The 115,343-nt window shown below is 61.4% G+C and carries 104 protein-coding genes, 1 tRNA gene and 1 pseudogene (1 of these 106 running past the window's edge); 44 read left to right on the top strand and 62 right to left on the bottom strand.

Translation table 11 applies throughout. The features are described from left to right. The first annotated feature begins 453 nt into the window (after positions 1-453). From RCH09_RS03255 to gloA, 8 genes are all read left to right on the top strand, one after another. Positions 454-1,338 carry an HlyC/CorC family transporter gene (locus RCH09_RS03255; protein ID WP_326939610.1) on the top strand — a complete coding sequence of 295 codons (885 nt, stop codon included), beginning with the start codon at positions 454-456 and terminating at the stop codon, positions 1,336-1,338. Beyond that, complete coding sequence (gene lnt / locus RCH09_RS03260; protein ID WP_326939611.1) at positions 1,331-2,848, top strand: apolipoprotein N-acyltransferase; 1,518 nt, start codon at positions 1,331-1,333, stop codon at positions 2,846-2,848. The genes RCH09_RS03255 and lnt overlap by 8 nt, the downstream gene beginning before the upstream one ends. A gap of 70 nt (positions 2,849-2,918) precedes the next feature. Next, positions 2,919-3,827 carry a glycine--tRNA ligase subunit alpha gene (gene glyQ, locus RCH09_RS03265; RefSeq protein WP_326939612.1) on the top strand — a complete coding sequence of 303 codons (909 nt, stop codon included), beginning with the start codon at positions 2,919-2,921 and terminating at the stop codon, positions 3,825-3,827. Positions 3,828-3,891: 64 nt separating this feature from the next. Further along, the gene (gene glyS, locus RCH09_RS03270; RefSeq protein ID WP_326939613.1) at positions 3,892-5,988 is read left to right on the top strand and encodes a glycine--tRNA ligase subunit beta; all 2,097 of its coding nucleotides are present in this window, start codon (positions 3,892-3,894) and stop codon (positions 5,986-5,988) included. Between the two features lie 23 nt (positions 5,989-6,011). Continuing rightward, positions 6,012-6,551 (top strand): D-glycero-beta-D-manno-heptose 1,7-bisphosphate 7-phosphatase, encoded by a 540-nt coding sequence (gmhB, locus tag RCH09_RS03275; protein ID WP_326939614.1) that lies wholly within the window; start codon positions 6,012-6,014, stop codon positions 6,549-6,551. 30 nt (positions 6,552-6,581) lie between these two features. Next, positions 6,582-7,322: a lysophospholipid acyltransferase family protein gene (locus RCH09_RS03280; RefSeq protein ID WP_326939615.1), complete on the top strand. Its 741-nt coding sequence runs from the start codon at positions 6,582-6,584 to the stop codon at positions 7,320-7,322. Positions 7,323-7,340: 18 nt separating this feature from the next. After that, positions 7,341-8,171 (top strand): M48 family metallopeptidase, encoded by an 831-nt coding sequence (locus tag RCH09_RS03285; protein ID WP_326939616.1) that lies wholly within the window; start codon positions 7,341-7,343, stop codon positions 8,169-8,171. A 21-nt stretch (positions 8,172-8,192) separates the two neighbouring features. Next, complete coding sequence (gene gloA / locus RCH09_RS03290) at positions 8,193-8,582, top strand: lactoylglutathione lyase (protein ID WP_326939617.1); 390 nt, start codon at positions 8,193-8,195, stop codon at positions 8,580-8,582. A 633-nt stretch (positions 8,583-9,215) separates the two neighbouring features. Here gloA and rsmA read toward each other — a convergent pair. The 4 genes from rsmA to RCH09_RS03310 are packed head-to-tail and all read right to left on the bottom strand — an operon-like array spanning position 9,216 to position 14,663. Further along, on the bottom strand, positions 9,216-9,995 hold the full coding sequence (gene rsmA / locus RCH09_RS03295; RefSeq protein WP_326939618.1) for a 16S rRNA (adenine(1518)-N(6)/adenine(1519)-N(6))-dimethyltransferase RsmA: 780 nt from the start codon (positions 9,993-9,995) through the stop codon (positions 9,216-9,218). Next, on the bottom strand, positions 9,992-11,035 hold the full coding sequence (gene pdxA, locus RCH09_RS03300; RefSeq protein WP_326939619.1) for a 4-hydroxythreonine-4-phosphate dehydrogenase PdxA: 1,044 nt from the start codon (positions 11,033-11,035) through the stop codon (positions 9,992-9,994). Before pdxA ends, rsmA begins: the two co-directional genes overlap by 4 nt. Beyond that, on the bottom strand, positions 11,035-12,399 hold the full coding sequence (locus tag RCH09_RS03305) for a peptidylprolyl isomerase (protein WP_326939620.1): 1,365 nt from the start codon (positions 12,397-12,399) through the stop codon (positions 11,035-11,037). Before RCH09_RS03305 ends, pdxA begins: the two co-directional genes overlap by 1 nt. A 32-nt stretch (positions 12,400-12,431) precedes the next feature. Beyond that, the gene (locus RCH09_RS03310) at positions 12,432-14,663 is read right to left on the bottom strand and encodes an LPS-assembly protein LptD (RefSeq protein WP_326939621.1); all 2,232 of its coding nucleotides are present in this window, start codon (positions 14,661-14,663) and stop codon (positions 12,432-12,434) included. 100 nt (positions 14,664-14,763) lie between these two features. Here RCH09_RS03310 and RCH09_RS03315 point away from each other — a divergent pair, with 100 nt between their 5' ends. From RCH09_RS03315 to RCH09_RS03330, 4 genes are read left to right on the top strand one after another with little or no spacing between them, the layout of a single operon-like run. Continuing rightward, entirely contained in the window at positions 14,764-15,789 is a 1,026-nt protein-coding gene (locus tag RCH09_RS03315; RefSeq protein WP_326939622.1) for an aminoglycoside phosphotransferase family protein, read from the top strand. Continuing rightward, on the top strand, positions 15,789-16,508 hold the full coding sequence (gene murU / locus RCH09_RS03320; RefSeq protein ID WP_326939624.1) for an N-acetylmuramate alpha-1-phosphate uridylyltransferase MurU: 720 nt from the start codon (positions 15,789-15,791) through the stop codon (positions 16,506-16,508). Before RCH09_RS03315 ends, murU begins: the two co-directional genes overlap by 1 nt. Beyond that, on the top strand, positions 16,505-17,845 hold the full coding sequence (locus RCH09_RS03325; RefSeq protein ID WP_326939625.1) for an aminopeptidase P N-terminal domain-containing protein: 1,341 nt from the start codon (positions 16,505-16,507) through the stop codon (positions 17,843-17,845). The genes murU and RCH09_RS03325 overlap by 4 nt, the downstream gene beginning before the upstream one ends. Next, positions 17,842-18,981 (top strand): FAD-dependent monooxygenase, encoded by a 1,140-nt coding sequence (locus RCH09_RS03330; protein WP_326939626.1) that lies wholly within the window; start codon positions 17,842-17,844, stop codon positions 18,979-18,981. The genes RCH09_RS03325 and RCH09_RS03330 overlap by 4 nt, the downstream gene beginning before the upstream one ends. Positions 18,982-19,019: 38 nt before the next feature. On the opposite strand, the gene RCH09_RS03335 is transcribed toward RCH09_RS03330, so the two are convergent. The 3 genes from RCH09_RS03335 to RCH09_RS03345 form a co-directional block, all read right to left on the bottom strand. Next, positions 19,020-19,502 carry a cache domain-containing protein gene (locus RCH09_RS03335; RefSeq protein ID WP_326939627.1) on the bottom strand — a complete coding sequence of 161 codons (483 nt, stop codon included), beginning with the start codon at positions 19,500-19,502 and terminating at the stop codon, positions 19,020-19,022. Between the two features lie 180 nt (positions 19,503-19,682). Next, positions 19,683-22,883 (bottom strand): efflux RND transporter permease subunit, encoded by a 3,201-nt coding sequence (locus tag RCH09_RS03340; RefSeq protein ID WP_326939628.1) that lies wholly within the window; start codon positions 22,881-22,883, stop codon positions 19,683-19,685. 1 nt (position 22,884) lies between these two features. Next, positions 22,885-24,009 (bottom strand): efflux RND transporter periplasmic adaptor subunit, encoded by a 1,125-nt coding sequence (locus tag RCH09_RS03345; RefSeq protein WP_326939629.1) that lies wholly within the window; start codon positions 24,007-24,009, stop codon positions 22,885-22,887. 308 nt (positions 24,010-24,317) lie between these two features. Here RCH09_RS03345 and RCH09_RS03350 point away from each other — a divergent pair, with 308 nt between their 5' ends. Continuing rightward, positions 24,318-25,268, top strand: coding sequence for a sulfurtransferase (locus RCH09_RS03350; protein WP_326939630.1), 951 nt, complete (start codon positions 24,318-24,320; stop codon positions 25,266-25,268). On the opposite strand, the gene RCH09_RS03355 is transcribed toward RCH09_RS03350, so the two are convergent. The 3 genes from RCH09_RS03355 to RCH09_RS03365 are packed head-to-tail and all read right to left on the bottom strand — an operon-like array spanning position 25,245 to position 28,160. Further along, positions 25,245-25,655, bottom strand: a complete 411-nt coding sequence (locus RCH09_RS03355) for a PPC domain-containing DNA-binding protein (protein ID WP_326939631.1) — start codon at positions 25,653-25,655, stop codon at positions 25,245-25,247. The two genes, RCH09_RS03350 and RCH09_RS03355, sit on opposite strands and share 24 nt — an antisense overlap. Before the next feature lie 25 nt (positions 25,656-25,680). Next, positions 25,681-27,333: a sensor domain-containing protein gene (locus tag RCH09_RS03360; protein WP_326939632.1), complete on the bottom strand. Its 1,653-nt coding sequence runs from the start codon at positions 27,331-27,333 to the stop codon at positions 25,681-25,683. Further along, positions 27,333-28,160 (bottom strand): alpha/beta fold hydrolase, encoded by an 828-nt coding sequence (locus RCH09_RS03365; RefSeq protein WP_326939633.1) that lies wholly within the window; start codon positions 28,158-28,160, stop codon positions 27,333-27,335. Before RCH09_RS03365 ends, RCH09_RS03360 begins: the two co-directional genes overlap by 1 nt. A 395-nt stretch (positions 28,161-28,555) precedes the next feature. On the opposite strand from RCH09_RS03365, the gene msrB reads away from it, so the two are divergent. Together msrB and msrA are read left to right on the top strand one after the other, a co-directional pair. Then, positions 28,556-29,002 (top strand): peptide-methionine (R)-S-oxide reductase MsrB, encoded by a 447-nt coding sequence (gene msrB, locus RCH09_RS03370; protein ID WP_326939634.1) that lies wholly within the window; start codon positions 28,556-28,558, stop codon positions 29,000-29,002. Position 29,003: 1 nt separating this feature from the next. Then, positions 29,004-29,510, top strand: a complete 507-nt coding sequence (gene msrA, locus RCH09_RS03375) for a peptide-methionine (S)-S-oxide reductase MsrA (RefSeq protein WP_326939635.1) — start codon at positions 29,004-29,006, stop codon at positions 29,508-29,510. A 54-nt stretch (positions 29,511-29,564) separates the two neighbouring features. Here msrA and recQ read toward each other — a convergent pair whose 3' ends face one another. The 5 genes and pseudogenes from recQ to RCH09_RS03400 form a co-directional block, all read right to left on the bottom strand. Continuing rightward, positions 29,565-31,391 (bottom strand): DNA helicase RecQ, encoded by a 1,827-nt coding sequence (recQ, locus tag RCH09_RS03380; protein WP_326939636.1) that lies wholly within the window; start codon positions 31,389-31,391, stop codon positions 29,565-29,567. 36 nt (positions 31,392-31,427) lie between these two features. Beyond that, positions 31,428-32,261, bottom strand: a complete 834-nt coding sequence (locus tag RCH09_RS03385) for an undecaprenyl-diphosphate phosphatase (RefSeq protein ID WP_326939637.1) — start codon at positions 32,259-32,261, stop codon at positions 31,428-31,430. Positions 32,262-32,566: 305 nt separating this feature from the next. Further along, a pseudogene (locus tag RCH09_RS03390) lies at positions 32,567-32,821 on the bottom strand (YkgJ family cysteine cluster protein); the annotation flags it as partial. Between the two features lie 18 nt (positions 32,822-32,839). Continuing rightward, positions 32,840-33,157 (bottom strand): DUF2288 domain-containing protein, encoded by a 318-nt coding sequence (locus tag RCH09_RS03395; protein WP_326939638.1) that lies wholly within the window; start codon positions 33,155-33,157, stop codon positions 32,840-32,842. A gap of 6 nt (positions 33,158-33,163) precedes the next feature. Beyond that, positions 33,164-33,370 carry a SlyX family protein gene (locus RCH09_RS03400; protein ID WP_326939639.1) on the bottom strand — a complete coding sequence of 69 codons (207 nt, stop codon included), beginning with the start codon at positions 33,368-33,370 and terminating at the stop codon, positions 33,164-33,166. A 124-nt stretch (positions 33,371-33,494) separates the two neighbouring features. Here RCH09_RS03400 and RCH09_RS03405 point away from each other — a divergent pair, with 124 nt between their 5' ends. The 7 genes from RCH09_RS03405 (at position 33,495) to RCH09_RS03435 (ending at position 42,464) form a co-directional block, all read left to right on the top strand. After that, on the top strand, positions 33,495-34,154 hold the full coding sequence (locus tag RCH09_RS03405; RefSeq protein WP_326939640.1) for a TetR/AcrR family transcriptional regulator: 660 nt from the start codon (positions 33,495-33,497) through the stop codon (positions 34,152-34,154). Positions 34,155-34,210: 56 nt separating this feature from the next. Next, the gene (locus tag RCH09_RS03410) at positions 34,211-34,864 is read left to right on the top strand and encodes a protein-L-isoaspartate O-methyltransferase family protein (protein WP_326939641.1); all 654 of its coding nucleotides are present in this window, start codon (positions 34,211-34,213) and stop codon (positions 34,862-34,864) included. 8 nt (positions 34,865-34,872) lie between these two features. After that, positions 34,873-35,196 carry a rhodanese-like domain-containing protein gene (locus RCH09_RS03415; protein ID WP_326939642.1) on the top strand — a complete coding sequence of 108 codons (324 nt, stop codon included), beginning with the start codon at positions 34,873-34,875 and terminating at the stop codon, positions 35,194-35,196. 37 nt (positions 35,197-35,233) lie between these two features. Then, positions 35,234-36,541, top strand: a complete 1,308-nt coding sequence (locus RCH09_RS03420) for a TolC family outer membrane protein (RefSeq protein WP_326939643.1) — start codon at positions 35,234-35,236, stop codon at positions 36,539-36,541. 176 nt (positions 36,542-36,717) lie between these two features. Then, positions 36,718-37,899: an efflux RND transporter periplasmic adaptor subunit gene (locus tag RCH09_RS03425; RefSeq protein ID WP_326939644.1), complete on the top strand. Its 1,182-nt coding sequence runs from the start codon at positions 36,718-36,720 to the stop codon at positions 37,897-37,899. Between the two features lie 9 nt (positions 37,900-37,908). Beyond that, complete coding sequence (locus tag RCH09_RS03430; protein WP_326939645.1) at positions 37,909-41,046, top strand: efflux RND transporter permease subunit; 3,138 nt, start codon at positions 37,909-37,911, stop codon at positions 41,044-41,046. Then, the gene (locus tag RCH09_RS03435) at positions 41,043-42,464 is read left to right on the top strand and encodes an efflux transporter outer membrane subunit (RefSeq protein ID WP_326939646.1); all 1,422 of its coding nucleotides are present in this window, start codon (positions 41,043-41,045) and stop codon (positions 42,462-42,464) included. Before RCH09_RS03430 ends, RCH09_RS03435 begins: the two co-directional genes overlap by 4 nt. Here RCH09_RS03435 and RCH09_RS03440 read toward each other — a convergent pair whose 3' ends face one another. From RCH09_RS03440 to RCH09_RS03465, 6 genes are all read right to left on the bottom strand, one after another. Next, entirely contained in the window at positions 42,465-43,625 is a 1,161-nt protein-coding gene (locus RCH09_RS03440) for a hypothetical protein (RefSeq protein WP_326939647.1), read from the bottom strand. An 86-nt stretch (positions 43,626-43,711) separates the two neighbouring features. Continuing rightward, the gene (gene waaA, locus RCH09_RS03445) at positions 43,712-44,980 is read right to left on the bottom strand and encodes a lipid IV(A) 3-deoxy-D-manno-octulosonic acid transferase (protein ID WP_326939648.1); all 1,269 of its coding nucleotides are present in this window, start codon (positions 44,978-44,980) and stop codon (positions 43,712-43,714) included. A gap of 13 nt (positions 44,981-44,993) precedes the next feature. Then, on the bottom strand, positions 44,994-45,986 hold the full coding sequence (gene waaC / locus RCH09_RS03450; protein WP_326939649.1) for a lipopolysaccharide heptosyltransferase I: 993 nt from the start codon (positions 45,984-45,986) through the stop codon (positions 44,994-44,996). Between the two features lie 4 nt (positions 45,987-45,990). After that, positions 45,991-47,367 carry a phosphomannomutase/phosphoglucomutase gene (locus RCH09_RS03455; protein ID WP_326939650.1) on the bottom strand — a complete coding sequence of 459 codons (1,377 nt, stop codon included), beginning with the start codon at positions 47,365-47,367 and terminating at the stop codon, positions 45,991-45,993. Positions 47,368-47,437: 70 nt separating this feature from the next. Beyond that, positions 47,438-49,366, bottom strand: a complete 1,929-nt coding sequence (locus RCH09_RS03460) for a polysaccharide biosynthesis protein (RefSeq protein WP_326939651.1) — start codon at positions 49,364-49,366, stop codon at positions 47,438-47,440. Between the two features lie 174 nt (positions 49,367-49,540). Continuing rightward, positions 49,541-50,101, bottom strand: a complete 561-nt coding sequence (locus RCH09_RS03465; RefSeq protein WP_326939652.1) for a sugar transferase — start codon at positions 50,099-50,101, stop codon at positions 49,541-49,543. Between the two features lie 245 nt (positions 50,102-50,346). Here RCH09_RS03465 and RCH09_RS03470 point away from each other — a divergent pair, with 245 nt between their 5' ends. Then, positions 50,347-51,165: a symmetrical bis(5'-nucleosyl)-tetraphosphatase gene (locus RCH09_RS03470; RefSeq protein ID WP_326939653.1), complete on the top strand. Its 819-nt coding sequence runs from the start codon at positions 50,347-50,349 to the stop codon at positions 51,163-51,165. Here the strand turns inward: RCH09_RS03470 and RCH09_RS03475 are convergent. The 6 genes from RCH09_RS03475 to RCH09_RS03500 are packed head-to-tail and all read right to left on the bottom strand — an operon-like array spanning position 51,150 to position 55,778. Then, entirely contained in the window at positions 51,150-51,887 is a 738-nt protein-coding gene (locus RCH09_RS03475) for a lysophospholipid acyltransferase family protein (RefSeq protein WP_326939654.1), read from the bottom strand. The two genes, RCH09_RS03470 and RCH09_RS03475, sit on opposite strands and share 16 nt — an antisense overlap. A gap of 26 nt (positions 51,888-51,913) precedes the next feature. Further along, a complete protein-coding gene (locus RCH09_RS03480) occupies positions 51,914-53,209 on the bottom strand; it encodes a dihydroorotase (protein WP_326939655.1) in 1,296 nt (431 codons plus the stop codon). Between the two features lie 2 nt (positions 53,210-53,211). Then, the gene (locus RCH09_RS03485; protein WP_326939656.1) at positions 53,212-54,171 is read right to left on the bottom strand and encodes an aspartate carbamoyltransferase catalytic subunit; all 960 of its coding nucleotides are present in this window, start codon (positions 54,169-54,171) and stop codon (positions 53,212-53,214) included. Next, the gene (gene pyrR, locus RCH09_RS03490; protein ID WP_442784998.1) at positions 54,164-54,670 is read right to left on the bottom strand and encodes a bifunctional pyr operon transcriptional regulator/uracil phosphoribosyltransferase PyrR; all 507 of its coding nucleotides are present in this window, start codon (positions 54,668-54,670) and stop codon (positions 54,164-54,166) included. Before pyrR ends, RCH09_RS03485 begins: the two co-directional genes overlap by 8 nt. Further along, positions 54,657-55,076: a Holliday junction resolvase RuvX gene (gene ruvX, locus RCH09_RS03495; RefSeq protein ID WP_326939841.1), complete on the bottom strand. Its 420-nt coding sequence runs from the start codon at positions 55,074-55,076 to the stop codon at positions 54,657-54,659. The genes pyrR and ruvX overlap by 14 nt, the downstream gene beginning before the upstream one ends. A 36-nt stretch (positions 55,077-55,112) precedes the next feature. Next, positions 55,113-55,778, bottom strand: a complete 666-nt coding sequence (locus tag RCH09_RS03500; protein WP_326939657.1) for a YqgE/AlgH family protein — start codon at positions 55,776-55,778, stop codon at positions 55,113-55,115. 156 nt (positions 55,779-55,934) lie between these two features. On the opposite strand from RCH09_RS03500, the gene RCH09_RS03505 reads away from it, so the two are divergent. Beyond that, positions 55,935-57,434, top strand: coding sequence for a cryptochrome/photolyase family protein (locus RCH09_RS03505; protein ID WP_326939658.1), 1,500 nt, complete (start codon positions 55,935-55,937; stop codon positions 57,432-57,434). A 1-nt stretch (position 57,435) separates the two neighbouring features. On the opposite strand, the gene RCH09_RS03510 is transcribed toward RCH09_RS03505, so the two are convergent. The 7 genes from RCH09_RS03510 to RCH09_RS03540 all read right to left on the bottom strand — a co-directional run bounded on the left by RCH09_RS03510 (position 57,436) and on the right by RCH09_RS03540 (position 68,257). Continuing rightward, entirely contained in the window at positions 57,436-57,897 is a 462-nt protein-coding gene (locus RCH09_RS03510; RefSeq protein WP_326939659.1) for a cache domain-containing protein, read from the bottom strand. A 234-nt stretch (positions 57,898-58,131) separates the two neighbouring features. After that, positions 58,132-64,128: an Hpt domain-containing protein gene (locus RCH09_RS03515; RefSeq protein ID WP_326939660.1), complete on the bottom strand. Its 5,997-nt coding sequence runs from the start codon at positions 64,126-64,128 to the stop codon at positions 58,132-58,134. A 103-nt stretch (positions 64,129-64,231) separates the two neighbouring features. Beyond that, entirely contained in the window at positions 64,232-66,514 is a 2,283-nt protein-coding gene (locus tag RCH09_RS03520) for a methyl-accepting chemotaxis protein (RefSeq protein ID WP_326939661.1), read from the bottom strand. Between the two features lie 54 nt (positions 66,515-66,568). After that, a complete protein-coding gene (locus tag RCH09_RS03525) occupies positions 66,569-67,147 on the bottom strand; it encodes a chemotaxis protein CheW (RefSeq protein WP_326939662.1) in 579 nt (192 codons plus the stop codon). Between the two features lie 10 nt (positions 67,148-67,157). Continuing rightward, a complete protein-coding gene (locus tag RCH09_RS03530; RefSeq protein WP_326939663.1) occupies positions 67,158-67,523 on the bottom strand; it encodes a response regulator transcription factor in 366 nt (121 codons plus the stop codon). Between the two features lie 19 nt (positions 67,524-67,542). Further along, positions 67,543-67,953 carry a response regulator gene (locus RCH09_RS03535; protein ID WP_326939664.1) on the bottom strand — a complete coding sequence of 137 codons (411 nt, stop codon included), beginning with the start codon at positions 67,951-67,953 and terminating at the stop codon, positions 67,543-67,545. A gap of 151 nt (positions 67,954-68,104) precedes the next feature. Then, a complete protein-coding gene (locus RCH09_RS03540) occupies positions 68,105-68,257 on the bottom strand; it encodes a rubredoxin (protein WP_326939842.1) in 153 nt (50 codons plus the stop codon). Positions 68,258-68,380: 123 nt separating this feature from the next. Between RCH09_RS03540 and thiD the strand changes: the two genes are divergently transcribed. Continuing rightward, positions 68,381-69,205: a bifunctional hydroxymethylpyrimidine kinase/phosphomethylpyrimidine kinase gene (thiD, locus tag RCH09_RS03545; protein ID WP_326939665.1), complete on the top strand. Its 825-nt coding sequence runs from the start codon at positions 68,381-68,383 to the stop codon at positions 69,203-69,205. Positions 69,206-69,232: 27 nt separating this feature from the next. Beyond that, positions 69,233-70,522: a glutamate-1-semialdehyde 2,1-aminomutase gene (gene hemL / locus RCH09_RS03550; RefSeq protein ID WP_326939666.1), complete on the top strand. Its 1,290-nt coding sequence runs from the start codon at positions 69,233-69,235 to the stop codon at positions 70,520-70,522. On the opposite strand, the gene RCH09_RS03555 is transcribed toward hemL, so the two are convergent. Genes RCH09_RS03555 through mpl form a run of 9 tightly spaced genes read right to left on the bottom strand, consistent with a single transcriptional unit; the run spans position 70,519 to position 79,938 of the window. Continuing rightward, on the bottom strand, positions 70,519-70,929 hold the full coding sequence (locus RCH09_RS03555) for a hypothetical protein (RefSeq protein ID WP_326939667.1): 411 nt from the start codon (positions 70,927-70,929) through the stop codon (positions 70,519-70,521). The two genes, hemL and RCH09_RS03555, sit on opposite strands and share 4 nt — an antisense overlap. Then, positions 70,926-71,621: a monofunctional biosynthetic peptidoglycan transglycosylase gene (gene mtgA / locus RCH09_RS03560; protein WP_326939668.1), complete on the bottom strand. Its 696-nt coding sequence runs from the start codon at positions 71,619-71,621 to the stop codon at positions 70,926-70,928. The genes RCH09_RS03555 and mtgA overlap by 4 nt, the downstream gene beginning before the upstream one ends. 7 nt (positions 71,622-71,628) lie before the next feature. After that, the gene (gene aroE / locus RCH09_RS03565) at positions 71,629-72,468 is read right to left on the bottom strand and encodes a shikimate dehydrogenase (RefSeq protein WP_326939669.1); all 840 of its coding nucleotides are present in this window, start codon (positions 72,466-72,468) and stop codon (positions 71,629-71,631) included. Beyond that, positions 72,468-73,349: a TonB C-terminal domain-containing protein gene (locus RCH09_RS03570; RefSeq protein WP_326939670.1), complete on the bottom strand. Its 882-nt coding sequence runs from the start codon at positions 73,347-73,349 to the stop codon at positions 72,468-72,470. The genes aroE and RCH09_RS03570 overlap by 1 nt, the downstream gene beginning before the upstream one ends. Positions 73,350-73,388: 39 nt before the next feature. Next, positions 73,389-75,437, bottom strand: coding sequence for a ribonuclease catalytic domain-containing protein (locus RCH09_RS03575; protein WP_326939671.1), 2,049 nt, complete (start codon positions 75,435-75,437; stop codon positions 73,389-73,391). Between the two features lie 15 nt (positions 75,438-75,452). Beyond that, positions 75,453-77,378 (bottom strand): DUF3857 domain-containing transglutaminase family protein, encoded by a 1,926-nt coding sequence (locus RCH09_RS03580; protein WP_326939672.1) that lies wholly within the window; start codon positions 77,376-77,378, stop codon positions 75,453-75,455. A gap of 33 nt (positions 77,379-77,411) precedes the next feature. Continuing rightward, entirely contained in the window at positions 77,412-77,969 is a 558-nt protein-coding gene (locus RCH09_RS03585) for a chorismate--pyruvate lyase family protein (protein ID WP_326939673.1), read from the bottom strand. Continuing rightward, the gene (locus RCH09_RS03590; protein WP_326939675.1) at positions 77,966-78,547 is read right to left on the bottom strand and encodes a YqiA/YcfP family alpha/beta fold hydrolase; all 582 of its coding nucleotides are present in this window, start codon (positions 78,545-78,547) and stop codon (positions 77,966-77,968) included. Before RCH09_RS03590 ends, RCH09_RS03585 begins: the two co-directional genes overlap by 4 nt. After that, complete coding sequence (gene mpl, locus RCH09_RS03595; protein WP_326939676.1) at positions 78,544-79,938, bottom strand: UDP-N-acetylmuramate:L-alanyl-gamma-D-glutamyl-meso-diaminopimelate ligase; 1,395 nt, start codon at positions 79,936-79,938, stop codon at positions 78,544-78,546. The genes RCH09_RS03590 and mpl overlap by 4 nt, the downstream gene beginning before the upstream one ends. An 88-nt stretch (positions 79,939-80,026) precedes the next feature. On the opposite strand from mpl, the gene RCH09_RS03600 reads away from it, so the two are divergent. The 8 genes from RCH09_RS03600 to RCH09_RS03635 all read left to right on the top strand — a co-directional run bounded on the left by RCH09_RS03600 (position 80,027) and on the right by RCH09_RS03635 (position 86,670). Beyond that, the gene (locus RCH09_RS03600; protein ID WP_326939677.1) at positions 80,027-80,626 is read left to right on the top strand and encodes a hypothetical protein; all 600 of its coding nucleotides are present in this window, start codon (positions 80,027-80,029) and stop codon (positions 80,624-80,626) included. Further along, positions 80,623-81,141: a TlpA family protein disulfide reductase gene (locus RCH09_RS03605; RefSeq protein WP_326939679.1), complete on the top strand. Its 519-nt coding sequence runs from the start codon at positions 80,623-80,625 to the stop codon at positions 81,139-81,141. Before RCH09_RS03600 ends, RCH09_RS03605 begins: the two co-directional genes overlap by 4 nt. A gap of 84 nt (positions 81,142-81,225) precedes the next feature. Then, complete coding sequence (gene aroQ, locus RCH09_RS03610; RefSeq protein ID WP_326939680.1) at positions 81,226-81,663, top strand: type II 3-dehydroquinate dehydratase; 438 nt, start codon at positions 81,226-81,228, stop codon at positions 81,661-81,663. A gap of 87 nt (positions 81,664-81,750) precedes the next feature. Then, positions 81,751-82,194, top strand: a complete 444-nt coding sequence (gene accB / locus RCH09_RS03615) for an acetyl-CoA carboxylase biotin carboxyl carrier protein (protein ID WP_326939681.1) — start codon at positions 81,751-81,753, stop codon at positions 82,192-82,194. A gap of 80 nt (positions 82,195-82,274) precedes the next feature. Next, positions 82,275-83,657 (top strand): acetyl-CoA carboxylase biotin carboxylase subunit, encoded by a 1,383-nt coding sequence (gene accC, locus RCH09_RS03620; protein ID WP_326939682.1) that lies wholly within the window; start codon positions 82,275-82,277, stop codon positions 83,655-83,657. Positions 83,658-83,667: 10 nt separating this feature from the next. Beyond that, positions 83,668-84,591 carry a 50S ribosomal protein L11 methyltransferase gene (gene prmA, locus RCH09_RS03625; protein WP_326939683.1) on the top strand — a complete coding sequence of 308 codons (924 nt, stop codon included), beginning with the start codon at positions 83,668-83,670 and terminating at the stop codon, positions 84,589-84,591. Between the two features lie 5 nt (positions 84,592-84,596). Continuing rightward, the gene (locus RCH09_RS03630) at positions 84,597-85,712 is read left to right on the top strand and encodes a DUF3426 domain-containing protein (protein WP_326939684.1); all 1,116 of its coding nucleotides are present in this window, start codon (positions 84,597-84,599) and stop codon (positions 85,710-85,712) included. A 25-nt stretch (positions 85,713-85,737) separates the two neighbouring features. Next, positions 85,738-86,670, top strand: coding sequence for a carbohydrate kinase family protein (locus RCH09_RS03635; RefSeq protein WP_326939685.1), 933 nt, complete (start codon positions 85,738-85,740; stop codon positions 86,668-86,670). Here the strand turns inward: RCH09_RS03635 and RCH09_RS03640 are convergent. The 3 genes from RCH09_RS03640 to RCH09_RS03650 form a co-directional block, all read right to left on the bottom strand. Continuing rightward, positions 86,667-86,984: a DUF167 domain-containing protein gene (locus RCH09_RS03640; RefSeq protein WP_326939686.1), complete on the bottom strand. Its 318-nt coding sequence runs from the start codon at positions 86,982-86,984 to the stop codon at positions 86,667-86,669. The two genes, RCH09_RS03635 and RCH09_RS03640, sit on opposite strands and share 4 nt — an antisense overlap. Further along, positions 86,984-87,526 carry a YggT family protein gene (locus tag RCH09_RS03645; protein ID WP_326939687.1) on the bottom strand — a complete coding sequence of 181 codons (543 nt, stop codon included), beginning with the start codon at positions 87,524-87,526 and terminating at the stop codon, positions 86,984-86,986. Before RCH09_RS03645 ends, RCH09_RS03640 begins: the two co-directional genes overlap by 1 nt. Before the next feature lie 80 nt (positions 87,527-87,606). Beyond that, positions 87,607-88,479, bottom strand: coding sequence for a histone (locus tag RCH09_RS03650; RefSeq protein WP_326939688.1), 873 nt, complete (start codon positions 88,477-88,479; stop codon positions 87,607-87,609). A 114-nt stretch (positions 88,480-88,593) separates the two neighbouring features. Here RCH09_RS03650 and RCH09_RS03655 point away from each other — a divergent pair, with 114 nt between their 5' ends. Beyond that, positions 88,594-88,965 (top strand): hypothetical protein, encoded by a 372-nt coding sequence (locus RCH09_RS03655; RefSeq protein ID WP_326939689.1) that lies wholly within the window; start codon positions 88,594-88,596, stop codon positions 88,963-88,965. 41 nt (positions 88,966-89,006) lie between these two features. Here RCH09_RS03655 and RCH09_RS03660 read toward each other — a convergent pair whose 3' ends face one another. The 10 genes from RCH09_RS03660 to RCH09_RS03705 form a co-directional block, all read right to left on the bottom strand. Further along, positions 89,007-90,209 carry a ribonucleotide-diphosphate reductase subunit beta gene (locus tag RCH09_RS03660; RefSeq protein WP_326939690.1) on the bottom strand — a complete coding sequence of 401 codons (1,203 nt, stop codon included), beginning with the start codon at positions 90,207-90,209 and terminating at the stop codon, positions 89,007-89,009. A gap of 69 nt (positions 90,210-90,278) precedes the next feature. Continuing rightward, entirely contained in the window at positions 90,279-93,200 is a 2,922-nt protein-coding gene (locus tag RCH09_RS03665; RefSeq protein WP_326939691.1) for a ribonucleoside-diphosphate reductase subunit alpha, read from the bottom strand. Positions 93,201-93,510: 310 nt separating this feature from the next. Next, a complete protein-coding gene (ampD, locus tag RCH09_RS03670) occupies positions 93,511-94,176 on the bottom strand; it encodes a 1,6-anhydro-N-acetylmuramyl-L-alanine amidase AmpD (protein ID WP_326939692.1) in 666 nt (221 codons plus the stop codon). Beyond that, positions 94,163-95,554 (bottom strand): sigma-54-dependent transcriptional regulator, encoded by a 1,392-nt coding sequence (locus tag RCH09_RS03675; protein WP_326939693.1) that lies wholly within the window; start codon positions 95,552-95,554, stop codon positions 94,163-94,165. The genes ampD and RCH09_RS03675 overlap by 14 nt, the downstream gene beginning before the upstream one ends. Positions 95,555-95,591: 37 nt before the next feature. Further along, positions 95,592-97,304, bottom strand: a complete 1,713-nt coding sequence (locus tag RCH09_RS03680; protein ID WP_326939694.1) for a two-component system sensor histidine kinase NtrB — start codon at positions 97,302-97,304, stop codon at positions 95,592-95,594. Further along, complete coding sequence (locus RCH09_RS03685; protein ID WP_326939695.1) at positions 97,304-97,543, bottom strand: PP0621 family protein; 240 nt, start codon at positions 97,541-97,543, stop codon at positions 97,304-97,306. The genes RCH09_RS03680 and RCH09_RS03685 overlap by 1 nt, the downstream gene beginning before the upstream one ends. Beyond that, positions 97,540-98,358 (bottom strand): cytochrome C assembly family protein, encoded by an 819-nt coding sequence (locus RCH09_RS03690; protein WP_326939696.1) that lies wholly within the window; start codon positions 98,356-98,358, stop codon positions 97,540-97,542. Before RCH09_RS03690 ends, RCH09_RS03685 begins: the two co-directional genes overlap by 4 nt. Before the next feature lie 29 nt (positions 98,359-98,387). After that, entirely contained in the window at positions 98,388-99,185 is a 798-nt protein-coding gene (locus tag RCH09_RS03695) for an ABC transporter ATP-binding protein (RefSeq protein ID WP_326939697.1), read from the bottom strand. Between the two features lies 1 nt (position 99,186). Beyond that, positions 99,187-100,008, bottom strand: coding sequence for an ABC transporter permease (locus RCH09_RS03700; RefSeq protein ID WP_326939698.1), 822 nt, complete (start codon positions 100,006-100,008; stop codon positions 99,187-99,189). A gap of 6 nt (positions 100,009-100,014) precedes the next feature. Further along, entirely contained in the window at positions 100,015-100,935 is a 921-nt protein-coding gene (locus RCH09_RS03705) for an ABC transporter substrate-binding protein (protein WP_442785001.1), read from the bottom strand. A 284-nt stretch (positions 100,936-101,219) separates the two neighbouring features. Here RCH09_RS03705 and ffh point away from each other — a divergent pair, with 284 nt between their 5' ends. Further along, positions 101,220-102,593, top strand: a complete 1,374-nt coding sequence (gene ffh / locus RCH09_RS03710) for a signal recognition particle protein (protein ID WP_326939700.1) — start codon at positions 101,220-101,222, stop codon at positions 102,591-102,593. 241 nt (positions 102,594-102,834) lie between these two features. Then, a complete protein-coding gene (locus RCH09_RS03715) occupies positions 102,835-103,281 on the top strand; it encodes an SWIB/MDM2 domain-containing protein (RefSeq protein WP_326939701.1) in 447 nt (148 codons plus the stop codon). 65 nt (positions 103,282-103,346) lie between these two features. Here the strand turns inward: RCH09_RS03715 and RCH09_RS03720 are convergent, their stop codons facing one another. Both RCH09_RS03720 and RCH09_RS03725 read right to left on the bottom strand, forming a co-directional pair. Next, positions 103,347-103,964, bottom strand: a complete 618-nt coding sequence (locus tag RCH09_RS03720; RefSeq protein WP_326939702.1) for a lytic transglycosylase domain-containing protein — start codon at positions 103,962-103,964, stop codon at positions 103,347-103,349. Between the two features lie 116 nt (positions 103,965-104,080). Continuing rightward, positions 104,081-105,814, bottom strand: a complete 1,734-nt coding sequence (locus RCH09_RS03725) for a proline--tRNA ligase (RefSeq protein ID WP_326939703.1) — start codon at positions 105,812-105,814, stop codon at positions 104,081-104,083. 203 nt (positions 105,815-106,017) lie between these two features. On the opposite strand from RCH09_RS03725, the gene RCH09_RS03730 reads away from it, so the two are divergent. Together RCH09_RS03730 and RCH09_RS03735 are read left to right on the top strand one after the other, a co-directional pair. Beyond that, complete coding sequence (locus RCH09_RS03730) at positions 106,018-106,593, top strand: RNA pyrophosphohydrolase (protein ID WP_326939704.1); 576 nt, start codon at positions 106,018-106,020, stop codon at positions 106,591-106,593. An 8-nt stretch (positions 106,594-106,601) separates the two neighbouring features. Next, a complete protein-coding gene (locus RCH09_RS03735; RefSeq protein WP_326939705.1) occupies positions 106,602-107,156 on the top strand; it encodes a CNP1-like family protein in 555 nt (184 codons plus the stop codon). Positions 107,157-107,173: 17 nt separating this feature from the next. Here the strand turns inward: RCH09_RS03735 and proB are convergent, their stop codons facing one another. The 4 genes from proB to rplU all read right to left on the bottom strand — a co-directional run bounded on the left by proB (position 107,174) and on the right by rplU (position 110,248). Beyond that, on the bottom strand, positions 107,174-108,310 hold the full coding sequence (gene proB, locus RCH09_RS03740; RefSeq protein ID WP_326939706.1) for a glutamate 5-kinase: 1,137 nt from the start codon (positions 108,308-108,310) through the stop codon (positions 107,174-107,176). Between the two features lie 116 nt (positions 108,311-108,426). Next, complete coding sequence (cgtA, locus tag RCH09_RS03745; protein WP_326939707.1) at positions 108,427-109,533, bottom strand: Obg family GTPase CgtA; 1,107 nt, start codon at positions 109,531-109,533, stop codon at positions 108,427-108,429. 89 nt (positions 109,534-109,622) lie between these two features. Continuing rightward, complete coding sequence (rpmA, locus tag RCH09_RS03750) at positions 109,623-109,892, bottom strand: 50S ribosomal protein L27 (protein WP_326939708.1); 270 nt, start codon at positions 109,890-109,892, stop codon at positions 109,623-109,625. A gap of 44 nt (positions 109,893-109,936) precedes the next feature. Next, positions 109,937-110,248, bottom strand: coding sequence for a 50S ribosomal protein L21 (rplU, locus tag RCH09_RS03755; protein WP_326939709.1), 312 nt, complete (start codon positions 110,246-110,248; stop codon positions 109,937-109,939). 322 nt (positions 110,249-110,570) lie between these two features. Between rplU and ispB the strand changes: the two genes are divergently transcribed. The 5 genes from ispB to RCH09_RS03780 all read left to right on the top strand — a co-directional run. Continuing rightward, positions 110,571-111,500 carry an octaprenyl diphosphate synthase gene (ispB, locus tag RCH09_RS03760; protein WP_326939710.1) on the top strand — a complete coding sequence of 310 codons (930 nt, stop codon included), beginning with the start codon at positions 110,571-110,573 and terminating at the stop codon, positions 111,498-111,500. Between the two features lie 33 nt (positions 111,501-111,533). Further along, positions 111,534-111,610 (top strand) — tRNA-Pro (locus RCH09_RS03765). Between the two features lie 33 nt (positions 111,611-111,643). After that, complete coding sequence (locus RCH09_RS03770; RefSeq protein ID WP_326939711.1) at positions 111,644-112,942, top strand: HlyC/CorC family transporter; 1,299 nt, start codon at positions 111,644-111,646, stop codon at positions 112,940-112,942. A gap of 268 nt (positions 112,943-113,210) precedes the next feature. Continuing rightward, a complete protein-coding gene (gene pilB / locus RCH09_RS03775; protein WP_326939712.1) occupies positions 113,211-114,896 on the top strand; it encodes a type IV-A pilus assembly ATPase PilB in 1,686 nt (561 codons plus the stop codon). 12 nt (positions 114,897-114,908) lie between these two features. Continuing rightward, positions 114,909-115,343, top strand: the start of a protein-coding gene (locus tag RCH09_RS03780) for a type II secretion system F family protein (protein WP_326939713.1). 798 nt of this gene lie beyond the right edge of the window; the window shows 435 of its 1,233 coding nt (coding positions 1-435); it begins with the start codon at positions 114,909-114,911; its stop codon lies beyond the right edge, outside the window.

Raw genomic sequence — 115,343 nt, forward strand, 5'->3', positions numbered from 1 at the left:
TCGATCACTTCCATCAACCTCGCCCACGGAACGACCTGGTCCATCTTCCCCAGGAATATCTCGCGCCGCGTACGCTTTTTCTTCTTGTCGTACTCCGCTTGGGCGAAACTGACTTGGCTCGGCGACGTTGGCTTCATCTTGGGGGAAGTGTTGATGGCTATCTTGCTATAACGGTTATGCTTCGAAATAAGTTGGCCGGTATTGACGAATAAATCCGCGTTTCCCTAACTTTCTTAAATGTCACCTTGATGACCGTCCTGTAGTCCGATCGGATACGCTGCGCGCCAGCCGTCGGTCAGCCATTCGTCCGCAAATCGTGCTAGAACCCGCTGAAGGGCGCGCCGCAAAACCCGCCGCAGCGCAAGGGAGATGCTGGTTTTCAGCTGCGCCAAAACACTTTTGGTGTATCCTCACCGGCATCGAAACAACGTCGCGCCTTCCGCCGACCGCACAATGCAAGATCACCCTACTGGCGCTAAACTCCCCGACGCCAAGCCCCATCGTTCGTTATTTGAACGACTTACCGCACTGATTTCGCCGGAACCGGAAAACCGTGCCGAGCTGCTTGAAATTCTGCAGGATGCCCACGAACGCAATCTGATCGATGCGGATGCGCTGTCGATGATCGAAGGCGTGTTTCAGGTTTCCGACCTGTCGGCGCGCGACATCATGATCCCGCGCTCGCAGATGGACATGGTCGATATCGCCAAGCCGATCGAGGAATGGCTGCCGATGGTGCTGGATACGGCGCACTCGCGCTTTCCCGCCGTCGAAGGCGAACGCGACAAGGTGGTCGGCATCCTGCTGGCCAAGGACCTGCTGCGCTACTACGCGGAAGAGTCCTTCGATGTGCGCCACATGCTGCGCCCCGCCATCTTCATTCCCGAATCCAAACGCCTCAATGTGCTGCTGCGCGATTTCCGCGCCAACCGCAATCACATGGCGATCGTGGTCGATGAATACGGTGGCGTGGCCGGGCTGATCACCATCGAAGACGTGCTGGAGCAAATCGTTGGCGATATCGAGGACGAATACGATTTCGACGAAGAAGAAGACAATATCCTGGCCATCAAGGACGGCGTCCACGGCGCCAAATGGCGCGTCAAGGCGTTGACCGAGATCGCGCAGTTCAACGAGGAACTGGGCGTGTCGCTCTCGGATGAAGGCGTCGACACCATCGGCGGCCTGGTCGCCAACCATCTGTCGCGCGTGCCACGCAAGGGCGATGTGTTCGACATTGGCCCGTTGCGCTTTGAGGTGCTGCGCGCCGACGCCCGCCAGGTGCATGTCCTGCTGGTTGAAAAATTCACCGAGCTCGCGGTAGACGACCTTGTTTGACCGCCGTGCCGGCATCGCCCTGGCATTCTGCGCCGGCGCGATCAACGTGCTGGCCTTCGCGCCGTTCGGCTGGTGGCCGCTGCAAATCCTCAGTCTGACATTCCTGTTCTGGCAGTTGCAGCGCACCGCCAGCGTGCGCCGCAGCGCCCTGCTGGGCTGGATGTATGGCTTCGGCTGGATGCTGTTCGGCACCAGCTGGATTTACATCAGCCTGCACGACTACGGCGACCTGCCGGCATGGATGACCATCATTGCGGTATCAGGACTGGCGCTGTTTCTGGGCTGCCTGTTTGCCGCGATGGGCGCCATCGCAGCCCGCCTGCGTCAGCGCTGGCACAGCAGCGAGATCGTGTTTTTGCTGGTGTTGCTACCGGCGCTGTTCCTGCTGGCCGAATGGACCCGCTCCTGGATCTTTACCGGTTTCCCGTGGCTGTCGGCCGGCTATGCACACAACGTCGGGCCGCTGGCAGGGTTCGCGCCGCTGATCGGCGTGTATGGCATCGGCCTGCTCAGCGCAATCATTGCCGGGGTGCTGGTCCTGTTGCCGCAGCGTCGTGTGCTGGCGCTGCTGCCGGCACTGCTGTTCATTGGCGGCGCGGTACTGCAACAGGTCAGCTGGACCACCCCGCACGGCAATCCCATCACAGTCCGTCTGCTGCAAGCCAATGTGCCGCAGGAAATGAAATTCGATCCGGCCCGCGTGCCCGACACGCTGCAGCTCTATCACGCCATGATCACCGCCGCGCCGGCCGACCTGATTGTGACGCCGGAAACCGCGGTGCCGGTATTTCTGGGCCAGCTGCCGCCCGATTATCTGCCGCTGCTGGCCGACTTCGGCCACGCCACGCACAGCGAGTTGCTGCTGGGTGCGCCGCTGGCGGATTCACCCACCCATTACACCAACAGCGTGGTCGGGCTGGGCGGCCAGACGTATCGCTACGACAAGCATCATCTGGTGCCCTTCGGTGAATTCATCCCGTTCGGCTTTCGCTGGTTCATCGACATGATGCAGATGCCGCTGGGTGACTTCAGCCGCGGCGCGGCGCTGCAACTGCCGCTGGCAGTGAAGGATCAACAGGTGCTGCCGAACATCTGCTACGAGGATCTGTTCGGCGAAGAGATCGCCGACCAGCTGGCCGGCGCGGCGGCGGGCACCACCATGCTGCTCAACGTCTCGAACATCGCCTGGTTCGGCAACTCGATCGCGCTGCCCCAGCATCTGCAGATTTCACAGATGCGCGCACTGGAGACCGGCCGCCCAATGCTGCGCGCCACCAATACGGGCATGACTGCCGTGATTGATCAGAAGGGCCATGTGCAGAGCCAGCTCAAGCCGCTGACCAACGGCGTGCTGAGCGCGTCCGTACAGGGCTATGCCGGCAACACACCATACATCGTGCTCGGCAATCGTCCAGTGCTGGCGAGCAGCCTGCTGATGCTGCTGGCCAGCTACGTGCTGCGACGCAAAAAGCTCGCCACGCGTGAGCCTTTGCCACCGAAAACCCGCTAAAATCCTTGTCTTTGCTCCAACCTTGCTGACTTCACTGGCAAGAGAACCTTCATCTGCACCCCGGATCGCCATGCTCACATTCCAGCAAGTCATTCTCAAACTGCAGCAATACTGGGACGCCCAGGGCTGCGCACTGCTGCAGCCGTACGACATGGAAGTCGGCGCCGGCACCTCGCACACCGCGACCTTCCTGCGCGCGATCGGGCCGGAGCCATGGCGTGCTGCCTATGTGCAGCCATCACGCCGCCCCAAGGACGGCCGCTATGGCAACAACCCGAACCGGATGCAGCACTATTACCAGTTCCAGGTCGTGCTCAAGCCGGCGCCGGAAAACATCCTGGACCTGTATCTCGGCTCGCTCGAAGCGCTCGGACTGGATCTGAAAAAGAACGACGTGCGCTTTGTCGAAGACGACTGGGAAAACCCGACCCTGGGCGCCTGGGGCCTGGGCTGGGAAGTCTGGCTCAACGGCATGGAAGTGACCCAGTTCACGTACTTTCAGCAAGTTGGCGGAATCGACTGCAAGCCGGTGCTGGGCGAGATCACCTATGGCATCGAGCGGCTGGCGATGTATCTGCAGGGCGTCGACAATGTCTACAACCTGATCTGGACCGAGCGCCGCGACGGCGCCACGCGCGACCTGACCTATGGCGACGTGTTCCATCAGAATGAAGTCGAGCAGTCGACCTACAACTTCGAGCACGCCAATACCGAATTCCTGTTTTCGCTGTTCACCAATTACGAGTCCGAAGCCAAGCGGCTGATGGCGCTGGCGCTGACCTTGCCGGCCTACGAAATGATCCTGAAGGCGGCGCACAGCTTCAACATGCTCGATGCGCGCGGGGCCATTTCCGTGACCGAACGGGCCGCCTACATCGGCCGCATCCGCAACCTCTCGCGCGCCGTCGCACAAGCCTATCTGGAGTCGCGCGAGAAGCTCGGCTTTCCGATGTGCGAGCCCGTCGCCCAGATCGCCTGACCGACCACCCCATTCATTTTCGCCGCCGCATCCGGGCGGCCTCGCATCGGAAACCCGCCCCACCATGAATCAAACGCTACTGGTCGAACTGCTTACCGAAGAACTGCCGCCAAAGGCCCTGGCCAAACTGGGCGAGGCCTTCGCCAACGGGGTCGTCAATGGCTTGAAGGCGCGCGATTTCCTCGGCGCCGAGGCACAGGCAACCACCTTTGCCACACCGCGCCGGCTGGCCGTGACGATTACCGATGTGCGCGCGATGTCGCCGGTCAAGACCATGCGCGACAAGGTGCTGCCGGTGTCGGTCGCGCTCGATGCTGCCGGCAATCCGACCCCGCCCCTGCTGAAGAAACTCGCCGCCATGGCGGCCAACCTGAGCGGTCCGGCGCCGACACTGGCCGATCTGGAACGCGCCGCCGACGGCAAGGCCGACAGCTTCTTCTACAGCTACAGCGCCCCTGGCGCAGCCCTGCGCGACGGCCTGCAAACCGTGCTCGACGAAGCCGTCGCCAAACTGCCGATTCCGAAACTGATGAGCTACCAGCGGCCCGATGGCAGCACGGTGCAATTCGTGCGTCCGGTGCACAAGCTGATCGCGCTGTTTGGCGAGGAAGTGCTGCCGCTGACATTGCTGGGCTTGACAGCCGATCGCGTCACGCTGGGCCACCGCTTCCTGTCCGACGGCGCGTTGCGCATTGCCAGCGCCGACAGCTATGCCACCACGCTCGCCGATGCCGGCCGTGTCATCGCCAATCCGCAGCAACGCAAGGAAACCATTCGCACGGCATTGCTGGCAGCCGCCGGCGACGACCAGGTGCTGATGCCGGAAGCGCTGCTCGATGAAGTCAGCGCGCTGGTCGAATGGCCGCAAGTGTATGTCTGCCATTTCGAACCTGAATTCCTGGCGGTGCCGCAGGAATGCCTGATCCTGACGATGCAGACCAACCAGAAATACTTTGCCCTGACCGATGCCGGCGGCAAGCTGCGTTCGCGCTTCCTGATTGTCTCCAACATCGCCACCGACGATCCGCAGCACATCATCGGCGGCAACGAACGCGTGGTGCGGCCACGGCTGTCGGACGCCAAGTTCTTTTTCGAGCAGGACCAGAAAAAGACCCTCGCCGAGCGGCTGCCTGCGCTGGCCGGCATCGTGTATCACAACAAGCTCGGCACCCAGGCGCAACGCACCGAACGCGTGGCGGCGCTGGCCGGCATGATTGCCGCGGCGCTCGGCGGCGATGTCGACCTCGCCACCCGCGGCGCGCTGCTGGCCAAGACCGATCTGGTCACCGACATGGTGGGCGAATTCCCCGAGCTGCAAGGCATCATGGGCACGTATTACGCCCGCCACGATGGCGAACCGGAGGAAGTCGCGCTGGCGATCTCGGAGCATTACCAGCCGCGCTTCGCCGGCGACGCGTTGCCGACCAGCGCCACCGGCACCGCCGTCGCGCTGGCCGACAAGCTCGAGACGCTGATCGGCATCTGGGGCATCGGCCTGCAGCCGACCGGCGACAAGGACCCGTTCGCGTTGCGCCGCCACGCCCTCGGCGTGTTGCGCATGCTGATCGAGAAGCGTCTGCCGCTGTCGCTGGCAATGCTGGTCGATACCACCGCCGGGCTGTTCGCCAGCAATGCCGCCTTCCAGCATCCCGGCAGCGCCCTGCCCGCCTTCCTGTATGACCGTTTGCGTGGCCTGCTGCGCGAACGCGGTTTCACCCCGAACGAGATCGAGGCGGTGGTGGCGCAGCAACCCGACGTGCTCGACAACCTGGTCGACCGGCTCGATGCCGTGAAAGCCTTCGCCGCCCTGCCCGAAGCGGAGTCGCTTGCCGGCGCCAACAAACGCATTACCAACATCCTGAAAAAGACCGACGGCACGCCGGGCGCGGTGCGCGCCGATCTGCTGCAGGAGCCCGCCGAGCGGGTGCTGCATGCAGCCATGCAGCTGGCGCAACCGCAGCTCGACGCTGCCTTTGCCGCGGCCGATTTCAGCAGCGCGCTCAAGTCGCTGGCGCAGTTGCGCAACAACGTCGATGCGTTCTTCAATGACGTGATGGTGATGGCCGAAGACCCGGCGCTGCGCGCCAACCGCATCGCCCTGTTGTCGCAGTTGCACGCCATGATGAACCGGGTCGCCGATATTTCCACGCTGGCGACCTGAACGTCACGTCACCTCCCGCCGCCATGAAACTGATCATCCTTGACCGCGACGGTGTCATCAACCAGGACTCCGACGCGTTCATCAAATCACCGGCCGAATGGATTGCCATTCCCGGTTCACTGGAAGCCATCGCCCGGCTCAACCAGGCCAACTACCGCGTGGTAGTGGCAACCAACCAGTCGGGGATCGCGCGCGGCCTGTTCACCATGCCGACGCTCAACGCAATCCATCAAAAAATGCATGCAGCCGCGCATCAGGTCGGCGCGGATATCGATGCGGTGTTTTTCTGTCCGCATTGCGTCGACGACCACTGCGACTGCCGCAAGCCCAAGCCGGGGATGATGCGCGACATCAGCCAGCGCTTCGAACTCAACCTCAAGGGCGTGCCGACCGTGGGCGATTCCCTGCGCGACCTGCAGGCCGGGTTTGTCGCCGGTTGCGTACCGTTTCTGGTCCGCACCGGCAAGGGCGCCAAGACCGAGGCCAAGGGTGGCCTGCCGCCCGGCACGCGCGTGTTCGCCGACCTGGCCGCTGCGGTCGACCATATTCTCACTACTGCCTGACCGTTTTTTCACCTTTTATCCGGAGTACCGATGTCACGTTTCATCCTGCTGTTGCGTTCGCTGCTGTTCCTGCTGGTGATGATTGCCGTGACCATCCCGTGGGCCTGCATCTGCTTCATCGCGTTGCCGTTGCCGTACCGCGCGCGCTACTTCATCACCTCGCGCTGGAACGTGTTCATGATCTGGCTGGCCAAGGTGCTGTGCGGGATCCGCTACCAGGTGCGCGGCATGGAAAATCTGCCGGATGCGCCGGTGATCCTGCTGTGCAAGCATCAGTCCGCCTGGGAGACCATTTTCCTGTTGTGCGAAATGCCGCGCCCGCTAATCTTCGTGCTGAAGAAGGAACTGTTGTATGTGCCGTTCTTTGGCTGGGCGCTGGGCTTGCTGCGCATGATTCCGATTGATCGCAGCAAGGGCCGCGACGCCTTTGCCCAGGTCGTGGTGCACGGCCGCAAGCGACTGGCCGACGGCCAGTGGGTCATCATGTTCCCGGAAGGCACGCGCACCAGTGTTGGCAGCCAGGGCAAGTACAAGGTCGGCGGCGCACGCCTCGCCGTCGAGACCAACACGCTGGTGGTGCCGATTGCAGTCAATTCCGGCGAGTGCTGGCCAAAGAATTCCTTCATCAAGAAACCCGGCCTGATTACGGTCTCGATCGGCCAGCCGATCTCGCCGCAAGGCAAGGATGCCGCCGGTCTGATGCAGGAAGTCGAAAAGTGGATAGAATCCGAAATGCGGGTGATTTCACCGGCGATGTATCCTTCCAGATAAACCACACGCGACTCCCCCTTGAAGCTGCTGCGCAAAACTCCATCTGACCCAACAGCACCGGCTGCGCAGCTGGATCTGTTTGCGGCCGAGCTGACCGCACCGGCGGAGCCGGGCGCGAGTTCCGGGCCAAAGCGTCGCCTGCACATCGGCAATCACATTCTCGAATTCACGCTGCTGCGTTCCAAGCGCCGCACCATTGGTTTCATGATCGACGAAGATGGCTTGCGGGTGACGGCACCGCGCTGGGTGCCGGTGGCCGACATCGATGGCGCGATTCGCGAAAAGCAGCAATGGATTTTCAGCAAGCTCAACGAACGGCGCGAGCGCAGCGCACGCAACATCCGTCCGGTCATGCAGTGGCGCGATGGCGCAAGCCTGCCGTATCTCGGCGAGTCCCTGACGCTGCGCATCGTGACCGGCCAGCGCCTTGGCATCGCCTTCGATGCCGTACTGCGCGAGCTGACGGTGAGCTTGCCGGCGGCTGCCGCCGAGCAGCAGCTCAAGGACCGGGTGCAGAGCTGGCTGCAATTCGAAGCCCGCCGCATCTTCGGCGAACGGCTGCCGGTGTATGCAGAAAAACTCGGGGTGACGTTTCGCTCGTATGCGTTGTCGTCCGCCACCCGCCAATGGGGGTCCTGCACCACCGACGGACGGATTCGCCTGAACTGGCGCCTGATTCACTTTTCGCTGCCATTGATTGATTACGTCATCGCCCATGAACTGTCGCATCTGCGCGAAATGAACCACGGCCCGCAATTCTGGGCCACCGTGCAATCGATTTTCCCCGACTTCGAACTGGCCAAGAAAACCTTGCGCGATCATGTGCCGGCCACCCTGCCGGTCTTTTAACCTTCCCATTCAAACACCACCATGCGATTTCTTCACACCATGCTGCGCGTCGGCGACCTGCAACGCTCGATCGATTTCTACACCAAGGTGCTCGGCATGACCCTGCTGCGCACCAGCGACAATCCATCCCAGAAATACACGCTGGCATTCGTCGGCTATGGCACCAACCCCGAACATGCCGAGCTAGAGCTGACCTACAACTATGGCGTCGACAGCTACGACCCCGGCACGGCTTATGGCCACATTGCGATTGGCATGGAAGATATCTACAAGGCCTGCGACGACATCCGCAACAGCGGCGGCAACGTCACCCGCGAAGCCGGTCCGGTCAAGGGCGGCACCACGGTGATCGCCTTTGTGCAGGACCCGGATGGGTACAAGATCGAGCTGATTGAGCGCAAGGGCATGTAGCCCCTAACGGACGCATGGAATGCGGGCGGTTGATTACCGGGCATTGCACTCCGTAGTCCGCAACCACGTCGACGACCGCTCCGAGCTTTTGCATCGGTTCAAATTCAGGCAAGCCGAGTTATCGGGGTCAGAGTTTTTTTTCGCAGCGGGTCATCGCGAAAATTACTCTGACCCCGATGACGGACCATGGAATACGTACGGTTGATCGCCGAGCTCAGAACTCCGTAGCCCGCAATCGGAGTCAGATTTTTTTTCGCAGCGGGTCATCGCGAAAATTACTCTGACCCCGGTTGCTGCCGAGGCGGTGTGCGACCGTTGCAACGACAGCGCGGAGTTTTTGCGGTTGTTCAAGTTAAGGCAAGCCGAGTTATCGGGGTCAGAGTTTTTTTCGCAGCGGGTCATCGCGAAAATTACTCTGACCCCGATGACGGACCATGGAATACGTACGGTTGATCACCGAGCTCAGCACTCCGTAGCCCGCAATCGGGGTCAGAGTAATTTTCGCGGAAAGGCGTCGCGAAAAAAAACTCCGACCCCGGTTGCTGCGGAGGTGATGCGCGACTGCCCTAAAAGGCGATGCGCGGCCACTCCCAAAACTGCGTCAGGCGCCTTTTCAGACCTGCCCGGTCGGCATCAGTGCGCGGCCGAATACCGATTCGCCAACGCCACAAACAACTCCAGCGAAATGGTCTCCGGTCGTGCCTGCGGATCAATGCCGACGTCGATCAGATCGTGTTCGGTGAACATCCCGGCCAGGCAGTTGCGCAGCACTTTACGGCGTTGTGAAAACGCCTTCAGCACCACCGCCTCCAGCGCCAATTGATCGCAGGCCAGCGGCGCTTCCAGCGGAATCATCCGCACGATGGCCGACTCGACCCGTGGTGGCGGATCGAAGGCGGTCGGTGGCACGATGAAGCGCAGGCTCATCGCGTAACGCCATTGCAGCATCACCGACAGCCGGCCGTAGCTCTTGCCGCCGGGCGGGGCGACCATGCGCTCGACGACTTCCTTTTGCAGCATGAAGTGCTGGTCCTGCACGATGCTGGTAAAGCTGGTCAGATGAAACAGCAACGGACTGGAAATGTTGTACGGCAGGTTGCCGACCACGCGCAGTTTCTGCCCTGCGGCCAGTGGCAGCGCGGCGAAGTCGAACTTCAGCGCGTCGCCGGAATGGATCACGAGCTTTTTCGGATTGAAGGTTTTTTCGAGACGTGTGACCAGATCGCGATCGAGTTCCACCACGTGCAGCTGGTCCAGTTCATCGAGCAGCAATTGCGTCATCGCACCCAGGCCAGGCCCGATCTCGACCATCGCATCAGTGCGACGCGGGGCAATGGTCTGGATGATGTCTTGCAGGACTTGCTTGTCGGTTAAAAAATTCTGGCCGAAGCGTTTGCGGGCAATATGTTTCAAGCCGATTCCACCGATTCTGCGACCATCTGCGCCGCCATCCGGATCGCTTCCACCATGCTGCCGTAGTCGGCGTGACCGACGCCCTGCGCAGCCAGATCGAGCGCGGTACCGTGGTCGACCGAAGTACGAATCAGCGGCAGTCCGAGCGTGATGTTGATGCCATGTCCGAAGCTGGCAAATTTCAGCACCGGCAAGCCCTGGTCGTGATACATCGCCAGCACGCAGTCGGCGTTCTTCAGATATTTTGGCTGGAACAGCGTATCGGCCGGGTACGGTCCGGCCACGCTGATGCCGCGCGCGCGGGCGGCCTGCAAGGCAGGAATCATGACGTCGATTTCTTCATGGCCGAGATAGCCGCCTTCACCGGCATGCGGATTCAGGCCGGCCACCAGGATGCGTGGCTTGGCCAGCCCGAAGCGGGTGCGCAAATCATGATCGAGAATGTCCAGCGTGCGGCTCAGGCTGTCGAACGTGATCGCGGCGGGGACATCCTTGAGCGCCAGATGAATCGTCGCCAGCGCGACCCGCAACGGCGTTTCGCCGGCGGCGGCAAGCATCATCACGACATGTGGCGTGGCGGTTTTTTCGGCCAGGTATTCGGTGTGGCCGGTGAACGGCACGCCGGCGTCGTTGATGGTGCTCTTTTGCAGCGGTGCGGTCGCCATCGCCTCAAACCAGCCGGCGCGCGTGCCTTCGATCGCCATGTCCAGGCTGGCCAGTACGCTGCGACCGTTGCGGGCGTCGAGCGTGCCCGGCACGACATGCTCGGCCAGCGGACAGTCCAGCACCACCAGCCGTGACGACGGCCAATCCGGCAGTCCGTCGTTGCGCAGGGCCTGCACCGAGACTCCTGCCAGCGCAATGGCCGGGTCGATCTGGTCGGCCACCATCGCCAGGAACGCGGCGTCGCCAATCAGCACGCAGTTGATTTCATCGCGCAGCGCCCACGCCGCGCGCAGGGCGATTTCCGGACCGATGCCGGCCGGCTCGCCGCAGGTGACCGCAATGGTCGGACGCACTCTGGCTGGCACTGCCGTCATTATTTGTCTTCCAGCCGGTATTCGACGTAGGCGCGATCGCGCACCTGACGCACCCAATCCTGGGTGGCTTCTTCGAGCTTGCGCTCGCGGATGGTCTGTCGGGCCAGCAGGCGTTGACGCTCCTGCGAGACATCCTGGTTCTTGCGCTCGATCACTTCAATCAAGTGATAGCCAAACGGCGACTCGATCGGGGCGCTGACTTCGCCGGGTTTGAGCAGATTCATGGCGCGCTCGAATTCCGGCACCGTATCACCGGGATAGATCCAGCCCAGATCGCCGCCCTTGGACGCCGACAGGTCGTTCGAATACAGCTTGGCAAGTTCTTCGAAGGTGGCCGCCTTGTTGTCGAGACGCGCCTTCAAATCGGTCAGCTTGCGCAAGGCTTCGGCCGAGGTGACGATGGTGTTGACCTTGATCAGGATATGGCGCGCATGTGTCTGTTGCACGGCTGGCGGGGCAGTGCCGGCGCCGCCCTTGACGACGCTTTGGGTGCGCTTGCCAACCACTTTGAGAATATGAAAACCGTTGGCGCTCTTGATCAGCGGCGACAGGTCGCCCTGGTTCAGGTTGGCCACCGCATCGACAAAAATCTGCGGCAGGCGGTCGGTGGTGCGCCAGCCCAATTCGCCGCCCTTCAATGCATCGATCGAATCGGAATACGAGGCGGCCAATTTGCCGAAGTCGGCGCCACCGGCAAGCTGACGGGCGATGTCTTCGGCGCGGGCGCGGCGCAAGGCAATTTGTTCCGGCGAGGCGTTTTCGGGAATGCGCACCAGGATCTGGGCCAGATTGAACTCGGGCTGGACCTGCGGTGCGTTCTTCTCGGCTTCGATGAAATTGTCGACTTCGGATTCGGTGATCTGCAGCTTGTTGTCGACCTCGCGCTCACGGATGCGCTGCATTGCCATTTCGTCCCGAATCTCTTCGCGGAAACGCGCGAACGGGATGCCGTCGCGCTCCAGCTGATTGCGGAAATCCTGCATCGACAGCTTGTTCTGTTCGGCCATCCGTCCCATCGCCCGATCCAGCAGCACGTCGTCAATGCGGATACCGCTTTCACTGGCGAGCTGGAGCTGGGCGCGGTCGACGATCATGCGTTCGAGCAGTTGCTTCTCCAGCAGCGCGCGCTGCGGCACGGGGGTGCGCTGCTGCGTCATGCGGCTTTCAACCATGCGCACGCGCTCGTTGAGTTCCTGGCGTGTAATCACATCGGTGTTGACCACCGCGACGATGGAATCGATGACTTGTGGCGCTGCTTTTTGGGGCGCAGCAGCGCTGACCTGGGCGGCAACTGGTTGCGCGCCGAAGAGCGTCAGAAGGATGGCAGCGATAGGCAAGGCACGGACAGAAAAATAATGGCGCATGGTGTGTTCCGAAGTCCTGGAAAATGTCGTGATCATGGTCGTGTATTGGTCTGATTGATGTTTTGGTAACCCGGTACGCTGGAGCGCAACGCGGCCAACGGGTTGGACCCCAGCTTGGACAGACCGTTTAATTCGAGCTGGAAGAACAGGGAGGTAGTGGCCTGCAGGGTCGCGGTTGGAATGCGCTGCGCGACAATCCGGAAAATCCAGCAGTCGGCTTTGTATTCCATCCCGAGCAGGCCTTCGGCAATCTTTCTGGTCTTGATCGAATAGTTGATCCGACCGACACCATACCAGCGTTGTGCAAATGGCCATTGCGTCGAGACATCCACCGACTTTTCCAGATCGTTGGCCAGATCCTGCCGGTATTGGAGGTTGAGCACCTTCATCGGCCCCGGCTGGTAGCGCACCCCGTAGTTGGCACGATCGAGCTGGTGCTGGCTCTGGCTGTACTGCATGTTGGTTTCAGCATAGAACGACTGGCTCAGCATGCCGCTGGCCGAGAGCAGCAAATCCGACCGGCTGTCGGTGATCGCCGTGCCCAGCGTGACTTGTGGCTGGGCAAAATAATAGCGTTGACCGATGGCCACCCGCGCCCGCTCGATGCCGGACGGCTCGATGAAGCGCGAGGTCACCGCTGCCGTGATCTGGTTGGCGTCGCTGATGCGGTCATTGCCGACGAACCGGTTCTCGCTGAACAGTTGGGCGAAACTCAGATCGGCCACACCGCTGTCGAAATTGGGCAGCGCCGATTGATCGCGATACGGCGTGTACACGTAGAACAGGCGCGGCTCCAGCGTCTGTGTCATTGCCTTGCCAAAGAATTTGGCATCCCGCTCGAACACCATGCCGCCATCCAGCGACGCCGTCGGCAGCGCGCGCGACGGCGTGTTGTTGTCGCCCGGATTGGCCACCGTGTCGAGGTTGTAACGCGTTGCGTGGAACGACAGCTTCGGCGTGAAGAAGTAGCCCTGCGCAATGATCGGATAGGAAATTTTCGGGTTGACATACACGCGGTCGCCGCGCTGCAGGGTCGGATGCCAGAACCGCGTCAGCTCGGAGTCCAGCGCCAGATCGAAACCGGCGACATCGGGACGGGCGGCCGTGAAGTTCAACTGCGGCAACCGGTCATAGGGCCGCGCGATCGGTGTGATCGGGTCCTGCAGCACCTGGTAATTGGTGGTGCGCGCGATGGCCGTCCAGTACGCCGTGCTGTAAGTCAGGTTCAGGTCGCGCAGCAGCAGGGGTTGCGACGCGCCGGTCATGGTATTGGCGAAGTCGGTGCGGTAGTTGTCGTCCGAGGCGGCGTTGATGTTCCAGTTCAGCGTCAAGCCTGGCGTGAGTGTCTGCGTATGGATCGACGACACCGCCCAGCGGTCGGCATGGGCTTCACGGTCACTGGGCAACGCTTCGATGCGGGTCTCGCCGGCATACGACGGATCGAGATAGCGCGCGCTGGCGCCGAGCTGCAGGCCGCGCTGCGCGATGATCTTCGGATACACCGTCAGATCCCGGTTGGGCGCGATATTGAAATAGTACGGCACCGTGATTTCAAGGCCGCCCTTGCTGGTGGCGCCGACCGTGGGCGGCAGCACGCCGGACTTGCGCGCATCCGACAGCGGGAACGACATTTGCGGCGAACCCAGGATCGGTACGCCCTTGAAGTACACCACGGTATTGCGCGCCATGCCGACGTCGCGCGAGGTATCCAGCGCGAGCCGGCTGGAACGCAAGTACCAGTCCGGGTCCGGACCTTCGCACGTACTGTAGGTGCCATCGACGACCGTGGCGCGATCCTCGGCTTCGAAGTTGATGCGGTCAGCGTGCCCCTGGCCGTTATTGCGCAGCAGTTTGTAGGTCGGATGCGTGACGAAACCTTCGCCGGCATCGACATTGAGCTTGAGCTGGTCACCGGTGTAGACATCGCCGCTGCGCGTCATGCGGACGTTGCCGTCGGCATCGACCTCGTCTTCGACGATGTGATACTTGGCGTGATCGGCCGTGATCGTGGTGTTGCCGCGCACGATTTCGACCTTGGTATCAAGCTGCAACTCGCGATCGGGCCGGCCCGTCATCTGCTCGGCGCTGATCTCGGCCGGCGCGTCGCGATCCGTAGGCTGCGCGGCCTTGGGCGGAGCAATGGGCGGCGCCACGGGAAGCACGGCCTGCGCCAGTACGTAATTCGGCAACGAGGCGGCCGCCACGACAGTGGTGAGGATGCGAAGCAGGCGCTGCGGGGTGGACGGAACAGGAAACCGGGTCATGAAATGGGGGCTGAGACCACCGTTGCAGGCGATTTTTTGATTTGAATACCTTATTATAGGGGACTTCAATCACCCTGAACCGGATTCCCCGGCCCGCTGCATGTCTTTGCATTCCACACCTGATTTACGCCTGCATGATTTGACCGCCTGGCTGACCACATTGCCCGGCACACCAGTCGATCCGCTTACCTTGCGCGCGGCCTCGGCCGACGCCAGTTTCCGCCGCTACTTTCGGGTCGACACCCATGACGGCGGTAGCGCCATCGTGATGGATGCGCCGCCGCCGCAGGAAGATGTGCGGCCCTTCGTCGCGATCGCCGCGCTGTTTGGCGCGACCGGCGTGTCGGTGCCGCTGGTGCTGGCGCAGGATGCCGAGCGCGGCTTCCTGCTGCTGTCCGACCTCGGCGCGACCACCTATTTGCAGCAACTCACCGCGGCCACCGCCAACCCGCTGTATCTCGACGCCATCGATGCGCTCATCCGCATCCAGGCGCACAGCCAGCCGGACGTGCTGCCCGAATACGACCGCGCCACGCTGCAGCGCGAGCTGATGCTATTTCCCGACTGGTATATCAACAAGCACCTCGGCGTCACTTTGACCGGGCAGCAGCAGGCCGAACTCGACGGCGTGTTCACAGCGCTGCTGGCAAACAATCTGGCGCAGCCGCAAGTCTATGTGCACCGCGACTATCACAGCCGCAACCTGATGGTGCTCGACAGCGGCAATCCCGGCATCCTCGATTTCCAGGATGCGCTGTACGGACCGATCACCTATGACCTGGTGTCCCTGCTGCGCGACGCCTACATCGAATGGGATGAAGAAACCGTTCTCGACTGGGCCATACGCTATTGGGAACGCGCCAAGCGCGCCGGCTTGCCGGTCAATCATGATATCGATGCGTTCTATCGCGACTTTGAATTCATGGGCCTGCAGCGCCACCTGAAGGTCCTCGGCATCTTTGCCCGCCTGTATCACCGGGATGGCAAGGACGCCTACCTGAAAGACTTGCCGCTGGTGCTGCACTACGTGCGCAAGACCGCCGGGCGCTACAAGGTGCTGTCCCCGCTGATCCGCCTGCTCGACGCGTTCGAAGACAAAGCGCCGTCGGTCGGCTACACCTTCTGATGAAAGCCATGATCGTTGCCGCAGGTCGCGGCGAACGGATGCGTCCGCTGACCGACACCTGCCCGAAACCGCTGCTCAAGGTGCGCGGCCGCCCGCTGATCGTCTGGCATATCCTGAGCCTGGTACGCGCCGGCATTACCGAGATCGTCATCAATCACGCCCATCTGGGCACGATGATCGAGGATGCGCTCGGCGATGGCAGCCGCTACGGCGCGACCCTGCAGTATTCCGCCGAAGGCACGGCGCTGGAAACCGCTGGCGGGATTGCGCTGGCACGCCCGCTGCTCGGCCCGCATCCGTTCGTCGTGGTCAACGGCGACATCTATTGCCCGCACTTCAATTTCGAGCAGGTCAAATCCGCGCTGGTGGATGCCGACATGTGGGGCAACCCGTATGCGCCGGATCAGCGCGACATCGCCTGGTTGTATCTGGTGAAAAACCCGCCGCACGTGCCGCAGGGTGACTTCGGCCTGACCACCTTTGCGGTCAACAATGACGGCCAACCGCGCTTTACTTTCTCGGGAATTGGCGTGTATCGACCCGAGATGTTCGATGCTATTATTCCCGGCACCGCCGCACGCCTGACGCCGATCCTGCGTGATTACGCCGCGCGCGGCCAGGTCGGCGGCGAAGTGTATCGCGGCGACTGGACCGATGTCGGCACCCCCGAACGCCTCGCGCAACTGAACCTGCCCTTCTCTGAAAGGCCACGCCCATGACTCCCTACGCCAACCGCCGCGCCAGCCTGATTGCGCAGATGCATGCCAAGGGCGGCGGCGTCGCCATCATTGCGACCGCGCCCGAAGTCCAGCGCAACAGCGATGCCGAATATCCCTATCGTCACGACAGCACGTTCTATTACCTGTCCGGCTTTGCCGAACCCGAAGCAGTGATCGTGCTGGTGGCCGGCAAAAAGAATCAGGCCATCCTGTTCTGTCGCGAAAAAAGCGTGGAGCGCGAAATCTGGGAAGGCTTCCGGCATGGTCCCGACGGCGCCCGTGTCACCTTCGGCTTCGACGCCGCCTTTCCGATCGACGCGCTCGACGCCGTGATTCCCAAGCTGCTGGCCGATGAGCCGGCGCTGTTTTATGCGCTGGGGCATAACGCCGCGCTCGATGCGCAAGTCCGGGTCTGGCTCGAAAAAGTCCGCATCCAGGCACGTGCCGGCATCGCCGCGCCGGGCGCCGCGCACGACGTCAACTGCCTGCTCAATGAAATGCGCCTGATCAAGGACGACAGCGAACTGGCCATCATGCGGCGCGCCGCTGCGGTATCGGCGGAGGCCCATGCCCGCGCCATGCGCATGGCCGCACCCGGGCTGCACGAATACGAAATCGAAGCCGAACTGCTGCACGAATTCCGCCGCAACGGCTCGGACTTTCCGGCCTACACCTCGATCGTTGCCACCGGCGCGAATGCCTGCGTGCTGCATTACCGTGCCGGCGCGGCCATCCTGCAACCGCACGACCTGGTCTTGATCGACGCCGGCTGCGAACTCGATGGCTATGCCTCCGACATCACGCGCACCTTCCCTGCCAGCGGCACGTTTACTCCCGCGCAAAAGGAGTTGTACGAAATCGTGCTGGCGGCGCAGGATGCCGCCATCGCCGAGATCCGCCCCGGCAAGCGCTTCATGGACGGTCACGATGCCGCCGTGCGCGTGCTGTCGCAGGGCATGCTCGACACCGGGCTGCTCGACATCAACAAGGTCGGCAAGCGCGACGACGTGATTGCCAACGGCGACTATCGCCAGTTCTACATGCACCGCACCGGTCACTGGCTGGGCATGGATGTGCACGATGTCGGCGACTACCGCGAAACGGCCGATCCGCTGGCGGCCAATGGCGAAAAACCGTGGCGCATCCTGCACCCGGGCATGACATTGACGGTGGAGCCGGGTCTGTATGTGCGACCGGCGGCAGGTGTGCCGGAACGGTTCTGGAACATCGGCATCCGCATCGAAGACGACATCGCCGTCAGCGCCGACGGCGCCGAGGTGATGAGTTGCGCCGCGCCAAAAACGGTCGCCGACATCGAAGCGATGATGCGCCAGTGACGTCACCCGCGCACGACATTGCCATCTGCGGCGCCGGCCCGGTTGGCCTGGCGCTGGCCGCATTGCTGGTGCAGCGCGGCGTTGCGCCCGGGCGTATTCTGCTGCTCGATGCAAAGACCGCCGCGCAAGTCAGCGCCGATCCGCGTTCGATCGCGATCTCGTATGGCAGCCGGCAAATCCTCGAACAAGTCGGAGCCTGGCCAGTGCCGGCGCAGGCCATTGCGCAGATCCACGTATCCCGCCGCGGACACTTCGGCCGCACGCTGATCGATTGCGCTGAGTATGGTTTGCCCGCGCTGGGCTACGTGACGCGCTACGGCGCGCTGGTGTCGGCGCTGCTGGCGGCGACCGAGCGACTCGGCCTGCACATCAACCGGCCGCAACAGGTCAGTGCCGTCGCCGAAACGGCCGAACAGATTGGCCTGACGCTGGCCGACGGCAGTGTCGCCAGCGCCGGATTACTGATTCGTGCCGAAGGCGGCGTGTTTGCCGACCAGCCGAACCGGGCCCGCCATCGCGATTATGGACAGAGCGCCATCGTCACCCATGTACGCACCAGCGCGCCATTGATGCAGCGCGCCTTCGAACGCTTCACCGCCGAAGGCCCGCTGGCATTGCTGCCGCAGGACGACGGCTACGCGGTGGTCTGGTGTGCCCGCACCGACACCGCCACGGCCCTGATGCAACACGATGACGCGACGTATCTGCGTGCCATCGGGAACACCTTCGGTGAACGGGTCGGACAATTTCTGGCCGTCGGCGAACGCTTCATTTATCCGCTCGGCCTCAACGCCGACAGCACCGCAAGAGCACGCAGCATCGCCATCGGCAATGCTGCGCAAACCCTGCATCCGGTCGCCGGACAGGGCATGAATCTCGGATTGCGCGACGCCATGGTGCTGGCGCGACTGCTGGCGGCCGAGACGGGTCCGGCGGCATTGGCCCGCTTTGCCGCGCAACGACGCATCGACCGCAACCTGGCCATTCGCGTTACCGATACCATGGCGCGCGTGTTTGCCAGTGCGCCAGACGGCGCGCTGTCGCAGGGCCTGCTCGGCGTGGCGCTCGGCATCACCGATGTGGTGGCGCCGGCGAAGAAGGCGCTGGCCAACCAGATGATGTTCGGCTGGCGCTAGCCAGTCGCGACTGCACTGGCGCCAACCATCAACCGGCCTTATTTTGTCGCGACGTGCGTGCCGACGCAGACCATGGTGTCGCCACTGCCCTGTTCGCAATACGACCGTTTTGACTCAATCGTCTTGGTCTCGACATTGTTGAATTTGTACGGACCATACCAGCCTTTTTTCTTGGCCTTGACGAGGTCGATCATGCCGCGGATGAACTCCGTGCCATCGACGTCCTTGATGATCATCAGGTTCTTGCCGACCATCTTGGCATTCGCGCCCTGGGCCAGGCACAGGCCATCGAAATCATAAACAAACACGTACAGATCGCGATCCTTGAAGGCGCCATCCGGGTGGTCGGTAAATGCCTTGTAGGCTTTTTCCGGTCCGGCGCTTTTGATCAGGGCGACGGCCTTGCCGACCATTTCCTGGGCCTGAGCGTCGGTGCCGCGATCGGCAGCGGAGAAGGCGGGACTGACAACGAACAATGGAACGGTGACAGCAGCGAGTGCGAGTGCGATGGAAAGCTTCATGAATGTCTCTCGGTAGGGGGTGGTGTGCCTCGGCCGGGGCATGTTTTAGTTACGCGTGATTGCTTGACCGCAATAAATACTACGCCTGCCGAGGCCGACCGCCGATGATAAAAAATCACAAGTGGCCGGATTACCACACCTCACCGGCAAATTGTCGCCCCCTCGGCGCGCGAGCGTTGCCTAGACTGCGCGCGCCGGCCGGCCGGTCAGGCGCCGGGCGCCAGCCATCAACAGGCGATAGACCAATCGCAGCATCAACAACGCCAGCAGCGCTTCGGCCAGCGTCAGCACAAACGCCACGAAGGCATTGCCGCGTTCGGCGCGCCGGTGGAACTTGGCTAGTGCCCGATCATGCGACAGCTCGATACTGTCGTAGAAGGTCGGCACCACCAGCAAGGTCAGGATCGTCGACGTGATGGTGCCGCCGATGATCGCGACCGCCAGCGGCCGATAGAATTCACCGCCCTCGCCCAGACCGATTGCCACTGGCAGCATGCCGGCGATCAGCGCGAAGGTGGTCATCAGGATCGGGCGCAGGCGCATGCGGCCGGCGTACATCAATGCCTCTTCGCGATCGAAACCCTCGGCTTCGCGCTTGCGCGCGCAATCGAGCAACAGGATGGCATTCTTGGCCACCAGTCCCATGAGCATGATGACGCCGATGAAGCTCATCAGATTCAGCGTGCCGTGCGTCAGCAACAGGCTGATCACCACGCCGATCAGGCTCAGCGGCAAGGACATCATCACGGCCAGCGGCGCGGTGAATGAGCCAAACTGGATCACCAGAATCAGGTACATCAAGCCAATCCCCATCACCAGCGCAATCGCCATTTCCGTGAACAGTTCCTTCTGGTCGCGCGCCGAGCCGCCGAGCTCGATGCCATAACCGGGCGGGAAGTCGATGGCCTTGGCCAGTGCCAGCGCATCGGTGGTGATTTCACCCGGCGAGCGGCCCTGCGCGTTGGCCGACACCGACATCAGCCGCTTGCCGTCCAGATGCTGGATCTGCGCCGGCCCCTTGCCCATCGTGATGGTGGCAATCTGCTCCAGCGGCACCAGCATGTTGCTGCCGCTGACCGCGATCGGCAACCGTTCGATGTTGGCGGCATTGACCCGGTCATCCGGATGCAGGCGCACCGCGACATCGCGCGATTCACCGGTCGGATCGACCCAGTCGCCCACCTCGACGCCGGCAAATGCAACCCGCAACGCCTGCGCCGCATCGTTCGATGAAATCCCCAGCGAGTTGGCCAGTCCGCGCTGCAGTTCGATCTGCAATTCATCCTTCGGACTTTGCTCGGACAGGCCGACGTCGACCGCGCCCGGCACCTTGGCGAGTTGTTCGGTATAGGCGCTGGTGATGCTCATCAGGCGGCGCGCGTCGGGTCCGTGGAACTGGATCTGCACCGGCTTGCGCGCGCCATTGTTGAGATCGTCGAGCACCACATATTCGGCGCCGACCAGACGCACCATCAACTTGCGCAACGCGGTGGCGACTTCGATGGCGGAGCGCTTGCGTTTGACGCTTTTGCCGATGTCGACGTAGATCCGCCCACCGCCGGCATTGACGGTGCTGTTGGTGGCCACGGTTTCCGGCAGCGTGCGCGCCAGCTCGGCGGCTTTTTCGACCTTCAGCTTGGCGTACTCCAGACTGCCGCTGGACGGAATCCGCACCTCGATGGCGATGGTGCCGTTGTCGGCCGACGGCAAGAACGCCGAGCCGCCGAACTTCGCATGCAGCGCCAGCGCACCGATCAGACTGAGCCCGGCGATGATGCCCATCCAGCGCCGGTGGTGCAGCGCCCATGCAATCACCCGGCCATAACGGTCCGACTGGTGATCGAACCAGTGGTTGAAGCGCTCCAGCAGTTTCGACAGACCACGCTTGGGCGCCAGATGATGCCCGGCCGGATCGCCCCAATAGGCCGACAGCATCGGATCGAGCGTGAATGAAATGAACAGACTGACCAGCACCGAACTGGCCACGGTCAACGCAAACGGCCGGAACCACTGGCCGGCAGTGCCCGGCATGAACGCCACCGGAATGAACACCGCAATGATCGAGAACGTGGTGGCCGCGACCGCCAGCCCGATTTCGCCCGTGCCTTCCAGTGCCGCAGTGCGCCGGTCGGAACCAAGCTCCATGTGGCGCACGATGTTTTCGCGCACCACGATCGCGTCGTCGATGAGCACGCCGATGGCCAGCGACAGGCCCAGCAGCGTCATGAAATTCAGCGTGAAGCCGCACAGCCACACCGCGATGAACGCAGCGATCACCGAGGTCGGCAAACTGAGCGCGGTGATCAGCGTAGAGCGCCATGAATTGAGGAACACGTACACCACGAAGATGGTCAGCACCGCGCCATACATCAGCGATTCGATCACGTTATTGAGATTGCCTTCGGCGTCCTTGCCGCCATCCTGGGTGATTTCGAGGGTGGTGCCCTTGGGCAGGGTCTTGTTGATTTCAGCGACCTTTTCGCGCACCTTGTCGGCCACCGTCACGGTGCTGGCGACACGGGCGCGGGTGATCGACATGCCGACATTGGGCAGGCCGTTGCGCAGGCTCAGCGAGGTCAATTCGGCAAAGCCATCGGCCACCGTGGCGACCTGGCCGAGGCGCACCTTTTCGTCGCCGATGCGCTTGATGACGATCTGCTCGAACTCGGCCGGCGAGCCGATGCGCCCGACCAGCCGGATGCTTTGCTCGTCGAGCGCGCCGCGCACCTTGCCGACCGGCGCCGTGGCGTTCTGATTGCGCAGCGCCGTGACCACATCGGCCACCGAGACGTTGTATTCACGCAGTTTCTCGGCGCGCAGCAACACCGACAGTTCGCGCTTGAGCGAACCGCCGACCGTGACCACGGCCACGCCATCGATGGCACGCAGGCGGTCCGACAAATCGTCTTCGGCCAGCCGCGACAACTCGGCGTGCGATTGTGCCTTGCCCGACAGCGCCAGTTGCATGATCGGCTCGGCGCCCGGATCGCGCCGCTGCAATATCGGCTCGCGCATTTCGGCCGGCAATTTGTAGCGCACCGAGGCGATCGCATTGCGCACCTCATCCGACGCTTCGATCATGTTCTTGTCGAAATTGAAGCGGATCACGATGGTGGCACTGCCTTCGTTGGCGGTGGCGTTGATCTGATACACGCCAGAGATGCTTTGCAGCGCTTTCTCGATCCGGTTGATGACTTCGCGTTCGACCGTATCCGGCGATGCGCCTGGATACGGAATGCTGACCAGCAGCACCGGCGGCTCCACGTCGGGAATCGAATTGACGCGCAATTTTTGCAGCGCGAGCAGGCCCAGGCACATCAGCGCAATGATGATGACCAGCGTCGCGACCGGACGCTTGATGCTGAAATCGGACAGGAACATGCTATTTCTCCGTGCGCGTTTTTACCGCCGCAGCCAGTTCGACCGACTGGCCATCCTTGAATGTGATGAGCGGATTGCGCACCACCTTGTCGCCATCGGCCAGTCCGGCAACGACCGGGTAGTCGCCGCGACGCGGATCGCGCACCCCGATTGTCAGCGCCACTTTCTGCAGCAGCGCGCCTTTTACGCGCCAGGCATAGGCGCTGTCGCCGTTGCGCACCAGCGCGGCATCGGGCAGCATCAGCAATTTGCTGCTGTCGGCCGCGATCTGGCCTTCCGCATAGAGCCCGGACACGCCGGGCCGCACATCACCGACGAAGCTGACCAGCACCTCGACCTGGCGCGTGGTCGGGTTGGCCGATGGCGCGACGCGCTTGACCACGCCGGCGTATTCCTGCTGGTTGTAGCCATTGACGCGAAACCGCACCGCTTGCCCGACCCGCACGCTGCTGATGCGGTCGGCCGATACCAGGCCTTCGAAGCGCATGCTGGCAGGATCGACCACTTTTAATAATTCCTTGCCGATTTGCGCGGTATCGCCAACCGACGCGCGCCGGTCGCTGACCACGCCATCGAACGGCGCACGCACTTCGGTGCGCTGCAACTGCTGGCGCGCCTGCGCGGCGCGGGCCTTGGCAGAAATCAAATCGCTTTGCAGATTGTTGCGGCGGATTTCCGCATCTTCCAGCGCTTGCGTCGAGGTCATGCCGGACAGCCGCAAGGTCTGCAGGCGCTCCAGTTGCCGCCCGGCCTGCTCCAGCGCCTGCGCGGACGAGCGCGCGGTGGCGTCGGCCGACGTCAGCGTGTCGCGGATCGACGTTTGATCCAGCCGCACCAGCAATTCGTCGCGCTTGACCGGCTCGCCGTTGTCCTTGAGGATCTGCAACACCACGGCCGAGACTTCCGCACGCAGGTCGGCGCGGCGCTCAGGCTGCACGGTGCCGGTGATGACCGGGCCGGAGGCAACGTCATCGATGTGCAAGGTGACCAGGTCTTCCGGCGATATCAGCAAGGCCTTCTCGCTGCCGGCCGTTTTCTTGTCATCGCCAGCGGCGGATAGTCCGGCTTTATTGCAACCGGCCAGCAAGGAAACAATGACAACGAAAAGCAAGGCATGACGCAGCATGATGACGACCCTGAAATGGATACCAACGTGGTGAAATTGACAGGAAATGGCTTTGGATGCCCCGATTCCTCGTCAGAAATGAGCAGAAGTATAACGTGACGATCGTTGCGTGCAGCAACTTTCACGGCGCCCTGCGGCAATCGCCTGAAGCGCGCGGCGCCGTCTGCCGACATGACAAAAAGGGATATTGTCGGCGCGGTCGCACCGTCCTTTTTGTTGACGGCGCGCGCGGCAATACGCTACAAGGAACGGCGCCACCCCAGCAGGTTGCGCGTGACCTACGCCATCACCCCATCGAATCGAGTCGGATGCCCGCTTCTCACCCTGTCGTTCCCGCCGGATTTCCTGCGCACCTGTGCCGATGGCAGCAGCTTGTCGCGCCGGCGTGGGTGGCCGGGCTGCTGGCCGACACGCCGATCGCTGCCGCACCGGCCGCGTCCTGGCGCTTGCTCGAAGTCGGCTACGGCACGCGCGACGCCTTTTTGCGCGACCACATCCCGCAAGCCGACTACCTTGACACGACCGAGCTGGAACAGGCGCCGGTCTGGAACAAGGTGCCCGACGACGCGCTACTGCGCCTGTTGCTCGGCCACGGGATTCGGCATGACACCACCGTGATCCTGTACAGCCGCGATGCGCTGGCCGCCGCACGCGCCGCGCAATTGATGCTGTATGCCGGTGTCGGCGATGTCCGCTTGCTCGATGGCGGGTACGCCGGCTGGCGTCGACTGGGTTTGCCGGTAGCATGCGGAGCCGCGCAACGATGCCGTCCCGCCATCGATTTCGGCACCGATTTTCCGGCCCGTCCCGAGTATCTGACCGACATGCACGGCGCGCGCCAACTGCTGCATCAGGCTGGCGGCACGCTGGTCAGCATCCGGACCTGGAAAGAATTCATCGGCGCCACCTCCGGCTATAGCTACATTCCGGCCTGCGGCGGGATTGCCGGTGCACGCTGGGGACACGCCGGCGCGGGCGACGATGTCAACAGCATGAGCGCCTTCCAGCATCCCGACGGCACCATGCGTGCGGCAGGCGGCATCGCCCGCAGGTGGGCCGCCAATAGCATCGGCCCGGAACGCAACACGGTGTTTTATTGCGGCACTGGCTGGCGCGCATCGCTGGCGTTCTTCTATGCCTGGCTGATGGCCTGGCCGAACATCAGCGTGTACGACGGCGGCTGGTGCGAATGGAGCCGCGATCCCGACAACCCGGTCATCTGCCGGATCGCAGCATCAGGCGACGCCACCGCCGACTGAGCGAATCACCAGCTCATCCCAGCCCGACAGCGGGTCGGCGGCGCGACTGAAATGCCATGCCGGCAGCAGCACCAACAAGATTTCGGCAGTGGTGCGCACGATGCAACCGGCTGCGACATGACCTCCCGCGACCTGACCCTGCGCATCCGCCACCGACATATGCAAATGCACGCCATCGACCGACAGCGAACCGGCCAGCGTGAGGATTTCCAGATCGCCCTGCACCGCAGTCGGTTGGGCATTGCCGGCGAAACGCAGCTGCGCTCCGCTCAGGCTGCCGATGCCCTGCAGCACCCAGGCGGCGGCGACACCCTGTTCGGACAGAAGGGCGGACAAGGCCGCACGCAGGTCTTCTCCGGGATGAAGGCGGAGCGGGAAGGGTTGCATGTCGGCAGTTGCGAAACCCGAGAAATCAGTCCGAAAATCGAAATACGTTCTTGCCAGCGGTCTTGGCGGCATACATCGCAGCGTCGGCCTCCTTGATCAACCCCTCGGGCAACTTCCCGTCGTTTTGAAAAAAGGCAATTCCGATCGACGCGCCGACATGCACCGCCATGTCGTCGAAACACATTGGGATGTTCACTGTCTTGATGATACGTGCGGCTACCGCGGCTACGCTTTCGCGATTTTCCGGGTTGTCCAGCAGGAGAACAAATTCGTCGCCGCCGATACGCGCCACCGAATCGGTGACGCGCAGCAAGTCCTTAAGCCGCGATGAGATTGCTTGCAGTACCTTGTCACCCACCCCATGGCCGTACGTGTCGTTGACCAGTTTGAAGCCGTCCAGATCCATGTACATCAATGCGATACGGCGCGGCTCGCGATTCGAGATGCCAATCAACTGGCCGAGGCGTTCCATCAGCAGGAACCGGTTTGGCAGTCCGGTCAGTTGATCATGTAATGCCATGTGCCGAACCAACTGATCCTTGCCCCATTGTTCGGTAACGTCGTCGAAAACGCCGACGTAGCGAATGACTTCGCCTGCATCATTCAAGGTGGTGGCGATGGAAAGCCGCTCCAGAAAATGCGAGCCATCCTTGCGTTGACTCCAGATTTCACCTTTCCAGAGTTTGTCGGCGCGCAGCGCCTCATACATCTCGCCAAAGAACGCAGCATCATGCCGCCCCGATTTCAGGAGGCGCGCATTCTTCCCCACGACTTCCTCGGCTGCGTAGCCGGTAAGAAGGGTAAAGGCTGGGTTAACCGACAAGATTACCGAACTGGCGTCCGTCACCATGATCCCTTCGGTGGTCGCGTCAAACACGCTTGCAGTCAAGCGAATCGCGGTGTCGGCCCCGCGCAGACGCGTAATGTTGGAAACGAGCGCGTAAAACCCTTTGACGCTGCCGCCTGCATCGATGTCGGGCACGTAGTTGGCCAGCACATGCCCGACGCCGCCACAAGGGCGAGGAATCTCGCGCTCGAATTCCTGGAATTTGCCTGCCAACGCACCTTCGATGTAGGGGCTGTTGAGGGTAAATAAATGCTCGCCCAGCAGTTCCGACATGGACATCCCCAGCATTGCAGAGGGCGTCCTGCCAAACCATTCGACGTAAGGCTGATTGGCAAATTGACACTGAAGCTGTTGGTCCCAGTAGGCAATCATGCAAGGCAACGAATCCGTGACAGTTCTCACAAATCGTTCACTTTGAGCAAACCTGGTTGTCGCAGCATCCGCAATCTGACGCGCCTCAAGCAAAGCCTGCTCATAGCGACTGCGCTCACGGGTGATAAAAAAAACCCAGAAAAAGCATTCGAAACCATCCCGCACTGCTTTCTTGCAGTTCAACAAGACGGGAATTCGCTGACGCGTCTCATCCAGCAGTTGCAAATAAATTTCATTGATATGCGCGTCACGCAGAAGAATCGGCCAAACATGGGTCTGCAAGAAAATCTGGCTGCCCTTGGAAAACATCGCGTCCATTGGTTTCGACACCCAGACCTCTTCATCGTCCCCAAGCATGTGGAACAGACTGGTATTTGCCGCCAGCACCAATCCTTTGTAATCGGTTACCAGGACAGGGCAAGGGAGCAAATCAAACTCCCACACGGCGTCTTTCGCCATCAAGCGGTACCGCCAATAAATGCACGTATGGCCGCGGCCACAAGCAGCGGATCGCTCATGTGGGCACAGTGGCCCTGAACCTCCAGCATTTGCAGCGTGCTGCCCGCCAGATGTGCGTGCACGTAGTCGCCAACCGCGACCGGAGCCAGGGAATCGGTTCGATGCTGAAGGACCAGGCAAGGACGCGAGACCTTGACCAGATCGGCCCGGTTGTCGGAGAAGAAGGTCGTGCGCGCAAACGTTTTTGCAATCAGCGGATCGGTCGAACAAAAACTGTCGGCCAGTTCCATTGTGACAGCGCCAGTTTCACTCTGCGCCGACACCACAGGAGCCAGAAAGTTGACCCATCCCATGTAATTCTGGTCCATCAAGGCAAGCAGCCCTTCAAGATCCTCCTTGTCGAAACCGCCAACATAGTCGGGCGGGTGGTTGACGAAGCAAGGATTTGGACCCAACAGCACCAATTTGTCGAACAGCTCGGGACGCGCGATGGATGCCATGATGCCGACGCTGCAACTAACGGAGTGGCCAATAAACGTCACGCCACTTTTCAAACCAAGCGCATCGCAGACATCCAGTAGGTCCTGAACGTAACCGTCCAGACTGCCATATTTGACTGGATCGAACGCCGTGATGTCTGACCGTCCGCTACCGACATAATCGAACAGCACTTGCCTGTGCGTGGTACGAAACTCGGCTGCCACACGATCCCACATGTGCTGATTGCAGCCAAAGCCGTGTGCGTAAAGAAGAACCGGTCCTTCCGTGCCGATAACATCGACATTATTTCGCGACAACGCGACTGCGTCGGCAGATAGATCAGACATGGGTGACTCCGGCAGAGATTACTGCAAATCATTGAGCAGCTCGCGTTCCTGTTAGCTGCTCTGCAAGCGTAAGGCGAGACTATACTTTGGAGACAATAACAGGATTTACTCTCGAATTGGGAAATGGGACCATCACATCAGGCTTCGCGAACACCAGGATTTACGCCGTCGCCGAGCATACTTCGACAGCAGCTACACCCGTCGCGCAGACGTCCGCAAGTTCGGCCACAATCAACACGCGCGGTGGCGCCTCAGCCCTCCTTCGTTTGCCATGTGCAGCGGCGCGCGCAATCAGTGTGTAAGCTTTGCTTGATCAAGTCCGACTTCATACCTGAACTTGCTCAGTCCAGACGAAGGTTTTTGTCGATGAGCGACGCAATCCAATCGGAGTCCCCATGAATATCTATGAAAAATCACCCGCGGCACTGGCCGCACTAACGCCCGAACAGTTCCGGGTCACGCAGCACAGCGGCACGGAACGTCCCGGCACCGGCGCGTATCTGCACAATCATGAGGCTGGCATTTACGTCGACATCGTGTCCGGCGAACCGCTGTTCGCTTCGTCCGACAAATTCGAATCGGGCTGCGGTTGGCCCAGCTTCACCAAGCCAATTACCGACGAATTCGTCAAGGAATTATCTGATTCCCAGCATGGCATGCAACGCGTCGAAGTGCGCTCGACGCATGGCGACAGCCACCTCGGGCATGTTTTTCCTGACGGTCCGCGCGACCGCGGCGGCCTGCGCTATTGCATCAATGGGGCATCGCTGCGCTTTGTGCCGCGGGCACAAATGGAAGCATTAGGCTATGGTGCCTACCTGAATCAAGTCGAAGGAGATTGAGATGGCAACAGAACGTGCAGTATTGGCTGGCGGCTGCTTTTGGGGCATGCAGGACCTGATCCGCAAACTCCCCGGGGTGACTTCCACGCGCGTGGGCTACACCGGCGGCGAAGTGCCCAACGCGACCTATCGCAACCATGGCAATCATGCCGAGGGCATCGAGATCAACTTCGATCCGGAGATCACCAGTTATCGCCGCATCCTGGAGTTCTTCTTTCAGATTCACGATCCCACCACGGCGAACCGCCAGGGCAATGACCGCGGCGCATCGTATCGCTCGGCGATTTATTACACCAGCGAAGCGCAACGGCTGGAGGCATTGAACACCATTGCCGATGTCGAGGCGTCCGGCCTGTGGCCGGGCAAAGTCGTGACGGAAGTCGAACCCGCCGGTGATTTCTGGCAGGCCGAACCCGAGCATCAGGACTATCTGGAGCGTTCACCGAATGGTTACACCTGCCACTTCGTGCGGCCGAACTGGGTGTTGCCGCGGCGTAGCGCAGCTTGATTCGAACGTAACATGAGCCGGGCTGCAGTCGCGTCGGCGACCGTCCTGCCCGGCTCAACCCAGCTCGGCAATCAGGCTGACAATCTCCGCGCCATAGGTTTCCAGCTTTTTCTCGCCTACCCCGCTCACGCCGCGCAAGTCATCCAGCGAGGCCGGTCGCGCCTTGGCGATTTCGCGCATCGTCGCATCATGAAAAATCACGTAGGCCGGCACGTTGTGCTTGCGCGCGGTCTCGACCCGCCACCAGCGCAGCTTGTCGAAAATGACCTGTTCGGCGTCGGACAGATCGCTTTCGACGTAGCCCTTCGGCGCCTTGCTGGCGGTGCGCTTGGCCTTGGCCGGCTTTTGATATTCGCGCAACTGCACCTGCTCGCCGCCACGCAGCACTGGCTTGGCGGCATCGGTCAGCTTGAGCGCGTTATACGACTCGTAATCAACCGCCACCAGTCCCAGCGCAATCGACTGGCGCAGGATGGCGCGCCATTCGGCTTCGCTGAGGTCGGCGCCGATGCCGAACACCGACAGCTGCTCGTGTCGCCACTGCTTGATCTTGTCGGATTCGATACCGCGCAACACGTCGAGCACATGGCCGGCGCCGAAGCGCTGATCGACCCGGTAGATCGCCGACAGTAATTTTTGCACCGGCACGGTCGCGTTGAACGAGACCGGCGGGTTGATGCAGGTATCGCAATTGCCGCAGGCCGCCGAGCTCTGGCCGAAGTACGCCAGCAAATGGCGGCGCCGGCACGCCAGCGTTTCGCACAAACTGAGCATGGCGTCGAGCTTGACGCCGAGCACGCGCTTGAAGGTTTCGTCGGCCTCGGATTCGTCGATCATGCGGCGCTGCTGCACCACGTCCTGCAAGCCGTAGGCCATCCAGGCATTGGCAGGCTGGCCGTCACGGCCGGCACGGCCGGTTTCCTGGTAATAACCCTCGATGCTTTTTGGCAGGTCCAGATGGGCGACAAAGCGCACGTCGGGCTTGTCGATGCCCATGCCGAATGCGATCGTGGCAGTCATGACGATGCCTTCTTCACGCAGAAAGCGCGCCTGGTTCTTGCTGCGTTTGGCGAAGTCCATGCCGGCGTGGTACGGCAAGGCGGTGATGCCGTTGGCGTTGAGGAACTCGGCAGTCTCTTCGACCTTTTTGCGCGACAGGCAATACACGATGCCGGCATCGCCGCCATGTTCGGCCTGGATGAAATCGAGCAGCTGCTTGCGGCCATTGGCCTTTTCGACGATCTGATAGCGAATGTTGGGCCGGTCGAACGACGAGATGAACAGCCTGGCATCGTCGAGCTGCAAACGGTGCGCGATCTCGGTACGGGTTTGCTGGTCGGCGGTGGCGGTCAGGGCGATGCGCGGGACATTCGGGAAACGCTCGTGCAGCACCGACAGCTTGATGTATTCGGGCCGGAAGTCATGCCCCCATTGCGACACGCAGTGCGCTTCATCGATGGCGAACAGTGCGATCTTCGAGGCCTCCAGCAGGTCGAGGCAGCGCGGCGTCATCAGCCGTTCCGGCGCGACATAGACCAGATCGAGTTCACCGCGCCGCACCTTCTGTTCGATGCGGGAGGCTTCCTCGTACGTCTGCGTCGAGTTCAGGAAAGCGGCGCGCACGCCGACCTCGGCCAGCGCGTCGACCTGATCCTGCATCAGCGCGATCAGCGGCGAAATCACCACGCCGACGCCATCCCGCACCAGCGACGGGATCTGATAACACAGCGACTTGCCGCCGCCAGTCGGCATCAGCACCAGCGCGTCGCCGCCCTGCGCGATGAGTTCGACGATCTCGGCCTGCTGGCCGCGAAACGACGGATAGCCGAACACGGTTTGCAGCACCTGCAATGCGCTGGCGGTGGTACTTGTTTCAGTCATGCGAATGCTTTGGTTGATTCAATCGGGGAACAGCGCTCAATCGGCCCACACCACCATCCCACTGTAAGCGGTGGCGAGGATCACCAGGCCGAACGCGATGCGGTACCACGCAAACAGCGTGAAATCATGCGAGCTGATGTAACGCAGCAACCAGCGCACGCAAAAGAACGCCGAGACAAAGGCGGCGACGGTGCCAACGCCAAACATCGGCACATCCTGCATCGACAACAGGGCGCGCGCCTTGTACAACGAATATACGGTGGCCGCCAGCAGGGTTGGGATCGCCAGGAAGAAGGAAAATTCGGTCGCGGCCTTGCGTGACAAACCGAACAGCATGCCGCCGATGATGGTCGCGCCGGAACGGCTGGTGCCGGGAATCAGCGCAAAGGCCTGGGCGAAACCGATCTTGAGCGCATCCAGCGCGGTCATTTGATCGACTTCATTGATGCGGGCTACCACCGGATTGGCCTTGGCGCGCCGCTCGACCCACAGGATGATGAAGCCGCCAATGATGAAGGCCAGCGCCACCGGCACCGCCGAAAACAGCTTTGCCTTGATCGCGCTGGCGAACAGCACGCCCAGCACTGCGGCAGGCAGGAAGGCAATCACCAGATTGATCGCAAACTTCTGCGCGCTGCGCTCGGAAAACAAACCGGTGCAGACATGCAGCAGACGCATCCGGTATTCCCAGCACACGGCAAAGATGGCGCCGGCCTGGATCACGATTTCAAAGACCTTCACTTTCTCGCCGGTGAAGTGCAACAGGCTGCCAGCCAGGATCAAATGTCCGGTCGACGAGATCGGCAGGAATTCGGTCAGGCCTTCGACGATGCCCATGATCAGGGCTTGCAGTGCGATGAGAGTATCCATGTGGGGGAGGAGGTTGGGAAGTCAGTAAAAAAACCGCGGCAGGACGGCGGCTCGGGAAGAATGACGCGACGGTGCAACTACAATTTCCGGGGCAAAGGTTACCACGCGCAGCCATCGGGCCGGCCATTTCGGCTTCGCCGCCCGCCCTCGCAATCGGGCGTTTCATCCTGCCCGATCTGCAGTTCGTCGCCTCGGCCGGATTTTTCGGTAGCGACTGGTGCAGACTGCGTGTCAGCCATCAGGGAGACAGAAATCGTGGATCGTCCGTTCAACAAGGTTCGTTGCGCCGCAGGTGCGGGATGCTGATCCGGCGCCGTCGCCAGTTCAAGCGCGGCAAGCCAGGCCAGTGCCTGCGCCGGCGCGCTGCCGCACATCTCGGCCGATGCCTGCAGCCCGCTGCAGCAGGCCGGGCGCTCGGGCTGGCCAAAGATGCGACAACGCAGATCGTCGGCCAGCTGGACGCAACGCACCTCGGCCGGCTTGCCGTCCGGCATACCGGGAATCGGACTCGAGATCGACGGCGCGATGCAGCAGGCAGCGCACTGCGGGCGACAGTTCACGCAGCGCGCCGCTTGCGCTCAGTTGGCGACGGGGGCATCGGGCTGGACCAGAATCCACGGCTTGACGATCACGGTCCACAGCATCGGCGCGTCTTGCGTCCACGCGCCGGCCTGCGCATCGCTGACCTTGCCGAGCAAGCCGGCGCCCAGCCACTGTCCGATGGCGGTGCTGTCGTCCTGGGCAATGCGTACCGCGACATCGACCAGATCCAGCGACGGGTCGACCGCGACCATGCTGCCGCCGGCGAAATGGGGTTGCAGTTCGGCCCAGCCCAGACGCGCGGTTTCACGGTTGAGGCGGGCGTGCAGGGTGTCGTAGTTGTCGGATGGGAGCATGGCGAATCAGTAATGCGGTGGTTTTTCGTGGCCCGGCCGAGGCTCGCCCGAGGCTTGCGTTGCGTTTTGCACATGACGCGCCAGCGCGGCGCACAGCGCTTCGAGTTCGTCGATCTTGCGCTGCTGGCGGTACACCATCTCGTTGAGGGATTCGACCAGGTCTTCCTGGCGCGACAATTTGATTTCAATCTCGATGAAGCGGTCTTCGGACATGACGCACAGAAAAAAAATTGAAGGGCAAATTGTCTCACGCCTTGGCCACGCGTCGTCATCCTTGACGCTGTCGGGGCACCCCCGTATATTACTGACTCATCAGTAAGTTATATGGATATTCGCTGTGGCCCTCTCCTGTCCGTTTCAATCCAAGCCGCGCTGGGCGCGTCGCAAGGAAGCCCGTCCGCAGGAATTATTGGCAGCGGCGCTGGACTTGTTCGTCGAACGCGGCTTCGCCGCCACCCGGCTCGACGATGTCGCGAAGCAGGCTGGCGTGTCCAAGGGTACGCTGTATCTGTATTTCACCAACAAGGAAGATTTGTTCAAGGCAGTTGTGCGCGAGAACATGGTGCCGGTGCTGGGAGAAGCCGAAAATATTGTCGACGTCCACAGCGGCAGCAGTGCCGAGCTGCTGCGCGAAATCATACTGGGCTGGTGGGAGCGGATTGGCGAAACCAAGTTATCGGGCATCACCAAATTGATCATTGCCGAAGCCGGTAACTTTCCGGAGGTGGCCGAGTTTTATCACGCCGAGGTGATCGTGCGCGGCAACGCGATGATCACCCGCGTGCTGGAGCGCGGCATCGCCAGCGGCGAGTTTCGCGCCATCGACCCGCAGCAGGCAACCAGCGTGATTGCCGCGCCGGTGATGATGCTGATGATGTGGAAGCATTCGTTTGGCGGACCGTGCGCGCATCATGCGATTGCGCCGCACGCCTATTTGAAGACCTTTCTGGATTTGATCCTGGATGGCGTTCTGCAGCCCGGAAGCAAGACCGTTTGATAGAATGCCGCACGCACGGAACCATACCCTTTCACCTTACGACATCGAAACCCGCCATGAACCTCGAACAAGCCCGCTTCAACATGATTGAACAGCAAATCCGGACCTGGGACGTACTGGACCAGGAAGTGCTGGACCTGCTCAAGATCGTCAAGCGCGAAGCCTTTGTGCCAGCGGCATTCAGCGCGCTGGCGTTCGTCGATACCGAGATCCCGCTGCCGTGCGGCCAATGCATGCTGATGCCGAAATTCGAAGCCCGCATGTTGCAGGAAGCGGCTGTCAAGAAGCATGAAAACGTCCTCGAAATCGGCGCCGGGTCGGGTTACATGGCGGCCTTGCTGGCACGCCGCTCGCGCCACGTGACCACCATTGAGATCGAGCCCGAGCTGCAGGCGCTGGCGCAAACCAATCTGCGCAACTATGGCATCGACAATGTCGATGTGATGCTCGGCGATGGCGCGCATGGCTGGGTCGGCGCGGCCCCGTATGACGTGATCGTGATTTCCGGTTCGATGCCGCTGCTGCCGCCGGAATTCCTCGAACAGATCAAGGTCGGCGGGCGCATCGTGTGCGTCCTTGGCGAAGCGCCGGTCATGACCGCGCAGGTCATTACCCGCGTCTCGGAGCTTGGCTACAACACGGTGAATCTGTTTGAAACCGCGATCATGCCGCTGCGCAATGCGTCCACCCCGTCGCGCTTCCGGTTCTGAGCGTCGCCATGCAGCATCTCACCGCCCCCGAACTGGCCGCCTTGATCAATGATCCGGCCCGCTCCACGCCGCTGCTGCTGGACGTGCGCGAGAGCTGGGAATTCGAGACCTGCCACATCGCCGGTGCCGTATCGATGCCGATGCGCTCGATTCCGGCGCGGCTGGCCGAACTCGACGATGCCGCAGCGGTGATCTGCATCTGCCATCACGGCGCGCGCAGCATGCAGGTGGCACATTTTCTCGAGCAACAAGGTTTTACCGACGTCACCAACCTGACCGGCGGCGTCCATGCCTGGGCACAGCAGGTTGATAACGCGATGCCGGTCTACTGACCCACCCCTGAACTGCCCTGACACTACCGGAGAATTCATGCGTAATTTCGTCCTTGCCCCGCTGATTGCGTGCGCCTTTCTGTCGCAGGCTGCACAGGCAGCCGATCTGTTGCAGGTCTATCGCGACGCGGTCAGCAATGACGCCGTGATCGCCAGCGCACGCGCTGCCCTGACGGCGGGCGAGGAACGCAGCGTGCAAGGCCGTGCCGGGCTGCTGCCGACCATTGCATTTGGTGGCAGCAACAGCCGGGTCAATGCCAGCAGCGCGTCGTACAGTACCGATTACAACAGCAATACCTATGCGCTGACGCTGACGCAACCGTTGGTGCGGATGGCCAACCTCGAGGTGTACCGGCAAGGCAAGCTGTCGGTGGCGGTCAGCCAGGCGGTCTACGCCCAGGCGCAACAGGATTTGATCACGCGCGTCGCGCAAGCCTATTTCGATGTATTGGCGGCGCAGGATTCGCTGGCATTCCTGAAAGCACAGGAGGCGGCGATCTCGGAGCAACTGGCCTCGGCCAAGCGCAATTTCGAAGTCGGCACCTCCACCATTACCGACACCAACGAAGCCCAGGCCCGCTACGATCTGGCGATCGCACAACAAATCGCCGCGCAGAACGACCTCGACGTCAGGAATGCAGCGCTGCAGCAGATCATCGGCAAGCCGCCGGGTATGCTGTCGATGCTGCGGCCGGGCCTGAAGCTGACGGCACCGGTGCCGGTCCAGATCGAACCGTGGGTCAACAGTGCCGAGCAAGCCAATTTCGGCGTGGTCAGCCAGCAGTTGGCGCTCGAAATCGCCCAGCGCGAAATCGTCCGCAACCGCGACGGCCATTTGCCAACCCTTGATCTGGTGGCAAGCCGTTCGCGCACCAACCAGAGCGGAACCAGCCTGACTACCGCCAGCGGCACTGCCGACGCGACCTCAGTGGGCGTGCAGTGGTCGATCCCGATTTTTTCCGGCTTCGCCGTCACCAGCAAGGTGCGGGAAGCGATCGCACTGGAAGACAAGGCGCGCTCGGATCTGGAGAGTGCCAAACGCACTGCCGCGCAGTCGGCGCACACCTCGTATCTCGGCGTCAACAGCGGGCTGGCCCAGATCAGGGCCTATGAAGCAGCCGAAATTTCCAGCCAGTCGGCGCTGGAGTCGAATCGGCTCGGTTATCAGGTCGGTGTGCGCATCAATATCGATGTGCTCAACGCCCAGCAGCAACTGTATTCAACCCGGCAATTGCTGGCCAAGGCGCGCTATGACACGCTGCTGGCGGGCTTGCGTCTGAAATCGGCGGCTGGCACCTTGAAGGAAGAAGACCTGGCCCAGATCAACGCGTTGCTGCAACAGTAGCAGGCGTTTTCGCACCACACCGTCGTTTCGATCCCCAAGCGATGCGCCGTCATCGCTTGACCAGCACCGGGCGCCGGGCACCCCGCCGCGCCACCCGAATCCCGGAAAGTCGCTACACTGCGCGTTGCATTGCCGCCTGTTTCCGACACACCCCCCATTTTTCCCGCGAGAGCTTCATGTCAATTCCAAGCCCCGATTTCATCCTGCGCGCCTGCACGGCGCTGATTCTGGCAACGCTGGTCAGTGCCTGCGAGGACAAGAAACCCGCAGCCGCAGGCGCGCCGCCGCCAGCCGAAGTGGCGGTGCTGACCATCACTCCCGGCCGGCTCACCTTGACCACCGAACTGCCAGGCCGCATCGAAGCCAGCCGGGTAGCGCAGGTGCGCGCGCGGGTGCCGGGCATCGTGCTCAAGCGGGTGTTTCAGGAAGGCAGCGAAGTCAAGGCCGGCGATACCCTGTTCCGCATTGATCCCGCCTCGTTCAAGGCCACCGTCGACAGCGCCCAGGCCGCCGTCGCCAAGGCCGAGGCCAATCTGGCGCAGGCCGCACTGAAAGTGCAACGCTACGAGCCGCTGGTCAAGACCAACGCCATCAGCAAGCAGGAATTCGACGACGCGATGACCGCACAGAAGCAGGCCAGTGCTGACCTGGCAGCGGCCCGGGCAACGCGTCAAAGCGCCAATCTGAATCTGGGTTATGCCACCGTGACGGCGCCGATTTCCGGCCGCATTGGCCGCGCGCTGGTCACCGAGGGTGCGCTGGTTGGTCAGGGCGAGGCAACGCCGCTGGCGGTGATTCAGCAAATCAATCCGGTGTTTGTCAACCTGACCCAATCCAGCAGCGACGTCCTGCGGCTGCGCCGCGCCCTGGCCAGCGGCCAGTTGCAAAGCGCCGGCGAAGGCCAGGCCAAAATCATGCTGGTCACCGAAGACGGCAAACCGTATCCACAGCCGGGCAAATTGTTGTTCTCCGACGTGAGCGTTGACGAAAGCTCCGGCGCGGTCAGCCTGCGTGCCGAGTTCGGCAACCCGCAACGGATGCTGTTACCGGGCATGTATGTGCGCGCCAAGCTCGAACAGGCCGCCAGCGAGAATGCCATTACCGTGCCGCAGCAAGCGGTGCAACGCACGCCGCAGGGCGCCACCGTGATGGTGGTCGGCAGCGACAACAAGGTCGTGGCGCGCCCGGTCAAGGCCGATACCGCGCAGGGCAGCACCTGGATCATCACCGATGGCCTGCAGGCCGGCGAACGCGTGATCGTCGAGGGCTTCCAAAAGGCCAAGCCCGGCGCGACCGTCAAGCCGGTGCCGTGGTCCGGCCCGGTGGCGCCCGCTGCAGCCAAACCGCAAGCCAACTAAGGAGGCGGCATGGCAAAGTTTTTTATTGATCGACCGATCTTCGCATGGGTGATCGCGCTGTTCATTTTGCTGGCCGGTGCGCTGTCGATTACGCGCCTGCCGATTGCGCAGTATCCAACCATCGCACCGCCCTCGATCGTCGTCACCGCCACCTATCCGGGTGCCTCGGCGCAAACGCTGGACGACAGCGTGACCAGTCTGATCGAACAGGAAATGAATGGCGCCGATGGCCTGAAGTACATCGAGTCGCAAAGCCAGTCGAATGGCGTGGCGACCATTACCGTCACGTTCGAGCCGGGCACCAATCCGGATCTGGCGGCCGTGGATGTACAAAACCGCCTCAAGCGGGTCGAGGCGCGCTTGCCGCAAACCGTCACGCAACAGGGGGTGCAGGTCGCCAAATCGCGCAGCAACATCCTGCTGTTCACCACGCTGTCGTCCTCGGATGGCAAGCTCGATCCGGTCGCGCTGGGCGACTATCTGTCGCGCAATGTGCTCAATGAAATCCGCCGCATTCCGGGCGTCGGCACCGCCCAGTTGTTTGGTACCGAACGGGCCATGCGGGTCTGGATCGATCCGGCCAAACTGGTCGGCTACAAACTCACCGCCAGCGATGTCGCCAATGCGATCAAGACCCAGAATGCGCAAGTATCGTCCGGTACGCTGGGCGACTTGCCGAGTCCCGGCGACCAGCAATATTCGGCGCCGATCGTGGTCACCGGCCAGTTGTCGACCCCCGCCGAATTCGGCAAGGTGGTGTTGCGGGCCAACCCGGATGGTTCGTCGGTGCGCTTGAGCGATGTCGCGCGCATCGAAATCGGTGGCCAGAGCTACGGCCTGTCGGCCCGGCTGCGTGGCAAGCCGACCTCGGCGATTGCCGTGCAGTTGTCGCCCACCGGCAATGCGCTGAGCACCGCCATCGACGTGCGCAAGAAGATGGACGAGCTGTCGAAATTCTTCCCGGCCGGCGTCAAGTACGACATTCCGTACGACACCTCCAAGTTCGTCCAGATCTCGATCGAGGAAGTGGTCAAGACGCTGCTCGAAGCCATCGTGCTGGTGTTTCTGGTGATGTACCTGTTCCTGCAGAATATCCGCTACACGCTGATCCCGACCATCGTCGTGCCGGTGGCGCTGATGGGCACCTTTGCCATGATGTCGCTGTTCGGTTTCTCGATCAACGTGCTGACCATGTTCGGCATGGTGCTGGCCATCGGGATTCTGGTCGACGATGCGATCGTGGTGGTCGAGAACGTCGAACGGATCATGAGCCAGGAGGGCCTGTCGCCGCGCGACGCCACCCGCAAGGCGATGAGCCAGATCACCGGCGCGATCATCGGCATCACGCTGGTGCTGATCGCGGTGTTCCTGCCGATGGCCCTGTTCGGCGGCGCCGTGGGTGCGATCTACCGGCAATTCTCGCTGTCGATGGTGTCGTCGATGGCATTCTCGGCACTGATGGCGCTGACCCTGACGCCGGCCTTGTGCGCGACCATGCTCAAGCCGGTCGAGGCCGGCCACCACATCGAAAAGCGCGGATTTTTTGGCTGGTTCAATCGCGGTTTCGAACGCACTGCCGGCAGTTACCAAAGCCTGATCGGGCGCATGCTGGGGAAATCGGCGCGCTACCTGGTGATCTATGGCCTGATCCTGCTGGTGGTCGGATTCCTGTATGCGCGCCTGCCGTCGTCGTTCCTGCCGAACGAAGACCAGGGCTATCTCATCACCAACGTGCAGTTGCCCGCCGGCGCCAGCACCGCCCGCACCATGAAGGTACTGGAACAGGTCGAGAATTATTACTTGAAGCGTCCCGAGGTTGCAACCACGGTGGCCGTGGCCGGATTCAGTTTCTCCGGTAACGGCCAGAATGCCGGCCTGGTGTTCGTGCCGCTGATCGACTGGAAAGACCGTACTGCGGCGCAATCCGCCAGCGCGATTGCGGGCGAAGCGATGAAGGCCTTGTCGACCATCAAGGATGCGATCGTGTTCCCGATCACGCCGCCACCGATTCGCGAGCTGGGTAACGGCACCGGCTTCACCTTCCGGCTGCAGGATCGCAGCGGCCTGGGCCACGACGCCTTGATCGCGGCGCGCAATCAGCTGCTCGGCCTGGCCGGCAAGAGCAAACTGCTGGTCGGTGTGCGCCCCGAAGGTCTGGAAGATGCACCGCAGTTGCAGCTCGACATCGATCGCGACAAGGCCAATGCGCTCGGCGTCGCGTTTGCCGACATCAACAGCACGCTGTCGACCGCGCTCGGTTCGTCCTACGTCAATGACTTCCCGAACCAGGGCCGGCAACAGCGCGTGATCGTCCAGGCCGATGCGCCGCAGCGCCTGCAACCGGAAGATCTGCTCAAGCTGTATGTGCGCAGTGCCAGCGGTGCGATGGTGCCGATGGCGTCGTTCGTCAACTCGCGCTGGATTACCGGTGCGGTGCAACTGGGCCGCTACAACGGCTACCCGTCGGTCAACATTTCAGGCGACGCCGCCAAGGGCCGCAGCACCGGCGAGGCGCTGGAGGAGATGGAAAGCCTGATGACGCAGCTGCCTTCCGGCTTCGGCTTCGAGTGGACCGGACAATCGCTGGAAGAAAAAGCCTCTGGCTCGCAGGCGCCGGCGTTGTTCGCGCTGTCGCTGCTGGCGGTGTTCCTGGTGCTGGCGGCATTGTATGAAAGCAGCACCATTCCAATTGCCGTGCTGCTGGTGGTGCCGCTCGGCATCCTCGGCGCCTTGCTCGGCGCCAGCCTGCGCGGCCTGCCCAACGACGTCTACTTCAAGGTTGGCTTGATCGCGATTATCGGCCTGTCGGCCAAGAACGCCATTCTGATCATTGAGTTTGCCAAGGACTTGCAGGCCGAGGGCATGGGTGTGATCGAGGCCACGCTGGAAGCGGTGCACTTGCGCTTCCGTCCGATCCTGATGACCTCGCTGGCATTCATTCTGGGCGTGGTGCCGCTGGTGATCGCCACTGGCGCCGGCTCGGCCAGCCAGCGCGCCATCGGCACCGGCGTGATGGGCGGGATGATTACCGCCACCGTGCTGGCCATCTTCCTGGTGCCGATCTTTTTCGTCGTGATCCGCACCCTGTTCAAAGCGCCCAAACCGCACATTCCGCCACCGGAACCACTGCATGGAGAATTGCCATGAGCACCCTCGCCCGCATCCTGCCGCTGCTGGCCGCCGTCAGCCTCGGCGCCTGTTCGATGGCGCCGCTGTATGTCCGTCCGCAGGCGCCGGTGGCCGCAACCTTCGTCGGCGACGCTGCCGGCGATCTGAGTGCCGACACCGGCTGGCGCACCTTCTTTCCCGATGCACGGCTGCAGGCCCTGATCAGCGCGGCGCTGACCAACAACCGCGATCTGCGCAGCGCCGCGCTGCGCATCGAAGAAGCGCGCGCCCAGTACAACGTGCAGTCGGCCGATCTGCTGCCCAACCTCAATGGCACCGCCAGCGCGGCGCGCGCCCACGTGCCGGCGTCGCTGAGCACCTCCGGAACCAGCAGCACCGGCGGCAGCTATCAGGTTGGCGTCGGACTGGCTGCCTTCGAGCTGGATTTCTCCGGCCGCGTGCGCAGTCTCAACGATGCCGCCCTGGCCGCGTATCTGGCCACGGCCGAAGCGCGGCAATCGGTGCAGATTTCGCTGGTCGGCGAAGTCGCCAAGGCCTATCTGGCCGAGCGCGGCTTTGCCGAGCAACTGGTGCTGGCGCAGCAAACCCTGGAGGGTCGTCAGACCGCCTACGACCTGGCCCGGCAGCGCTTTGATGTGGGCGCGTCGTCGGCGCTCGATCTGCGCCTGTCCGAAACCCTGGTGCAGACCGCCCGGGTCGCGCAACTGACGCTGCGCCGGCAACAGGCCCAGGCCACCAATGCCCTGACCTTGCTGGTCGGCCAACCGCTGCAGGATCTGCCGGCCGCGCCGCTGCTGTCGGCCGAAACCATTGTCACCACGATTGCCGGCGGCCTGCCGTCGGACCTGCTGCAACGACGACCTGACATTCGCGCCGCCGAGCAGCGTTTGCGCTCGGCCAACGCCAATATTGGCGCAGCACGGGCCGCATTCTTCCCGCGCATCTCGCTGACTGCATTGGCCGGCACCAGCAGCAACGCGCTGTCTGGCCTGTTCGACGCCGGTTCGGGCAGCTGGTCGTTTGCACCGCAACTGGTGTTGCCGATCTTTGACGCGGGCCGCAATCGCGCCAATCTGACGCTGGCACAGGTGCGCACCGATCTGGCGGTGGCCGACTACGAAAAAACCATCCAGACCGCGTTCCGCGAAGTGTCGGATGCGCTGGTCGCACGGGGTGCGCTGGACCAGCAGGTCGACGCGCAGCGCGCGGTGGTCGACGCGCAAACCGAGCTTCTGAAGCTGGCCGACCAGCGTTTTCAGAACGGCATTGCCAGTGCGCTGGATCTGGTCGACGCCCAGCGTGATCTGTTCAGCGCCGAGCAGTCGCTGGTGCAAACGCGTCTGCTGCGCCTGACCAACGCGGTCGACCTGTATCGGGCGCTGGGTGGCGGGCTCAACGAAGCCACCACGGCGTTGGCGGGCAACCCGGCGCGTTGATCAGGCGTTGCCGAACTCCAGCTCCAGCGTGCGACTGGCCGACCAGCGCACCGCGGCGTTGTCGTCTGGCAGGACGTAGGTAGTCGTATTCTTCGACGTGTCGCCTTCGTTCGGATTGTTGTTGATCCGCGCGTCGAGCACGTCCACCGCCTCGGTATTGATCGCATCGCTGAAGAACTGGGCGCCCTTGATGATCTTCTGCCCGCCCACGGTTTCAATCAGGTTCGGATTGCTGCTCGCAACGTCGTTAAGAATGCTGGCGGAACTACCAGCCACCTGATCGCCGGCGCGCATCGACAGCGCCGCGTTGTAGCCATCGATATTGCTGTCGTTGAACCAGACACCATCCGTCCCGTTGAAATTGGTGAAGTTGTATTCAGCGCGCGAGGCCTTGAAGTTGTCGTTGTTCTTGCTGCTCACTGCCGTCTTGCTGTCGTAGTCGGCCTGGGTATAGTCGTTGAGTTGCTGCACGTATCCGGCCTGACTGCCCACCTTGAAGTTGGCGCTTTCACCGGGTTGCAACGTCATGAAGCCATTGGGAACGCCCCAGCTCGAACTCATCCCGGCAGTCGGATTGGTGAACAGGCCATAGTTTTGCACCTGGTCAGAGGTGTTCGTGATGTGGATCGTGTTGGGGCCGCCTCCGTCGACATTGATGTCTGCACCTGAATTGCTGCTCGACGACGTTGCGCCGGGACTGGTGGTGACAGGCGCAGTGCTGGTGGTGCCAGGCGCCGTGCTGCTGGTGGCCGGCGCGCCGATGCGGCTGTCGCTCGACGGCGCGGCGGCGCTGGTGCCGGCATTGTCCGACGTTGCGGCAGCGCTTTTCTTTTTGAAAACGTTGTCGAGGAACCGATGCAACGCGCTGAATACATCGCGCAGATTTTTCGAATCCATCAAGTCACTGAACAACCTGCCGATCTGCATCGTCGGTGTTACCGCATCGCGCGACTGCACGCCGCCATGGATCATCCGTGTCTTCTCGCTGGGATCGATGATGTCTTTTGACGCATCGTTGGGCAGGCTGACGGCGTTCGACACCGGCCGCGTACGGGAGCGATCAAGCAGCGCAGGGTAGCGACTGTGATCGAAATTGAAATATCGGTTGAGGTTGATCACGATGCACCACCTGGCAATCTGGATTGGGATGACGCCGTGCATTGGCTCGGCACGGCATCGACACTACGTACACAGGTTGGTGGAGATGTCTCGGCGGGTAGTTCCGATCAAACGTTGAGAATGTCGCGTCAGGAAGGGTCCAGCAGTGGCTGCAGCAGCAGCATCGTGCGCGCCGTGGCGCCACGGTGCTGTTGCGCGAAGTGCAGCGCGGCCGCACTCATCACACCGCGCCGGATGTCGTCGTGCAGCAGGTCGGCAGCGGCCACCAGCATGGCGCGCGCATCGGCCACGCGCAATGCGGCGCCGGCCTCGATCGCATCCTCGCTCACCAGCGCAAAGTTGAAGGTGTGCGGACCCAGCAACACCGGCTTGCCAACCGCGCAGGCCTCGATCAGATTCTGCCCGCCCAGCGGCAACAGGCTGCCACCGATCCAGGCCAGATCGCAGGCCGAAAAATACGCAAACATCTCGCCCATCGTATCGCCCAGCAGCACATCGGCCACCACCGCGGCGTCGCCCAGCGTGCTCTTGCGTTGCAGCCGCAAGCCGCGCGCAGTGACCAGCGCGGCCACCGTATCGAAGCGTTGCGGATGGCGCGGCACCAGCAGCAGCAGACTGTCGGGGGGCATCGCAACGCTGCCCAGTGCATCCAGAATCAGGGCTTCTTCGCCCTCGCGACTGCTGGCCAGCAGCAGCACCGGACGCGTGCCAATCTGCCGGCGCAATTGCGCACCGGCCTGCAGCGCCAGCTCGGGTGGCGTGACATCGAACTTGATGCTGCCGGTGACCTCGACATTGCGCACACCCAGGCTGCGAATGCGCGCCGCATCGGCTTCGGTCTGCGCCGCCACGCAGGTCAGCTGCCCCGCGGCGTCGGACATCAGACGCCCGAGCCGCCCGGCCTTGGCCAGCGAACGGGGCGACAGGCGAGCATTGACCAGCACCACCGGCACCTGCCGTGCGGCGCACATCGCCATCACGTTCGGCCAGATCTCGGTTTCCATCAGGATGCAGATGCGTGGCTTGAAGACGCGCAGAAAACGTCCGACCATGGTGCCAGTGTCATACGGCAGATAGGCCTGCGTCAGACGCGCGCCATGGCGGGCAAACAGGGCTGCGCCGGCGGCACGACCAGTCGGCGTCATGTGGGTAAGCAGCAGGTCGTGCTGCGGATACGCCAGCAGCAGCGCATCGATCAAGGGCTCGGCGGCACGGGTTTCACCGACCGATACCGCGTGCAGCCACAACAACGGCGCGCTGCGGCGGCGTGGTGCGGGAAAGCCGAAGCGCTCGGCCAGGTGTGCCCGGTAACCGGGTTCGCGGCGGCCACGCCACCACAGCCGTGCCAGCACCAGCGGCATGGCCAGCCACCAGGCCAGGGAATACAGATGCCGCATTACCGCTCCCTGTTCAAAGCAGCACCGCCATTGCGGCGCGCACGTCGGCGACCGACGGCGCGCGTCCCATGTCGCCCAGATTGATGATCGATGGCGACCAGTTGCCCTCGGTTTTCCAGCGCGGTGAATCGACGTACAACTCGATGGTGGGCCGGTTGAAGGCAGCCGCGATGTGGGTCAAGCCGGTGTCGACACCGATCGCCAGTCGCGCATCGTGCGCCAGCCGCACCGCCTCCATCATGGACAATTTTGGCAGTACGGTGGCATTGGGCATGGTCGCGGCCAATTGCTCGGCAGCCAGGCGTTCGTCGACGCTACCCCACGGCAGCAATACCGGGATGTTGCGCGCGGCCAGATCGGCGGCAATCTCGCGCCAGTTGGCCGGGGCCCATTGCTTGGCAGCGCGCGCGGTGGCGTGAAAGAACACCGCATACGGTTGCGCCGGCATCCAGTCAGGACGCTGCGCCAGCGCCGGCATCTGCATGTTGAAATCGGCCGGGCTGTCGACCGCGACACCCAGCGCCGCGCTCACCACCAGGCGACCGCGTTGAACTGCATGGGTGCGTACGCCGACCGGCACGCTGCGGGTGTGGAAGATGCGCGAGATGCCTTCGTAGCCGGAACCCTCGGTGCCATTGGCGAGACCGACCCGGACGCCGCCGGGAGCCAGCCGCGCCATGCGCATGACCACCGCCGTTTTCAGCAAGCCCTGGGTGTCGAAGACGAAGTCGTAGGCGGTCTCGCGCAAGCGGCGCCGAAACGCGCTGATCTCGGCGCGCACCGGGGCCGTCAGCAGGCGCTTGCGCCAGCGCCGCAGCGCAAACGGAATCACCTGGCGCACGCCGGGGTTCAGCCGCACCAGTGCGCTGTAGCCCTCTTCGACCACCCAGTCGATCTGCGCGTCGGGGTACTTGCGCAGGATGTCGGCGACGATCGGCATGTTATGCACCACATCGCCCATCGACGACACCCGCACGATCAGAACCTGCACGTGACTGCCACTCATGCCCTCAGAACGGCAACACGGCGTCAGGCTTGGCGGCCAGGATGACGCGCTTGAATTCCGCCTGGATGCGCGCCAGCGCGGCCTGCGACTCGGCTTCGAAACGCATCACGACGACCGGCGTGGTGTTCGACGAACGGGCCAGCCCGAAGCCGTCGGCGTATTCAACCCGCAGGCCGTCGATGGTGATCAGGTGTTCGGCGCCGGGGAAGGTGGCCTCGGCCTTGATCTTGTCGATCAGCGCAAAATTTTCGCCTTCCGCCAGCTGCAACTGCAACTCGGGCGTGCTGGTCGACTGCGGCAGCGCGTTGAGTACGGCCGACGGATCGTCCATCCGGCTGAGCAGTTCGAGCATGCGGGCGCCGGCATACAGGCCGTCGTCAAAGCCGTACCAGCGATCCTTGATGAAGATGTGTCCGCTCATTTCGCCGCCGATCGGCGCGCCGGTTTCGCGCATCTTGGCCTTGACCAGCGAATGCCCGGTCTTCCACATCAGCGGCACGCCGCCGCGTTCGGTGATCCATGCGGCCAGATGACGGGTGCATTTGACGTCGTACAGGACCTGCTCGCCCGGATGGCGCTTGAGCACGTCTTCGGCCAGCAGCATCAGCTGGCGGTCCGGATAAATGATCTGGCCATCCTTGGTCACCAGCCCGAGCCGATCGCCATCGCCATCGAACGCCAGGCCGATTTCGGCATCGCCGCTGGCGAGTTCGCGGATCAGGTCCTGTAGATTCTCGGGATGGGCCGGGTCCGGATGGTGGTTCGGAAAGGTGCCATCGACTTCGCAGAACAGTTCCGTCACCTCGCAGCCCATGCCGCGATACAGGTCGCCGGCGAAGGCACCAGCCACGCCATTGCCGCAATCGGCCACGATCTTCATCGGCCGCGCCAGCTTGACGTCGCTGAGAATGCGCTCCAGATAGGCGGCGCGGATGTCGTGGGTACGATAGCTGCCGGCGCCCGACTTGAACGCGTTGGCCTCGATGGCGCTGTGCAGCGCCAGGATGGTGTCGCCGTAGATGGCTTCGCCGGCCAGCACCATCTTGAAACCGTTGTAGTCCGGCGGATTGTGGCTGCCGGTGACCATGATGCCGGACTGGCTTTCGAGCACGCTGGTGCCGAAGTACACCATCGGCGTGGCGACGATGCCGAGATCAATCACATCGACGCCGACCGATTGCAGGCCACGCGCCAGCGCGGCAGTCAGTTCCGGACCGGACAGGCGGCCGTCGCGACCAATGATGGCGACGTGTTGTCCCTTGGCCAGCATGGCACTGCCGAAGGCCTGGCCAATCTGGTGGGCGATACCGCTGTCGAGGGTGGTGCCGACGACGCCGCGAATGTCATAGGCTTTGAAGATGTTTTTTGAAAGTGGCAGCATGAGTCAGTGTCTTTCGTGAATGCAGAAATGGATCGGCGCGGAGCGGCCTGGGGCAACTCCGCGAATAGGATCAATGCAGCGTGACTTCGCCGGGCAGGATTGTCGCGTCGGTGTTGGCAACACGCCAGATGAAGTCCTCGATGCCGCATTGGGGGGCGTAGGCAGGCACAATCTGGATCAGCAAGGCACGCACCTGTTCGTAATCAAAACGGTCGCAGGCGGTTTCGAGCCGCTTGAGCATTTCATGCAACAGCGGCCAGGCGATTTCCGCCTCCTGCGCACGCATGATCAGCGGATGCCCGGTCCCTTCGACGTTTTCGCCGATGAGTAGTTCTTCAAACAGTTTCTCGCCCGGACGCAGGCCGATCTGCTGGATCTCGATGGTGCCGTGCGGCGTCTCATCGCTGCGCACCTCAAGACCCGACAGATGCACCATGCGGCGCGCCAGATCGATGATCTTGACCGGTTCGCCCATGTCGAGCACGAACACGTCGCCGCCCTCGCCCATGGCGCCGGCCTGAATCACCAGCTGCGCCGCTTCGGGAATGGTCATGAAGTAGCGCGTGATCTCGGGATGGGTCACCGTAATCGGTCCGCCGGCCAGGATCTGGCTGCGAAACAGCGGCACCACCGAGCCGGAGGAGCCGAGCACATTGCCGAAGCGAACGATGCAAAAACGCGTGCGCGTTTGCTGGCGCGCAAAGGCCTGCAGGATCAGTTCGGCCAGCCGCTTGGTCGAGCCCATTACATTGGTCGGCCGCACCGCCTTGTCCGTCGAAATCAGCACGAAGCAGGAAACGCCGGTGGCCATTGCGGCCCGCGCCAGGCACAGCGTGCCCAGTGCGTTGTTGCGGATGCCTTCGATCGGATTGTGTTCCACCAGCGGCACATGCTTGTAGGCGGCGGCATGGTAGACGGTATTGACCTCGAAGGTTTGCATGATGCGCCGGCATTTTTCCTGCTCCAGCACCGAGCCCAGGAATGGCATCACCTCGATATCCAGGCCCAGTGCGCGCTGCATCGTTTGCAGTTCCTGTTCGATCGAGTAGAGCGCAAACTCCGACATTTCCAGCAGCACCAGTTTGCTCGGTCGCAGGCGCAGGATCTGGCGCACCAGCTCGGAGCCGATCGAGCCGCCGGCGCCGGTAACCATGACGGTTTTGCCGGTGATGCACATGGAAATCATTTTTGGATCGGGCTCGACCGAATCGCGTCCGAGCAAGTCTTCGATTTCGATTTCGCGCACGTCCTGCGGGCGCAGCACACCGCTGACCAGGCTCTTGATCGGCGGCGTCACGCGGATCTTGATCTTCAGCGGTTCGAGCCGGTCGAGAATGCGCTTTTGCTGGGCCCGCGTCAGCGACGGCATGGCAAGCAGAATGCCTTCGATTTCCTTTTTCTCGATCAGGTCCGGCAGGTTATCGGAGCCGTACACCCGGATGCCGCCGATCGTTGCGCCCTGCAATTCCTTCTTGTCGTCGATGTAGGCAACCGCCACGTATTCCTGGCCGGGCCGCAGCGCACCGGCCAACTGCGCGCCAGCCTCGCCAGCGCCATAGATGGCCACGCGCAGCGCACCGTCGCGACGGGTGGCATGCAGCAGGTAGCCACGCGCAAAGAAACGGCTGCTGATTTCGTACAGGATGGCGCTGACCCAGTAAATCCCAAAGACACCGCGCGACAGGCTGCTGACATGCGTCATGGCCGCCAGCGCCGCCATGCAGATCACGGAGAGCGTTACGCCAAGCACGACGACATAGACGATCTTGTAGTCGATGAAGCGCACTACGGCGCGATACAGTCCGAGGCGGATGAAAATGGGAATCGACAGCAGCGGCGCGGCCACCATCAGCACCATATATTGGTGCAGCACGTCGGCCGAGACGCCATCGTAGCGCAGCGAAACAGCCAGATAAAACGTCAGCGGCAGCAACACCATGTCGGTGCCGGCAGCGATGAGTTGCTTGTGAAAGCGGGTCAATTCAAGAAAAAATTTCATTAGATCCCTATAGGGGCCGCGCATCGTCAACGAAAACGGACTGGGGCCGACAATTCGGGCCGGCCGCACCGTTGTCGCAGAAAATTGCGTGCCTGTCCATACTGCAAGTCACATTGCCTCTGTTATTTATACTAATTCCCTGGCGGCATCGGCCGCGCGCGGGCATCCGCCTGGTCAATGCGTGACACCCTCGCTACGCAGTACGCGCTGGAACGTCAGCCACAGAATCCTGAGGTCAAATCCCAGCGAGCGCCTTTGCAGATATTCGACATCAAGCGCAACCTTGCGTGGAATCGGCAACTCATCGCGTCCATTGATTTGGGCCCAGCCGGTCAGCCCGGGCGTCAATGCGTCAATGCCATGGCGTGTCCGCAGCGCAATCAGGTCATCCTGATTGAACAATGCCGGACGTGGGCCGACAAAACTCATGTCGCCGATCAGAATGCTCCACAGCTGCGGCAACTCGTCCAGACTGGTCCTGCGCAGCAGCGAGCCGGGCGGCGTGAGGAATTGGGCGGGATTGTCCAGCAAATGGGTCGCGACCGCCGGCGTGTCGATTTTCATCGTGCGGAATTTCGGCATGCGAAAAATTCGGTTGTGGCGACCGACCCGGTCCGACCAGTACAAGGCAGGCCCCGGCGACGTCAACCTGACCAGCAGCGCCAGCAGCAGCAATGGCAACGCCAGCACCACCAGTGCGGCAAGGCCCAGAGCAATATCCATGGCGCGCTTCATGGGCGAATGGATGGTGCCGGTTGCGAGGATGCGGGCGCGCTGTTCAAGGTTTTTTCGTCTGCCATGTTCCACTTTGCATGCTTGTGATCGGGTAATGGGTTTGCGCCTGTCGAATCATGTGAAAATGCCTGCACCCTCAATTTTACGGGCAATGATGCCCTGCACCATAATTATCTGATGATTTCAACACCAATCCCCCGCCAGCACTGGCTGCACAGTGGGAAAACGCTGCCGGCCGGCGCGCCATGAGCCTTTACATTGTTGGCGATTTGCAAGGTTGTGCATCGCAGTTGCAGGCGCTGATGCACAAAATTGACGCACTTGATCCCGACGCCCGCTGGTTTTTTGTCGGCGATCTGGTTAACCGTGGCCCGCGTTCGCTCGATACGCTGCGTTTGATCAGGCAGCTCGGCAATCGTGCCGACTGCGTGCTCGGCAACCACGATTTGCACCTGCTGGCCGTCGCCAACGGCGTGCGCAAGGCCGGGCGCTCCGACACCATCGACGAGATCCTGAAAGCGCCCGATGGCGATGACTTGCTGGACTGGTTGCGCCATCGGCCGTTGGCGCGGCTGATCGATGGCCATCTGATTGTGCATGCGGGCGTGCTGCCGCAATGGAGCGCGGCGCAAACGCTGGCGCTGGCCGGCGAAGTCGAGACGGTATTGCGCTCGCCCGGTGCGCTGGATTTTTTGCGCAACATGTACGGCAACACGCCGGGACTCTGGGACGACACGCTCGAAGGCAACGGACGCCTGCGCTGCATCGTCAACGCGCTCACGCGCATGCGTTATTGCACCCCGGACGGCCGCATGGAATTCAACATGAAGGAGAGTGCCGGCATCGACGTCGAGGGCTATTTGCCGTGGTTCGATTTGCCGCAACGCCAGAGCGCCGATGTGACCGTGGTCTTTGGTCATTGGTCGGCGCTCGGCTTGATCCGTCGCGAAAATCTGATCGGACTCGACAGTGGTTGCGTCTGGGGCGGCAAGCTCAGCGCCGTGCGGCTGTCCGATCACGCACTGTTTCAGGTCGATTGCCCGCAGTATCAGCAGCCCGGGTAACCGAGTCCATTGCCGATCGCGCTGCGGGTGGCGACCGCGAGATCGCGACGGTGTGCGCCCTCGGTCGCAATGACCGGCAGCACGATCAATTCGGCGTGCAGTTTGCCGGCTTTCAGGATCGTGATCATGCTTTCGACAAACGTGGTGTCGCCGATGAAATCGGCTTGTGGCGCCAGCGTGCCGTCGGGTGCCAGATAGCGCAGTGCCAGCGGCTGAATCGGCACCCCGGCGTCGATCGCCGCTTCAAACAGGTTGGCATGGAATGGCAGCAGCGTTCCCTGCGCGGCGGTGGTGCCTTCCGGGAAGAACGCCACCTGTTCGCCGTCGCGGATGCTGATCACCAGGTTCTCGAAAATCCTGCGCACATCGCGCACCTTGCCACGCGCGATGAAAATCGTGCCCGCCTGCGCGGTCAACCAGCCCAGCAATGGCCAGCTGCGGATGTCGGCCTTGGCGACAAAGCGGCACGGCTGCATGGCATTGATGACAAAGATATCCAGCCACGAAACGTGGTTCGAGACGATCAGCGCACGCGCTGCCAGCGCGCCACTGCCAGCCTGTTGAATGCTGACCGAAATGCCGCAGATTCCCAGCAACTTGCGCGACCAGTCGCGCACGCGCCATGCACGTCCTGCCGCGTCAGTCAGCGGGAACACGAACGCACAGGTCCACAAGCCCACCACCAGATGCATGCCGATGCGTAGCAAGCCGACGGCGATCATGCCGGCACTCCCACGGTCGCGCGCAACTAGGCAACCATCCGTTGCCATGCCACGCGTCCGCCGACAATCGTGGCCATCACGCGCGCGCGCAGCTCGTAACCGAGAAACGGGGTGTGCTTGCCCTGGCTGGCCAGGGCGCTGGCCTCGACCGTCCAGCGTGCGCCGGGATCGAACAGGCACAGGTCCGCAGCACTGCCGATGCCGAGCTGCCCGGCCGGCAAGCCGATCACGCGGGCGGCGTCGCAGGTCACCTTGGCCAGCGCACACGACATCGGACCGGCCTTGGCGTCCGCCACTTCGTCGGCCCATTTCAGCGCCAGCGACAGCAGCAATTCGAGTCCGGTGGCGCCCGGCGAGGCTTCGCCGAACGGCAGCAGTTTTTCATCGTCGTCGACCGGCGTGTGGTCGGAGCAGATTGCGTCGATGGTGCCGTCGAGCAGTCCGGCGCGCAACGCATCGCGGTCGCGCTGGGAACGCAATGGCGGTGACAGGCGGGCATTGGAATCAAAGAAGCCGATATCGTGATCGGTCAAATGGATGTGGTGGGCGCCGACATCGCAGGACAGCGGCAGTCCCTCTTTCTTTGCGGCCCGCACCAGCGCCACTCCGGCCGCCGACGACAGACGGCACAGGTGCACGCGCGCACCGGTCGAGCGGACCAGTTCAAAAATGGTTTGCAGCGCAATGGTCTCGGCCATCACCGGCACACCGGACAGTCCCAGTCGCGACGCAATCGGACCACTGTGGGCAATCCCGCCCAGGCCCAGATGCGGGTCCTGCGGCCGCAGCCAGACCGTGTAGCCGAAGGTCTGGGCATACTGCAAGGCGCGCAGCAGCACATTGGTGTCGAGCACCGGGATATCGGCTTGCGAGAAGCCGATGCAGCCGGCCTCGGTGAGCTCGGCCATCTCGGTCAAGGCCTCGCCTTTCAGGCCCATCGTCAGTGCGCCCAGCGGGTAGACGTGGGTCTGGTTGAGGTTGCGCGCACGGTGCTTGAGCATCTCCACCAGACCGGGCTCGTCCAGCACCGGATCGGTGTCGGGCGGGCACACCAGGCTGGTCACGCCACCCTGCAGCGCGGCCTGCAACTCCGATTCGAGCGTGGCCTTGTATTCGTAGCCGGGCTCGCGCAGGCGCGCGCTCAGGTCGACCAGTCCGGGGGCGACCACCAGCCCGCTGGCATCGATCGTCCGGTCCGCGACAAAGCCGCGCGGTGGTTCGCCGACACCGACCACGATGCCGGCGTCGATATAGATATCGTGGGGCGCGTCAACGCCGTTGGCCGGATCGATCAGATGGCCATGCTGGATATGCAGTTTCATTATTATTTTCCCGCCAGAATGCTCATCACTGCCATACGTACCGCAATCCCGAAGGTCACCTGCGGCAAGATCACCGCCTGCGCGCCATCGGCCACGGCCGAATCAATTTCGACGCCCCGGTTCATCGGCCCCGGATGCATCACGATCGCATCCGGCTTGGCCAGCGCCAGGCGTTCCGGCGTCAGCCCGTAGCTCTTGAAAAACTCCTGTGCCGATGGCAGCAGCGCGCCGCTCATGCGCTCGTTCTGCAGCCGCAGCATGATGATGACATCGACGTCTTTCAGCCCCGCGTTGATGTCGGTAAAGACGCGCACCCCCATTTGCTCCAGCCCGGTCGGCAGCAGCGTGCGTGGCGCAATCGCGCGAATTTCCGGCACGCCCAGCGTCGTCAGCGCATGGATGTCGGAGCGCGCCACGCGGCTGTGCAGGATATCGCCGACGATCGCCACGGTCAGGTTGGTGAAATCCTTCTTGAAGTGACGAATCGTGTACATGTCGAGCAAGCCTTGCGTCGGATGCGCATGGCGGCCATCGCCGGCATTGACCACATGCACATGCGACTGACGGGTATCGACCAGATGTTTGGCAATCAGGTACGGCGCGCCGGACTGGGCGTGGCGCACGACGAACATGTCGGCATGCATCGCCGCCAGATTGTCGATCGTATCGAGCAGTGATTCGCCCTTGGTGGTGCTGGACGCCTGGATATTGAGATTGATGACATCGGCCGACAGCCGTTTCGAGGCGATCTCGAAGGTGGTGCGGGTGCGCGTCGAGTTTTCAAAGAACAGGTTGAAGACGCTCTTGCCGCGCATGAGCGGTACCTTCTTGACTTCGCGGTCGCTGATGCCGACAAACGATTGGGCGGTGTCGAGAATATGGTTGACGATGGCTTTCGGCAGCCCTTCGATGGTCAGCAGATGCTGCAGCTCGCCGTTCTTGTTGAGTTGGGGATTATGCATGGGTCACCGTGAAGGACAGTCGACCATCGGCGGCTTGCTCGAGGGTCAGCGAACGGGCCGGGTCCACGGCGATGGTTGCGGCGACAAAATCCGGCGCCACCGGCAACTCGCGACCGCCGCGATCGACCAGCGCAGCCAGCATGATGCGTGCCGGGCGGCCATAGTCGAACAATTCGTTGATCGCGGCCCGCGTGGTGCGGCCGGTGTAGAGCACATCGTCGACCAGCAGGATGGTCGCGCCTTCGACATCAAATGGCAGCCGGGTCGGCTTGACTTCGGCATGCAGGCCTTTTTCGGCGTAGTCATCGCGATAAAACGACACGTCGATGAAACCCAGCCGGTCTTCCAGTTGCATTGCCTTGGCAAGCCGTTCGGCCAGCCAGGCGCCGCCCGAGTAGATGCCGACCAGCGCCAGTTGCTCGGTGTGCCCGAGTGCGGTGGTGATATGTTGCGCGAGGTCGGCGTACAGCGCCTCGGCGTCGAGTTCAAGTATGGGCATCAAGGTCGCCATCAAGGTCAGTAAAGTCCAGATCGTCAAAGTATTGTTGCAAAATCAGTGCCGCGGCACGGTCGTCGATGCGTTCTCCGCGCTGCTGGCTTAGTACCGCCGAGCTGTAACGCTCGTCGACCAGCACGGTCGGCACGTCGTAGCGCCCCTGCAATTGATTGGCGAAACGCCGGCAGCGTACCGTCATCTCGTGTTCCGCACCATCGGGATGCAGCGGTATTCCAACCACGCAGCGCCCCGGCTGCCAGGCCGCAACCAGCGCGGCAATCGCGGCGAATTTGCCGTCGTTGGTCGGGGCGTCGATGATCGAGAGCGGCTGGGCCTGCCGGATCAGCGTATTGCCGACAGCCACGCCGATGCGCTTCAAACCGAAATCAAACGCCAGGATGGTTTCCAGTGCGGGCTCCGGAGTTGCTTGCCTCACCACTGCGGATCAGGCATGCCCGGCCTCGGCTGCCAGCATGTTCGGATCAATCCCGAGCAACCGGATCGCAGCACGAAAGCGTTGCTCGACAGGCAGATCGAAAATGATGGACGGATCGGCGTGCACCGTGAGCCAGCCATTGCGGATGATTTCGTCTTCCAGCTGGCCAGCGCTCCAGCCGGAACAGCCCAGCGTGACCAGCAAGTGCTGCGGTCCGGCGCCGGCGGCGACCGCTTCGAGCACGTCCTTGGAGGTGGTCAGGGCAATCTCGTCGGTCACTTTGAGCATCGACGAAAATCCGCCCATCGGCGAATGCAGCACGAAGCCGCGTTCGAGTTGCACCGGACCACCGAACATCACCGGATTGTCGGGCAGGGTCGGATGTTGCGGGTTGATTTCGAGCTTCAGATCAACACGCTCGAACAACACCTGCATCGTCATGTCGGTCGGTTTGTTGATGATCAGGCCCAGTGCACCGCGGGCGTTGTGCTCACACAGATAAATCACCGTGCCGCCGAACACCGGATCGGTCATCGATGGCATGGCGATCAAAAAATGATCGGCCAGATTGAGCCCGTCCGGCGCGTGTTCCGCGTCGGCATCGGCAAGCGCCGATGGATCCTGTTTCGGATCAATGCCGGCGACCGGCTTGGGTGTCTTGGTGTGCTTCGCCATGCCCACATTTTAGCAGCATTGCGCCGCTTCGCTGGCAGCAAATCCGCGCTGAAGCGGGATACGACGCGCACGCAACCAGAGTCAGAAAATGGTACCGTCCGGGTTGCTGCGGTGACCACGCCGTAACCGTACCTGCCAAACAATTCCTGGAACAGAATGACTTCTCCTGCTGCAACCTTTACCTTTGAACGCGCGCTGGTCTGGTTTCGGCGCGATTTGCGACTGTTCGACCATGCAGCATTGCACCACGCCTTGAAACAGAGCCGTGCAGTCTTTTGCGTGTTTGTGTTCGACAAGGAAATTCTCGACCGCCTGCCACGCCAGGATCGACGGGTGGAGTTTCTGCATGCGTGCCTGATGGAACTGCATGCCGAACTGCAAGCGCGCGGCGGCGCCCTGATCGTCCGCCATGCATCGGCAGCGGATGAAGTGCCGCGGCTGGCGCGTGAACTACAGGTCGATGCGGTCTTTATCAACCAGGATTACGAGCCGCAAGCCATTGCCCGCGACGCGGCCGTTGCGCACGCGCTGCGTGCGCATGACATCGACATGCAATGCTTCAAGGATCAGGTGATCTTCGAGAAAAATGAAGTCCTGTCGCTGGCCGGCAAGCCATTTTCAGTCTTTACGCCCTACAAGAATGCCTGGCTCAAGCAGCTGCAATTCGAAAGCTCCGATTTTTATCTGAAATCGTATGCCATCGAGCCTTATGCCGCACGACTTGCCTGCAGCGCCGCCGCGGCTGTCATGCCGACGCTTGACGAGCTCGGTTTTGAACCGTCCAACTTCGCCGAATTGAAGATCCCGACAGGCATGTCGGGCGGCCATGCGCTGGCGGAGAATTTCTTCGAACGCATCGACCGGTATCGCGACGCGCGCGATTTTCCGGCGGTCAAGGGTCCGTCGTATTTATCGGTGCATTTGCGCTTCGGCACGATTTCAGTGCGCTATCTGGCGCGTCGCGCCTGCGAAGCGGCACGCCTTGCGGCTGACGCGGCAGGCGCACAGACGTGGCTGGGCGAACTGATCTGGCGCGACTTTTATTTCATGATCCTGCACCACCATCCACATGTCGTCGCCGGTGCGTTCAAGCCTGACTACGATGCCATTGCCTGGGAGACCGGCGTCCGGGCCGACGCCGATTTCGCCGCATGGTGCGAGGGCCGGACCGGCTACCCGCTGGTCGATGCAGCGATGGCGCAACTCAATCGCAGCGGTTACATGCACAACCGGCTGCGTATGGTGACGGCCTGTTTTCTGATCAAGGATCTGGGGATCGACTGGCGCCGTGGCGAAGCCTACTTCGCCGAGAAACTGATCGACTTCGACCTCGCTGCCAACAACGGCGGCTGGCAGTGGGCCTCGTCATCGGGCTGCGATGCACAACCGTATTTCAGGATCTTCAACCCGATCACGCAATCCGAAAAATTTGATGAGCGCGGCCAGTTCATTCGGCGCTATCTGCCGCAGCTGGCGCGGCTTGGCGACAAGCAGATCCATGCGCCGTGGCTGCTGTCGCCGATGGAACTGGCGCATGCCGGCATCGTCCTGGGGCAGGACTATCCGGCACCGATCGTGCAGCACGATGTCGCGCGCAAACGCACGCTGCAGCGCTACGCGGTGGTCAAGAAGGTCGCCACGGACGCTGCTGCGTAAGCTATTTCTTGTAATAGCCGGCCGACACGATCACGTCGCCGGACTTTTCGAAATAGGCGGACTTGGCCTGGATCTCTTTCGAAATCGGATTGACCCATTTGTAGTCGACCCAGCCACTGCCGGCAGTGGCTGCCTTGTCGACGATTTCCTTCATGAAGTACTTGTCGTTGGCGTCCTTGAGTTCAAGGATGTCCTTTCCCACCAGTTTCGGATTGGCGCCATGCGCCAGCACGGTGGCCTTGAGCGTCCAGACGCTCAGGTATAAATCACGATCGACGAATTGACCCTTGGTGTTGAGTACTTCGGCGATGAGTTTTTCCTTGCCGTTGGTCTTCATGAAGGCGATGCCTTTCTTGACCAGTGCCGAGGCCTCCTCGGCGGTGCCTTGCTCGGCGGCGTGGGCGCCGGCCATGAACATGATTGGTGCGATCAGGGTCAGGAATAATTTTGAAGTGCTGCGCATGGACAGATCCTTTCGTTGAAAAGTTTGCGATGCGATCAGCGCGCCATGGCGCTGAGGGACGCGTGATCCATCGTCCACCGGATGTGGCCAGCAGTCAATTTCCACGCGCGCGTAACCGGCTTCGCAAGGGGAATTTACAACAGGGGATGGTCTTGGCTGAGGAGGGAGAACACCATGGTGACAACATCGTCACGGCACATGGGTAGCGCCGCGACGATGGTCCCACGTTGGTTGTCATTCGGCGGGGGTACTGGCTTTCAGAAAGCCCGCGATCGACTGCAGCAGGTGATGATCCTGATACGGCTTGCCGAGGTACTCGTTGACGCCAAGCTCGCGCGCATAATTGCGATGCTTTTCAGCCGTGCGTGAGGTGATCATGATGATCGGCACGTGGCGCGTGCGTTCGTCACCCCGCACGTTGCGCGTCAAGTCGAAGCCATCCATGCGTGGCATTTCGATATCGACCAGCATCACGTCCGGCGTGATCGCCTGCAGCTGTTCAAGCGCATCCACGCCGTCCTTGGCCAGCACCACCTGATAGCCCTCGCGCACCAGCAGGCGCTGCGTTACCCGGCGCACCGTCAACGAATCATCGACCACCATGATGATGCTCTGGGTGCGCAATCCCTGCACCGACTCGGTGTGCGGTGACTGTGGCGCGGCGTTGTCGAGTTCGGCAATGGCGCCAAGGCGCTCGGCGCCGTCTTCGCTGCGGCCAGGTGCACGTGCCAGCTCCAGAATGGCGCGCTGCGCCAGCGGCACCGGATTGAGAATCAGGACAATTTCACCCGAACCCAGCACGGTGGCGCCGGCAATGCCGATCATCCGGGCCAGCTGCGGCCCGATGTTCTTCACCACCACCTCGCGATTGCCCTGCACCTCGTCGACATGAATGGCGACGCGGTCATTGCCGCTCTTGAGAATGATCAGCGGCGAATACTGTTGTGCCAGCGGCGCGGTGTCACGATCACCCAGCAGCGCGGGGAGGTAGAACAGCGGCACCAGACTGCCCTGCCACTGCACACCGCCGTCGTTGTAAGCCGCCGTGAGCGGATTGGCCTTGAGCTGCTGCACCTGCTCCACCAGCACGGAAGGCACGGCATAGGTCTTGTCGCCGGTGCGCAGGATGACGACTTGCGTGACGGCCAGCGTCAACGGCAAATGAATCGTGAACTGGGCGCCCTTGCCCGTTTCCGACGTGATCGAAATCCGTCCGCCCAGCCCGGTCGCCTCGGAGCGCACCACGTCCATGCCAATCCCGCGGCCGGCCAGTTCGGTGACCTCCTGCGCGGTCGAGAAGCCGGCATTGAAAATCATGTCGGTCAATTCGGCATCGGTGATGTCGCTGTCGTGGGTCAGCAGCCCGGTCGATTCGGCCTTGCTGCGGATTCGGCTCAGGTCGATGCCGCTGCCGTCATCGGAGAACTGGATCACGACTTCATTACCATCCTGGCGGATCTCGACGCGCAGTTCACCGATCTCGCTCTTGCCAGCCGCGCGTCGCGCTTCGCGACTCTCGATGCCATGGACAATGGCATTGCGCAGCAGATGTTCGAACGGGCCGGCCATTTTCTCAAGCACGCCGCGATCGATTTCCACCGCACTGCCGCGAATATCCAGATTCACGCGCTTGTCGACTTCTTTGGACGCCTGCCGGGTGACCCGGTACAGGCGCTCGGAAATGCTGGCGAATTGCACCATGCGCACCCGCATCAGATCCTGTTGCAGATCGCGCGTCAGGCGTGCCTGGGTGGTCAGGTCAAGGGTGGCGCTGTCGACGGTGCGGGCCAGATTCTGCTGCACCGAGGCGACGTCGCTGACGCTCTCGGCCATCATCCGGGTAATTTCCTGCAGGCGTGTGAAGCGATCGAATTCGAGCGGATCGAATTCGCGGTCGGGCGAATGCGCCATGCGCGACGTGATTTGCGTTTCGGCCTGCATCTCGATCTCGCGCAACTGGTCGCGCAGACGTGAGACGTTATCGGTCAGCTCGCCCAGCGACTGGCGCAGGGTGCCGACTTCGGTTTCCAGTTTCGAGCGCGAAATCGATACTTCACCGGCCTGATTGACGAGGCGATCCAGAATGTCCGCACGCACCCGCACCAGCGGCACGACCGACACCGGCGCCACCGGGGCCCGGGTCTGGCTGCGCCGTTCCGGCACGTTGCCCGGCGGCTTGCCGCTATTGGCGCTGCGCTGTTCGACAAAGCCGCCCTGTGCCGGCTCGCCGGCTGCAACTGCGGCCATGGCGGCAGTCGGTGGATGTTGCAGCAGGTCGAACAGGTGTACGCCGCGATCATGCCGCATCATCAGTTCGTCGAGTTCGCTGGCCGACGGTGCGCCGGTGCGCATCATGTGCTCGATCCGGGTCTCGGTCTCGTGCATGTGCTGGCCCAGCGTCATCGCACCGGCCATGCGCGCGCTACCCTTGATGGTGTGCAGCAGACGCAGCAGTGCTTGCGGCGGTTGCTGGTTGTTCAGGTCCTGTTGCCAGGCGCGCAACGCGGTGCCCATCTGCGGCAGCATGTCGCGACCTTCTTCCAGAAAAATCGGCAGCAGGTCGGCATCCAGTTCATCCTTGATGATCAGGGCCGGATCGGCGCTTGCCTCGTTGGCGTTCGCAAAGACCGGCTCGGCGAAAGCCGCGCTCAATTCCAGCGGCGCGGCCGTCTCGTCAGGCAGAAATCCGCTGTCGGCATCGGCCTGCATCGGGGCGTCCATGTGCACGGCCACGAGCGGCAACGTGGTCGTTGCCAGCTGCGACGGCACAGCGGCGTCGACGTGCAACGAGCGCCGCTCAAGATCATGCAGCAGTGCCGTCAGGGTATTGACCTGGCCGGGCTCCGGCAGCGGCAGCTCGCCCAGCGCGAACTCCTGCAGCATCGACTTGAGCACCACCACGCAGTGTTCCAGCGTGTCGTAATCATCGATGATCAGCGCAACGGGGGTGCGGGCCAGCATCTGCAAGATGTTTTCCAGCGCATGGGCAACTTCCTGCAGGGACTTGAAGCCCACCGTGGCCGAGCTGCCTGCGAGCGAGTGCGACGCATGCACCGCCTGGATCGACACCGGACGCTCCGGCTCGTGACGCCATTCGGCAAAATCCTGGCCGAGGATGCGCACCAGCTCATCGGTTTCGGCCAGATAGATGTTGTGCAGCGGGACGCTGATTTCGAGGTCGCCAATCCGCTTGACGTTATCGTCCGGCTTGGTTTGCATGACGCTGGCGCGGCGGAAATCGATGACGTCGGCGCTGCTGACAGGCTCCACTGCTGCGGCCGCTTCAGCCGGTTCGGTTGCCATCCCGGCATCGGCAGGCAATGGGGCAGCGGCGCCGATCTCCTCGACGTCGGACAGGTCCGGCGCTTGGGGTTCAAGCGGCTCCTGGACAACGTCCGCAGGCGTCGCGACATCGGGCAATTCGGCGACCTGCTCGCTTGCCGGGATATCGGCAACCAGTTCTTCCACCGGTTCCGGCACGGTCGGCGGCTCCGGTTCAGCATCCATATCCAGCGGCAACGCCGGTTCGTCGGCCACGAGCAGTGCTTCCGGCGGCATGTCTGCGACGGCGTCGGTCACGGTCGCTGCAACCAGCTCCAGCGGCGCGGCTTCGACAACCTCGTCGCTCGCATCGTCGAGCGCGATCAGCGCAGGAAAACTGAACGGTTCGCCATTGCGAACCCGGTCTGCGGCCTCGACCAGGTCACCGGCCGTGTGGTTCGAGCGCCCGTCGCGCTGCAGGTCGGCGACCCATGACGACAAGACCTCGACCGCCTTGTCGAGCAAGGCATACAAATTGGCCGAACCGCCCTGGCCCTCGGACAGACGCAGGTTGAGCACCTGTTCGATGCCCCACGCAGCTTCGCCAAAGGCATTGAGTCCAACCATCCGGCCACTGCCCTTGAGCGTATGAAAGGCGCGGCGCAACGTCGTCAGGTGGTAGGTATTGTGCGGATCACTGCGCGACTCCGGCGTCGTCTGGCGCACGGTGGCGAGCACTTCCTCGGCCTCGGAAAGAAAAATCTCCAGCAATTCGGCGTCAACAGCTTCGTCAGTTTGCGGCGCCTCGATAGTGGCGGTCACCAGCTCAGCCGGCAGCGGCGCCGCGGCGGTCGCGGCAATCAGTTCACTGAAACGATCCGGCGCTTCACCCTGCGCCGACTCCGACAGCATGGCCATGGCCGATCTTGCCCGATCGCTGGCGTCGGTGTCGTCGACCAGGGTCGCGTCGCGCTGAACCTGTTGCAATGCGTCGCGCAATTTTTCCTGCAACTCGGGATTGTCAGGATGTTCAACCAAAGACATGGCCAGGCTGGCGGACTGCTGCTGGTGGTGCTGCAGTTCTTCTTCGACGGTGGTGAGTCCGTCCAGCTCGGGAATATCAAGCGATATATCAGCCAGCGTAGCAATCAGATTGGCCTGAGCGATGACATGATCAGGCGCCGACAACTCCGCCTTTTCGTGCGCTGGAACATCCTCAGGCGTCAGCTTTTTTTCGATCAGGTTGGCGCGGAAAACGCCTTCCTTGTCATCGAAGCTGAAGCGACCCTTGACGGCATCGGGGTGCAATTGCAGCGTCTCGATAAAGAAACTGAGGGCACCAATGTTTTGCGCGACGTCCTGGAAGCCATACACGTCCGGCTCGGCATCCGGCGCCGCGTCGATAAACGCCTGCACCGCAAGCTGGGTGTGTTGCACGGCCCGCATTGCATCATCCTGATCCAGCACCGCCAGGGCGCCACTGATCTGATGCAGGATTGGCGCGATGGCCGGCAGGCCGTCACGCTGGGTCGGATCGCGGAAGTATTCTTCGAGGCCCTTTTCGACCTGCCGCAAGCTGTTTTGCATTTCTGCGGCCAGCACCATCAGGGTCTGCCGTTGTTGTGCTTCGCGCGACATTTCGTCGAGCCATTCGCCCGGCTCAAGCGGCTCTTCGCCAGCCACGATCGACAACAGGCGGGCGGTGAGCGCATCGGCGCGCGCCGAAAACGTGTCGGCCAGGTGACTGATATTGTTCAGGGCATGTTCGACGAACAGCAAGCCGGTCGCCATCTCCAGACCGAGCTTGTCACCCGGTCGGGAATGCGCCGCATGGCGTGCGATGCCCTTGAGTTCGCGCAGCAGTTTCGACAGCGAAGCCGATCCGAGCGAGGCGCCGGCATCCATCAGGCGCTGCATTTCTGCTTCATACGCATCTGCCGCGCTGCCATCGCCGCCGACAATCCGGTTCCACAGGTTCTTTGATTGTGCCAGGCGTTCCCTGGCCTGCGCCAGCGCGGCCACATCGACCTGACCATAGCGTCGGCTGGCGTAATCCTGCGGCACCAGGCCGTCGAGCTGATAAGCGGCGCGAATCTGTTGTGCCAGCACCGATGGATCCTGGATGCGGGCGACGAAAAACAGCGCATCGCGCAGCAATCGCTCGGCGATGCTGGCGGAGCCTTCGCTCAGACGACGGATTTGCAGATTGGTACGGGCAAATAACTGTTTGACATAGAGCTCGGTGGGGATCTGCCCGAGTGCGACGCCTTCGGCGAAACCGTGCAACACCCACCAGAACGCACGCGATTGCGGGTTGGTCTGGGCCTGCTCGATCTCGGCAATGATGGCCAGCATGCCGGCAGCGCTCGATGGCGGCACCGGCGTATCGGATTTCTTCAGAAACGGCAGCAAGGCCATTTCAAAGCGCTTGCGCAAGCGCAAATAATTGACGGGTGCTGCGCCACCTTGAGCAACCGGTGCCGGCAGGTTCGGACGCACTGCCAGATTCGGAAAGAACAGGTCGGCCGGATGAATCCGCTCGGCGCCGCGCAGCTGCAGCAGCGCCTGATAATAAGGAAACAGACGGACCGGCTGGTGCGCGCCGCCGGTCAGCAATTCTTCCAGATATTCGATCAACGCCTGGTAGGCGCTTTCAATGGTTTCGGCAGCGGCGGTGGTCAGCTCGATCTGCCCGCTTTCCATCCGTTCCAGCAAATCCTCGGTGGTTTCGGTGAGGATGGAAACCCCATCGATGTCGACAATCTGCAGCGCGCCATGCGCTTGATGCAACCAGGCCTTGGCGTGACGCAGTGTAGTGGAGCGCGCATCGGCGTCCTCCAGGATGCCGTCAAACAGAGCTGCCTTGGAACGCTTGAGTGCTTCGCGAATTTCGCTCATCACCCACGACAACGAACCTGCATCGAAATTGTCCCGCACGCCTGGCGCAGAGACGGAAGTTGGGGTACTCATGACTACCTCGCGGGAATTCAGGAAACGACCCTCCGGAACACCGGCTGATCGTCGTGCATCGTTAAGTACCAGGACCAGTACCGCTCACGGCACCGGACGTTTGTCAGGCCGCGACGCGGAAACGTGATACCGAACTCTTCAGTTCTTCGGCAAGGCGCGACAATTCGCGAATCGACGAAGCCGTCTGCTGCGTACCTTCCTGCGTTTGTTCGGTGACGGTCAAAATATTCTGGATATTTTGCGCCACGCCGTTGGCAGACGTTGCCTGCTGTTCGGTTGCGGAAGAAATACCTTGAATCAGATCGGCCAACCGGTTCGAAACGCGCCGAATGTCCGACAGGGCGGCGCCGGCGGCATCCGACAGACGCGCCCCCTCGACCACACCCTGCGTCGATTTTTCCATGGCGGCGACCGCGTCGTGGGTATCGGTCTGAATGGTCCGCACCAACGCGCCAATCTGCTTGGTCGCCTCGCCTGACCGCTCGGCCAGACGCTGCACCTCTTCGGCAACCACCGAGAATCCGCGGCCTGCCTCACCGGCCGAAGCGGCCTGAATGGCGGCATTGAGCGCCAGCACGTTGGTCTGCTCGGTAATGTCGGAGATCAGCTCGGTGATTTCACCAATTTCCTGCGACGACTCACCCAGTCGCTTGATGCGCTTGGAGGTTTCCTGGATCTGCTCGCGAATTTCATGCATGCCCTTGATGGCATTTTCCACCGCCTTGGAACCTTCTTCCGCCGCACTCACCGACTGCCGTGCCACGTCGGCCGACTCGCTGGCGGACTTGGAGACATCGGTAATCTGCATGGCCATGTCGAGCACGGCCTGGCCGGTTTCCTGAATTTCGCGCGACTGCTTTTGCGATGCGACCAGCAACTCCGACGAGATGCCCTGCGCCTGATTCGATGCCGACGTCACCTGCTCGGCGGTGTTGGTAACGCGACCAACCAATCCGCGCAACTCTTCCACGGTGTAGTTCACCGAGTCGGCAATCGCGCCGGTGATGTCTTCGGACACCGTTGCCTGCACCGTCAAGTCACCATCCGCAACTTCCTGCAACTCATTCATCAGCCGCAAAATGGCGGCCTGATTCTGGTCGTTGGCGCTCTTGGCTTCTTCCTGCTGACGCTGCGCTTCAAAGCGTTGCAATTCAGCTTCCTGACGGCGTTCGTCCGATTCCTTGCGACGATTGCGGCTGTCCTGCAACAGCACCATGGCGATGCCGACGGCTGCCATCAGTGCCAGCAACGCTGCCAACAACATCGCGTAAAAGGTCCACGACAGCGAATCCTGCTCGGCGCGATAGGTTTTTTGCAACGCGGTCAGGCGCTCCTTGAGGTTTTCATTCTCGGTAAAAATCAACTGCTCGGACTGTTTTGCGGCGATGAAGTTTTGCAGGTTGCCGAGAATCGACGACACCGATGCCTGGTAGTCCTTGAACTGGGTTTGCAGCTCGGACAGCTTTTCGCGGCCGTCCTTGTCGGTGGTAGCGGCCAGGCGCAACACGTCGCTGCCGTTGAGGAATCCGTCGGTGATGTCGCGGAAGGTGTTGGTATCCTTGCCCAGCAAGAATGCCGTTTCCGGATTCACACCTTCGGCGGTCAGAAATTCGTTCGCGCTACGGCCCAGGCGCTGGGTCAGCATGACCAGCTGGCCAGCTGCGGAAATCTCGCGCGGGGTCGCGCCGCCTTGTGCCTTCAGGGTCGAAATCTGTTCGGTCAACTCCAGCAAGCCTGGCGACAGGACGTTGAGTTTCTGCAGCGTTGCGCCAAAACCGGCGAGCTCTTTTTTCAGCTTCAGAATCGTGCCGGCGGCCTTGTCGGAGCTCTCCCACACTTTCTGGGTGTCCTTCAGAATCGTGCCCATCTGCGCATCCGGGGTCTTGATGTCGCGGCCAAGATAGGTGCCGCCCTTGGACAGCACATTCAGGTCGCGATTGAGTTCGGTGCGCGAATCATCAAGCTGCTTGAACGCCTCCAGGTTGCCCTGGATCGCATTCGGCGCCGCTTTACCAATCCGCTGCGAGTGCATCAGTGCATCACCGGCGATCTGGGTCTGGGTCGCCGTCAGGATCGAATTGGCGGAGTTGATGTACACGAAGCTGGCGCCGGCCAGCAATGCGCCGCCCAACAGCAGCAGCAGAATCCGAACCTGTTCCTGCAACGGCAGTTTTCCGATCAGCGGCAGGCTGATGTCTCCGCTCTTGTCGAGCACGTCACCGATGAAGGTCGCGTTCTGATTGGATTCCCGGTACTCCATCGGCCGGGTCATCGGCGCCTCATCAGCGGCGACAGTCGCGGCTCCATCCAGAGCGCCCGCTGCCTCAAGGCTTGGTGCTTGCGATTCCTTGCGGCTCTTGGACGCGAACGGTAAGTTAAATGCCATTACTAAATCTCCTGGATGCTGTTGCGGTGCTGCCTGATGAGTGTGTCACGAACATCACGAACCAACTTGTAGAAACTGAACATCCTGAATGATGGCTGCCAGGTCCAGCGCACGCCACGGCCTGGCATCGCGATCAACGTAGCCATGCGCCGCCCAGGCTGGCAGCACACTGTCGGCCGGGTCTTCCTGCACGGTCATCTCGGCGACGTTGCGCAAGCCAAGCACCCGCGAGACCAGTAGCGCGCTGTTGAAAGCCAGCGACGGGCCAAAGGCGATGATGCGGCAATCCTTGTCAATGACGGTCGGCGGATGTCCCTGGAGCTGCGCGAGATCGACCACGCTGATCAGGTTGCCGCGCAGATTGGTCAGGCCGAGAAACCACGGGCGGGTCAATGGCACGGCGGTAATCGAACCCACGGAAACGATTTCACCGGCTTGCTGCAGGTCGAGCAGGCAGCGATCCGGTCCGATCATGACCCCGAGCTGGCTGGTTTTCGCCTGGGCGCCGGTACGCGCCGCCTCCATCCGCTCAACCAGCTGGACCTGGAACTCCCGCAGGCGCAACCGGCGCGCCCCGGCATCCGCCCGCTTGAGTGGCAGTTGCGCAGCAACATCATTGTGGGATTGGCTCATGCGCGAACGCTCAGCCCAGTGCGGCGATTTTTGCCAGCAATTCCTGGGGATCCACCGGCTTGACGATGTAATCACGCGCGCCTTGGCGCAATCCCCAGATGCGGTCAGTTTCCTGGCCCTTGCTGGTGCAGATGATGATCGGTACATCCTGGGTGTCGGGATCGCGCGAGATCGAACGGGTGACCTGGAAGCCATTCTGGCCGGGCATCACGATGTCCATCAGGATCAGTTGCGGCTTGTCGGCCTTGATTTTCAGCAGTGCTTCTTCGCCGTTTTCTGCGGTCGAAACTGAAAATCCGTTCTTGATCAATATGTCGGTCAGAAAATAGCGCTCGGTAGGAGAGTCATCGACAATCAGAATCTTTTGGATAGCCATGTGTAACCTTACGAAAATACTATTTGGGTTGCGATGACGCGGTATATTCGCGCACGGTTTTCAGCAGGCTGTCTTTGGTAAAAGGTTTTGTCAGGTACGCGTCGGAGCCAACGATCGCGCCACGCGCCCGATCAAACAGGCCGTCTTTGGATGACAGCATAATGACTGGCGTCGCGTGGAACTTGACGCTCTTCTTGATCAGCGCGCAGGTTTGGTATCCGTCCAGCCGAGGCATCAAAATGTCGCAAAAAATCAACGCTGGCTTGAAGTCGTTCATCTTCGCCAGGGCGTCGAAGCCGTCTTCTGCCAGCACGACCTGATAGCCCGCCTGTCCCAGAAAAATCTCCGCGGACCGCCTGATGGTGCTGCTGTCGTCGATCACCATAATCTTCAGGCTGACGTTGTCTGGCGATTCCGCGGGTGTTGTCATGGCGCTATCTCAATGAGGTTGACACAATATACGGCCCAACCCTATGTAAAAGCAAGATGCTTATAAACAACATTTAACAGAATCTAGTGGGGTCCGTGCAGACTGCCCGTTGACTTTGCCACCGCCACTGCGACGGCGGACAATGCCATCATCAAATGACAACCATTTCAAAGTCTTCCTTGCGCGCACCGCATTCTGGACAGGTCCAGTTCATCGGCACATCCGCCCAGCGCGTGCCAGGTGCAATATCTTCTTCCGGCAGGCCCGCCTGCTCGTCGTATACCCAGCCGCAGATCAGACACATCCACGTCTGAAATTCCTCCTGGGGTACGGCGTTCGATGTTCCGTTCGGGTTGACGTTTTGACTCACAGTTAGCTGCCCTTCAATCAAGTAAAATGCGAAGTCCCACATCATAATCCACCCGACGTGCAAAACCAAACTCCTCCCCTCATTCTGACTTTCGGCGCGGCCGATCCCATCGGCGCAATCGGCATTCAGGCTGATCTGGCCACCTTCGCTGCGATGGGCTGCCACGGACTGTCGGTCGTCACCGGCCTGGTCATCGGCGACACGACGCACATCGAGGACATCGAAATCACCGAGGCCGATACCGTCGCCGACCAGGCCCGGGTGGTTCTTGAAGACATGGCCGTCGCCGCCTTCAAGGTCGGCGCCGTCGGCAGCGTCGAGAACGTCTCGGTCATCGCCGAAATCGTCTCGGATTACCCGGACATCGTGCTGGTGCTTGATCCGTTCGTGAGCGCGATCCCGGACGATGTCCAGGAGATCGATGACTTGCTCATGGCGATGCGCGAACTGCTGATCCCGCAGAGCACGCTGATGGTGCTGTCGACCGTCGAGCTGGCGCGCCTGGCCGAGACATGGCGCGAGCCCAGCGCCGACGACACCCTCGATGTCGACGCGATGCGGGTCATTGAGCTGGGCTGCGAATTCCTGCTGGTCACCGGCACGCCGTGCGAGATGCATGAAATCTCCAACACGCTGTATAGCGACGCCGGTGTGGTGCGGCAGGACAAATGGCCGCGTTTGCCCGGCACATTCACCGGCGCCGGCTCGACCCTGTCGGCGGCGATTGCGGCGCTGATGGCCAATGGCCTCGAAGCGCCCGAAGCGGTCTTCGAAGCACAGGAATTCACCAATGCCGCACTCAACGGCGCGCAGCGCCTCGGCATGGGCAAGCTGGTGCCGGACCGCTATTTCTGGGCCCGTGAGCCCGGCCTGCAGCACTGATCCTCACTCCTCTTTTTGATTGGCAACATGACATCTCATAACGACACCCTGTTTGCCCGCGCCCAACTGACCACCCCCGGCGGCGTCAATTCGCCGGTGCGCGCCTTTCGCTCCGTGGGCGGCACGCCGCGCTTCATCAAGCGCGCCAACGGACCCTACTTCTGGGACGCGGATGACAAGCGCTATATCGATTACATCGGCTCATGGGGCCCGGCCATCGTCGGCCACGCGCACCCTGCCGTGGTCGAGGCGGTCCAGCAGGCCGCCGCCAACGGCCTGAGTTTCGGCGCGCCGACCGAGGGCGAAATCCTGATGGCCGAGGAAATCTGCCGTCTGGTGCCATCGATCGAACAGGTACGACTGGTCTCCAGCGGCACCGAAGCGACCATGAGCGCGCTGCGCCTGGCGCGTGGCGCGACCGGTCGCGACAAGATCATCAAGTTCGAAGGTTGCTATCACGGCCATGCCGACTCGCTGCTGGTCAAGGCCGGCAGCGGCCTGCTGACGTTTGGCAACCCGACATCGGCAGGCGTGCCGCAGGACTTCGTCAAGCACACGCTGGTACTGGATTACAACAACCCGCAGCAACTTGAAGACGCGTTTCGCGACATGGGCAGCGAAATCGCCTGCGTGATCGTCGAGCCGGTCGCCGGCAACATGAATCTGGTCAAGGCCACCCCGGAATTTCTGAGCACCATGCGCCGGCTGTGCACCGCCCATGGCGCGATTCTGATTTTTGATGAAGTCATGTCCGGATTCCGGGTCGCCCTCGGCGGCGCGCAGTCCATCTACGACATCCGGCCCGACCTGACCGCGCTGGGCAAGGTCATTGGCGGCGGCCTGCCGGTGGCGGCATTCGGCGGACGCGCGGACCTGATGCAGCAGATGTCGCCGGTCGGTGCGGTGTATCAGGCCGGCACGCTGTCGGGCAACCCGGTGGCAGTGGCGGCCGGCATGGCCACGCTCAAGCTGATCCAGGAGCCGGGTTTCTACACGCAATTGTCGGCCCAGACCCTGCGCCTGGCAGAAGGATTGACCAAGGCTGCCGAAGCCCACGGCATCGTCTTTTGCGCCGATGCCATTGGCGGCATGTTCGGGCTGTATTTTTCGGCGCGGGCGCCGGGCAACTTTGCCGAAATGATGGCCGGTGACAGAACCCGCTTCAATACCTTCTTCCATGCGATGCTGGATCACGGCGTGTATTTTGCGCCAGCTGCTTTCGAAGCCGGGTTTGTCTCGGCGCAGCATGATGACGCGGTGATCGATGCGACCATCGCGGCAGCGCGTCAGGTGTTCGAGGACATGCAGTTGAGTTAATGCGCCAGCGCGCCGGTGGCCTTGTCGATGGCACGGTCGGTGGCGCTCGGCACCGGCTTGTCGACCGGTTCGACTGAGACCGGCGCTTTCGGCGCTTCGACACCCTGGGTGGCCGGCAGCGCGACGTCCTGCGTGCTGCGGTTGTCAGCACGGCAATCGGTATTCGAATACACGGTGCGACCGGCGATGGTGCATTTGCGGATGGCCGCCGGCGGACCTTGCAGGATCGCATGCGGAACGCTGAATGCCGCCGGCACATGCCCGGCCAGCAGGGTCCAGCTTTCGGCCAGCAGATTGCGCTGATAACGCATCGCAAAAATGGCCGCCATCGCGCCATACGCCAGCAACGCCATGAGCAACGCGCAGCCGAGCAGGCTCAATCCCGCCTGGTGACGTCGCCGAATCATGGTAGCTCGGCCGAACCCATGCGCCGCAAAATCAGGCCGGTGCGGGCGCGCAGGTAGGTCGACCCGCGATTGAGATCGTAGAAGCGCGGACGCGGCAGCATCACCGCCAAGCGTGCCGCCTGGCTGGCGCCGAGACCGGCCGCCGGGACGCCGTAATAATGCTGCGCCGCGGCCTCGGCGCCGAAGACACCGACACCCCACTCGACCACGTTCAGATAGATTTCGAAAATGCGCTCCTTGTCCATAAGGAACTCAAGCATGTAGGTAATGATGAACTCCTGTCCCTTGCGAAAATAGCTGCGGTCGCCCGACAGGAACAGATTCTTCGCCAGCTGCTGCGTGATGGTGGAACCGCCGCTGACGACCTTGCCTTTGCGGGTATTTTTTTCATACGCCTTTTGCAAGGCCTCCCAATCGACGCCTTCATGCTCGGAGAAGTGCGAATCCTCCGATGCAATGATGGCGCGCTTCAGATTGCCGGAGATGCGTTCATACGGCACCCACTTGAACTGGATTTTCGCGGCCGGATTTTTTTCCTGCAGCGCGCTCTGCTGCTGGCGCATGAAGCTGGTTGAGCCGGGGTTGTGATCGACCCACCACCAGATCTGGACGAAGAAATACAACTGGATGATGAGCACGATGGCTACTGCCGCCACGATCAGCAGGACGATCAATTTTCGCAGGGATTTCATCGGGGTCTCAGAGGGTTGCAGCGGGGGTTTGCAGCATGCGCCGCAGGTCGTCCAGCACTGGCGCAGTCAGCGGTCGCACGCCACGCCAGAGATGAAATGCTTCGGCGGCCTGCTCGACCAGCATGCCGAGGCCGTCGCGGGTCGCGGCGCCGAGTTGCGCGGCGAAGCGCAAGAATACCGTCGGTTGTGCTGCGTACATCATGTCGTATGCCAGCGTTCCGGAGCGGAATGCCTGCGCCGGAACCGGCGGCAAGACATCGGTCAGGCTGGCCGCAGTGGCGTTGATGATGACGTCAAACGGTCCTTTGAGTGCGGCATATTCCGCCGCCTCCAGCGCATCAAAGCGGGCAAATTGCGCAGCCAGCGCAAACGCCCGGTCGGCGCTGCGATTGGCAATGATCAGTTGCGCCGGCCGCTGTTCGAGCAGTGGCAACAAGGCCCCGCGCGCGGCGCCGCCGGCGCCCAGCAACAGAATCCGCTTGTCGCGCAAGGCAACCCCGGCATTGGCCATGATGTCGGTGACCAGGCCGACGCCATCGGTGTTGTCACCGTAGATACGCGCGCCATCGAATTGCAGCGTATTGACCGCTCCGGCAGCACCGGCGCGTTCGCTCAGCGTGGTCGCCATGGCGTGCGCATCCAGCTTGAATGGCAGGGTGACGTTGGCGCCGCGTGCGCCACTGGCAATGAGTGCGTGCACACCGGCGGCAAAGCCGTCGAGCGGCAACAGCAGGCGCTCGTAGGTCATCGCCTGGCCGGTCTGCGCGGCAAACGCCGCGTGAATCTGCGGCGAGCGGCTGTGCGCCACGGGATTGCCGATGACCACGTAGCGATCCGGCGCGCCCATCAGTTGGCACTGCCGCGCAACTCGGCCTCCAGCGATTCTTCGCGCGTAAACTTGAAGCGGGTAATGATCTCCCAGACATCGTCCTTGTCGCCGGAACGCATGTTCGGCGGGAACCGGCCGAAGGGCGCCGAGCGCCGCACGATGCGCAGTGCCGCGCTGTCGAGGGCGGCAATGCCGGAACTGCGTTCGATGCGCGGACCGCCATCGCGCTCATAGATGCTGCCGTCCTGATACACCGGAATGTAAAGCACCAGCTCGCCATACAGTTTCTTGCCATCCTGCTGCGGGAAGTTGAGCGTGCCGCGCTTTTCGATGCGGTCCTGCAGCGCCTTGTAATACATGGCGTAGCCGACTTCGCGGGTGCTCGGCGTGATCTGGGTCTTCTTGGGACGTTTGTTGTAATCCTCGATGTTGCGCGAGATTTCGGCCTCGCGGCGGGCAATCGCCTTGCTGCTGTCCTGCAGGTCATTGGCGTCCGGCTGCGGCGCATCCTTCAGTTTGTCGAGATCGGTCAGCAACGGGACCGAGACCGGCGACGGCCGGCTCAACTGCGCCATCAGCTTTTGCTGTGCCGCCTCCAGATCCACCACGCGCCGCCGCGTCGCCTTGACGCTGTCGCCGTCCTCGGTGCGGCGCAGATCCGGCAGCGGCGACTTGGCCCGCCCGGTGGTCGCATTGCCACCGCCATCCAGGTTGGCTTGCGCCAGCACTTCAGCCTTGAGTGGCGGCGATTTGTGCTTGGCGTTGACGAGAATGACCTCGAGCCCCGGATCATCCGGCTTCTGACGCAGGGACTCAGGTGACGTGAAGTGCACGACCAGCAGGGCGCCATGCACCAGCAGGGAGACTACGAAGGCGATGGTCAGGGTCGGATTACGCAAGGTGGACTTTGGACGCGGTTAGGATCGAAGGCACCGATTTTACGATAGCGGCGCTGCGCTGTCGGAGATTGTTCCGGGTTCGGCATCGGCGTCGATGCCATTTTCCAACGGTGCGATTTCAACCATGCTGTCGTCGACTGCCGGCACCGTATCGTCGTCCGGTTCCTCGTCCTCGATCTGCGCCATCACGGTCGGCACCACCTCGATCAGGCGCGCCTCCACGCTCAGGTCGACTTCGTCCCAGCCCAGCAGATCCAGCACCACCTGGCTGCCACGCGGCAGTGCCTGCATGCCCGGCAGCTTGATTACCAGTGGCAGATCGACCAGACGCAGAATCTCATCCTTGAGCACGACTGCCTCGACGCGGCGCGCCTGCTGCTGGGTCAGCCAGCGCAGGCACCAGTAGCGCTCCATGCTGTTCTGGAATTCGCCATACGCCGCGTAGGCCGCATCGAACGCCGAGACAATGGCGAACAGGTCGGCGTCGCGCGGCTTGAACGGCGCCGCCAGCGGGGCCATCACGCCATGCTCGACGCAGGCCAGGATTTGCCACTGGTTGACCAGATCGGTATAGCGCCGCAGCGGCGACGTGCTCCATGCATATTGATCGACACCGAGGCCCTGATGCGGCGCGGCGTGCGTGACCATGCGCACCTGCATCTTGGCCGCCCAGCCGCCGCTGCCGCCGCCCTGCGCGCGATAGATGCCCGGCACGCCGTGGTCATTCATCAGCTTGCCCCAGCTGCTGTTGGCAAAGATCATCAGCTCGGCGACGATCTTGTCGAGCGGCGCCCCGCGTTTGCGGCGCGTGATCGTGACGACATCGTCGTCAACATAAAAATTGAAATCGACCCGGTTGTTCTGTTCCGGCCGCAAGCCAAAACCTTCGCGCTTGACCATGCGTCCCTGCTCCAGCACCAGCGCCCATTGCCACAGCAGCGCCAGCTCGGCCTTGTGCGGATAGTCGCCGGCGCCGGCGGCGAGATTGTCTTCGGTGACGAAGGCATCGAGATCATTGTGGCGCAGGTTGGCCGCAATCGGGACGGCCTCGGCGCGGGTCTCGGTGCTGATGACGGACCAGTCGGTCGGGTCGAGCGTGGCATACAGCGACACCGCCGGACAGGTCTTGCCCTCGGCCAGCGTGAACGATTGCACCAGGTCGTCCGGCAGCATGGTGATTTTGTCACCGGGCATGTAGACCGTCGACATGCGCGCACGGGCAATCGCATCGATGGCGTCATCGCGCTTGATGCCAAGGGCCGGCGCGGCGATGTGAATGCCCACCCGCACCGTGCCGTCGGCAAGCGTGACGACCGAAAAGGCATCGTCGATTTCGGTGGTGGTGACATCATCGATGGAGAATGCGGCGACCTCGGCGACCGGCAACACCGGCGTCGCCGGGATCGCGAACGATGGAAACTGCAAACCCTTCGGGAACTGCTCGAACAGGAAACGCGAGAAGTGCAACTGCTTGGGCGAGGCAATCCCGCCGCAGTCGAGCATCAGGCGCTGCGGCGTGGTTTGCAGTTCATTGCAAGCTACTTCCATGGCCTTGTATTCGATGCTGTTCTTGTCCGGCTTGAACAGCAGTTGCAGCGCCAGCGCACGCATCGACTCGGGCAGTTCATGCGCCTTGAGCTGGTCGACGTACTGCGCCTGGATGACACCCTGCTGCTTCTTCTTTTCAATGCCGGCCAGCGCCGCTTGCAGCGATGCCACCGGTGCGGCCTTGTAACGGCCCTTGCCCTTGCGGTAGAAATACACCGGCGCCGAGTGCAGGCGCAGCAGCAGTCCGGCGGCTTCGGCCGGGTGCGGCGCATGGCCGAAATATTCGGTGCCCAGCTCGATGAAACCAAACTCTTCTTCGCCCGCGACTTCCCACAGAAAATCGAGATCGAGTCCGTCGCAGATCACCTTCGCTTCGGCCAGCAATTCCTGCGGCGCCGGCGCTGCGAACTGCAACAGCACATCCTTGACCTTGACCTTGGTGCGCTTGCCGGACTGCATTTCAACCTGATACGCCTCACCTGCCTGCGACATCATTACGCCGGCCTTGAAATCGCCGGACTCTTCAAAAAATACATTCATTGATGACTTTGCTGGTTAGTTGTCTTTGTTCGGGATGGCCGCGCTGGCAGCGGTTTGTGGCGTGTTCCCTGCCCCCGTTTCCTGCGCCGCCATGTCAATCGTCTGGTAAATCACTTGCGCGCGCAAATCGCGTTCGATGCGTGCCACGGCGACCCGACTGGCCGGAAATTCATCCGGCTGGCAGGCCAGCGCCGGATGCGTAATCGCCAAGCGTCGCACCGCGTTCAGCCTGCCGTCCGAGAAGGCATAACGGGATGCGTAGTCAAAGCCGGCTTGCGTCAGCGCCTGTCCTTTCGGCACCAGCAATTTCAGCGTCGGCGGCACGCGTATTTCGTAACGGTCTTCCAGCGTCCAGGCCGGGCACCAGTACGGCAACGTGCGCGCCGCACGCTGGTACACCGCACGCAAATGGTCGAACGCGATCGGGCCAACCAGCAGTGGCGCAAGCGGTATTGTGCCATTCTCGGCCAGCGCCAGATAATTGTTGATGCGCACGTCGATGCGCACGGTCAGGCCATCATCGTCGGCATGGTCCTCGAAACTGACGGCGCCACTGCCTTCCATGCCGCGCGTATCGAGCAATTCACGCACCCATTCACGCTCCTTGCGTTTGCCGATCGACTGGCGAATTTCACGCAAGTCGATGGCGGCGGCGCCGGTGGCGCTGATGCTGTAGTCGCCGCTGACATTGCCATCTTCGTCCAGGGTCAGGCGCGTGGTGCGGATCGCGGCAAAGCGGGTCGGATCGACCGTCGGCGTGCGCTGCACGGCCGCGCCGAGTGCGGCATGAATGACCGGCTTGTCGCTGTCGGCAATCGGCAGGATACCGAACGGCGTGCTCGGTCCGGCCGTGGAATCGAGGTACAGGTTCAGCGAGGGGACGTAGGTGATCACGTGGTTGAAGGCCGGATAGACCACCGGCGGCAGCGAGTACGAGGTCTTGTCGCTGTTGATCAGCACCGTGGTCGAGGTGATCCCGCGCGCCGCCAGCAAGGCTTCGAGCAGCACGACATGATCCTTGCAATCGCCATAACGGCTGGCCAGCACCGCGTTGGCCGGATGCGGCACCCAGCCGTCGCTGCCGACCCAGGTCGCGACATAGCGGACATTGCCGGCCACCCAGTCATACAGTGCCTTGGCCTGGGCGCGCGGTTCGCCGATGCCGGCCGTGAGCGTGCTGGCGAGCGCGGCTATCTCGGGCGTGACGGCGGCCATCGGGCGCGCCCGCAGATCGTAAGCCGTGGCAAATTGCTGCCAGTCCGTAAAGGTCGTCGCAACCAGATGCGGCGTGCTGCGAAACAGGTCGACCGAGCTGGTCTCAAGCGCCGTCGCCGCCAGGTTGCGCGCCTGCCAGCGGTAGCGGGTGCGGCCGTCACGCTCGATCACCGGCAGCGCCTCCAGCCGCACGGCATCGAACTGCAGCGGCATGGTCGAGGGCAATTCGATCGATACATCCACCGCATCCCACGCCAGATTGCGGGCGTAATTGCTGCTCGCATAAAACTGTCCGGCGAAGACAGGAACCTTCTGCGTCAATTTGTATTTGTAGGACACCGCGTCGCCGACTTCGAGCTGCGGGAACGTCAGCATCATGGTGCGCTGGTCGGCCTGCGAAATGCCATAGCCCGCAGCCACCTGACCTTGTTGCAGCTGCACCCCGGCGCTGCCGACATCAATCCGCCGGCCGTCCCTTTTCAGCGTGTACGCCTCCAGCAACTCGGCCTCTTCCAGCTTGCCGTTGTAGCTGATTGACATCTTGCCGCTGTTGACCAGTGCCACTTCGGTGAACAACCGATACGACAGGTCCTGCACCACCGACCATGTCGCATCCGCATTGACCTGATAGTCGGCCTGGTACTTGAGAAAACGCACATGGCCCTCGTCCTCGGCCCATACGCCATGGCTTGCCAGAACCAGCACCAGAAAGAGGAGAGCTTTCATTGCATCCGTCAATGTTGAAGACTGGAACTCATGCTACGCCGCGTTCGGCTGCAATGCGAGGTCCAGCACGGCCGGCAGAAAGATTTCGCTCACCAGCAGGCTGCCGCGCCGGCGATGGTACAGGCAACGCCGCGCAAAAAGCACTGGCGCAGCTTGCGGCCCCAGCGCTTCGACCAGCCGCAGGCGCATCGGATGATCGGTACGCAGGCGGGCGAATTCGAGTTGGCCGCGCTGCACCAGCGGATCGCCAAACAGCGTGCTGCCCAGCGAGCGTTCGCCGAGGCTGCCAAACAGCGGCCAGTCCGAGGCCGTGGCGTTGAGCGGAACGCTGGTGTGTGCAAACACCACCGGCCGGCCGTCGCACGCCAGCACGACATTGCGTTGTTGCACCTGCACGCGCCGCGGCAGCCGCAGGATCTCTTGCTCATCCGGCATCACCAGCCCGCGCCCCTGCCGAATCCGGCGCACCCGGAACTGCCGGCTGTGCTCCATCAGGCGCGCAGTCAATGACCCGGGCTCGGTCAGCCAGGCACGCATTTGCGGCGGCGCGTTGACAGCATTGACATGCGACCACCAGCGCGTGGCGATCACTTCGGCTCCGGCGTTCTGTCGCAGAACGCCAGCACCGCATCCAGATACTCGGCAAATTCGCTGATGCCGTGATCGCTGCCGGTGATCACGCAGTGCTGCGCGCCAGGATAGTGCGCCACCATCTCGCGCCAGTCGAGCACCTCGTCGCCAGTCGCGGCCAGCAGCAGGTAGCGTGAAGGGAGAGTGATGGTTCCGATGGCCAGCGCGCGCAGCTCGTCGATGTACGCGCGCTTGAACTCGAACGGCGCGTCGGAATGAAACTGGGTGCTGACGCCGACGTACTTGTCGAGATCGCGCGGCGGCGCCACGGCGGGATTGAGCAGGACCGCGTGGGCCCCGGTGCATTCCGCCAGCCAGGTCGCGTAATAGCCGCCCAGCGATGAGCCGACCAGCACCAGTTCGGCCGGATCGACGCCGGCGATCAATTGCTGCGCCAACGCGATCGCGGCGCGCGGCGAGGCCGGCAACTGCGGACACACATACTCGCCGGCGCGGCCGAGCTGCTGCAGGCGCTCACCGAGCAGGCGCGCCTTGGACGACTGCGGCGACGAACGAAAACCATGCAGATACAGGATCATCGACGGACTTGTGCCAGTGCATCGAGCAGCCGTTGATGGACGCCGCCGAAGCCGCCGTTGCTCATGACCAGCACCTGATCGCCGGGCTGCGTCGCGGCGACGATGGCTTGCACCAGTTCGCCCAGGTCGTCGAAGGCGGCGGCCTTGTCGCCCAGCGGCGCCAGCGCTTCGGCCAGATTCCACCCGAGCGCATTTTTGCCGTCGCCTTTGGCGCCATAGCCGAACACCAGGTCGGCTTGCGCCAGGCTGCCCGGCAAGGCGTTTTTCATGGTGCCCAGCTTCATGGTGTTCGAGCGCGGCTCCAGCACGGCCAGAATGCGGGCGGCGCCAACCTGCTGCCGCAGTCCGGCGACGGTGGTCGCGATGGCGGTCGGGTGATGCGCGAAATCGTCGAACACGCGCACGCCGCCGACCTCGCCACGCAGCTCCATGCGCCGGCGTACATTGCGGAATTTGCCCAGCGCTTCGATCGCCACGCCGATTGGCACGCCGACATGACGCGCAGCGGCAATCGCCGCCAGGGCATTCATGCGGTTGTGCTCGCCGCTCAGTTCCCACTGCACCGTACCTTCGTGTCGGCCATTGAAATGGATCGAAAAGCTGCCATCGTTGTGATCCTCCAGCCGCCAGCCGGTGTCAGCGTCGGCGTCAACGCCAAACCATTCGAGCTCGCTCCAGCAGCCGCGGTCGATTACCGTGTGCAACGCCGGCTCGCGCTGGTTGACCAGCAACCTGCCGACTTGCGGCACCGTGCGCACCAGATGATGGAACTGGGTTTCGATGGCGGCCAGGTCGGGGAAAATGTCGGCGTGGTCATACTCGAGATTGTTCAGGATTACGGTGCGCGCGCGGTAATGCACGAACTTGCTGCGCTTGTCGAAAAATGCGGTGTCGTATTCGTCGGCCTCGATGACGAAGAAGATGGAGTCGGCGTCATCACCGGACAGCCGGGCAGATATCCCGAAGTTCATCGGCACGCCGCCGATCAGAAAGCCCGGCTGATACCCGGCATCTTCCAGAATCCAGGCCAGCATCGACGCGGTGGTGGTCTTGCCGTGCGTACCGGCGACTGCCAGCACCCAGCGGTCCTTCAGGATATGTTCGCCAATCCACTGCGGTCCGGACGTGTAGGGCAACGCCCGGTTCAGGATGGCTTCCATCAGCGCATTCCCGCGCGTGACGATATTACCGATGACGTACAGATCGGGTTTCAGGTCCAGCTGCTCGGGACCGAAGCCCTCGATCAGCTCGATGCCCTGGGCTTCGAGCTGGGTGCTCATCGGCGGATACACGTTGAGGTCACAGCCGGTGACACGATGTCCGGCTTGCCGGGCCAGCACTGCCAGGCCACCCATGAAGGTGCCGCAGATGCCAAGAATATGAATATGCATGAGTCACCACCAAATTGAATGGGGGAATTTTACCCGAGCACCGCATTGCACAGAACGGCAGTTTTTCAGCCGGGTTATGATGCCGCCCATGCCTATCAGTTACCCCAGTGACGCCGAACAGCTGCGCGCCGAAATCGCCGCGGCCGCCGCGCGCATGATTGCCGAAGACGGCGCCGACTTCGGCAGCGCCAAACGGCGCGCCGTGAAACAGATTCTCGGCAATCGCAAGCTGCGCGGCGACGTCATGCCCGACAATGCGCAAGTCGAAGCGGAAGTGCGTATCTATAATGAACTGTTTTTTGGCGACACCCAACCGGCGCGCTTGCTGGCACTACGCCAATTGGCGCTGCAGTTGATGACCGAGCTGGCGCCGTTTGCGCCGTATCTGGTCGGCGCGGTGCTCAACGGCACCGCCGGCGCCCATTCCGACATACGGTTGCATCTGTTCGCCGAGAGCGCAAAAGACGTGGAGATTTATCTGTTGAACAAGAATATTGACTTCGAGGTGTCCGAAGGCGCCCGCACCAACCCCAAGGGCGATCCGGTCGAAGTACTCAGTTTTATGTGGCAAGGCGAAGGGGTGCATCTGTCGCTGCATGCCCCCGACGATGTGCGTGGCAACAGCGGCAAGACCGAGCGGGCAGATGTCAACGCGCTGCGGCGCTTACTGGAAGAGGACGCAGGATGAAATCATCACGCTGGCTGATCGTCGCCATCGCCGCGCTGTGCATCGGGCTGGGAGCCTGGTTCGGGCTGCAGCGGCAAAACCAGGCGTCCAGCCGGGCCGCCGTTGACACGCTGTTCAGGCAATCGCTGGTCGATCTGGCCAACAAGCCGCAAGCCTTGTCGCAATGGCAAGGCAAGACCTTGCTGGTGAACTTCTGGGCAACCTGGTGCGCCCCGTGTGTCCAGGAAATGCCGGAGTTATCAGAACTGCAAACTGCAATTGGCAATCCGGGCACGCAAATCATCGGCATCGGGATTGATTCCCCGGCCAGCATTCGCGCATTTTCCAAGGAGGTGCCAGTCAGTTATCCACTGTATGTCGGCGGCATCGACGGCAGCGAATTGACGCGCCAGTTCGGCAATGCCGCTGGCAGCCTGCCGTTTACCGTGCTGATCGGGCCGGATGGCACTGTCAAAAAGACCTGGCTGGGACGGCTGGATGTCGCCGCGGTGCGCCGCGACATCGCCGGACTTTGATCTGGCGCGGCGGGTTTTCCTTGCCAATCGCTGGCATTTAGCCGCAAAATGCGGCGATCGTCGTGAAACGGAATGATTTTTTCGATGGCAAAGAACCTTCTACTGATCAATGGACCGAACCTGAATTTGCTGGGGATGCGCGAGCCTGCGGTCTACGGCAATGCAACCCTGGCGGATGTCGAGCATGCCGCCGTGCATCAGGCGCAAGCGGCGGGCGCCGCCTTGCACTGTTTTCAGAGCAATCATGAAGGTGCGCTGATCGACCGGATTCATCTGGCCCGCAGCGAGGACGTTGACGCCATCGTCATCAATCCGGGTGGACTGACGCATACCAGCGTGGCATTGCGCGACGCGCTCGCCGCGGTGGCGATACCATTCATTGAAGTACACATCTCCAATATTCATCAAAGAGAAGCGTTCCGGCACCACTCCTATTTGTCGGCAATTGCTGCGGGCGTCATCTGCGGGCTTGGCATTGGCGGCTATCGCGCTGCGGTCGAGCACGCACTGGTTGCGCTGTAAATTTCCTTTTTTTGCCGGCAAACAACATATAATCCGGCCTCTTTGTCTATCCATTTGTAAAACGATAATTATTCCAAGGGATTCCACATGGACTTACGAAAACTGAAAACATTGATCGACCTGGTTGCCGAGTCGGATATTGCCGAGCTCGAAGTCACCGAGGGCGAAAGCAAGGTCCGCATCGTCAAGACTCCCGCCGTACAGCCAGGACAAATGATGATGATGCAACCGCAACATCAGGCCATGCCGCAACATGCGCCGGCGGTGGTCACCGTGCCGCCGGTCGAAGAACCAAAGGGTCATGTCGTCAAGTCGCCGATGGTCGGCACGTTCTATCGCTCGTCAGCGCCAGGCACCCCGGCCTACGTTGAAGTCGGCAGCAACGTCAAGGATGGCGACACGCTGTGCATCATCGAAGCAATGAAGCTGTTGAATGAAATCGACGCCGATGCCACCGGCGTCATCACGCAAATCCTGGTTGAAAACGGCCAACCGGTCGAATTTGGTCAACCGTTGTTTGTGATTGCGTAGTGGTCAATTAAGGTTGTGTGTCGGCAGCGTCTGTCGACACTTGCGCATTCCCACCTTCTACAACACCGACATCACATCCCATGTTTGAAAAAATCCTCATCGCCAACCGCGGCGAAATTGCCCTGCGAATCCAGCGCGCCTGTCGCGAGATGAACATCAAGACCGTGGTGGTGCACTCCGAAGCCGACCGCGATGCCAAGTACGTCAAGCTGGCCGATGAATCGGTCTGCATCGGCCCTGCGCCGTCCTCCCTGAGCTATCTGAACATGCCGGCCATCATCAGTGCCGCCGAGGTCACGGATGCCGAGGCGATTCATCCGGGCTACGGCTTTTTGTCGGAGAACGCCGACTTCGCCGAGCGCGTCGAGCAATCCGGTTTCGTGTTCATCGGCCCGCGCTCCGAATCGATTCGACTGATGGGTGACAAGGTCTCTGCCAAGCAAGCGATGATCCGCGCCGGCGTGCCATGCGTGCCCGGCTCCGAAGGCGCCTTGCCGGATAACCCGAAGGAAATCATCCAGACCGCCCGCAAGGTCGGCTATCCGGTCATCATCAAGGCCGCTGGCGGCGGTGGCGGACGCGGCATGCGCGTGGTGCACACCGAAGCGGCGCTGCTCAACGCGGTGACGATGACCAAGACCGAAGCCGGGACTGCCTTTGGCAATCCCGAGGTCTACATGGAGAAATACCTCGAAAATCCGCGTCACGTCGAAATCCAGATCCTGGCCGATGAGTTCAAGAATGCCATCTGGCTGGGTGAACGCGACTGCTCGATGCAGCGGCGTCATCAAAAGGTCATTGAGGAAGCACCGGCGGTCGGGATTCCGCGCAAGATCATCGAGCGCATCGGTGACCGTTGTGCCGAAGCCTGTCGCAAGATGGGCTATCGCGGCGCCGGTACGTTTGAATTCCTGTACGAAAACGGCGAATTTTATTTCATCGAAATGAATACCCGCGTGCAGGTCGAGCATCCAGTGACCGAAATGATTACCGGCATCGATATCGTGCAGGAGCAAATCCGCATCGCAGCCGGCGAGAAACTGCGCTATCGGCAGCGCGACGTCGAACTCAAGGGCCACGCGATCGAATGCCGCATCAATGCGGAAGATGCCTTCAAGTTCACGCCCTCGCCTGGCAAGATCCTGACCTGGCATGCACCGGGCGGCCCTGGCATCCGGGTCGATTCGCATGCCTATGCCGGCTACTACGTGCCGCCGCATTACGATTCGATGATCGGCAAGGTGATCGCCTATGGCGCCACGCGCGACCAGGCCATCAAGCGCATGCAGATCGCATTGTCGGAAATGGTCGTCGAAGGTATCCTGACCAACATCCCGCTGCACCGCGACCTGATGGTCGATGCGCGCTTCATTGAAGGCGGCACCAACATCCATTATCTGGAACAGAAGCTGGCCAACAAACCGGACCTGCCAAAGGACCTCAAAGCTGACGTTGCCCCATAAAGCGAGCCCCATGAGCTGGACTGAAATCGTCATTGAAGTCGCCCGCAACCATGCCGAAAGCCTGTCGGACGCATTGATGGAAGCCGGCGCCCTGGCGGTCTCGGTCGAGGACGCCGATGAAGGCACGGCCGCCGAACGCCCACTGTTTGGCGAACCCGGCATGGCGCCCGAACAGGCCGCCTGGGAGCGTAGCCGCGTGGTGGTGCTGACCGCCACCGATGTCGATGCTGCGGCGCTGATCGCCGAAGCCATCGCCATCGCCGCATTGCCGCTGACCCCGGCCGATCTGCCGTTCACGCTGCGCGCTGTGGCCGAGCAGGACTGGGTGCGCTTGACCCAGTCGCAATTTGCACCCATCCATATTGGCAAGAATATCTGGGTCGTGCCGAGCTGGCACGACGCCCCCGATCCCGACGGACTGATTCTGGAACTCGATCCCGGACTGGCATTCGGCACCGGCAGCCACCCGACCACGCGCCTGTGCATGGAATGGCTGGAGCAACACGCACCAGCCGGCCAGTCCGTGCTGGACTATGGTTGCGGCTCGGGGATTCTGGCGCTGGTCGCTTGCAAGCTCGGTGCGGCCGCGGTGGTCGGCGTGGATATCGATCCGCAGGCGATCGAATCGGCGCGCTTCAACAGTGAGCGCAATGATTGCGAGATTGCCTACTTCCTGCCGGATGAGTTCAACCGCGATGATGGCAACCAGACCTTCGACGTGGTGGTCGCCAACATCCTGTCGGGCCCGTTGAAGATGATGGCGCCCATGCTGTGCAGCCGCATTGCCGCCAACGGCACATTGCTGCTGTCGGGCGTATTGGCCGACCAGGCCGACGGCGTCATTGCGGCGTATGCCTCGTTGCTGCCGCTGACGGTCTGGGCCGAACATGAAGGCTGGGTCGCGCTGGCAGGCCGGCTTCCCCACGGCGCGTAATCGCCATGGCGCTCGCTACGCAATGTCCGCACTGCCAGACCACCTTCCGGGTCGCGCATGACCAGTTGAAATTGCGCGCCGGGCTGGTGCGCTGCGGGTCCTGCAAGCAGATCTTCAATGGCGTCGAGCATCTGCTGCGTCCAAGCGACGCGCCGCCGGCTCCGGTCATGACCGAAGCGCCGTTGCCGGTGCCGTTGCCAATGCCCGTGCCGGTGCCGCCGCCACTGCCTGTCACGCCCTCCGTGGTTGAAGCTGCTGCCAGCGCGACCGATCCTGATCTGTATCCCGCCTTCGACCTGATCGACGCTCCGCCTCTTGCCGCACCGCCGCCGGCCGTAACGTCCCCCGAAAAAACCGCCGACGATCCTCTGCAGCGCATGACGCTCATGCGCATCTCCGACGACGATGACCAGGACGACGACGAGGCGGCGATGTCGCAGTCCGAGGCGCCAGCCGACATGGTCGGGCCGCCGGCGCCGCAGCTGCCTGACGAGCTCGACGAGGCGATCGAATACCTGCAACGCAAACCATGGCGCGGCCAGAAAAAGTCGATACGACGGGCCGACATCGAAGGACCGGCTGTGGCGGAGCCGTCCGAGGCACCCAGTTTCATCAACGACTACCAGTCCGCCCCGCGTTCGCGGCGCAAGCATCTCGCGCTGTCGGTCGGGGCGATGCTGCTGTTGCTGGCCGCGCTGGGACAATCCTGCTATCTGTTACGCGACCAGATTGCCGCGCGTTGGCCGGCGGCCCAGCCAGCGCTGAAGGCCGCCTGCGCCGTGCTGGGTTGCCGTATCGAATTGCTGGCGCAGATTGATGCCGTGTCGATCGAGTCGAGCGAACTGGCGGCACTCAATCCGGCCAGGAATACCTTCGCGCTCAATCTGCTGCTGCGCAATCGCAGCAGCACGCCGCAGCGGTGGCCCAGCATCGAGTTAACCCTGCTGGATGCCAATGACCGGCCCGTGATCCGTCGCGTATTCACCGAGCGCGACTATTTGCAGGCGGGCCTGAACGCAACCGGCGGATTCGGCCCGAACGCCGAACAGAGCACCAGGATTGCGTTCGAGCTGTTGCAGCAAAAGGCCTCGAATTACCGGGTTTACCTGTTTTATCCCTGACGCGCCACTTTCCTTAGGATTTTCCATGACCTCCCTGATCTGCGGCTCGCTCGCCTTTGATACCATCATGTCCTTTGACGGACGCTTCAGCGAGGCAATTCTTGCCGATCAGCTGCACAAGATCAATGTCGCCTTTCTGGTGCCGGCAATGCGGCGCGAATTCGGCGGCTGCGCCGGCAATATCGCGTACAACCTGAAACTGCTGGGTGGCGATCCATTAATCATGGCAACCATCGGCATTGATGGCGATCCGTATCTGGAACGCCTGGCCGGCCAGGATATTTCGGCGCGCTGCATCCGTCGCGTCGCCGACGCCTACACCGCGCAAGCCTTCATTACGACCGATGCCGACAGCAACCAGATCACCGCGTTTCATCCCGGCGCGATGACGTTCTCTCATCAGAACAGGATTGCCGATGCCGGCGCGGTCCGACTCGCCATCATCGCTCCGGATGGGCGCGACGGCATGCTCGAGCACGCCCGCCAATGCGCCGATGCCCGGCTTCCCTTCATCTTCGATCCAGGCCAGGGCTTGCCGATGTTCGACGGCGCCGCCCTGCGCGATTTCATTGATCTGGCCAGCTATGTGGCGGTCAATGATTACGAAGGCGAGCTGCTGACCGAACGCACCGGCTTATCATTTGCGCAGATCGCCGATCGCGTCACCGCGCTGGTCGTTACGCGTGGCGAGAACGGCGCGCATATCTATGCCGGTGGCGAACAGCTGGAGATTCCACCGGTTCAGGTCACGCAGGTCGTCGATCCGACCGGGTGTGGCGACGCGTTTCGCGCCGGCATGTTATATGGCTTGAGTCAGGACATGGATTGGCCCACCATTGGCCGCTTGTCCAGCCTGATGGGAGCGATCAAGATCGAACATCAAGGCGGCCAGAATCACGCGCCGTCGCGTGACGAAATTGAAGCGCGCTTCGAGGCTGCGTTCGGCTACCGGTTCTAGGACAGCTCCGCCAGCAGCAGCTGGCCGACCCGTTCGATGTTCAAGGCGGTTCCACTGATCTGCAGTAGCTTGCGCTTGCTGGTCAGCCCATGGGTGACGGTGACCGAAGTGCGGGCGACCTGCAGCCGCTCGCTCAGAAAACGAATCAAGGCCGCATTGGCCTTGCCTTCGATGGGCTGGGCTTGCAGGCGGATCTTGAGGACATCGTCAGCCACGCCAACGATTTCCGATTTCCGGGCATTGGGAGTGACCTGCACCGCCAGCCGGATGACATCGCCATGAACGCTGCACCAGGGCTGCGGCGATGTCGCCATCAGCCGATCGCGCGCGCCGCCGTGCTGGCCAGCTGGAGGGCGATCTGCAGCAGCAGCAGCGCCACCAGCGGCGATAGGTCGATATTTCCGATCAGGGGGACGATGCGCCGCAAGGGCCGCAGCAGTGGATCCGACAGTGACGCGATGAAGGGTGCCAGCGGCGCGTGGGGATTGACCCAGCTGAAAATGGCGCCGATCAGAATCATGCCCATGAAGCCATACAGTATCCACTGCACCAGGCGCAGCAGCGTCAGCACCAGGATCAGCTGTGGATCAAAGCCGGCAATCAACAGGACTTCGACACCGGTTGCCAGCAGCGCCACCAGAATCGCCCCCACCAGGCTCGACCAGTCATAACCACCCAGTCCCGGCACGAGCCGCCGCAACGGCAGCACCAGCCAGTCGGACAGTTGAAAAATGAATTGCGCCACCGAATTGGGTGGTCTCACGCGAATGGCCTGCATCCAGAAACGCAGGAGCAAGACACCTGCCAGCATGCCGGCGACCGTGTCAATAATCAGCGTGAAAATACTGTTCAACACTTCGTCTTCTCCCAAAAAAAACCCGCTGCGCAGCAAAGGCTGCACAACGGGCATTGTGCCTGAAACGAATCAGGCGCGGATTACGACGGCCGTGTTCCGGTCGGAAACGGCCATGCCGCTGCCGGATTCAACACGGTTTTTACTGCTGGTGCGACGGCAGGTGCGGCAGCCGGTTTTTTCGGTGCGACTGCTTTCTTTGGCGCGACGACAGGCTTGGCGACGACAGCTGCTGGAGCAGGTTTTGCAGCCGGCTTGGCGGCTGGCTTCGCTGCGGCCTTGACAGCTGGCTTGGCTGCTGGCTTGGCCGCAGGTTTGGCTGCTGGCTTCGCCGCGGCTTTGGCTACTGGCTTCGCTGCGGCTTTGGCTGCTGGCTTTGCTGCTGGCTTTGCTGCGGCCTTCGCTGCTGGCTTGGCTGCTGCCTTGGCCACTGGTTTTTTCGCTGCAACTGCTTTTGCCGGCGCGGCTTTTTTTGCAGCCGGTTTGGCAGCGACAGCTTTCGCGGCTGGCTTCTTCGCTACGACAGCCTTCTTGGCGACTGGCTTGGCGACCGCTTTTTTGGCAACCGGCTTTTTCACTGCCACAGCCTTTTTGGCGACCGGCTTGGCGGCAGCTTTCTTGGCGACTGGTTTGGCAGCTGCTTTTTTGGCTACCGGTTTTTTTGCAGCGACCGCCTTTTTAGCTACTGGCTTGGCAGCTGCTTTTGCAACTGGCTTCGCAGCGACTTTTTTGGCGACTGGTTTTGCAGCGGCTTTTTTGGCGACTGGTTTGGCAGCTGCCTTTTTAGCGACAACCTTCTTCGCCACTACGGCTTTCTTTGGTGCTGCCGCTTTTTTGGCGACCGGCTTGGCGGCTGCTTTTTTAGCGACATCTTTTTTTGCTACGACGGCTTTCTTGGCCGGTGCAGCTTTCTTCGCGGCGGCTTTCGCTGCGGTTTTTTTTGTTGCTGTTGCCATTTTGTTTCTCCTTCACGTGATGGAAAAAATCATGCTTAGACTGAAACCCTACCTTCCCATCGCGATGAGTCGGTCGGATTATTCATCGGCGCAAACAGGGATCCGTTTGCGCTAATGAATTCGGCACCAGCTGAACTGCTGCATCTCCTCACTTATGCAGCACTTCAGCCATACATTTGGCTGGAATACTCCGGCACGGGCATCATCGCCATGTTCCGGAGGATCTTGCGGCAAGCATTACAACCCGCATCGAGATCGTCACAACCAAAAAAAACGCCGGCAATTACGCCAGCGTCGGAAAGGGGTGAAATAAAAGCGCGCCAATATTCAAAGAAAAAGCCGCCTCACCCGGCACAACCGGGGACAGCGGCTCCAACAGTTCAGATCGGGTTCGACGTCTGCTGTTCATTGAATCGGGGTATCGCCTTTCTTTCTGGTGAACTGTCCGGGCCGGATGATCAACATGCCTGCCCTGACAATTCATGATGAGCCAACGTTGAAGAGCTCATTGTTTCGTGTGGTACTGCTTACTCCCAATTCAGAGCACCGCCTGTTTGATATTCGATGACCCGGGTTTCGAAAAAGTTACGTTCCTTTTTCAGATCGATCATTTCACTCATCCAGGGAAACGGATTTTCTTCATTGGCGAACATCGGATCGAGACCAATCTGCTGCGCGCGGCGATTTGCGATGAACCGCAAATAACCCTTGAACATCGGTGCATTCAACCCTAGCACACCACGCGGCATTGTATCCTCTGCGTATCGATATTCCAACTCAACGGCGCTGAAAAACAACGCTTTAATCTCGTCGCGAAACTCGGGTGTCCACAACTGCGGATTTTCCATCTTGATGGTGTTGACCAGATCAATGCCGAAGTTACAGTGCATCGATTCGTCGCGCAAAATATATTGATACTGTTCCGCCGCACCCATCATTTTGTTTTGCCGGCCGAGCGCCAGAATCTGCGCAAAGCCCACGTAGAAAAACAGCCCTTCCATCAGGCACGAGAAGACGATCAAGGACTTCAACAGCTTCTGATCGTTGATCGTCGTGCCGGTCGTGAAATGCGGATCGGTTAATACGTCGATGAACGGAATGAGAAATTCATCCTTGTCGCGAATCGATTTGACTTCGTGGTACGCGTTGAAAATCTCGGCCTCGTCCAGTCCGAGCGATTCGGTAATGTACTGGTAAGCGTGGGTATGGATCGCTTCTTCAAACGCCTGGCGCAGCAAATACTGGCGGCATTCCGGCGCAGTAATGTGGCGATAGGTCCCCAACACGATGTTGTTGGCCGCCAGTGAGTCGGCAGTGACGAAGAAACCCAGGTTGCGCTTGACCAGACGACGCTCGTCTTCAGTCAGTCCGTTAGGGCTCTTCCACAACTCGATGTCGCGCTGCATGTTGATTTCCTGCGGCATCCAGTGATTGGCACAACCGGCCAGATATTTATCCCAGGCCCATTTGTATTTGAACGGCACCAGTTGATTGACGTCGGTCTTGCCGTTGATGATGCGCTTGTCGGCAGCATTCATGCGACGGGTCGGGTCGACATCCGGCACGGCTTGCGGCGCTGGCGCCGGCTCAGCCGCAACATTGGCAGCGACCGGGCGACCGGCCAACTGGCTCAGCGGCGACAACATCGGCTGTGCCGCCGGATCAAATGCGGCGGTACCAGCATGTGGTGGCTTGACCGCGGGTACAACTTCCTCATCCCAACTCAACATGTCCATTCCTTTTCTTAAATGCAGACAATTCAAATTCAATTCATGTGATGCGGCGAGCAGCCAATACGGTTACTGGCAGGCTTCGCACTCTTCAAAGCCATCGTCACCCGGACGCAGCACGCATGCCGGGCCATCCATCTCGACGCTGGCCGCGCTGCCTGCGGTGGTGTACGCACTCAGGGCGGCACCGTTGTTGACGCCATCGGCCGACACGGCGTTGAGCGAACCGGTTTTCGAGGTGGATTTTTCCATGTGCGTTGCGCCAATGGTGCGCAAGTAATAGGTCGTTTTCAATCCACGCAACCAGGCCAGCTTGTAGGTTTCGTCGAGCTTTTTGCCCGATGCACCTGCCATATAGATGTTCAGCGATTGCGCCTGGTCGATCCACTTCTGCCGGCGCGATGCCGCTTCCACCAGCCAGGATGGCTCGACTTCGAAGGCGGTCGCATAAATGTCGCGCAGTTCCTGAGGAATACGGTCGATTTTTGCCAGGCTGCCGTCAAAATATTTCAGGTCGGAGATCATCACTTCATCCCACAATCCACGCGCTTTCAAATCCCGCACCAGGTATTCGTTGATCTCGGTGAATTCGCCGGACAGGTTGGATTTCACGTACAAATTCTGGTAAGTCGGTTCGATGCATGCAGCTACGCCAATGATATTGGAAATCGTCGCCGTCGGTGCAATCGCTACGCAGTTCGAATTGCGCATCCCATGCTGCTTGATGCGTTCACGCAGTGGTGTCCAGTCCATGTTCTCGGACAGATCGGCTTCAAGATAGCCGCCCCGCTCTTCCATCAACAGTTTCAGCGAATCCTGCGGCAGGATGCCACGGTCCCACAGCGAACCGCGATAGGAGCTGTAACGCCCACGCTCCTCGGCCAGTTCGGTCGAGGCGTAATACGCGAAATAACACACCGCTTCCATCGAACGATCGGCAAAGGTGACCGCATCCATCGACGCGTACGGAATCCGCATCATGTGCAGGCAATCCTGGAAGCCCATGATGCCCAGACCGACCGGACGATGACGCAGGTTCGAATCACGCGCCTTCTTGACTGCATAGTAGTTAATGTCGATCACGTTATCCAGCATGCGCATCGCGGTGCGGATGGTTTTTTGCAGCTTGACGTGATCGAGCTTGCCGTCCTTCATGTGCGCCGGCAGGTTGACCGAGCCCAGATTGCAGACGGCGATTTCGGATTCGTTGGTATTCAAGGTGATCTCGGTGCACAGGTTTGAGCTGTGCACGACACCGACATGCTGTTGTGGCGACCGGATATTGCATGGGTCCTTGAACGTGATCCATGGATGGCCGGTTTCGAACAGCATCGACAGCATCTTGCGCCACAGGTCGAGTGCCGCGATTTTCTTGAACAGGCGCATCTCGCCGCGCGCTGCCTTGGCTTCGTAGGCGGTGTAAGCCGTTTCGAAGGCACGGCCGTATTTATCATGCAGATCCGGCACATCGCTTGGCGAAAACAGGACCCAGTCACCCTTTTCCATCACGCGCTTCATGAACAGGTCCGGAATCCAGTTGGCGGTGTTCATGTCATGCGTGCGGCGGCGATCGTCGCCGGTGTTCTTGCGCAGGTCGAGGAATTCCTCGATGTCCATGTGCCAGGTTTCCAGATAGGCACAGACCGCGCCCTTGCGTTTGCCGCCCTGGTTGACCGCCACGGCGGTGTCGTTGACCACTTTCAGGAATGGCACCACGCCCTGTGATTTGCCGTTGGTGCCCTTGATGTGGGCGCCGAGCGAACGCACTGGCGTCCAGTCGTTACCCAGACCGCCGGCGTATTTGGCCAGCAGCGCGTTTTCCTTGATGGCGTCGTAGATGCCTTCGAGGTCATCCGAGACCGTGGTCAGGTAGCACGACGACAGTTGCGAACGCTGGGTGCCGGAGTTGAACAGGGTTGGCGTCGAACTCATGAAGTCAAAGCTCGACAACAGGTTGTAGAACTCGATGGCGCGTTCTTCGCGGTTGATTTCGTTGAGCGCCAGGCCCATTGCCACCCGCATGTAGAACGCCTGTGGCATTTCGATGCGGATATCGCGGATATGCAGGAAGTAACGGTCATACAGGGTTTGCAGGCCGAGATAGCCGAACTGCAGATCGCGATCCGGCACCAGTGCATCGCCGAGTTTTTTCAGGTCGAACTGGGCCAGCTTGGCGTCGAGCAGATCGGCCTCGATACCCTTCTTGATGAAGCGCGGAAAGTACTCCAGATAGGCTGACTGGGCGTCGGCTTGCGCGACTTCCTGGCCGAATACTTCCTTGCGGATCGTGTGCATCAGCAGGCGCGCGGTGACGGTGCTGTAAGCCGGGTCTTTTTCCATCAGTGCACGCGCGGCCAGAATCGCCGACTTGTGCAGCTCTTCGACCGGGACGCCGTCGTACAGGTTCTTGACCGTTTCGAACAGGATCGCTTCGGCATCGACGTGCTTTTCGAGTCCGATGCAGGCAGCCTGGATCAGATCGCGCACCTGCTGCATGTCGAGCAGGCGCCGCTGGCCATCCTCGGTCACATGCAGTTGCACCGATGCGCCAGCCGGTTGCGCAGCCTGCTGCTGGGCGCGCTCTTCCATGCGCTTGGCGCGATACAGCACATAGGCACGCGCGACATCGTGCTCACCCGAACGCATCAGCGACAGTTCAACCTGATCCTGGATGTCTTCGATGTGGAAAGTGCCACCGGCTGGCTGGCGACGCACCAGCGCCGACACCACATTGGCGGTCAGTTGTTCGACCAGCTCACGCACCCGCGCCGACGCCGCGCCCTGGCCGCCATTGACCGCCAGAAAAGCCTTGGTCACCGCAATGGAAATCTTCGACGGCTCGAAACCGACCACCGAACCGTTACGGCGGATGATGCGGTAATCGGCCAGGCCTGCCTGCTGATGCAAGGCGGCTGGCGTGTTCGCCGCGACGTTGGCGGAGCCGGGAAAATCAGATGCGGATTTCATGGACAGATCGGAGGTGGATTGCATGTTGGTGCCCTTGTGATGATCGCTGACGGCAGGTTGACTGCCGCTGCAGTGTGTTTTCAGACGCCTTCGGTAACAGGCGCTTATTGTTTGTTTTGCGGTTTGCCTGAATGCCGGCGGTGAATTTCGCCACCGGCAAACTGCTCCCTTCAACGGGGTCTGCCCACAGCCCCTGGACCACTGATGCGTCGTGCAGTTACTTGAACAGCCCAAAAGGGAAAATCACGCGGGCCACTACATCTAGTTGTGACTCGTGTGATTTGCACTAATTCTAGTGCCTCAATGGGTGAGGCGCAACGTCTAAATAGGAGATTCAGACAGATTTTTTGGTTGCATTTGCCGGCAAATTTTGCTCCGCGGTGACAAACCGCAGGACCGGGTCGGGGCAGGATTGGCGCGTATCGGGCGCAAGCCCTGATGCCCATTGGGATTGGTAAAATTGCCAGTCAAAAAATGGTCCCGGATCGGTCTTGCGACCGGGGGCAATCTGTTGATGACCAGTGACCGAGGTTAACGGGTGGATGCGTTGCAATGCATGGGTCAGGGCACACAGTACCGCATATTGCGCTGCAGCGAACGGGACCGTGTCGGTGCCTTCGAGTTCAATGCCAACCGAAAAATCATTGCAGCGCTCACGCTCGCCGAAGCGTGACACCCCGGCGTGCCAGGCGCGCTGCAGCGTCGACACGAACTGCAACAGCGTGCCGTCGCGCCGGATCAGGAAATGCGCCGACACGTGCATTCCGCGCAATCGGTCAAACCAGGGATCGGCGTCGTAATCCAGCGTATTGGCAAACAGATCGGCGATCCACGGTCCGCCAAACTGTCCCGGCGGCAGGCTGATGTTATGGATCACCAGCAGATCGATCTGGCTGCCCGCCGGTCGCACGTCGCAATTTGGCGATGGCAGCTGGCGCGCCTGCGGACACCAGCCGCGCGCGTCGATCGCGATGGCGTCGTTGGCGTCAATCGGGTTCATTGATCCCCAGTCGCTGCATGCGGTAGCGCAGCTGGCGAAAACTCACGCCAAGCAGTTCGGCCGCCTGGGTGCGGTTGAAATTGGTTTTCGCCAGCGCCCTGCGGATGACTTCTCGCTCCACCTCGTCCATATGATCCGGCAGCGAATTCGGCAGGCTGGCTTCGGCTGGCGCCGGCGCTGGCGTATCCGGCGCCGGGACGCTGGCCGGCACCTGAATGTCGCTGGCGGCAACCGGCCCGGACTTGAGCGCCAGGTCGGCGACTTCGATGACACCACCATCGGCAAACGCCATGGCCCGCTCCAGAATGTTTTCCAGCTCACGGACGTTGCCGGGAAAGCCATACTGGCGCAGCGCATCCAGCGCCGCCGCCGACAGCACTGCGGGATCTCCCGGGGCGCCGAGGCGCGCGAGGATCGCCTGCGACAACAGGCCGATGTCATCGAGCCGTTCGCGCAACGGCGGCAAGCGCAGTTCGATGACGTTGAGGCGATAGTACAGATCCTGCCGGAATTTTCCCTGCTCGACCCATTCGGCCAGATTCTGGTGGGTCGCGCTGATCAGCCGGACATCGACCGGCTCTTCGACCGTCGCGCCGATCTTGCGCACGCGCCGTTCCTGGATCGCCCGCAGCAGCTTGACCTGCATTGCCAGCGGCAGGTCGGCGACCTCGTCGAGCAGCAGGGTGCCACCATTGGCCGCCTGAAAGAATCCTTCGCGATCATCGGAGGCACCGGTAAACGCACCCTTGCGATAGCCAAAGAATTCGGCCTCCATCAAGGCTTCCGGAATGGCGCCGCAGTTAACAGCAACGAACGGCTTGTCGGCGCGCGCACTTTGGCTATGCATATCGCGCGCGGCCAGCTCCTTGCCGCTGCCGGATTCGCCGGTAATGGCAATCGGCGCCATGCTGCGCGCCAGCCGCACGATCTGGGCGCGCAGGTCACGCATGGCCGCCGACTCGCCGATCAGGCGCAATGACGGCGCCGCCGGTGTCACGCTGGCACTGCGCTTGTCGATGCGCAGCGCCGACTGCACCATCTGCCGCAGTTGCTCCACCCGCACCGGCTTGGACAGGTAATCGAAGGCGCCGGCCTTGAGCGCTGCCACCGCGTTCTCGGCGCTGCCGAATGCCGTGATCACGGCGATCGGCGTAGTGCGATTGTCGGCCGACACCTCGCGCACCAGTTCGATGCCGAGCCCGTCCGGCAGGCGCATGTCGGTCAGCACCAGGTCGTAGTCCTGTTCTGCAAGATATGCGCGGGCCTGCGTCAGGCAATCGGCGCTGTCGACATCCAGGCCCATCTTGAGCAGGGTGATTTCAAGCAGCTCACGCAGATCGGCTTCATCATCGACGATCAGGATACGGGGTGAACTCATCGGCTAATCTCTTTGCTGGATGGCATGGCGGTGCTGCTTAGTTAGTAGGGAGTGCGGCGAAGCTGATCACGAAACGGCCGCGCGGCTCGCTGCCGGCGTCGCCGTCGGCACGGTATTCGTAATCGAGCAGCGCGCCATTATTCAAACACAGTTCGCGCGCCAGATACAGACCCAGTCCGGTGCCCTTGCTGGAGGTGGTGTAGAACGGCTCGAACAGATGCGCCCGCACGGCGGGTGTAATCGGCGTGCCGTCGTCCTGCACATGCAGCTCGATGCGGCCGGTGGCCAGCACCACCACCTCAAGCCGGATGCTGCCATCGCCGCCGCTGGCATAGCGGGTCGCATTCGACAGCAGATTGACCACTACCTCGCGCAAATGCAACGGATCGAAGCTGACTTCGTGCGCGCCAATGTCACCGATAGCAATCATGTGCGGGGGCAAGCTGCGGGTGGCAATGAATTCCGCCAGCACATCGTCGAAGAATGGCGCCAGCGCCAGCGGTGGCCCATGCGGCTGGGCCTTGCGCGAGAGCTTCAGGATATCTTCGATCATCTGGTTCAGGCGACTGACGTTTTCCTCGATGATACGCAAGAGCCGCACCTGCGTCGGGCTGGGCATGTCTTCTTCGAGCAGCGAGGAGGCGTACGAAATCGCCGACAGCGGATTGCGCACTTCATGGGCGATGCTGGCGGTCAGACGGCCCATCGAGGCCAGCTTCAGTTGTTGCGCCTTGTTGTCGATTTCACTGACATCCTGCATGAAAATCACGGTCCGGCTCTCGTCGGAACCGGCCACCTCGACCGGGGCAAAGCGCAACTTCAAGTGCGCCCCCAGATCGCGCCGGCCACCGCCCCACACCGTATTGGCGTCATGTGCAGCAGCATCGTCACCGGGCTTGATCATGACGAAATGATCCGTCGAGACTGCCATTGGCTCGCCGCGGCCATCGCCGTTGCGATCGATCCAGCGCGTAAAGGCGTCAGCAATCGGTGCCAGTGACGACACGTCAGCCAGGCGGAATGACGAGCGGTCGAGCGCGGCCGGCAGTCCCAGCAGCGTCTCGGCAGCCGGATTGCAGGTGACCACGACGGCGTCGCGATCCACCACCAGGATGCCATCGCCCATGTCGGCAATTACCAGCCGGTTGATCGCTTGCTGCAAGTCCAGTGCCGCGCCTCGGCGCGCCGCCAGCGCTTCCTGCTTGATGAGCTTGGATGCCAGACGGTTGAGCAGCAGCGTGGCGAAAAAGAACGCCATGCCGTACAGCCCGGCCGTGGAAATCTGCACATCGGCGACCTGCTGCAATGACTGCAGCAGACTGTCCGACAACAGCACCAACGCTACCAGCGAGGTGAAAAACAGCGACAGCACCAATGGCGCGAGGATCGCTCCACCGGCCAGCGGAAACAGAAACAGAATTGCCAGCGACCCGCGCCCGCTTCCGGCCAGCACATAGAGCGAGGAAATGATCACGATGTCGACAATGATCTGGGTCGCCAATTGCAACAGGAAGCGTTCCCGCGAAAACGCGCCGAGCAGGGCAAAGGCGGTCGCGGCCATCAGATACACCACGCACAGCTGCATGTAATGTGCCGAGTCGCCGCCCAGTGATCTGCTCAAGGTGAGATACACCAGCAACAGCAGGGCAATGACGATGCGCGTGATATTGAAGGTTTGCAGCGTGCGCCACAGCGTATCGCGCGGCGCGCCGGTCAGTGTGATCGATGCAGCAACGGACTGACGCGACATCAGGACGGTCGGTGCAGCGCGCGATGTTCGGGGCAGCAGAACATCAGCGCTCCAGCGCCAGCCACTGCTTCCGACGCCGGCACATGGATGCCGCATTCGGCGCACTGCACCATCGCTTCGCCGTCGGCCGAGCGACGGGGCGGAATATCCATCGCTTCACGTGAAAATACGGCACGGCTCTTTTTGCGCAGCAAATAAATCACCGTCACGATCAGACCCAGCCACAAAAGGGCTTTCATGCGAAGCTCCGGTGCAGGACCACTTCCAGCACGAAACGGGTGCCGACATACGCCAGCAGCAAGGTCACGAATCCGGTCAGGGTGAAACTGAGTGCGGTCTTGCCGCGCCAGCCGCGCCAGTGCCGGCCGGCCAGCAACACGCCAAACAGCGCCCATGACAACAGGGTAAAGATGGTTTTGTGATCGCCCTTGAGGGCCTTGCCAAACAGCTGTTCGGAGAACACCACGCCCGACAGTACGGTCAGGCTCAACAGCACGAACCCCACCGCAATCAAACGAAACAGCAACTTCTCCATGGTCAGCAGGGCGGGCAGACGATCAATCGCAAGATCAAACCAGCCGGACGTTTCCGGCGTCTGCAGCCCGCGCCGCCGATGCAGTTTCGATTCCTGCAAGGCCATCAGCACGGCATGAAACGCGGCGATGGTCAGCGTGCTGTAGGCCAGCATCGCGACCGCTACATGCCATGGGAACAGGGCCGATTTGCCGTCGAGCGCGACCAGCACGCCGGGAAAAATGATCGGCAGCACCACCGCGCCGGCGGCGACCGGCAGCATCAGCACGCGCAGGCTGTCGAGCGCCTGGCCGCGGTTCTCAAACCAATAAACCCCCACCGAGATCCACATTGCGGCCGACAGCATGGTGGCAAAGCCAAGCCGCAGCGAATCTGGCGTGATCACGTCGCTCCATAGCGCCAGACCATGCAAGGCCCAACCGAGGGCCGTGCCGATGGCGATCGGCACGGGAAGACGTGCCGGCAAGGCGGCGCAAGCTGCATACAGCAGTGCGGCGGCGAGAAAGAAGTAAGTTTGCATCGCCCGAGTTTACACCAAGGCGCGCCGCCTCAGTCGACCGCAGCCGTACGGATTTCATCGTTGTGATGGCGCTGCTGCTCTTCCATCACCAGCTGTCCCAGCTCGCGCTTGAGGGCATTGAATTCGACCGAGGCCGGGTCGCGCATGCGCGGCAGGTCGACCAGGATATCGCGCTTGACCGTGCCCGGCCGATAGGTCATCACGACGATGCGGTCAGCCAGGTAAATCGCCTCCTCGATGCTGTGGGTGACGAACAGGATGGTCTTTTTCAGCTCGGCCCAGATGCGCAGCAATTCATCCTGCAAATTGCGCCGCGTCAGTGCGTCGAGCGCGCCGAACGGCTCGTCCATGAGCATGATCGGCGAATCCAGCGCCAACACGCGCGCGATCGCGACCCGCTGCCGCATGCCGCCCGACAGGTCCTTGGGAAACCGGGTCCGGAAATCCTTCAATCCCAGCGTGTCGAGCAAGGCCAGCACGCGCGGCGCGATGGTGGCCTTGTCGAGGTCCTTGATTTCAAGACCGAAGGCGACGTTCTGTTCAACCGTCATCCACGGAAACAGCGCGTACTCCTGAAACACCATGCCGCGATCCGGACCCGGCCCGGTGACGGTCCTGTCGCCGGTGACGATGCTGCCGGCGCTCGGCAATGAAAACCCGGCGACCGCGTTCAACAGCGTCGACTTGCCGCAACCGGATGGTCCCAGCAGGCAGACGAACTGGCCGCTGACGATGTCCAGGTTGATATCCTGCAGTGCCACCACGTCGCGCTCACCGGTACTGAATACCTTGCTGACGCCCTTGATCTGGATCGGGGATGCGCTCATTTCAATTCTCCAGACCACGGTGCCAGCGCAGCAAATGGTTATTCAACCGAGTCACCGCCAGATCGATTGCCAGACCGAGCATGCCGATGCTGATCATGCCGGCGATAATTTTGTCGGACCAAAAATATTCACGCGCCTCCAGGATGCGGAAACCCAGTCCGTTATTGACCGCGATCATTTCCGCCACGATCACCACGATGAACGCGGTGCCGATGCCGATGCGCACCCCCGACAGAATGTACGGGACTGCAGCCGGCAGCATGATGCGCAGGAATAGTGTGCGCTGGTTGGCGCCCAAGTTGCGCGCCGCGCGCAGATAGATGCTGTCGACATTGCGCACGCCGGCAATCGTGTTGATCAGGACCGGAAAGAAGGCGCCAATGGCGATCAGAAAAATCGCCGGCGGATTGCCCAGCCCGAACCACAGGATCGAGAGCGGAATGTAGGCAATCGGCGGAATCGGCCGCAGCACCTGGATCAAGGGATTCATCCACGTATAGACGCGCTGGCTGGAGCCCATCGACAGCCCGAGCGGCAGCGCCAGTCCCGCTCCCACGGCAAAGCCGACCAGCACGCGGTACATGCTGCTCATGGTGTCGTGAATCAGCTCGCCCGAAAACAGCCAGATGAACCAGTTGCCCGACTCCGCGCCATATGGACTCGTCGGCAGCAGGTATTCAATCCACTTGCGCAGCACCGCCAGCGGCGATGGCAGCACCAGCGCATTGACCCATCCCATGCTGGAAAACATCTGCCACACCGCCAGCGCAATCAGCGGCACGATCAGCCCGGTAGCGGCGCGCCGCAGGTTCAGGTTCGTCATGCGCACTTACTTGACGTTGAGGGATTTTTTAGCCTGGTCGAGCAGGTCGGTCTTGACCCAGTCCCTGGCCACGGGCGGCTTGGCCATCTTGCCAATGCCATACTTCACCATCACGTCAGTGGTGATCTGGATGTGCTCCGGGGTGATGTCGAACGAGTACGGCGAATTGGCAATCGCGTCATTGAAATCATCCTTGCTGATCTGTCCCTTGAACAACGTCTCGGTGACGAACTTTTCGGCCGCGCCCTTGGTGTCGATGAACGTGCGCGTCGCTTGAACAAAGCAGCGCATGAATTTTTCGGCCAGCGGACGACGCTCGTTATAGAATTTTTCGGTCATCACCAGCGTGCGCACCGGCTCGCCAATCGGCGTGTCGTAAGGCTTCATGACCTCGACGCCGAAGCCCTTGTTGATGGCCTGCGACGATTGCGGCTCGGTCTGCATGATGGCATCGAGGTTCTTGCCCAGCAGTGCCTGATTCAGATCCGGGTAGGCCAGATAAATCAATTGCACATCCTTGCCCGGCACATCCGCCGAGGTCAGGCCGTTCTGGGCCAGCTCCGCGGCCAGCAGCACTTCCTGAATGCCACCGCGGGTGACGCCGACCTTCTTGCCCTTGAGATCCTTGACCGACTTGATGCCGGAATCTGGCCGCGCAACCAGCCGGGCGCCACCCTTGGCAAAGCCGGCCACCACATAGATCGGCGTACCGTTGGCGCGTCCGGAAATGGCGGCCTCCGACGCAGTCGCGCCGACATCCAGTTCACCGGCAATGATGGCCTGCATGATGTCGAGCCCTTTGGCAAAGGTGCGTTCCTCGACCTTGATGCCGCATTGCGGTGCGATTTCCTTGATGTACGAGACGGCGCCGAAATGGGCCAGCTTCAGATTGCCGAGGCGGATGACTTCCTGGCCCTGGGCCAGCATGGAAGTGGCAGCGAATGCGAAGGCGATACAGAACTGGGGGATTATTCTTTTAGGCATACTGGTCTCCGGAAAATAAACGTGTTCTTCTTATTATGCTGGGTTCGGGCAACGCGGGCGACAAAGATGTCGTTTTCGCCAATGTGGACTATACGTAGCGCCAACGCCAGCCCGATGACAGGAATCCCGAACAATCGGCCTGCATCGGTTAAAATTACGCTCCCCCGCGATGCACAGAGCTTCTGCCGCATTGACCACTGACCTCCCACCGCATAGACCACACGCCCATGTTAGACAACCTGACCCAACGCCTTGCCAAAGTCGTCAAGACCATGCGTGGCGAAGCCCGCCTGACCGAATCCAATACCGCCGAGATGTTGCGCGAAGTGCGGCTGGCGTTGCTGGAAGCCGACGTCGCCCTGCCGGCCGTGCGCGAGTTCATTGCCAAGGTCAAGGAAAAGGCGATGGGCGAAGAAGTCCTGGCAGCACTCTCGCCGGGCCAGGCCTTGGTCGGCGTGGTGCAGCGCGAGCTGGCTGCGATGATGGGTGCAGATCTTGGCCCGGAGGCGTCCCTGTTGAGTTTTGCGACGCAACCGCCCGCCGTGATCCTGATGGCCGGGCTGCAGGGCGCCGGTAAAACCACCACGGTCGGAAAGCTGGCAAAATTTCTGAAGGAAAAGCACAAGAAAAAGGTGCTGACGGTTTCTGCCGATGTGTACCGCCCGGCGGCCATCGGCCAGTTGCAGACCGTCACGGCGCAAGTCGGCGCTGATTTCTTTCCGTCGCTGCCGACTGACAAGCCAGTCGCGATCGCATTGGCCGCCCTCGACTTCGCGAAACGGCACTATCACGATGTTCTGATCATCGACACCGCCGGCCGGCTCGGCATTGATGCCGACATGATGGCCGAAATCGCCGCCTTGCATGCCGCGGTCAAACCAATCGAAACCCTGTTTGTGGTCGACGCGATGCTCGGCCAGGACGCCATCAATACCGCCAAGGCCTTCAACGATGCGCTGCCACTGACCGGTATCGTGCTGACCAAGCTGGACGGCGATGCGCGTGGCGGCGCCGCGCTGTCGGTGCGCCACATCACTGGCAAGCCGATCAAGTTCGCCGGTGTCGCCGAAAAACTTGACGGCCTTGAAGCCTTCGATCCGCAGCGCATGGCCAACCGGATTCTGGGCATGGGCGACATTCTGGCGCTGGTCGAGGAGGCGCAAAAAGGCGTCGACATGGCCGCCGCGCAGGACATGGCGCAAAAAATCAAATCCGGCGGACGCTTCGACCTCAATGATTTCAAGGCGCAACTGGGCCAGATGAAGAAGATGGGTGGCATGGCCAGCATGATGGATAAACTGCCGGCGCAATTTCAGCAGGCTGCCGCTGGCGCCAACATGGGCAACGCCGACAAGCAGGTGCGCCGCATGGAAGGCATCATCAATTCAATGACACCGCAGGAACGCGCCAAGCCGGAGTTGATCAAGGCCACGCGCAAGCGCCGCATCGCCGCCGGCGCCGGCGTGCAGGTGCAGGAAGTCAACCGGATGCTGGCGCAGTTCGACCAGATGCAATCCATGATGAAGAAGCTCAAAGGCGGCGGCATGATGAAAATGATGCGCAGCATGAAGGGCATGATGCCCGGCGGCGGCATGCGCTGATGATGTGGCAGCCTTTCAGTTAACCGGACAACGAGTGACTTCAGGTCATCAAATGGTGCGGTGCGCTCCCGCAAACCGGTGCCGGGTCTGGCTTTCTCCTATGAAGATGTGCCGTAAAACCTGCTCCAAAATAGCGTTACAAACGATCAAAAAAGGCTTGCATAGCCGGAAAATCCCCACCACTATTAGCGGTGCGTGAACTGGCGCATGTTCCGAACACTTTTGTGAAGGAGGTTTGAAGATGGCATTAGCAAAAAAACCCGCAGCCGCGAAACCGGCCGCCAAGACGCCCGCTGCGAAAAAACCCGCAGTAGCGAAAGCCGCGGCGCCTGCCGCGGCCAAGAAAGCACCAGCAGCAAAAGCAGCAGCGCCAGCAAAAGTCGCCGCCGCCAAACCCGCTGTAAAAAAAGCAGCAGCAGTAAAGCCGGCAACGCCGCGCAAACCCAATGCCGCCTTCATGAAACCGATGACACCATCGGCCGTGCTGGCCGCCGTGGTTGGCGCAACACCGTTGCCACGCACGGAAGTCACCAAGAAGGTCTGGGAGTACATCAAGAAGAATTCGCTGCAAGATGATGCAAACCGACGCATGATCAACGGCGATGACAAACTGAAAGCTGTGTTTGGCGGCAAGAAGCAAGTGTCCATGTTTGAAATGACGAAACTCATTTCGGATCACTTGAAATAATTCTGCCCTGGTGCCAAACAAAAGCGCCCGCAAATTGCGGGCGTTTTTGTTTGCGTGAACCCTTCTCAGATGCTGCGATATTCCCACTTGCGCCACGCCGCCAGCACCGCATTGGGATATTCCGGCCGGCCGCGGCTGCCGTTGTAGCGTCCCAGTGCGAGGTACAGGTCACCCTGCTCCATGTCGATGTAGTGACGCAGGATCGCGCAGCCAAAGCGCAAATTGGTCTGCATGTTGAACAGCTTGCGACGGTCGTTGTCGCCGATGATGCGGGTCCAGAATGGCATGACCTGCATATATCCGTGCGCGCCAACCGGTGACAGCGCATATTTGCGAAAGGCCGATTCGACCTGAATCAATCCCAGCACCAGTCCCGGATCGAGGCCGGACCGGCGCGCCTCATACCAGGCAGTTTCAAGAAATTCCATCCGGACCTGCACGTCGGGCAGCTTCTTTTTCAAACGCTCCGACATCTCACCCATCCAGTACAGGTACTGGATGCGCTCCCTGATATCCGTGAAGCGCGCCTTTGGCGGCGCCGAATCGGACAACGAACGCGACAAGGCGATCCGCACCGAATCGGCCATCGCCTCCTCTTTCTGATTTCCGGCAAACGCGAGCCCTGAGCCGGCCAGCAAGACCGCCAGCACCACCAGCCGCAAGCTGTGCAGCAGCGTTGTCATGCTACCGCGTCCATTGTCGTCGTCATTGCGCACCTCAGCGAAAACGGGAACATCGCCCGCCTCCGTGAGTGGCAGCGCCGCCCGAACAATTCCGTCATGAGCGCGTGGAACCGCAATCACGCGTTCAAACGGGCCTGGGTAAATGCGAGTATCTCGCTGATGTCGACTGCCGTGGCAGTGCTCTCGCGACGGCCCTGATACTCCAGTTTGCCGTCCTTGAGTCCACGGTCGCCAATGACGATGCGATGCGGCACGCCGATCAATTCCCAGTCCGCGAACATGGCGCCCGGACGTTCGCCGCGATCATCCAGAATCGCGTCAATGCCGGCTGCCAGCAGATCGGCCAGAAAGGAATCGGCGGTCTGCTTGACAGCCTCGCTGCGGTCATAGCCCATCGGACACAACACTACCTCGAACGGCGCCAGCGCGCGTGGCCAGACGATGCCCTTGTCGTCGAAGTTCTGCTCGATCGCCGCGCCCAGGATACGCGTGACACCAATTCCGTAACAGCCCATCTGCAGCAATTGCGGCTTGCCGTTTTCGTCGAGAAAGGTGGCGTTCATGTCTTCCGAATAACGGGTGCCGAGCTGAAACACGTGACCGACTTCGATGCCGCGCTGGATTGCCAGCACGCCCTTGCCATCCGGCGAAGCGTCGCCCTCGACCACGTTGCGCAGATCGAACACTGCCGGCTCGGGCAGATCGCGTCCCCAGTTCACGCCGGTGAAATGGAAATCCGCCTGGTTGGCGCCGCAGATGAAATCGCTCATCTGGGCCACCGTCCTGTCGGCAATGACTTTCACCGGACGGGTGGTATTGATCGGCCCCAGATATCCTGGCGGCGTACCGAACCAGTCGACAATTTCCGCCTCGGTCGAGAAACGGTAGTTGGCCAGGCCCGGCACCTTGGCGGCCTTGATTTCATTGAGCTCATGGTCGCCGCGCAACAGCAGCAACCAGACTTGCGGATTCGCCTTGCCGTCGGCGTCCTGCTCGACGGTCAGTACGATCGACTTGACAGTGTGCTGCAAGGGCACCGACAGGAGCGCCGCGACGTCTTCGCACTTTGCCTTGCCGGGCGTCGCGGTCTTGGTCAGTGCCGCAGCCGGGGCGCTGCGTGCGGTGGCGATCGTGGCCGCTTCGGCCGCCTCCATATTGGCCGCGTAGTCCGACGTCGGGCAATACACGATGGCATCCTCGCCGGTATCGGCGATCACATGGAATTCATGCGAGCCGGAGCCGCCGATGGCGCCGTTGTCCGCCGCCACGGCACGAAATTCGAGGCCAAAACGCGTGAATATGTGCGTGTAGGCGTCGAACATGATCTGGTACGAGACCTTCATCGCGGCTGGATCACGGTCGAACGAATAGGCATCCTTCATCGTGAATTCACGCCCGCGCATCAGCCCGAAACGCGGGCGGCGCTCGTCGCGAAACTTGGTCTGGATGTGATAAAAATTGATGGGCAGCTGGCGATACGATTTGATTTCCGTGCGGGCCACGTCGGTGATGACTTCCTCCGAGGTGGGCTGGATGATGAAATCGCGGCCATGCCGGTCTTTTACCCGCATCAGCTCCGGGCCGTATTGTTGCCACCGACCGGTCTCTTGCCACAATTCGGCGGGCTGAACCACCGGCATGAGCAATTCGACAGCGCCGGCACGATTCATTTCGTCGCGCACGATCGCCTCGACCTTGCGAATCACGCGCAAGCCCATGGGCATGTAGGTGTAGATACCGGAGCCGAGACGTTTGATCATCCCCGCACGCATCATGAGCTGATGGCTGATGATTTCGGCGTCTGCAGGTGCTTCTTTGAGGGTGGAAATAAAAAACCGGGAAGCGCGCATGGCGGTGAATTCTTTTTAAAAAGAGAGAGTTATAATCATTCCAATTTTAAAGGATTAGTTGGCTGATGCGCTCACCCTTCGCACAATTGAACCCATTTGAGTTTAAAACGCTCCGCCAGAGTAACGTCGCCGTGATTTAAGCTCGAACGCTTTTGGCGTGCACTGGGCCAGCGCACCGGACCGCAGAAAGTTTGAGGTGCACTATGCTGGACCGTGAAGGCTTTCGCCCGAACGTCGGCATCATTTTGCTCAACACCCATAATGAGGTGTGGTGGGGAAAGCGGGTGCGTGAGCATTCGTGGCAATTCCCCCAGGGCGGAATCAAATATGGCGAAACGCCAGAGCAGGCCATGTTCCGCGAACTCGAGGAAGAGATCGGGCTGCGCGCTGAGCATGTCAAAATCATCGGCCGCACGCGCGACTGGCTGCGCTACGAGGTCCCCGACCGCTTTATCAAACGTGACATTCGCGGCCACTATCGCGGGCAGAAACAGATCTGGTTTTTGCTGCGCATGGTGGGACGAGATTGCGACGTCAACCTGCGCCTGACCAACCATCCCGAATTCGATGCCTGGCGCTGGCATGACTACTGGGTTCCGCTCGATGTCGTGATTGAGTTCAAACGCGATGTCTATCAGCGCGCATTGCATGAACTGTCACGCTATCTGCAACGTCCATTGGTCGAGGCGCACCAGCGTCACGTCGCCAGACAAGGTCGTACCGACCCGGCGCCACTCATCGTGGCAGATCCGGTGTTGATTGTCCCTAACCCTGAATGACATTTCACATGATTTCGACGTTGAATTTTTTACGCAGCAACGCTGCGCGCTTCCTGTTTCTGGCAACCGTTTTGACGCAACTTTCCGCGCAGGCCGAATCGCGCTTTGAAGAGGATTTTTCCGACACCGAAAAACCGTGGCAGGAAATTGCAGTGCAGTTGCCAAAGCTGTCCGACAAGATGGTCTTGCTGCCGTTTGACGTGAGTGCGACCGCCACCCAGTCGTTTGCCATTGCACCCGACTCGCTTACGCTCGGCGACGATGGCGTCATTCGCTATGTGCTGGTCGCAGTCAGCGCAAGCGGCGCGAAAAGCGTCAGCTACGAAGGACTGCGCTGCGCCACGCTGGAAAAAAAGCTGTATGCATTTGGCCGCCAGGATGGCAGCTGGTCACGGTCCAGGCGTGACCAATGGGAGCCGATCAGCGGCAATGCCGCCAATCGTCAGCACGCGGCACTGGCACAGGACGTGTTTTGCGACGGCAAGACCGTCGCTGGCAAACCGACCGACATGATTGCCCGCCTGAAAAGCGGAAAATCGCTCAACGACCATCGGCTGCAATAAACCGGGCCTGGCGACGACTACAGCAGCACCATGTTGTCGCGGTGAATCAGCTCCGGCTCTTCAACGAATCCGAGAATGCTCAGGATATCTGCCGAGGGTCGGCGCATGATGCGGCGCGCCTCCGAACTGGTGTAGTTGGTGATGCCGCGAGCAACTTGCCGACCCTGATGGTCAAGGCAGGAAATCACCGCCCCCCTGCCAAACTCGCCCCTGACTTCGATCACGCCAATCGACAACAATGACTTGCCCTCGGCGGACAACTTCCTGACCGCGCCATCGTCGAGGACGACAGCGCCGGCCGTCTGCAGGTGATCTGCCATCCACTGCTTTCGGGCGGTAAGTTGCGCCGTCGATGCCGTCAACTGGGTGCCAATCGTCTCGCCAGCAGCCAGGCGCAACAGGACATTTTCTTCTCTCCCCGATGCGATCACGGTGTGGGCGCCCGAAGTCGCCGCGCGTTTGGCGGCGAGAATCTTGGTCAACATCCCGCCTCGTCCCAACGCCGACCCGGCGCCGCCTGCCATGGCCTCCAGCGCCACATCACCGGCCTGCGCGTGTCCGACAAAGCGTGCTGTTGCATCCTTGCGTGGATCGGCGGTGAACAGCCCGCGCTGGTCGGTCAGGATAATCAGGGCATCGCCCTCGATCAAATTGGCCACCAGCGCACCCAGCGTATCGTTGTCGCCGAATTTGATTTCATCCGTCACCACCGTGTCGTTTTCATTGATGACGGGGACCACGCCATAGCGCAGCAACGTAAATAATGTCGAACGTGCATTCAGATAGCGCTCGCGATCAGCAAGGTCGGCATGCGTCAGCAGGACCTGGGCCGTCCCGAGTCCATGTGCGCGAAAACTGGTTTCGTACACTTGTGCCAACCCCATCTGTCCGACCGCCGCACACGCCTGCAATTCATGGATGCCGGTCGGACGCTTGTCGAAACCGAGCCGCTGCATGCCTTCTGCGATGGCGCCGGAACTCACCAGCACGACCTCCTTGCCCATCAAGCGAAGTTGCGCAATCTGCGCCGCCCACTTGGCAATGGCGGCATGATCGAGGCCCTTGCCATCGTTGGTCACCAGCGACGAACCCACCTTGATGATGAGTCGTTTGGCGTGTTGAATCAGCGAGGTGGATTGTTCTGCAGTGGTCATCGGAGGGTTGCGTCGTCGTTCAATGTTTCAGGATACTTGACTGGGTGCAAAGCCGCCATGGAAAGCGGGCGTAAAAAAGGCGCGAGAAGAACTCGCGCCTGGCAAGGTGCTGCCATTTATTCCATGACTTTGAAGCGAGGATCATCGGCATCAATCGAAATGATGCCGCGCGCTTCTTCACTCATCTGGGTTTCTTCGGCACGATATTCGAGCGCGCGCTGTTCCGCCAGATAGTTGTACGTTGCGATGACCAGTTCCGGACAGCCATCGTGGTTCAAGGCGGAGATTTCAAACACCGGCCCCTTCCAGCCAAAGCGCTTGACGAAATCCTTGACGCGCTTTTTCCGCTCGCCCTCCGGCACCATGTCGAGTTTATTCAACACCAGCCAGCGTGGCTTGTCGAACAGCGATTCGTCATATTTCTTGAGCTCCTTGACGATCGCCTTGGCTTCCTTGACCGGGTCAACGTTGTCAAACGGCGCCAGATCGACAATATGCAGCAGCAAGCGGGTGCGCTGCAGATGGCGCAGGAACTGCACGCCGAGCCCAGCACCGTCCGCTGCGCCTTCGATCAGGCCCGGGATGTCGGCAATCACGAAACTCTTTTCATGGCTGACACGCACCACGCCCAGATTCGGATGCAGGGTCGTAAATGGATAATCGGCGATTTTCGGCCGGGCATTGGAGACTGCCGAAATATAGGTCGATTTGCCGGCGTTGGGCATGCCGAGCAATCCGACGTCGGCCAGCACCTTCAGTTCGAGACGCAGTTCGCGTCGCTCGCCCTCTTTGCCGTCGCCTTTTTGACGCGGCGCGCGGTTGGTCGATGTCTTGAAATGGATATTGCCCCAGCCGCCTTCGCCGCCTTTTGCCAGCATCGCCTGCTGGCCATGCTCGGTCAGGTCTGCAATGATTTCGCCATTGACGTGATCGATGATCAGCGTGCCAACCGGCATGCGCAGGAAGATATCGTCTGCGCCCTTGCCATAACAATCCGCACCCCGGCCATTTTCGCCGTTGCGCGCCTTGTGCATTTTCGAAAACCGGTAATCGACGAGCGTATTGATATTGCGGTCTGCCACCGCCCAGATGGTGCCGCCCTTGCCCCCATCGCCGCCGTCAGGGCCGCCGAAAGGTCTGAATTTTTCCCGACAAAAGGAGGCGACGCCGTTGCCGCCGTCGCCAGCAATGACTTCGATTTTTGCTTCGTCGATAAACTTCATGATGTCCCGCCATAAACTAAAAAGGCTCCACCGGAAGCAGAGCCTTTTGATTGAAGGCTTACGCCTTGCCTACTATTTGTGCCAGCGCTTTACGCGGCTACCGCTGCTGCAACCACCGTCGCATATTGACGTTGTGTTGCACCTTTGATTACAAACTGTACTTTACCTGGAACCAGCGCGAACAGGGTGTGATCCTTGCCCATGCCAACGTTGTCACCAGGATGTGTCTTGGTGCCGCGTTGACGAATGATGATTCCGCCGGCATTGATTGCCTGGCCGCCGTAGACTTTCACGCCAAGGCGCTTTGATTCCGAGTCACGGCCGTTGCGCGTAGTGCCGCCGCCTTTTTTGTGTGCCATTTCAAGCTCCTTCGATTCTGGTTTGCCCGAGCAACGCCGCTAAATTAGCCGTTGATCGAGACGATTTGCAATTCGGTGTAATTTTGACGATGGCCCTGGTGCTTCTGGTAATGCTTACGACGGCGCATCTTGAAAATCTTTACCTTATCGTGGCGACCGTGCGCCAAAACCGTAGCCAGGACCGTGGCACCTTCAACCAATGGTGCACCAAACTTAATGGTGTCACCCGCGCCCACTGCGAGCACTTGATCGATGGTGATTTCGGAACCAATGTCTGCCGGTATCTGTTCTACTTTGAATTTTTCACCAGCGACAACTTTATACTGCTTGCCACCGGTTTTTATGACCGCGTACATGGAAAACCTCATCAATGAATTAAGGGACTGAAGATCAGAACCCCCACGATTTCGCACTGGAATTACACGCAGAATCGGGAGAGCCGCAGATAATACATGAACTCGGCACTGCGGTCAAAGTCCGTGCGAAATAGTCTGGCTGCAGCCCACACGGCCAACCCCTGGGCACCGGCAGGCGAGCCCGGCGATCTTAAACGCACGCGGGAGATAAGCGCGGGGCATCGTATAATCGATCCAATTTCTGATTCCCAGCAGGCCTACCTTGTTCGCAGCCCAAGCTCTCGCACCTCGATCCCTCGCCACATCCGCCGTCAGCGATGACATGGAGGCAGTCAATAAGGTGATCCGGAAACAATTGCATTCCGATGTCGCTTTAGTCAATCAAATTGCCGAGTACATCATCAGTGCCGGCGGCAAGCGCATTCGGCCGGTGCTGGTACTGCTGGTGGCCAAGGCATATGGCTACCGCGGCACCCACCATCATGAGCTGGCCGCCGTGGTCGAATTCATTCACACCGCGACACTGCTGCACGACGATGTGGTCGACGAGTCTGCCCTGCGGCGCGGGCGGCAGACCGCCAATGCACTGTTCGGCAACGCGGCCTCCGTGCTGGTGGGCGACTTTGTGTACTCACGCGCCTTCCAGATGATGGTCTCGATCGACAACATGCGTGTCATGCGGATTCTGGCCGACGCCACGAACGTGATTGCCGAAGGGGAGGTGCTGCAACTGCTCAACATGCACGATCCCGAAGTGACCGAGGCACGCTACCTCGAAGTCATTCGCTCAAAAACGGCGAAACTGTTTGAAGCCGCGGCCCAGCTTGGCGCGCTGATTGCCGGCGCCTCGGAAACGGAGGTCGAATCGGCGGCCGAATTCGGACGATCGCTCGGGACCGCGTTCCAGCTGATCGACGACGTGCTCGATTATTCAGGCAATGCCGATGCAATCGGCAAGAACGTTGGCGACGATCTGCGCGAAGGAAAGCCGACCTTGCCGCTGATCCATCTGATGCACAACGGCAGCGCGGACCAGCGCGCGCTGGTCCGCAGTTGCATCGAGTTGGGCGATGAACAGCATTTCGACGCGATCCTGTCGGCCATTACCAGTTCCGGCGCGCTCGATTACACCCGTCGGGCGGCAGAACTGGCGGCAACACGCGCCGCCGAAGCCATTGCCGGGCTGCCCGATAGCCAGTTCAAAAATTCCCTGCTAGACTTGTGCACGTTCGCGGTAGACCGCAACCACTGAGCCGATGAAGCAACTCGCCGTGGTCGGACTTCGCGGGGTGTAGCTTAGCCTGGTAGAGCGCTACGTTCGGGACGTAGAGGCCGGAGGTTCGAATCCTGTCACCCCGACCACCCTTTTCGATTCCAACTCTTTGCGGTGACCCTTTGGATACCGTCCCCTTTTGGGTGCAACTGATCGCACTCGCATGCCTGATTCTCCTGTCCGCATTCTTTGCGATGGCCGAAACCGCCCTGATGGCGGCCAATCGCCATCGACTGCGCCATCTCGCCAAGCGCGGCAGTCGCACCGCCCAAACCACGCTATGGCTACTGGATCGCACCGACAAGGTGTTGTCGCTTGTGCTCATTGCCAACACGCTGATCAACGCCTTGGCCACCGCACTCGTGACGGCGATTGCCATCAGCACCTTTGGCAACGATGAGAAAGTGATCACGATCGCCACCGCCGTGGTCGCCTTCCTGTTGATTGTCTTCGCCGAAATATCGCCAAAAATCATTGGCGCGACATTTCCGGAGCGCATTGCGCTTCCTGCCAGCATCGTGCTCAAGCCACTGATGACCCTGGGCAAACCGGTAATCTGGTTCGTCAATCTGTTCGTCACGGTTTTGCTGCGACTGGTGCGTATCAAGCGTGGCACCATCCGCGACCATCGGCTATCGCCCGAAGAGTTGCGCTCGATGGTGCTGGAAGGCGGTCAATTCATTCCGAAAAAACACCAAAGCATACTGCTCAACCTGTTCGACCTTGAGAGCATCTCGGTCGAAGACGTGATGACACCGCGCGCCCAGGTCGAGGCCCTCAACCTGTCAGTGCCGATCGAGGAAATCAAGCGTCAACTGACCACCTGCTACCACAACAAATTGCCGGTGCACGAAGGGGAAATCAACCAGATCGTCGGCATCCTGCACGTGCGCAAGGCAGTCGGCCTGCTCAACGAAGAGGACGAACTGACCACCGATCACTTTCGCGCCCTGCTCACGCCGCCCTATTTCATCCCCCAGGACACGGATGTCCTCACGCAACTGCAATACTTTCAGGAGAATCACGAGCGGCTCGGCATCATTGTTGACGAATACGGCGAGGTGCAGGGACTGGTCACGCTGGAAGACATCATCGAGGAGATGATTGGCGAATTCACAACATCGACCCCGGGCGCGGCGCGCGCCGACCATTTTGGCTGGGATGCGCAGGGTGAATGCCTGCTTGAAGGCTCAACAACTTTGCGCGAAATCAACAAACATCTTGCACTGCAACTTCCTCTGGACGGCCCGAAAACCATTAACGGGTTGCTGCTCGAGTATTTGCAGGATATTCCCGAAGCCAGCGTCTGCCTGAAAATCAACGGCTGCGTGATTGAAATCGTGCAGGTGAAAAACCAGTCAATCAAGGTCGTCAAACTGATTCAGGCCGCGGCGCGCAACACCTTGCCACTGCGCGCCTGAAATGTAACGCTTCGAGCACCTAAAGATAGTCCAATACGTGGCAATGCCTTTACAAATCAAGTGCCTGTAGGCATCATCGACAGAAGTTTTTAACATTTGCCGTCTGGACAGATAAGTCTTTCGCTTGCAGCCGAGCCGAGCCAGCCCAGACAAATGTGCGACGATAGCCTGCGAATTGTGGATATTTGCGTGGCATCAGACTCCGATTCAATCCTGACCTGACAAATTTATGGCTGCAGTGCTCTCCAATCCCGCTACGACGAACACGATGTCAGGACTGGCGCGCGCGTTGCTGCAAGCCGGCCGGCTGTCGGCGTTGCAGGCCGACACACTGAGCAAGCAGGCCGCCACCGACAAGATTCAGTTCATCGACGCCTTGCTGGCGTCTGGCACCATCGATTCGCGCGCACTGGCGACATTTTGCTCCGAGACCTTCGGCTATCCGCTGCTCGATTTCACGCTGTTCAACATGTCGTTGCGCCCCGATGGCGTCATCGACAACAAGCTGATGCAGAGCCAGCGTGTCATCGCGCTGGCCAAACGCGGCAACAAGGTCTCGATCGCCATTTCGGATCCGACCAACACCACGGCACTCGACCAGATCAAATTCCAGACCGAGCTAACGGTGGAACCGGTGATTGTCGAACACACCGGCCTGCTGAAGCTCATCGAGCTGTTCGGCCAGAGTGCCGAGCAAAGCCTGAATGACTTGACCGGCGATGGCCTCGACATTGATTTCCCGACCGAGGACAGCGCTGCGCTAAACGACCCCGGCGCGGCTGACATCGATGATGCGCCGGTCGTCAAGTTCCTGCAGAAAATGCTGATCGATGCGATCAATCTGGGTGCCTCCGACCTGCACTTCGAACCGTTCGAAAAATTCTACCGAATCCGCTTCCGGGTCGATGGCGTGTTGCGCGAAATCGCCCAGCCACCACTGGCGATCAAGGAAAAGCTAGCGTCCCGCATCAAGGTCATTTCAAAACTCGACATCTCGGAAAAGCGCGTGCCGCAGGATGGCCGCATGAAGCTGGTGCTGTCGAAGACACGTTCGATCGACTTCCGGGTCAGCACCTTGCCGACCCTGTTTGGCGAAAAGATCGTCATGCGGATTCTGGATGGTTCGCAGGCCCAGATGGGGATCGAGGCACTCGGTTACGACGCTGACCAAAAAGAAACGCTGATGAACGCGATTCAGCGTCCCTACGGCATGGTGCTGGTCACCGGCCCGACCGGCTCCGGCAAGACCGTATCGCTCTACACCTGCCTGAACATCCTGAACCAGCCCGGCATCAATATCGCCACCGCGGAAGATCCGGCCGAGATCAACCTGCCGGGCGTGAATCAGGTGAACATCAATGATCGCGCCGGGCTGACCTTTCCGGTCGCCCTGAAGGCGTTTCTGCGGCAGGATCCGGACATCATCATGGTGGGTGAAATTCGCGACCTCGAAACGGCGGACATCGCCATCAAGGCGGCGCAAACCGGTCACATGGTGTTTTCGACCTTGCACACCAACGATGCACCATCGACGCTCACCCGCCTGATGAACATGGGGGTGGCGCCGTTCAACATCGCGTCGTCCGTGATTCTGATTACGGCGCAACGGCTGGCGCGGCGCCTGTGCACCTGCAAGCTGCCGACCGAGATTCTGCCCGAGGTATTGCTGCAGGCCGGCTTTACCGACGAAGACCTTGAAGGCGACTGGAAGCCCTACAAGGCGGTCGGCTGCGAACGCTGCAGCGGCAGCGGCTACAAGGGCCGGCTGGGCATTTACCAGATCATGCCGATCACCGAATCGATTGAACGCATCATCCTGAGCCACGGCACCGCGCTTGAAATCGAATCCCAGGCAAAACTGGATGGCGTGCGCACATTGCGGCAATCCGGGCTGGTGAAGGTAAAGATGGGTTTGACCAGCCTCGAGGAAATCCTCGGCTGCACCAACGAATAACCGGGAGTCATCATGGCAACTGCGGTACGCAAAACGATCAGCTCGACGGCGGTCAAGGAATCGATCTATGCCTGGGAAGGCAAGGATAAATCCGGCAAAACCGTGCGCGGCGAAATACGCGCCAACGGCGAAGCGATTGTCAACGCGACGTTGCGTCGGCAAGGTGTGATGATCACCAAGGTCAAGAAAAAGACTTTTCGCAGCGGCAAAAAAATTACCGACAAGGACATCTCGCTGTTTACCCGCCAGCTGGCCACCATGATGAAGGCCGGCGTACCGCTGCTGCAGTCGTTCGACATCGTCGCCAAGGGGCACGCCAATCCGTCCGTATCGAAGCTGATCATGGACATTCGCGGTGACGTCGAAACGGGTACCAGCCTGAACCAGGCGTTCCGCAAATTCCCGCTCTACTTCGACCCGCTGTTCTGCAATCTGGTCGGCGCCGGC

The sequence above is a fragment of the Actimicrobium sp. GrIS 1.19 genome, assembly GCF_035984655.1.
In the GTDB taxonomy this organism is placed as follows: Bacteria; Pseudomonadota; Gammaproteobacteria; order Burkholderiales; family Burkholderiaceae_D; genus Actimicrobium.

Bases quoted from the DNA above. Each gene is read 5' to 3' on its own strand.
- RCH09_RS03255 (WP_326939610.1), top strand. From the start codon at position 454: ATGCAAGATCACCCTACTGGCGCTAAACTCCCCGACGCCAAGCCCCAT.
- glyQ (WP_326939612.1), top strand. From the start codon at position 2,919: ATGCTCACATTCCAGCAAGTCATTCTCAAACTGCAGCAATACTGGGAC.
- glyS (WP_326939613.1), top strand. From the start codon at position 3,892: ATGAATCAAACGCTACTGGTCGAACTGCTTACCGAAGAACTGCCGCCA.
- gmhB (WP_326939614.1), top strand. From the start codon at position 6,012: ATGAAACTGATCATCCTTGACCGCGACGGTGTCATCAACCAGGACTCC.
- RCH09_RS03280 (WP_326939615.1), top strand. From the start codon at position 6,582: ATGTCACGTTTCATCCTGCTGTTGCGTTCGCTGCTGTTCCTGCTGGTG.
- gloA (WP_326939617.1), top strand. From the start codon at position 8,193: ATGCGATTTCTTCACACCATGCTGCGCGTCGGCGACCTGCAACGCTCG.
- pdxA (WP_326939619.1), bottom strand. From the start codon at position 11,035: ATGACGGCAGTGCCAGCCAGAGTGCGTCCGACCATTGCGGTCACCTGC.
- RCH09_RS03305 (WP_326939620.1), bottom strand. From the start codon at position 12,399: ATGCGCCATTATTTTTCTGTCCGTGCCTTGCCTATCGCTGCCATCCTT.
- RCH09_RS03310 (WP_326939621.1), bottom strand. From the start codon at position 14,663: ATGACCCGGTTTCCTGTTCCGTCCACCCCGCAGCGCCTGCTTCGCATC.
- RCH09_RS03315 (WP_326939622.1), top strand. From the start codon at position 14,764: ATGTCTTTGCATTCCACACCTGATTTACGCCTGCATGATTTGACCGCC.
- murU (WP_326939624.1), top strand. From the start codon at position 15,789: ATGAAAGCCATGATCGTTGCCGCAGGTCGCGGCGAACGGATGCGTCCG.
- RCH09_RS03325 (WP_326939625.1), top strand. From the start codon at position 16,505: ATGACTCCCTACGCCAACCGCCGCGCCAGCCTGATTGCGCAGATGCAT.
- RCH09_RS03335 (WP_326939627.1), bottom strand. From the start codon at position 19,502: ATGAAGCTTTCCATCGCACTCGCACTCGCTGCTGTCACCGTTCCATTG.
- RCH09_RS03340 (WP_326939628.1), bottom strand. From the start codon at position 22,883: ATGTTCCTGTCCGATTTCAGCATCAAGCGTCCGGTCGCGACGCTGGTC.
- RCH09_RS03345 (WP_326939629.1), bottom strand. From the start codon at position 24,009: ATGCTGCGTCATGCCTTGCTTTTCGTTGTCATTGTTTCCTTGCTGGCC.
- RCH09_RS03350 (WP_326939630.1), top strand. From the start codon at position 24,318: ATGCCCGCTTCTCACCCTGTCGTTCCCGCCGGATTTCCTGCGCACCTG.
- RCH09_RS03355 (WP_326939631.1), bottom strand. From the start codon at position 25,655: ATGCAACCCTTCCCGCTCCGCCTTCATCCCGGAGAAGACCTGCGTGCG.
- RCH09_RS03360 (WP_326939632.1), bottom strand. From the start codon at position 27,333: ATGGCGAAAGACGCCGTGTGGGAGTTTGATTTGCTCCCTTGCCCTGTC.
- RCH09_RS03365 (WP_326939633.1), bottom strand. From the start codon at position 28,160: ATGTCTGATCTATCTGCCGACGCAGTCGCGTTGTCGCGAAATAATGTC.
- msrB (WP_326939634.1), top strand. From the start codon at position 28,556: ATGAATATCTATGAAAAATCACCCGCGGCACTGGCCGCACTAACGCCC.
- msrA (WP_326939635.1), top strand. From the start codon at position 29,004: ATGGCAACAGAACGTGCAGTATTGGCTGGCGGCTGCTTTTGGGGCATG.
- recQ (WP_326939636.1), bottom strand. From the start codon at position 31,391: ATGACTGAAACAAGTACCACCGCCAGCGCATTGCAGGTGCTGCAAACC.
- RCH09_RS03385 (WP_326939637.1), bottom strand. From the start codon at position 32,261: ATGGATACTCTCATCGCACTGCAAGCCCTGATCATGGGCATCGTCGAA.
- RCH09_RS03395 (WP_326939638.1), bottom strand. From the start codon at position 33,157: ATGCTCCCATCCGACAACTACGACACCCTGCACGCCCGCCTCAACCGT.
- RCH09_RS03400 (WP_326939639.1), bottom strand. From the start codon at position 33,370: ATGTCCGAAGACCGCTTCATCGAGATTGAAATCAAATTGTCGCGCCAG.
- RCH09_RS03410 (WP_326939641.1), top strand. From the start codon at position 34,211: ATGAACCTCGAACAAGCCCGCTTCAACATGATTGAACAGCAAATCCGG.
- RCH09_RS03415 (WP_326939642.1), top strand. From the start codon at position 34,873: ATGCAGCATCTCACCGCCCCCGAACTGGCCGCCTTGATCAATGATCCG.
- RCH09_RS03420 (WP_326939643.1), top strand. From the start codon at position 35,234: ATGCGTAATTTCGTCCTTGCCCCGCTGATTGCGTGCGCCTTTCTGTCG.
- RCH09_RS03425 (WP_326939644.1), top strand. From the start codon at position 36,718: ATGTCAATTCCAAGCCCCGATTTCATCCTGCGCGCCTGCACGGCGCTG.
- RCH09_RS03430 (WP_326939645.1), top strand. From the start codon at position 37,909: ATGGCAAAGTTTTTTATTGATCGACCGATCTTCGCATGGGTGATCGCG.
- RCH09_RS03435 (WP_326939646.1), top strand. From the start codon at position 41,043: ATGAGCACCCTCGCCCGCATCCTGCCGCTGCTGGCCGCCGTCAGCCTC.
- RCH09_RS03440 (WP_326939647.1), bottom strand. From the start codon at position 43,625: ATGCACGGCGTCATCCCAATCCAGATTGCCAGGTGGTGCATCGTGATC.
- waaA (WP_326939648.1), bottom strand. From the start codon at position 44,980: ATGCGGCATCTGTATTCCCTGGCCTGGTGGCTGGCCATGCCGCTGGTG.
- waaC (WP_326939649.1), bottom strand. From the start codon at position 45,986: ATGAGTGGCAGTCACGTGCAGGTTCTGATCGTGCGGGTGTCGTCGATG.
- RCH09_RS03455 (WP_326939650.1), bottom strand. From the start codon at position 47,367: ATGCTGCCACTTTCAAAAAACATCTTCAAAGCCTATGACATTCGCGGC.
- RCH09_RS03460 (WP_326939651.1), bottom strand. From the start codon at position 49,366: ATGAAATTTTTTCTTGAATTGACCCGCTTTCACAAGCAACTCATCGCT.
- RCH09_RS03465 (WP_326939652.1), bottom strand. From the start codon at position 50,101: ATGAAGCGCGCCATGGATATTGCTCTGGGCCTTGCCGCACTGGTGGTG.
- RCH09_RS03470 (WP_326939653.1), top strand. From the start codon at position 50,347: ATGAGCCTTTACATTGTTGGCGATTTGCAAGGTTGTGCATCGCAGTTG.
- RCH09_RS03475 (WP_326939654.1), bottom strand. From the start codon at position 51,887: ATGATCGCCGTCGGCTTGCTACGCATCGGCATGCATCTGGTGGTGGGC.
- RCH09_RS03480 (WP_326939655.1), bottom strand. From the start codon at position 53,209: ATGAAACTGCATATCCAGCATGGCCATCTGATCGATCCGGCCAACGGC.
- RCH09_RS03485 (WP_326939656.1), bottom strand. From the start codon at position 54,171: ATGCATAATCCCCAACTCAACAAGAACGGCGAGCTGCAGCATCTGCTG.
- pyrR (WP_442784998.1), bottom strand. From the start codon at position 54,670: ATGCCCATACTTGAACTCGACGCCGAGGCGCTGTACGCCGACCTCGCG.
- RCH09_RS03500 (WP_326939657.1), bottom strand. From the start codon at position 55,778: ATGGCGAAGCACACCAAGACACCCAAGCCGGTCGCCGGCATTGATCCG.
- RCH09_RS03505 (WP_326939658.1), top strand. From the start codon at position 55,935: ATGACTTCTCCTGCTGCAACCTTTACCTTTGAACGCGCGCTGGTCTGG.
- RCH09_RS03510 (WP_326939659.1), bottom strand. From the start codon at position 57,897: ATGCGCAGCACTTCAAAATTATTCCTGACCCTGATCGCACCAATCATG.
- RCH09_RS03515 (WP_326939660.1), bottom strand. From the start codon at position 64,128: ATGAGTACCCCAACTTCCGTCTCTGCGCCAGGCGTGCGGGACAATTTC.
- RCH09_RS03520 (WP_326939661.1), bottom strand. From the start codon at position 66,514: ATGGCATTTAACTTACCGTTCGCGTCCAAGAGCCGCAAGGAATCGCAA.
- RCH09_RS03525 (WP_326939662.1), bottom strand. From the start codon at position 67,147: ATGAGCCAATCCCACAATGATGTTGCTGCGCAACTGCCACTCAAGCGG.
- RCH09_RS03530 (WP_326939663.1), bottom strand. From the start codon at position 67,523: ATGGCTATCCAAAAGATTCTGATTGTCGATGACTCTCCTACCGAGCGC.
- RCH09_RS03535 (WP_326939664.1), bottom strand. From the start codon at position 67,953: ATGACAACACCCGCGGAATCGCCAGACAACGTCAGCCTGAAGATTATG.
- RCH09_RS03540 (WP_326939842.1), bottom strand. From the start codon at position 68,257: ATGTGTCTGATCTGCGGCTGGGTATACGACGAGCAGGCGGGCCTGCCG.
- hemL (WP_326939666.1), top strand. From the start codon at position 69,233: ATGACATCTCATAACGACACCCTGTTTGCCCGCGCCCAACTGACCACC.
- RCH09_RS03555 (WP_326939667.1), bottom strand. From the start codon at position 70,929: ATGATTCGGCGACGTCACCAGGCGGGATTGAGCCTGCTCGGCTGCGCG.
- mtgA (WP_326939668.1), bottom strand. From the start codon at position 71,621: ATGAAATCCCTGCGAAAATTGATCGTCCTGCTGATCGTGGCGGCAGTA.
- aroE (WP_326939669.1), bottom strand. From the start codon at position 72,468: ATGGGCGCGCCGGATCGCTACGTGGTCATCGGCAATCCCGTGGCGCAC.
- RCH09_RS03575 (WP_326939671.1), bottom strand. From the start codon at position 75,437: ATGAATGTATTTTTTGAAGAGTCCGGCGATTTCAAGGCCGGCGTAATG.
- RCH09_RS03580 (WP_326939672.1), bottom strand. From the start codon at position 77,378: ATGAAAGCTCTCCTCTTTCTGGTGCTGGTTCTGGCAAGCCATGGCGTA.
- RCH09_RS03590 (WP_326939675.1), bottom strand. From the start codon at position 78,547: ATGATCCTGTATCTGCATGGTTTTCGTTCGTCGCCGCAGTCGTCCAAG.
- mpl (WP_326939676.1), bottom strand. From the start codon at position 79,938: ATGCATATTCATATTCTTGGCATCTGCGGCACCTTCATGGGTGGCCTG.
- RCH09_RS03600 (WP_326939677.1), top strand. From the start codon at position 80,027: ATGCCTATCAGTTACCCCAGTGACGCCGAACAGCTGCGCGCCGAAATC.
- RCH09_RS03605 (WP_326939679.1), top strand. From the start codon at position 80,623: ATGAAATCATCACGCTGGCTGATCGTCGCCATCGCCGCGCTGTGCATC.
- aroQ (WP_326939680.1), top strand. From the start codon at position 81,226: ATGGCAAAGAACCTTCTACTGATCAATGGACCGAACCTGAATTTGCTG.
- accB (WP_326939681.1), top strand. From the start codon at position 81,751: ATGGACTTACGAAAACTGAAAACATTGATCGACCTGGTTGCCGAGTCG.
- accC (WP_326939682.1), top strand. From the start codon at position 82,275: ATGTTTGAAAAAATCCTCATCGCCAACCGCGGCGAAATTGCCCTGCGA.
- prmA (WP_326939683.1), top strand. From the start codon at position 83,668: ATGAGCTGGACTGAAATCGTCATTGAAGTCGCCCGCAACCATGCCGAA.
- RCH09_RS03630 (WP_326939684.1), top strand. From the start codon at position 84,597: ATGGCGCTCGCTACGCAATGTCCGCACTGCCAGACCACCTTCCGGGTC.
- RCH09_RS03635 (WP_326939685.1), top strand. From the start codon at position 85,738: ATGACCTCCCTGATCTGCGGCTCGCTCGCCTTTGATACCATCATGTCC.
- RCH09_RS03640 (WP_326939686.1), bottom strand. From the start codon at position 86,984: ATGGCGACATCGCCGCAGCCCTGGTGCAGCGTTCATGGCGATGTCATC.
- RCH09_RS03650 (WP_326939688.1), bottom strand. From the start codon at position 88,479: ATGGCAACAGCAACAAAAAAAACCGCAGCGAAAGCCGCCGCGAAGAAA.
- RCH09_RS03655 (WP_326939689.1), top strand. From the start codon at position 88,594: ATGAATTCGGCACCAGCTGAACTGCTGCATCTCCTCACTTATGCAGCA.
- RCH09_RS03660 (WP_326939690.1), bottom strand. From the start codon at position 90,209: ATGTTGAGTTGGGATGAGGAAGTTGTACCCGCGGTCAAGCCACCACAT.
- RCH09_RS03665 (WP_326939691.1), bottom strand. From the start codon at position 93,200: ATGCAATCCACCTCCGATCTGTCCATGAAATCCGCATCTGATTTTCCC.
- ampD (WP_326939692.1), bottom strand. From the start codon at position 94,176: ATGAACCCGATTGACGCCAACGACGCCATCGCGATCGACGCGCGCGGC.
- RCH09_RS03675 (WP_326939693.1), bottom strand. From the start codon at position 95,554: ATGAGTTCACCCCGTATCCTGATCGTCGATGATGAAGCCGATCTGCGT.
- RCH09_RS03680 (WP_326939694.1), bottom strand. From the start codon at position 97,304: ATGTCGCGTCAGTCCGTTGCTGCATCGATCACACTGACCGGCGCGCCG.
- RCH09_RS03685 (WP_326939695.1), bottom strand. From the start codon at position 97,543: ATGAAAGCCCTTTTGTGGCTGGGTCTGATCGTGACGGTGATTTATTTG.
- RCH09_RS03690 (WP_326939696.1), bottom strand. From the start codon at position 98,358: ATGCAAACTTACTTCTTTCTCGCCGCCGCACTGCTGTATGCAGCTTGC.
- RCH09_RS03695 (WP_326939697.1), bottom strand. From the start codon at position 99,185: ATGAGCGCATCCCCGATCCAGATCAAGGGCGTCAGCAAGGTATTCAGT.
- RCH09_RS03700 (WP_326939698.1), bottom strand. From the start codon at position 100,008: ATGACGAACCTGAACCTGCGGCGCGCCGCTACCGGGCTGATCGTGCCG.
- RCH09_RS03705 (WP_442785001.1), bottom strand. From the start codon at position 100,935: ATGCTGGCCCAGGGCCAGGAAGTCATCCGCCTCGGCAATCTGAAGCTG.
- ffh (WP_326939700.1), top strand. From the start codon at position 101,220: ATGTTAGACAACCTGACCCAACGCCTTGCCAAAGTCGTCAAGACCATG.
- RCH09_RS03715 (WP_326939701.1), top strand. From the start codon at position 102,835: ATGGCATTAGCAAAAAAACCCGCAGCCGCGAAACCGGCCGCCAAGACG.
- RCH09_RS03720 (WP_326939702.1), bottom strand. From the start codon at position 103,964: ATGACAACGCTGCTGCACAGCTTGCGGCTGGTGGTGCTGGCGGTCTTG.
- RCH09_RS03725 (WP_326939703.1), bottom strand. From the start codon at position 105,814: ATGCGCGCTTCCCGGTTTTTTATTTCCACCCTCAAAGAAGCACCTGCA.
- RCH09_RS03730 (WP_326939704.1), top strand. From the start codon at position 106,018: ATGCTGGACCGTGAAGGCTTTCGCCCGAACGTCGGCATCATTTTGCTC.
- RCH09_RS03735 (WP_326939705.1), top strand. From the start codon at position 106,602: ATGATTTCGACGTTGAATTTTTTACGCAGCAACGCTGCGCGCTTCCTG.
- proB (WP_326939706.1), bottom strand. From the start codon at position 108,310: ATGACCACTGCAGAACAATCCACCTCGCTGATTCAACACGCCAAACGA.
- cgtA (WP_326939707.1), bottom strand. From the start codon at position 109,533: ATGAAGTTTATCGACGAAGCAAAAATCGAAGTCATTGCTGGCGACGGC.
- rpmA (WP_326939708.1), bottom strand. From the start codon at position 109,892: ATGGCACACAAAAAAGGCGGCGGCACTACGCGCAACGGCCGTGACTCG.
- rplU (WP_326939709.1), bottom strand. From the start codon at position 110,248: ATGTACGCGGTCATAAAAACCGGTGGCAAGCAGTATAAAGTTGTCGCT.
- ispB (WP_326939710.1), top strand. From the start codon at position 110,571: ATGGAGGCAGTCAATAAGGTGATCCGGAAACAATTGCATTCCGATGTC.
- pilB (WP_326939712.1), top strand. From the start codon at position 113,211: ATGTCAGGACTGGCGCGCGCGTTGCTGCAAGCCGGCCGGCTGTCGGCG.